Genomic DNA, 115343 nt, shown 5'->3' with positions numbered 1-115343 from the left:
ACATTATGCCGAATGTGCATAGGGCAGTGTTTAACAGCATTGGCCCAAAAATTCCCACAAGCCTAGCATTCGCAGCGTTCCGGCACAGACCGGGTCCATATCGAGATGATTTCTATCATGTCCTCCGCTGCATCATTCCGCACAGAAAACGACCTGCTTGGCACCCTCGAAGTCCCTGCTCAAGCGTATTACGGCATCCAGACCCTGCGAGCGGTGAATAACTTCCGCCTCTCGGGCGTTCCGATTTCGCACTACCCGAAGTTGGTTGTCGGTCTGGCGATGGTCAAACAGGCTGCCGCTGACGCCAACCGCGAGCTGGGTCACCTGAGCGAAGCCAAGCACGCTGCCATCAGCGAAGCCTGTGCCCGTCTGATCCGCGGCGATTTCCACGAAGAGTTCGTGGTCGACATGATTCAAGGTGGCGCCGGTACCTCCACCAACATGAACGCCAACGAAGTGATCGCCAACATTGCTCTTGAAGCGATGGGTCACCAGAAAGGCGAGTACCAGTACCTGCACCCGAACGACGACGTGAACATGGCGCAGTCGACCAACGACGCCTACCCGACCGCGATCCGTCTGGGTCTGCTGCTGGGTCACGACGCGCTGCTGGCCAGCCTCGACAGCCTGATTCAGGCGTTCGCGGCCAAGGGTGAAGAATTCAACCACGTCCTGAAGATGGGTCGTACCCAGCTGCAAGACGCCGTACCGATGACCCTGGGTCAGGAATTCCGTGCTTTCGCCACCACCATGGGCGAAGACTTGGCCCGTCTGAAGACGCTGGCCCCGGAACTGCTGACCGAAGTGAACCTGGGCGGCACCGCGATCGGCACCGGCATCAACGCCGACCCGCGCTACCAGGCCCTGGCCGTACAGCGTCTGGCGCTGATCAGCGGTCAACCGCTGGTTCCAGCCGCCGACCTGATCGAAGCCACCTCCGACATGGGCGCCTTCGTGCTGTTCTCCGGCATGCTCAAGCGCACCGCGGTCAAGCTGTCGAAGATCTGCAACGACCTGCGCCTGCTGTCCAGCGGACCGCGTACCGGCATCAACGAAATCAACCTGCCGGCGCGTCAGCCAGGCAGCTCGATCATGCCAGGCAAGGTCAACCCGGTGATCCCGGAAGCCGTGAATCAGGTGGCATTCCAGGTCATCGGTAACGATCTGGCGCTGACCATGGCAGCCGAAGGCGGCCAACTGCAACTGAACGTGATGGAGCCGCTGATCGCCTTCAAGATCCTCGACTCGATCCGCCTGCTGCAACGCGCCATGGACATGCTGCGCGAGCACTGCATCGTCGGCATCACCGCCAACGAAGCGCGCTGCCGTGAACTGGTCGAACACTCGATCGGTCTGGTCACCGCACTGAACCCGTACATCGGCTACAAAAACGCCACCCGCATCGCCCGTATCGCCCTTGAAAGCGGCCGCGGCGTGCTGGAACTGGTGCGCGAAGAAGGTCTGCTCGACGAAGCCATGCTCGCCGACATCCTGCGCCCGGAAAACATGATTGCTCCGCGTCTGGTGCCTCTGAAGGCCTGATCCGACGCGTTACTTGTAGCACCGCTCACCAGGTCGAGGGACTAGACACCTCTCACCTTTTGAGGGCTTGGGGAGCATTCCCCGAGCCCTTTTTTTTAACTGTTTGAACCTGAGAACCGTATGTATGGAAGCTGGCTGCAAACCGGCTCCCAGACAAGCCCGACGCCGGTAACGTCGGGTGTTTCAAAGCTTCGTTTCGTCGCTTGCACCACAACCGTGCAGACGGGCGCCGCACTGATCGGTATAGTGCCGCCCCTCTTCGCGTGAGCGGTCGTCGGTAACGAGGCCATAACCCATGCGAAACCCGAACTAATAACAAACCCGCGATATGGATCCGGGACGAAACCCTCGCCTCGCCCGTTGTGCCGCACGCACACCGGTGTAACGCGATGTTTCCGACCATCCAGCATTTGCTTACACAATAAACAGCGAGGAAAAATCCATGCTCGAAGTCATCAACGACTTCCTCTCAGGGAAAGTACTGATCGTGCTCATTGTCGGGCTCGGTAGCTACTTCACGATTCGCTCGCGTTTCGTTCAATTGCGCCACTTCTTCCACATGTTCGCGGTGTTCCGCGACAGCCTCAAAGGCAGCGCCGGGCAACTCAGCTCGTTCCAGGCCCTGATGCTCAGCCTCGCCGGCCGCGTCGGTGCAGGCAACATCGCCGGTGTCGGCATCGCCGTGACTCTCGGTGGTCCGGGTGCGGTGTTCTGGATGTGGGTGACCGCTCTGGTCGGCATGTCCAGCAGCTTCTTCGAATGTACGCTGGCCCAGGTCTACAAGCGCGCCGATGGCGATGGCCTGTACCGTGGCGGTCCGGCTTACTACATCCAGCACGGCCTGAAACTCAAAGGCATGGCGGTGGTGTTCTCGATTCTGCTGCTGGTCACTTACGGATTCGCCTTCATCGGCCTGCAGTCCTACACCGTGACCCACTCGCTGCAAAACGCCTTTGCCTTTGATCCGCAACACACCGGTATCGTCCTGGCAGTGCTGCTGGCCATTACCTTCATCGGTGGCATCAAGCGCATCGCTTCGGTGTCCGACCTGCTGGTACCGATCAAGACCCTGGCCTACATCGGCGTGACCCTGTACGTGATCGGCACCCAGATCGAACACGTGCCAGCCATGCTGGAAACCATTTTCAAGAGCGCCTTCGGTCTCGACCCGGCCTTCGGCGGCCTGCTCGGCAGCGCAATCGTGATGGGCGTGAAACGTGGCGTGTTCGCCAACGAAGCGGGCCTGGGCAGTGCGCCGAACGTCGCCGCCGTGGCCGCCGTGAAGCACCCGGGCGCTCAAGGCGTGGTTCAGGCGTTCAGCGTGTTCCTCGACACCTTCGTGATCTGCACCTGCACCGCGCTGCTGATCCTGCTGTCGGGCTTCTACACCCCGGGCTTCGAAGGTGACGGCATCGTCCTGACCCAGAACTCGCTGGCCGCCGTGGTGGGTGACTGGGGCCGCATGTTCGTCAGCGTCGCGCTGTCGCTGTTCGTCTTCACGTGCATCCTCTACAACTACTACCTGGGCGAAAACAGCCTGCAGTTCCTCACCCGCAACCGCGCGGCGCTGATGACGTTCCGCGGCCTGGTGCTGGCGCTGGTGGTCTGGGGTTCGATGCAGGATCTGTCGACCGTGTTCGCCTTCGCCGACATCACCATGACCTGCCTGGCCTTCGTCAACCTGGTGGCCCTGGCGATGCTGTTCAAGGTCGGCATGCGCGTGATGCGCGACTACGACGCGCAGCGCCGCGCCGGCGTCGACCAGCCGGTGTTCGACTCCAGCAAGTTCAGCGACCTGGATCTGGACCTGAAAGCCTGGCCTGCCAATCCGTCGGCCGACACCCAGGCCAACGCTCAGCCGCAAGGCATCCCCGCAGCGCAACGCTGATCGGGTAAAAACCGGGCGCAGGTCTTGCGCCCGGCGTGACACAGGCGGCGGTCGGCGTCATGCTCGACCGCATGCTGTCCTCGTTCAGGAGAACTCCCCATGAATTCCTCGACCTACCCTGCCGCCCAGCACGTCATGGTGCTGTACACCGGCGGCACCATCGGCATGCAGGCCAGCGCCAATGGCCTGGCCCCGGCGTCCGGTTTCGAAGCGCGGATGCGCGACTACCTGCACAGCCAGCCTGAGCTGGTCGTACCGCAGTGGCGCTTTCGCGAGATGTCGCCGCTGATCGACAGCGCCAACATGACCCCGGCCTACTGGCAGCAACTGCGTGAAGCAGTCGTCGACGCGGTCGATGTGCAAGGCTGCGACAGCGTACTGATCCTGCACGGCACCGACACCCTGGCCTACAGCGCCGCCGCCATGAGCTTCCAGTTGCTCGGCCTGCATGCCCGCGTGTGCTTCACCGGTTCGATGTTACCGGCCGGCGTCACCGACAGCGACGCCTGGGAAAACCTCAGCGGTGCGCTGGTCGCCCTCGGCCAAGGCCTGGCGCCGGGTGTACACCTTTATTTCCACGGCGAACTGCTGGCGCCGACCCGTTGCGCGAAAGTGCGCAGCTTCGGCCGTCATCCGTTCAAACGCCTGGAGCGTCAGGGCGGCGACCTGAAGGCCACGTCCCTGCCGGCAGCGCTGAACTACAACCAGCCCAAGCAACTGGCCAAGGTGGCGGTATTGCCGCTGTTCCCGGGCATCGGCGCCGAGATCATCGACGGCCTGCTCGACAGCGGCATTCAGGGTCTGGTGCTGGAGTGCTACGGCAGCGGCACCGGGCCGAGCGACAATCCGGAGTTCCTCGCCAGCCTTGGCCGGGCGCGGAACAACGGTGTCGTGGTGGTTGCGGTCACGCAGTGCCATGAAGGCGGTGTTGAGCTGGATGTCTACGAGGCGGGCAGCCGCTTGCGTGGCGTTGGCGTGCTGTCCGGTGGCGGCATGACCCGTGAGGCGGCGTTCGGCAAGTTGAACGGACTGCTTGGTGCGGGTCTTGAGACAGCTGAAGTGCGGCGACTGGTCGAACTCGACTTGTGCGGCGAGCTCATCTGATCGCAACAAGCTGTGGGAGCACCTCTGCTCCCACAGCCCGGCATGCAACTTGCTGCCGTTTCCAGCATCCCAAGGCTGGAAGTTCGCGATGCTCCACTCCCACCTCACCACCCTCAACGCTGTCTCCCTGGTGCTCAACACCTTCAGGGATCAAGGCCTGTCCAGCGAAGCGCTGCTGGCCGGCAGCGGCATCAGCGCGGCGGATCTGAGCCGGGCCGACACCCGCATCACCACCAATCAGGAGATGCAGGTCTGCGCCAACGCGGTCGCGCTCAAACACGACATCGGTCTGGAGCTGGGCCGGCGCATGCATGTTTCCTGCTACGGCATCCTCGGTTACGCGCTGCTGACCTGTGCCACCTTCGGTGACGCTTTGCGCCTGGCGATCCGTTATCCGGCGCTGCTGGGAACACTTTTCGAGCTGAGCCTGGAAGATGACGGCGAGCGCGTCTGGTTTGTCGCCGCCGATTATCGCGAGAGCCCGGCGATGGCGGTGTTCAACGCGGAGTTCTGTCTGGTGTCGCTGAAAGTCATCTGCGACGACCTGCTCGGCCATCCGTTGCCATTGCTGGCTGCCCGCTTCGAACACAGCGCGCCAGACTATCGCGACAGCTATTCCGAACACTTCAAGGCGCCCCTGCACTTCGGCGCCAAGGACAACGCCTTCGCCTTCGACCGGCGCTGGCTCGACCAGCCGCTGCCGCTGGCCGACATCATCACCCACCAGGCCATGGCCGAACGCTGCCGCAAACAGAACACCGAGTTCACCGGCCGCCAGGCGTGGCTGGGGCGGATCCGCCAGTTGCTCAGCGCACAACTCAACGCCGCACCGGGGCTGGAAGGTCTGGCGCAACAGATGAACTGCTCGCCACGCACCTTGCGCCGGCATCTGAAGGACATGGGCTGCAGTTATCAGGAGCTGCTCGACGAGCTGCGTTTCGAGCGGGCCAAGCAGATGCTTTGCGAGGATCAGTTGCCGATCTACCGCATCGCCGAAACCCTCGGCTTCAGCGAGACCGCAAGCTTCCGCCATGCCTTCGTGCGCTGGAGCGGTGTGGCACCGAGTCAGTTCCGGCCACACGGTTAAACCGTCGAGGGGCGATATCAGGTCAGTATTTTTGGCCACATCGATCCCGTTTTGGCCTTTCTGGCCGTTCTCCGATTCGCCTCGCGCCGTAACACTGGAGCCAACCGAATCAGCCCCTGCGGAGAACAACAAATGCTGACGATCTACTCTGACGATCACCACCTGCACCATGGCCGCTGCGAATTGATCGACGGGCAACTCAAACCTTGCTTCGAGATGCCGTCGCGCGCCGACCACGTGCTGCAACGGGTGAAAAATCAAAACCTCGGCCCGGTCGAGGCGCCGAAGGATTTCGGCCTCGGGCCGATCGAGCGCATTCACAGCCGCGACTACCTCGACTTCTTCAAAGGCGCCTGGGCGCGCTGGACCGAATTCAACACCGACGGCGATTTGCTGCCCTACACCTGGCCGGCGCGCACCTTGCGCCAGGTCAAACCGACCAGCCTGCACGGCCAGCTCGGCTATTACAGCTTCGACGGCGGCGCACCGATCACCGCCGGCACCTGGCAAGCGGCGTACAGCGCGGCGCAAGTGGCACTGACCGCACAAGCGGAAATCCAGCGTGGCGCCCGTGGTGCCTTCGCCCTGTGCCGTCCACCGGGACACCACGCTGCCGGTGATTTGATGGGCGGTTATTGCTACCTCAACAATGCCGCCATCGCCGCGCAAGCGTTCCTCGATCAGGGCCACAAGAAGGTCGCTATCCTCGACGTCGACTACCACCACGGCAACGGCACCCAATCGATTTTCTACGAGCGCAGTGACGTGCTGTTCACCTCGATCCACGGCCATCCGGAAGCGGAATTCCCGTTCTTCCTCGGCTACGAAGACGAACGCGGCGAAGGCGCCGGTGAAGGCTTCAACTTCAACTATCCACTGCCGGCCGGTTCCGGTTGGGATGTCTGGAGTGCAGCGCTGGATCAGGCCTGCCAGGAGATTGACAACTACGGTGCCGACATCATCGTCGTGTCGCTGGGCGTCGACACCTTCAAGGACGACCCGATCTCGCAATTCAAACTCGACAGCCCGGATTACCTGGCGATGGGCAAACGCATCGCGGCCCTCGGCAAACCGACCCTGTTCGTCATGGAAGGTGGCTACGCGGTGGAAGAAATCGGCATCAACGCGGTGAACGTGCTCGAAGGTTTCGAACAATGAGCAGACTCAAGCACTTCATCGCGCCGGCGTTGTGCGCGGCGCTGCTGAGCAGCGGCGGCGGCGCTCATGCGGAAGAACGTACCCTGCGCGTCTACAACTGGTTCGACTACATCACTCCCAAGGCACTGGAAGATTTCAAGGCGCAGAACAGCCAGACCAAACTGGTCTACGACATCTTCGACACCAACGAAGCGCTGGAGGCCAAGCTGCTGACCGGCAACTCCGGCTATGACGTGGTGGTGCCGTCCAACGTGTTCCTCGCCAAGCAGATCGAGGCCGGGGTGTTCCAGCCGCTGGATCGCAGCCAGTTGCCGAACTGGAACCACCTCGACCCGAAACTGATGAAGCTGATCGAGGCCAACGACCCTGGCAACCAGTTCGCCGTGCCGTATATGTACGGCACTATCCTGATCGGCTTCAACCCGGCCAAGGTCAAGGCCGCGTTGGGTAACAACGCGCCGGTGGACAGCTGGGACCTGATCTTCAAGGAAGAGAACATCAGCAAGCTCAAGCAGTGCGGCGTGGCCCTGCTCGACTCGCCATCGGAGATTCTGCCGCTGGCCCTGCAACACCTCGGTCTGGATCCCAACAGCAAGAACCCGGCGGACTACGCCAAGGCTGAAGCGCTGTTGATGAAGATTCGCCCGTACGTGACCTACTTCCACTCGTCCAAGTACATGGCCGACATCGCCAACGGCGACATCTGCGTTGCCGTCGGCTATTCGGGCAGCTTCTCGCAAGCGGCCAACCGCGCCAAGGAAGCGAAGAATGGCGTGGTGGTGGACATGCGTCTGCCGAAAGAAGGCGCGCCGATCTGGTTCGACATGCTTGCCATCCCGAAAGGTGCGAAGAATCCGCAGGATGCCTACACCTTCATCAACTACCTGCTGCAACCTCAGGTGATTGCGCCGGTCAGCGATTTTGTCGGTTATCCGAACCCGAACAAGGACGCCACCGAACTTGTCGACCCGGCGATTCGCAACAACCCGAATCTGTACCCGACCGATGCGGCGATGAACACGCTCTACACCCTGCAACCGTTGCCGCGTGATGCGGAACGGGCGCGCACCCGGGCCTGGACCAAGATCAAGTCCGGCACCTGAAGCGCTGCGACCCAACCAGACCCGCAGCCGCGGGTCTTTTTTTGCCTGCAAGATCTATGTACCGCATCGCAGCGCGGCCAGGATTTTAGTGTCCGATTTTTCCCCGTGGACATGAACATGACTGAACCTGCCGCCGCCCCAGACGTTTCCCCTCCTTTGCTGAAACAGAGCCGGCTGGTCGAACTGACCGGCCAGGGCTACTCGCTGCATCAAGTCGCCTCGACGTTGTTGCGCGAAGGACTGAACAAAAGCTATCCCGACCAACACATCGATCCGGATCACTGCATGCTCGCGACACCTCTGCGCGAGACCGACACTTCACAGAGCACCGCCAGGGTCTTCGCCTTCGAGTCGCTGACCCATGCCTTCATCCAGCACTGCCTGCACAAGACCACAGCCGATTACATCGAAGGCGAGCACTTCCTGACCCGAACACCCAATGCAGTCCCTCCCACGCTTCTGCCGGTGAGCATGGACGACATCACTGCGCTGATGAACGACCTTGCACCTTTTCTGTTCCTCGAATATCAGCAGCGCCAGCTCGATTACTGGAACGAGTCCGCCAATGGCCAGCCACGCTGGCAAGAGCTGTCCGATCAGTTGTGCTCGGCGGCAAATGTGCAGTCCGCCAGCGGCTGGGACGCCGACGAGTGCGCATTCGCACGATTTGTCGCGCAGCATCCGGACCGGAGTGAGCGCTCGCCCGCAGCCAACGATTTCGTCGGACTGAAAGCCTGCCTGATGGACATCGAACTCGTCGACGGTGAGGACAGCACACACCTGCTTGTCGCCGGCGCTCTCGTGCTGACCGCCACCGTCAAAAAACGAAACCGGATCCTGATGTACACCGTTGCCGATGGCTATGAATCATTCGACTCGCTGACCGCGCTGGGAGAAACATTGCCGCAGCGACTCGATCCCCGGCTGTCCGATCGCTCCTTGAAATGGCGCCTGATCGAGCCCGAAGGAAACATCTTCGATGCCGTCGCCCAGGCGCAGATCAGCAACCAGCTCGGCGCGATCGAGGCACTGGATCCCGCCAGCCGGTCGATCAGTGCCCACGCCGGCTCCGGGCAGCAGCGCCGCAGTCGGTTCAGCCCACTTGAGCGGGCTCGACTCGACCAGCTGGAAGAGGCCATTCCCGACTGGTTACTCGATGGATCGGCGCATGACCTGCAGGACTACAGTCGCTACGTTGCCGAGCTCGGCACGTTGCGCAACGAAGCCGGGAATGGCGCGTTCAGGGAAGACGACATTCCCCTGATCAAACCCTACGCCGAACGCCGGATGCGTGAAGCGATCATTGCCGACGAAAGCGCTGAAGGCGCCGCCGACCTGCCTCTGGAACAGCTGCGAATCACGGTGACGAACAGCCTCGAAACCGGCGGCTTCACGCTGCCCAATCCATTTGATCAGGTACACGAAACCCTGGGTGAATTTGCCCTGCAAAACGCCACGCCCTACCAGGCCACGATCGCCTTCGACGATGGCCGAGCCGTACCTGACTGGTTGACGGTGGATTTTCTGACCGCCGTCGCGGAAAAGGTCGACATCGGTGGTCACTATCCGCAACTGATCAAACGCGCGCTGATCGATGATCCGATCCGTTCGACCGCGCACCGGACTCGCTATCTGCGCCAGCTGCCGACGCTTCTGCCGATGCTCGCGCTGGAGTGCAAACTCAGACGCCAGGGTGCAATCGATGAGCGTGGCTATAACTATGTCTGCCAGTTGATGGATGCCATCAACCGCAAACTGCCGGCGGCCGAACATCCGGTGACCATCCGGCCTCTGGCGTTCGTCCCGCGCCGCCGCTTGAGCCGGCGCTCGGACGTGGTCGCCAACATGTTCATCATTTGTCCGCGAGATCACGCACACGGTCCCTGTCTTTTGTACCGACCGCTGCTGGACACCCCATTGATGCAGTTCGCTTCGTTGCAGAACCTGATGTATGCGCTGTATCAGGCGGGCGAACTGCGCAATTCGGTACTCGCCTGGATGGGCAGCGCGGCCCTGAGTTTCGAGTACTCGCAATACGCCTTCCCGGTGGGTCTGCCCTCGCCGTGGATCGTCACTCAACTGGCCACGGAACCGTTCATGCATCTGGACCTGACCGGCCCGATCGAACTGGAAAATGCGCCGCTCGACGGCGACATCCTCGCTTCGCTGTACACGGCGAACAGTCAGGCACTGATCGAGCTTGCGAACCGTCAGTCACAGTCCAACCGTGAGCGCCGCTGGGCACTTCTGGCGGACAGCGGCTGGGCCATTTTCAGCGTCGCCGCAAACTTCATGAGCGGCGCAGCCGGCACCGCTGTCTGGGTCTGGCAGACCATCACGCAGATTCAGCAGGCGATTGATGCCCATGAACGCGACGACAATCTGGTGGCCTGGCAATCCACCGCCGACGTTCTGCTCACCCTCGGCATCATCATGACTCAGCACGCCGTGGTACGACGCAACCGCTCCTGGTCGCCGCGCCGGAGTAAATCGTACGAGTTCGAGCAAGGGACGCCGGAGAGCGTGGCGTCCGCGAGAACGCCGCAACCTGCGCCAGCGGTCGCGCCATCGGTCGTCCTCGATCCGCTGGTTGTCACCGGCGAAGTCCCTGCCGATCATTTCACTCAACTCGAACAGGGGACGCTGTTGCGATCTGGCACCAGCGCACGCTTCATCGCGATGCTCGACCGTTTCAGCATCGCCGCACCTGACTTGAGCGGCAAACGAGCCTCGTCGGTCACTCACCTCTACACCCTCGACGGCAAGACGTGCGTCCAGGTCGGCATGCGCTGGTTTGAAGTGATCGCCCGGCCAGGCGAGCCGGTTCACATCGTTGACCCGGCCGACCCACAGCGTATCGGCATGGCCCTGAAATACGACGAGACGGCCGGACAATGGCACTGGGACCCGAAACTGCGCTTGCGCGGCGGCATGCCGAGAAGCCGGATCGAGGCATTCCGTCGATCCAAAAAACAGATCATGGATGCAGCGTGGACTGAGCTGGAACAATTTGAAGCAGGCGAAACCGAAGCGAAAACACTGCTGCTGCGAGCACTGGTCGCCCTTCCACGGGATATCAGCGAAGCCGGATTCGAGCACTCCGCGTCCATTTATCTGGACCGCGCCACGAAGCTGGGCAATGACTACACCAAGGCCCTGGACCAACTCGAGATCTGGCGCGAGGCAGGGGGCGGCGGCTCGGTACACCAGGCCAAGCTGATGAGCCTTACTCTGGGTCAGCACCGCTGTTTTGGCTCGTGGCTGCGAGTGAAGATGCGGACTTATGCCAAGACCACGCAAATATTCGTCGACAGCGCAATCAACCAGACAGCGATACCGCGAAACAAACAGATCGAAATAGCCACCGTCGCCACCGCGATGAGCGACGAAATGATTGTCAGCCTGCAGACCCTGGACCGTTCGCTGCAGGTCTTGAACAGCCACTCGGTCAAGGCCAGAGAAGTGGCCACAAGACTGGAATTGCTGCTGCCGGACTTCAGCCCGCTCGATCTCAAGGCCAATGAAATCGGCATGTCCTACGAACGCTGTGTCGTGGAACAGCCGGGGGCCGCCATGAATGCCGCCCGTGTTGCCATCGGGATCATTACGGCCGCTGCCGCCGACGCCAGCCATGAGCTGATCCTGTTGAGCAAAACAGCGGTGACCGCAGACGGACAGCCAGCGCGTCTCGAACGCCTGTCGCAATGGAACGACCTCTTCGCCAGCCTCGGTGAACGCGTCGAACAGCTGCCTGCCGACCATCCCGGCCAGTTCGTCCAGGACAGACTCGACAGGGTTCGCGAGCTGATCGGCGAGTTCCACCTGCTGGCTCGCAATCGACTGACCACGGAACTGCCTGAACCTGAGGAACGACCGGCACCCGTCAAGTCCAGAGCGCAGCCCTCCACATCACAGTCCAAAGTGAAGGTCTCCAAGAGCCGCCCCCGCCCAGAGGTGGACGAGCAGGCTTCCACTGCCCCGGACGGCGACTCCAGCGCAGAGGTCCCGTTCGTCAAACTGTCCACTCGACGACCTGACCCGAAGATGCCCAAGGATGACGAGGACCTTCTTTCATCGGCCATCCAGCTTGAAGCGGACATCGACCGATTCAACAGGAAGACCCGCGAGGATGCCAAGCGACCAGGGCGCATTCCCGCCGACATCCGCGACATGTTCGAACAGCAAGTCGAGCGGCTCAAGCAAGCGGCCAATGACGTCGAAAGCGCTATCACCCGAAGAAAAAACGCCAGGAAGGATCCGTGGCCCGTCACCTCCCTCATCCCGAACCTGCGCGCGGGTGCCATCCGCACACAGGCCGAAGGCATAGCGGTCTATGCGACCATGCTTAAACACCGCAAACCTCGGGAAACCTATTTCCACTGGATGCACGACAACGGGCAGGTCAAGGTCAGCAAAGACCCTCGCGGGCGCATTCGTACCCGTTATCGCGGGGACTACTTTCAGGAGTATCGGATTCTCGACAGGAACAACGCTGACAAGCCGCTGTGGGTGGCGCACTTCCACTACGACCAGCTCGGGGATGCAGATGAGCTGTACACCACCGCCCACCTGAAACCGGCCGATGCCTATCTGCAGACGCTCGATGACAAAACGCGGCAGTCACTCAGCACCTTCGATGCCGTCGACAATGCACTACGGCGCATCGTCGATCCGCAGGTACGCGATCTGTTCCTGAAATCGCAGCCGCAGGCTCAACCGAAAGACGCTTAAGGGCGCCAGACTTCACGCAGACGGGCCAGAGCCGACTCGATCGCCGGCTCCGGCACCGCCGCAAAACCCAGCACCAGCCCGGCGCGCTGATCGATCGGGGTCGTCGAGTCCGGCAGCCAATACTTGCTCAGGCCGTGGACTTCCACTTCCACGCTGGCGGCCTGCTCAATCAGCTGTTGTTCGCGGGCCACGCTGTCGACCGCCACGGTGAGATGCAGTCCCGCTGACACCGCCGGCAGCTCACCCACGCCCGCCAATCCTTGCGGCCAACCGTTGATGAGGGCGTTACGCCGACTGAGGGCTGCCCGGCGCATCCGCCGGATGTGCCGCTGGAAATGCCCGGCCGCCATGAATTCGGCCATCACCGCTTGAGTGCTGACTTCCGAATGCCGGACATCCACCGCGCGCCGCTGCGCAAAGGCCTCGACCAGCCCCGGCGGCAACACCAGATAACCCAGACGCAGCGCCGGGAACGCGACTTTGCCGAAAGTGCCGACGTACAACACGCGACCCTGGCGATCGAGCGCAGCCAGCGGAGCCAGTGGCGCGCCGGTGTAGCGATATTCGCCGTCGTAGTCGTCCTCGACGATCCAGCCGCCGGTGCGCTCGGCCCAGGCCAGCAGTTCCAGACGTCGCGCCAGGCTCATCACCACACCGGTCGGGTATTGATGAGACGGCGTGACATAAGCCACCCGGCAATCTTCGGCGGCCGCCAGTGCCGCGCAGTCGATGCCCTCTTCGTCCACGGCAATACCGTGCAATCGACCGCCGGCCAAGGCGAACGCATGACCCGCTGCGCGATAGCCGGGATTCTCGATGCCCACCCCGGCGCCCGGCTCCACCAGCAACTGTGCACAAAGGCTGATTCCCTGTTGCGCGCCACTGGTGATCACAATTTGCTCAGCCGAGCACTGCATGCCGCGCGAACTGCGCAAATAAGCGGCGATCAGACCGCGCAGGCGCGCATCGCCCGCCGGGTCGCCGTAACACAGTTGCTGCAAATCGGGTTTGCGCCAGAACGCCGCGTTCAGCTTGGCCCAGACGTCGAACGGAAACAGATCAAACGCCGGAACACCGACCCGGAATGCTCGCGGCGGACCGCTCGGTGGCGTCGGTAAATGGTTCTGCTCAAGCCGCTGCAATGCACCGCTGTGGATAACTTTGCTGGATAAATCCCCAGTGGAATTGACCGAAATTGTGGATAAGGTTGTGGGTAAGCCTGTTGAAAACCCTGTGGATACTTTTGTGGATAATTTTTTCGCGGGCGCCACCGATTGCGGTAACTGCGCCACATAAGTGCCGTCCCCGACCCGGCCTTCAATGAAACCTTCGGCATACAGCTGATCGTAGGCGCGCACCACGCTGTTGCGGGAAATCCCCAGCGCCGCTGCCAGATCGCGGCTGGCCGGCAGGCGCGTGCCGCTGGCCAGGCGCCCGTCGAGCACCCGCAGGCGCAAGGCCTGGTAGAGCTGACGGCTCAGGCCTTTGCGGCGGTCGAGCTCGATACCGGCAGGGTTGAACGGCAGCGACAGCGTGGTCGAATCGGGCATGACAATGGACCTATGAAATTGGTCATCAATGGCTCTTACAACAGACCAATAGCCTGCCTACGATGCAGCCATTCGCCAAGGAAATTTTCTCCATGTACACGCCCCGCGCCTTTGCCATCGATGACCTGTCCCAACTGCACGAACTGATCCTCGCCACCCGCCTCGCCATTCTGGTGACCCATGGCGAACAAGGCTTGCAGGCCAGCCACGTGCCGGTGCTGCTGCATCGCGAACAAGGTCCGAACGGTACGCTGTACGGGCATCTGGCCAAGGCCAATCCGCAGTGGAAAGACCTGTGTGACGGCGCAGAAGCGATGCTGATTTTTCCCGGTGCCGATGCCTACGTCAGCCCGGGTTTTTACCCGAGCAAGGCCGAACACGGCAAAGTCGTGCCGACCTGGAACTACGTTGCCGTGCACGCTTACGGTCACGCCGAAACCTTCAGCGATGGCGGTCGCCTGCTGGACATCGTCAGCACCCTCACCGATCGCCATGAAGCGGGCCGCGCCCAGCCTTGGTCGGTTGACGATGCCCCGGCCGATTACATCGACGGCATGCTCAAGGCCATCGTCGGGTTCGCCATTCCGATCGACCGCCTCGAAGGCAAGCGCAAGCTCAGCCAGAACCGTAGCGTCGAAGATATCGCCGGCGTGCGCGAAGGCCTGGCCGCCAGCCCCGACATCAACGATCAAACCCTCGCTCACTTGATGCGTTAAGGAAATCACCATGAGTCAGATCGACATCCGTCCGGTCAGCGCCGCCGATCACGCGGCCTGGCTGCCGCTGTGGCAGGCCTACCTGCGCTTCTACAACACTGAATTGCCGGACGCCGTCAGCCAGAGCACCTGGCAGCGTTTTCTCGACCCGAACGAACCGACCCATGCCGCCCTCGCCTGGGCTGACGGCAAAGCGGTGGGCATGGTGCATTTCATCTACCATCGTTCGAACTGGAGCATCGAAAACTCCTGCTACCTGCAAGACCTGCTGGTGGAGCCGCAAACCCGTGGCACCGGCGTCGGTCGCCTGCTGATCGAACACGTCTACGCCACGGCCAAGGCCGACGGGTGCTGCAAGGTGCACTGGCTGACCCACGAAACCAACGCCACGGCGATCCAGCTCTACGAGCGCATCGCCGAGCGCCCGGGTTTCATCCAGTTTCGCAAAGCCATTTAAGGAGCCACGCGCATGACGATTTCTCTCGCTGACTGGAAAAGCGTGCCGCCACCCTCCACCACCCTGATCGAAGGCCGCTTCATCCGCCTGGAAAAACTCGACCCGGCACGCCACGGCGACGACCTGTTCAACGCCCTGCAAGGCCCCGGCGCCGACCCGAAACTCTGGGACTATTTGCCCTACGGCCCGTTTCCGGAGCGCAGCGCCTTCAATGACTGGCTAAACAATCACGCCGCCCACAGAGATCCGTATTTCTTCAGCGTCATCGACCGCGCCAGCGGCCAGGTGCAAGGCATCCTCAGCCTGATGTCGATCGTCCCGGCCCAGGGCCGCATCGAAATCGGCCACGTCACCTTCGGCGCCCCGATGCAGCGCTCGCCGAAAAGCACCGAGGCGGTCTACCTGCTGGCCAAAGAATCCTTCGCCCTCGGCTATCGCCGCCTCGAATGGAAATGCAACAACGGCAACGCCCGTTCCAAATACGCGGCCGAGCGGTTGGGCTTCAGCTTCGAAGGTGTGTTTCGCCAGCACATGGTTGTGAAAGGCCAGAACCGCGACACCGCGTGGTACTCGATTCTGGACTCGGAATGGCCGGCGATTGCGGCGGGGTTCGAACGCTGGTTGAGCGATGAGAATCAGGCGGCGGATGGGCAGGTGAAGGGGTTGGTTGAGTGCCGCGGTTGAACCAGTGAACGTAAAAGAGCGCAGCCTGTGGCATCTCGTTCAAGCGATGTCCAAGGCTGCGATTTCGACTCTTCGCCATCGTCGGATCTGCAATGAATTGCAGATGAACGTCCAAATCTGAGGCCTGAACTGCAAAAGAATGCACATAGTCCGTACATCATTCTGTAAAAACCCTCCGCTATACAGGACGCCCCGCTTATAACAAAAAGGACGTCCGCCCCATGCCCTTGCCGCCCCTGCGCCTGTCGTTTGCCATTGCCCTGTTGATCGCAACCAGCGCCGCCCACGGCAAGACCGTGCAGATCGACACCGCCACCACTGCAGCGCAGACACTGGGCGGCAGCGATACGCTGACCATTTCGGCGCCGGGCAGCATCACCAACAGTGGCAAGGCAGTGAGCCTGAAGGACAAGACCAGCGGGGCCGGTGTGATCATCGACAACGCCGGCAAGATCATCTCCTCCGGTGGCCGTGCCATCGACAGCAGCGGCGACCTGACCCAGGCGCGAAACTACGCCATCTATAACCGCAGCGGCGGGCAGATTCTCGGCTCCAACGACGCGATTCGCATCGACAGCAACTTCGTCAGCGGCAGCCTGCTGATCGACAACAGCGGCACCATTCGCTCGACCACAGGCCAAGGCCTGGATCTGGATGCGTTGCGCAGCGACGGGGTCAAAACCACGATCATCAACCGCGCGGGTGGGCTGATTCGTGGCGACGCCAGCGACGGCATGAAAACCGGCGCCAACGCGACCATCAGCAACTACGGCGAGATCTCCACCGGTGACTCGCACAACGCCGATCAGAAGTTCGACGGCATCGATATCGACACCGCGACCGGTGTCAGCGTGACCAACTACGGCGTGATTTCGGGCGGGCGCCATGGCATCACCACCGACCTGGGAGCGACGCTGGTCAACTACGGGCAAATCACCGGGCGCAACGGCTCCGGTTTCGGTTCCGATGGCGACGGCACGGTGATCAACCACGGCACGATCACTGGCGCCTATTCCGGTTTACAAGCCAATGGCGACGGCGACGGCGTGGACATCGACAAGATCGCCCACATTGAAAACTACGGCACCATCCAGGGCGTCGGCGCCGGCGGTGTGGACAAGGGTGGCTTCGCCAATGGCAGTGAAGGCATTGCGCTGGGCGGCGGCTATATCCTCAACGCCATGGATGCGCTGATCAGCGGCGCCAACAGCGCAATTCTGGTGGACGACGGCAGCGGTGGTTCTGGGCTGGCGGCCACCACGCTGGAGAACTTCGGCACCATCCAGGGCCTCGGCGGTTTCGGGGTGAAATTCGTCGGTGAGTTCGCCGACAACGTGATCAACGGTGGCACCGTCAGCGGCAGTAACGGGCTGGCGCTGGATCTGGGCGGCGGCAATGACAGCCTGACCCTGCGCAACGGCAGCCGCTTTGTCGGCGTGGTCGATGGCGGTAGCGGTTATGACCGCGTGGTAATGGACGACGCGGCGGGCGGCAGCTTCGGCGCGAGCCGCAACTTTGAATGGCTGGAAGTCAAACAAGGTGCCTGGACGCTCACCGGCAGCGGCGACTTCAGCGACGGTGGTGCCGTGCGCAACGGCGCCACGCTGATCAACCAGGGCGGTATCGCCGGCAACCTGACCGTGGACGCCGGTGGTGTGTATGCGGGTGGCGGTTCGGTAGGCAACCTCAACGTCAATGGCACGTTGCGCACCGACACCCGCCTCGGCACCGCGGCCATCGTGCACGACTTGAACATGGGCAGCGCATCCACCCTCGCCTATGGCGTCAATGCCGACGGCAGCAGCGCGCCGGTCCAGGTCGGCGGCACGGCCAACCTCAACGGCGCAACGCTGGCGGTCAATCCCGGCAGCGGCACTTATCCGTGGCAGAGCCATTACACAGTGCTGCAGGCAGCGCGGGTCAACGGCACGTTCGGCGCGGTCACCAGCGACTACGCGTTCCTCACGCCGACCCTCGCTTACACGCCAACGCAGGTCGACCTGACTTACACCCGCAATGACGTGGCGTTCAATGAATTCGCCGCCACCGGCAACGGCAGCAATGCCGCCAACAGCCTGGCCTCGATCGGCAAGAGCAATGCGTTGTACAACGCCTTGCTCAACACCACGCAATCCAGCGCGGGCGCAGCCATCGAGCAACTGGCCGGCGCCAGCAACGCCAACCTGACCAGCGCCACCCTCGGCGCCAGCAGCCAGGTCGGCAGCAGCATGCTCTCGGCGATGCAGCAAATGGGCGGCAGCCCAGGCTTGATGGTCGGCCTCGATCAGCGTGATACGCCGATCCTCGCCGCCAACGGCGTACCGTCCGAAGCACGAAACCTGAACGATCCGAACGCCCGGGGCCGGCTCTGGCTGCAGGCCATTGGCGGCTACGGCAAGCTCGATGGCGAACACGGCAGCAGCGGTCTGGAACAACGCACCAAGGGCAGCGTGCTCGGTGCCGACTGGTCACTGAATCCACAATGGCGTCTGGGCGTGCTCGGCGGCTATTCGAAGACTGACCTGGACGCCACCGGCTTCGACGGCAATGTCGAGAGCTGGCACGCCGGCGTTTATGCGCTGCATCAAAACGGTCCGATCGCCTTGCGCTTGGGCGCGGCGTACAGCGGTCATCAGGGCGAAAGCAAACGCACCATCGCGTTCAATGGTTTCAGCGATCGCCCCAAGGGTGATTACGACGCCGACAGCCAGCAAGCGTTCGCCGAACTCGGCTACGCCATGGGCAGCGGCCGACTCAGCGCCGAACCGTTCGCCAGCCTCGGCTACCAGCGCTATCACCGCGACCGCTATCAGGAAAAGGGTGGCGCCGCGGCTTTGCAGGTCGACAGTCAGACCCAGGACAACTTCAACAGCACCTTCGGTGTGCGCCTGGCGCACCTCAGCTCGCTGGACAATGGCATGAGCCTGACCCCGCGGATGGCCGCCGGCTGGAAGCACACCTACGGCGATGTCAGCAGCTCGACCCGTCAGGCATTTGTGGTCGGTGGCACGGCGTTCAGCGTCGATGGCAGCTCGCTGGATCGCGACAGCCTCGTACTCGAAGCAGGGCTGGATCTTGGCATTTCCGCGCGGCATACGCTGGGGCTGGGATACAGCGGCGAGATTGGCAGCAACAGCCGTAATCACGGGTTGATCGGGCAGTGGCAGATGAGTTTTTGAGATTTCGCCAATCCGGATTTCAGCGGGAGTTGTAGGTAAAGGCGTCTGGTCGATCGGGTAATCATGGCGGGTTCATTACCTGCCAGCGCCCGGGCTACAAAAGCAGACGCCATCACCTGCATCCGACTCGGAATTGCCCGGCATCGGTGGACCGGCATCGACTTTTACAGTTTGGCCTCATTTCACATGAGACGAACTGAATGCCCATTCAATGCAAATACAAGCTTCAACATCTTGTGCTGGCGGTTGCGCTGGCAGTCGGTTGCGTGGAATTTTCTCTGGCGGAGCAGTCGGAGCCCGATGCGCCCGTCATGGACGAAGTGAAACCCAAGCCTGCGCGCAAGAAGAAAGAAAAACCTGCTCTGCCCAGCCTAGCTCCAGAGCCACTGCTTGCAGAAAGTATCGCTCCGACGCCAGAAACATTTCCGGTCAGCACTGAGATTCCAGCTTCCCCCCTTCCTGCACCCGAGGACATTCCCGCCGAGAAAGTCGCCAAGACGCAAAGCGGCAGCGCGCTCGAAGAAAGCCTGGAAAAACCAGTGCCCTTACCGGAACCGGTTCTGGCCGAAACACCCGCAGCTCAACAAACCCAAGTGGTTGACCAGCCGCAGTCAACGGATTCCCCTTCATCACCGGGCAACGCAGCCGTGGCGGCCCTGCTCACCAGCGACAAAGTCACAGCCGCCGTCGCCCTCGATCAACTGGCCGGCGGCAGCAACGCCAACCTCGCCAAGGCCACCTTGAGCAGCGTCACACCGGTCAGCGCCAGCCTGCTGTCGGCCATGCACCAACTCGATAACCTGCATGACAATCAACCAAACGCACCCCGCCACGCAGCCGGAAACGCTGAGAGCGGCAGGGTCTGGCTGCAGGCCCTCGGCCATAGCGGGAAACTGGATCGAGATGTGGAGCCCATGCAGCATTCCACCAAAGGCCTGCTGCTCGGTGCGGACTGGCGCCTCGACGAAGAATGGCGCCTGGGTTTGATGGGCGGCACCTCCGATACGCGCATGGACAGCAAGGAACTGGACGGAGACCTCGACAGTTGGCACCTCGGCGCTTACGCCCTGCGACAGACCGGCCCGCTGTCACTTCGGCTCGGCGCAGCCTGGAGCAACCATGAAGGCAGTACCCGCCGCGAAGTCGCGTTCGGCCGCTTCCATGACCGACTGAAAGGCAACTACCAGGCCAGCACCCAGCAAGCGTTCATCGAGTCGGGATACAACCTGGGTCGGGCCAACGTCAGCATCGAGCCATTTGCCAGCCTCGGTTACCAACGCTACCAGCGTGACGGCTACACCGAGAAAGGCGGAGCGGCGGCGCTCAAGGTTCACGCTCAATCCCAAGGCAACTTCAACACCACCGTCGGCCTGCGCATGGCGAAAGTCAGCACGCTGGATAACGGCATGCGCCTCACGCCACGACTCAGCGCGGGGTGGAAACACGTTTATGGCGAGACCTACACCAGCACCCGGCAACGTCTGGTCACCGGCGGCCATGACTACACCGTCTACGGCGCGGAGCTGGATCGCAACAGCCTGACGCTCGACACCGGGCTGGATCTGGCCGTCTCGTCCAGCCACACACTCGGTGTTGGCTTGTCGGGTGAGATCGGTACCGACAGCCGAAACCACGGCGTATCGGGGCAATGGCGAATGGCGTTCTAAGTCCGGACGGGTTGCTGCCGCACGGTGCGGCAGCACTTTGAAAGCAAAAAAAAAGGGGAGCACATGCCCCCCCGAGGTTTAAAGCGTTGTATCGAGGCCGTTATCTCAGCCTTCGATCTCGATCAGGATTTCGCCCGGGTTCACCCGGTCGCCCTTGGCGACATGAATGGCGGTGACCTTGCCGGCAATCGCCGCCTGGACTTCGGTCTCCATCTTCATCGCTTCGGTGATCAGCACAGCCTGGCCCGCCTTGACGGTGTCGCCTTCCTTGACCAGCACATCGACGATGTTGCCCGGCATGGTGGTGCTGACGTGGCCCGGGGCCGAAGCCTGCTTGCGCTTGCTGCTGCCGCCGCCGACGAATTCGTTGAGCGGCTCGAACACCACTTCTTCCGGCATGCCGTCGATGGACAGGTAGAAGTGACGCTTGCCCTCAGCCTTGACGCCGACACCGGTGATGTCCACGCGGTAGGTTTCGCCATGCACGTCGATGACGAACTCGGTCGGTACGCCTTCGCCGCCGGCCGAAGCCACCTTGCCCGCTTCCGGGATCGGCAGCAGCACTTCCGGAGTGAGGGTGCCGGCGGCACGCTCTTCGAGGAACTTGCGACCGATGTCCGGGAACATGGCGAAGGTCAGCACGTCTTCTTCGGACTTGGCCAGTGCGCCGATATCGGCACGCAGCTTGGTCATTTCCGGCTTGAGCAGATCGGCCGGACGTACGTCGATCACCTCTTCGCTGCCGATGGCCTGGCGACGCAGCTTCTCGTTCACGGTGCCCGGCGCCTTGCCGTAGCCGCCTTGCAGGTAGAGCTTCACCTCGTTGGTAATGGTCTTGTAGCGCTCGCCGGCCAGCACGTTGAAGAACGCCTGGGTGCCGACGATCTGCGAAGTCGGGGTCACCAGCGGCGGGAAGCCAAGGTCTTCACGCACGCGCGGAATCTCCGCCAGCACTTCGCCCATGCGGTTCAGAGCGCCCTGCTCTTTCAACTGGTTGGCCAGGTTGGAAATCATCCCGCCCGGCACCTGGTTCACTTGAACACGGGTATCGACGGCGGTGAATTCGCTTTCAAACTGGTGGTACTTCTTGCGCACGGCGTAGAAGTACAGGCCGATTTCCTGCAACAGCTCCAGGTTCAGACCGGTATCGAACTCGGTGCCCTTGAGTGCAGCGACCATCGATTCGGTGCCAGGGTGGCTGGTGCCCGAAGCGAAGCTGGAGATGGCGGTGTCGATGTGGTCGGCACCGTTTTCAATTGCCTTGAGCTGGCACATGGCTGCCAGGCCGGCGGTGTCGTGGGAGTGGATAAACACTGGCAGCGACTGCTCGGCTTTCAGTGCACGCACCAGCTCACCGGTCGCGTATGGGGTCAGCAGACCGGCCATGTCCTTGATCGCCACCGAATCGCAACCCATGGCTTCCATTTGCTTGGCCTGGGCGACGAACGCGTCGATGGTGTGCACCGGGCTGGTGGTGTAGGCGATGGTGCCCTGGGCGTGTTTGCCGGCAGCCTTCACCGCTTCGATCGCCACGCGCAGGTTACGCACGTCGTTCATCGCGTCGAAGATGCGGAACACGTCGATGCCGTTGACTGCGGCCTTGGCGACGAACGCTTTGACCACGTCATCGCTGTAGTGGCGGTACCCCAGCAGGTTCTGCCCGCGCAGGAGCATTTGCAGACGGGTGTTGGGCAGCGCCGCGCGCAGTTGGCGCAGACGCTCCCACGGGTCTTCTTTCAGGAAACGCACGCAGGCGTCGAAGGTCGCGCCGCCCCAGCATTCCAGCGACCAGTAGCCGACTTTGTCGAGCTTGTCGCAGATCGGCAGCATGTCTTCGGTGCGCATGCGGGTGGCGAGCAGCGATTGGTGAGCGTCGCGCAGGATGGTGTCGGTTACGAAAATCTTTTTAGTCATTGTTCTATTCCTCACAGGCCTGCGTGGGCGGCGATGGCGGCGGCGATGGCCAGGGCCAGCTCTTCGGGTTTGCGCTTGATCGAGTAGTTGGTCAGTTCAGGGTGGCTTTCAACGAAGCTGGTATTGAACTGGCCGCTACGGAATTCCGGGTTGCGCAGGATTTCCTGGTAATACGCGGCGGTGGTCTTCACGCCTTGCAGACGCATGTCGTCGAGGGCGCGCAGGCCACGGTCCATCGCCTCTTCCCAGGTCAGCGCCCACACCACTAATTTCAGGCACATCGAGTCGTAGAACGGCGGGATGGTGTAGCCGGTGTAGATCGCCGTGTCGGTACGCACGCCAGGGCCGCCGGGGGCGTAGTAGCGCGTGATCTTGCCGAAGCTCGGCAGGAAGTTGTTTTTCGGGTCTTCGGCGTTGATCCGGAATTGCAGGGCAAAACCGCGGTGCTGGATGTCCTCCTGCTTCACCGACAGCGGCAGGCCGGAGGCGATGCGGATCTGTTCGCGGACGATGTCGATCCCGGTGATTTCTTCGGTGATGGTGTGTTCCACCTGCACCCGAGTGTTCATCTCCATGAAGTACACCTCGCCCTCGGCGAGCAGGAACTCCACGGTGCCGGCGTTCTCGTAGCCCACGGCCTTGGCTGCACGCACCGACAGGTCGCCGATGTAGGCGCGCTGTTCCGGGGTCAGTTGCGGGCTCGGGGCGATTTCGATCAGCTTCTGGTTGCGACGCTGGATCGAGCAGTCACGTTCGAACAGATGCACGACGTTGCCGAAGCTGTCGCCGAGGATCTGCGCTTCGATGTGTTTCGGATTGACGATGCATTTTTCCAGGAACACTTCCGCCGAACCGAAGGCCTTGGTGGCTTCGGAAATGACTCGGGGGAAATTCTGTTCGAGTTCTTCGCGGCTGTTGCAGCGACGGATACCGCGACCGCCACCACCGGAAGTGGCCTTGAGCATCACCGGATAACCGATGCGATCGCCCTCGTTCAATGCTTCCTCGATGCCCGAGACGTTGCCTTCGGTGCCCGGCGTGACCGGCACGCCGGCCTTGATCATGCTGCGGCGCGCTTCGGTCTTGTCGCCCATGCGACGGATGACTTCCGCCGACGGGCCGATGAATTTGATCCCGCGTTCGGCGCAGATGTCTGCCAGCTCGGCGTTTTCCGAGAGGAAACCGTAACCGGGGTGCAGCGCATCACAGCCGGTTTCCACGGCCAGGTTCACCAGCTTGCGCGGGTTCAGATAACCGGCCAGCGGCTCGGCACCAATGCTGTGGGCCTCGTCCGCACGCTTCACATGCAAGGCATGCCGGTCGGCGTCGGAATAGATCGCGACCGAGCGGATGCCCATCTCGGCGCAGGCACGCACGATTCGTACGGCAATCTCACCACGGTTGGCGATCAGGATCTTTGTTATCACTTGGAGGTTCCCTTGAGCCGGTGGCACCACGACCTGCTAGACCCAGGTCGGCACGTGACCAAATGTTTCAATCTGGTCTCGGCTCCACACTAGCGCTGACAAGGGATTAACAAAAATGAATAAAAATTGGGTCAGGCATAAGTAAAGACTTATAGTCAACGCATCAGCCCACGGCCAGAGTCGGTAGAAAATGCGTAAGTCCTTGATGCGTATGACATTGCGTCAATTGCAGATCTTCAACGAAGTGTGCGATTTGCGCTCCTACAGCCGTGCCGCCGAGGAAATGTCGCTCACACAACCGGCCGTCAGCCTACAGATTCGTCAGCTCGAAGAGCTGATCGGCCAGCCACTATTCGATTACGTGGGCAAAAAACTCTACATGACCGAAGCGGCCGAAGCACTTCAGCGCGCCAGCCGGGACATCTTCGGCCGGTTGGAAAACCTCGACATGCAGCTCTCGGACATGCAGGGCTCGCTGCAGGGCCAGTTGAAGCTGGCGGTGGAATCCAGCGCCAAATACTTCGTGCCGCATCTGTTCGCGGCGTTCAAGCGTCAGCATCCGGAAGTAAATCTGCAACTGACGGTGGTCAACCGTGGCCAGGTGATCCGCCGGCTCTCCGACAACCGCGACGATCTGGTGATCATGTCGATGGTGCCCCAGGACATGGGTCTGGAATTCCTGCCGTTCCTCAACAACCCGATCGTCGCCGTGGCGCGGCCGGATCATCCGCTGGCACACATGGGTCCGCTGCGTTTGCAGGACCTTGAGCCGTACACCCTGCTGATCCGCGAACCCGGCTCGGGCACGCGACTGGCCTGCGAGGAGTATTTCAAGGAGAAGCGCGTGCACTTCACCCAGACCCAGGAAGTGGCGTCGGCCGAAGCCCAGCGTGAATGCGTGGTAGCGGGTCTGGGCCTGGCGCTGTTGACGCGCCACGCCCTGAACCTGGAGCTGGCGACCGGCGGCCTGGTCGAGCTGCCGGTCGAAGAATTGCCGCTGTTTCGCAGCTGGTGCCTGGTGCAAGCCAAAGCCAAGCGGCTGTCACCGGTGGCGCACGCCTTCCTGGCGTTTATCCGCAGCGAACGGGTGCAGATCAGCGCGCTGGTTGAGCGCTTCGACGGGAAGCTGCCGGCGCTGCCTGCCAGTGATTGATGTCCTCGGGAAAATCGCCGATTTCGGCCTGAAGCTGGCGAAGTTCGAAGCGATCTTCGATGGCGCGGCGAAACTCCATGCGGCGCTGGTCTTCCTGCTGACGACGGGTTTTCGCGGCGCTGTTGCGTTCTTCGTAAGGCTGAGCCATTTCGAGTCTCCCAAGGCGTTTACGGGAGTTTCACGATAGGCGCGGTGGATGACGATTTGGCTGCGTCGGGGTTACAGGCAGATGAAGATTGCCATCACCCCACGACAATCAGTCATCCAGCGCTTTCACCGATTTTGGCGACAGCCGCAAGCTGCGCAGGCTGCGCTTGACGCTCTTGAGGTGGTTGACCAGGCTCGGCCCGCGCGCCATGGCCACGCCCATCGCCAGTACGTCGATCACCACCAGGTGAGCGATACGCGAGGTCAGCGGCGTGTAGATTTCGGTGTCTTCGTGAACGTCGATCGCCAGGTTGACGGTCGACAGCTCGGCCAGCGGTGTCTGGCTCGGGCACAAGGTGATCAGCGACGCACCGCTCTCGCGAACGAGGTTGGCGGTGATCAGCAAGTCTTTGGAACGGCCGGACTGGGAAATGCAGATCGCCACGTCTGTCGGCTTCAGCGTCACCGCCGACATCGCCTGCATATGCGGGTCGGAATACGCCGCGGCGGTCAGCAGCAGACGGAAGAACTTGTGCTGCGCATCCGCCGCCACCGCGCCCGACGCACCGAAACCGTAGAACTCGACGCGCTGGGCCTGGGACATCAGCGTCACCGCGCGTTGCAGCTCCAGAGGATCGAGCTTCTCGCGAACCTCCATCAGCGTGTGCAACGTGGTGTCGAAAATCTTCAGACTGTAGTCGGCGACGGAGTCGTCTTCATGGATCGCGAACTGACCGAAGCTGGCGCCGGCAGCGAGGCTTTGCGCGAGCTTGAGTTTCAGATCCTGAAAACCGGAACAACCGATGGCCCGGCAGAAGCGCACGATGGTCGGCTCGCTGATGCCGACGCTGTGAGCCAGGTCGGCCATGGAACTGTGCATCACTGCCGCAGGGTCAAGCAGCACGTGGTCGGCGACCTTGAGCTCCGACTTGCGTAACAGGTGACGTGACTGGGCGATGTGTTGCAGCAGATTCAAGGGGCTGGACTCTTGTTATGGAAAGATGTGCTTTGGCCAGATGCCGGGGATGTAGCAAGCTTGTAGTTATACTACATGAATCGGCTTTTTGCCTGCTCAATGCGTAACTCGATCCCCCCGGATCAGGCGACATGCGCTGCATGTAGCCCTTTACAGCGGTTTTTCCTGTTCACGCAACAACGCAGCAAGGCCGACCGCCTCCACCGGACGGCTGATCAGATAGCCCTGCACCTCGTCGCAACCTTCAGCTTTCAGAAACGCCAGCTGCTCGGATCGCTCGACACCTTCGGCGACAACTTTCAGTGACAGCCCGTGAGCCATCGCAATGATCGCCCGGGTGATCGCCGCGTCCTCGCTGCCCTCGCCCAACCCGCGAATAAAGGCCTGATCGATCTTCACGTAGTCCACCGGAATCCGCTTCAGATAGCTCAGCGATGAATACCCGGTGCCGAAATCATCGATCGCCAGCTTCACCCCCAGATCCCGCAATTGCTGGAACGTGGCGATGATGTGTTCGACGCTGTCGAGCAGCTGGCTTTCGGTCAGCTCCAGTTCGAGGTAGTGCGGTGCCAGGCCGGTTTCCTCCAGCACCTGGCGCACCAGACTGACCAGTTTGCCCTGGCGCAGTTGATGCACCGACAGGTTCACCGAAACCCGGATCGGCGCCAGCCCCTGACGCTGCCATTCACACGCCTGCCAGCAGGCCTGACGCAGGACGAATTCGCCGATCGGCCCGATCAGCCCTGTTTCTTCGGCCAGACCGATGAAATCCCCCGGCGGTACCCGGCCCATGGTCGGGTGATCCCAGCGCACCAGCGCTTCCGCCGCGTTGAGACGCCCGGTCGCCAGGCACAGTTTCGGTTGATAGAAGACGTTGAGCTGCTTTTCCTCGATGGCTTTGCGCAGCTGGTTTTCCAGTTGCAGGCGCTCCAGCGTGCTGGCCTGCAGACTGTCGGTGTAGAACTGGAAGTTGTTGCCGCCCAGGTGCTTGGCATGTTGCATGGCCATGTTGGACTGGCTGACCAGCGCGGAAATCTCCCGGGCGTTGTCCGGCAGCATGCTGATGCCCATCGAGGCGCTGACCACCAGTTCATGTCCTTCTACGGTCAACGGCAGTCGCAGCTTGCTCGACAGTCGCGTGGCGACCCGCGCCAGGCTCGACAGGTTGCCGTAGGCGTCGAACAGTACCGCGAACTCATCGCCGGACAGCCGGGCGATGGTGTCGGCTTCCGGCAGAGCATTTACCAGCCGCCGCGACATCTTTTGCAGTAACTGATCGGCAATCTCATGGCCGAGACTGTCGTTGAGCAGCTTGAAGCGATCCAGATTGATGTGCAGCAACGCCAGACTCCGACGCCCGCCCTGTCGCACGCGCTGATGAGCTTCGTGCAGGCGTTCGCGGAACAGCGAGCGATTGGCCAGGCCGGTGAGTTCGTCGTAGTGGGTCAGGTAGCGCATGCGCTCTTCGGATTCGCGGCGCGCCGACAGATCGGCGAAGAAGCCGACGATATGGCTCACATTTCCCCGACTGTCGCGCACGGCATTCAATTGCAGCCATTGCGGATACAGCTCGCCGTTCTTGCGGGTTTCCACCAATTCGCCCTGCCAACTGCCGTGCTGCTCCAGCGCGTGGCGGATCGCGACGTAGTGTCGACGGGCGTCGCGGCTGCACGGCAGTTCGACGACGTTGCGCCCGAGCATGTCGTCGATGTCATACCCGGTGACCCGGCTGAAGGCCTGGTTGATGGCGATCAGCGAATAATTCGGGTCGAGGATCACGATGCCTTCGCTGGCGGCCTCGAACACCGTCGCCGCCAGTTGTTGCTGGGCTTCCAGGCTTTTGCTGACACTAATGTCGCGGCGGGTGCCGACCATGCGGATGACCCGCCCGTTCTCGTCGCGCTCCACCGCTCGCCCACGGTCTTCGATCCAGACCCAGTGACCGTCGCCGTGGCGCACGCGGTATTCGATCTGATAATCCTCGGTGCGCCCCTTCAAGTGCTCGATCAACGCCCGTTTGAGCGGCGGCACATCTTCCGGGTGCAGGCGTGGCCGCAGATGCCTGAGCAGCCCGGTGACGTATTCCGGGTCAATGCCAAACAGTTCCTGAATCTGTGTGTGGTGAACTTCGTCGGTCTGCAGGTTCCAGTCCCACAGCCCCAGCTCACTGGCTTTCAACGCCAGGGCCAGGCGCGCCTCGCTCTTGCTCAGGGCCTGGTTGGCGACGTCCAGTTCCCGGCTGCGCTGGGCGACTCGGTCCTCCAGTTCAACTTGGGCTTCACGCAACTTGCCCTCGGCGCAACGCCGATGTTCGATTTCCTTCGCCAGCTCCTGATTGAGCTGTTCGCTGCGAGTTTGTGTCTGTTGCAGGTGTTCGATCAGGTGCTGGTTCTGGAAGCGCCGCAGCAAACCGCGATCAATCAGCCGATTGACCTGCCACGCCACCACACTCAGCGAGCCGAGCAGGATCAGCCCGAGCCAGCCCCAGCCGCGCGCCAGTTCGTCACCGCCCCAGAACAGGTAGCCGATGGCCGGCAGCAGGCACGGCAAGGTAAAGGAAAGGAAGGCCGGAATGCTCACGGCGTAGGCCACGCTGGCCGACAGGGTCGCGGCACCGATCAGGCCGAACACCCAGGCTTGCTGCATGAAGTTGTCGGCCGGGACCAGGGCGATGCCGGCACCGGCCAGGGTCAGGCCGGTCATGGTCGAGCCGAGCAGGAACATCCGCCCCCAGATCGGCTGGGCCTGGCGATCGGGAATCGCCGAATCGAAGGCCGCGACCTGAATCACCCGCAACGCCACCAGCGACAGCAGCCACACCAGCCAGACGCTGACCACGAAGTAACGCTGCGGACTCCAGAGCAGACCGGCGCAGACCAGACCATTGATCAACATGAACAGGGTTGGCAACAGCGAACCCTGATAAAGAAGGCGCGTGCGCTCGACCGCCATCTGGGTGGCGTAATGCTTGCGGATTACCCTGGGTTCCACAGAGGGGCCCGACAGGTCGAAGCTGAGGGTCATAGGCAACGTTCTTGTTCTTATAAGTGTGAGCATGCGCCCGGAAACGTGGACGGAGCATACACAAGCCGAACCACTTGCCAAACTGCCCCAGATCATAATTTCACCGAAACTTTTCAGCCTCCCGACACCCGCAAAAGCCCCCAAGCGAGGCGGGCCAACGCCTGTAGCCGGTGACCGACCGGTCGTCATCGGCAGGACTTTCATCGGCTAATGCAAAGCTCGGTTTGCCCGGGCCTGCGGCGCACCCTAGAATGCCCCGATGCGCGATGATCTCTCCCTTCTGCTGAACTCCCTCAACGATGCCCAACGCCAGGCCGTAGCGGCTCCCGTTGGTCGTCAATTGGTCCTGGCCGGTGCCGGCTCCGGCAAAACCCGAGTGCTGGTGCACCGTATCGCCTGGTTGATCCAGGTCGAAAACGCCTCGCCCCACTCGATTCTGTCGGTGACCTTCACCAACAAAGCCGCTGCCGAGATGCGTCACCGCATCGAGCAATTGCTGGGCATCAACCCGGCCGGCATGTGGGTCGGTACCTTCCACGGCCTGGCGCACCGCCTGTTGCGGGCGCACTGGCAGGAAGCCGGGCTGAGCCAGACCTTTCAAATTCTCGACAGCGACGACCAGCAACGCTTGGTCAAGCGGGTGATCCGCGAGCTGGGGCTGGACGAGCAACGCTGGCCGGCCCGTCAGGCCCAGTGGTTCATCAACGGGCAGAAAGACGAAGGTCTGCGTCCGCAACACATTCAGGCCAGCGGCGATCTGTTCCTTGCCACCATGCGCGGCATTTATGAGGCTTACGAGGCGGCGTGCCAGCGTGCCGGCGTCATCGATTTCTCCGAACTGCTGCTGCGCGCCCTCGACCTGTGGCGCGACCACCCGGGCCTGCTGGCGCACTACCAGAAGCGTTTCCGACATATTCTGGTGGACGAATTCCAGGACACCAACGCCGTGCAGTACGCCTGGTTGCGTCTGCTGGGCAAGGGTGGCGACAGCCTGATGGTGGTTGGCGACGACGACCAGTCGATCTACGGCTGGCGCGGCGCGAAAATCGAGAACATCCACCAGTATTCTTCGGACTTCCCGGATTCGGTGACCATCCGTCTGGAGCAGAACTACCGCTCCACGGCCGGCATCCTCAAAGCCGCCAACGCCCTGATCGCCAACAACACCGGACGTCTCGGCAAAGAACTGTGGACCGATGGTGGCGACGGCGAAGCAATCAACCTTTACGCCGCCTTCAACGAACACGATGAAGCGCGCTACGTTGTCGAAACCATCGAAAGTGCGCTGAAAACCGGCCTGGCTCGCAGCGATATCGCGATTCTCTACCGCTCCAACGCCCAATCGCGCGTTCTGGAAGAAGCCTTGCTGCGTGAACGCATTCCGTACCGCATCTATGGCGGTCAGCGCTTCTTCGAGCGGGCGGAAATCAAGAACGCCATGGCTTACCTGCGTTTGCTGGAAGGTCGCGGCAACGATGCGGCCCTGGAGCGGGTGATCAACGTCCCGGCTCGCGGCATCGGCGAGAAAACCGTCGAAGCGATCCGCGACCATGCCCGTCACAGCGATGTGTCGATGTGGGAAGCCATGCGCCAGCTGGTGGCCAACAAGGGTCTGACCGGTCGCGCCGCCGGTGCGCTGGGCGCGTTTATCGAGCTGATCGAAAATCTCGCCGCCAAGTGCGCCGAGATGCCGTTGCACCTGATGACCCAGACCGTTATCGAGCAATCCGGACTGATCGCCTACCACGAAGCGGAAAAAGGCGAGAAAGGCCAGGCCCGGGTGGAAAACCTTGAGGAACTGGTCAGCGCCGCGCGCAACTTCGAGAACACCGAAGAAGACGAAGAGCTGACGCCGCTGGCGGCGTTCCTCGGTCACGCTTCGCTGGAGGCCGGCGACACCCAGGCCGACGAGCACGAAGACAGCATTCAGTTGATGACCCTGCACAGCGCCAAGGGCCTGGAATTCCCTTACGTGTTCCTGGTGGGCATGGAAGAAGGCCTGTTCCCGCACAAGATGAGCCTGGAAGAACCGGGGCGCCTTGAGGAGGAGCGGCGACTGGCCTATGTCGGCATTACCCGGGCGATGCAGAATCTGGTGATGACCTATGCTGAAACCCGACGCCTGTACGGCAGCGAAACCTACAACAAGGTGTCGCGTTTCGTACGGGAAGTACCGAAAGGCCTGATTCAGGAAGTGCGCCTGTCCAACAGCGTCAGCCGGCCGTTCGGCGGCAACCAGTCGATGGGCGGCAGCAACCTGTTCAGCGGCAGCGAGATTCCGGAAACCGGCCTGAGCCTTGGCCAGGCTGTCCGTCACTCGATCTTCGGCGACGGTGTGATCCTCAACTTCGAAGGCGCCGGCGCCCAGGCCCGGGTGCAGGTGAATTTCGCCGAAGGCAGCAAGTGGCTGATGCTCGGGTACGCGAAGCTGGAAGCCATATAAGTCACCGTCCGTTCCCGCGCCCGGCGCGGGAACGGGCACTGGAGGCAACATCGATGGGCTCGGGCTTCTTTTCTTCCTGGACGTTCTGGGCCCTGCTCTCGGCCACCTTCGCCGCGCTGACGGCCATCTTCGCCAAGATCGGCATCGAAAACGTCAACTCCGACTTCGCCACCCTGCTACGCACAATCGTCGTATTGGTCAGTCTGGCCTTGATTTTGTACGCCACGGGCCAATATCAGTCCTTGGGATCGATCTCCGCCAAGAGCTACCTGTTCCTGCTGTTGTCCGGGCTGGGTACTGGCGCTTCGTGGCTGTGCTACTTCCGGGCGTTGAAAGTCGGACCGGCATCGCTGGTCGCCCCGGTGGACAAGCTCAGCGTGGTCTTCGTGGCGGTGCTCGGTGTGATCCTGCTGGGCGAGAAACTCGACCTGCGCCAGTGGGGCGGTATCGGTCTGATCACCGCCGGTGTGGTGATGCTGGCCTTGCGGCGCTGATCCGTTTCCTGCTGAACCTATCTCCTTTTCCTACAGACAAAAGTACATGGCCTTATTGCCCCGACCGAGCTGAACGTAACCTGTCAGGCAAAAGCCCGAAACACTCTCTCGCTAGCCAGTAACACTTCAGCTGTGCAACATGGCGCGCGTGTCTCCACAAACGGGAATTCCCTTTATGAAACGTTTTCTTAGCATCGCCATGGCGTTGTGCATCGGCCTGACGATGAGCCTCGACGCCAACGCCAAGCGCTTTGGTGGTGGCAAAAGCGCCGGCGCTGCGCCGACGCACCAGACCAGCCAGATGGCTCCTTCTTCCCCAGGCATGGGCGGCGCTGCGGCGACCGCTGGTGCTGCCGGTGCCGCGGGCGCTGCGGCCAAGGCCGGCGGTGCTTCGAAATGGCTCGGCCCTCTGGCCGGCATCGCGGCCGGTGGCCTGCTCGCTTCCATGTTCATGGGCGGTGGCTTCGAAGGCATGCAGTTCTTCGACATCCTGATCATGGCCGTGATCGCGTTCGTGATCTTCCGCTTCATCGCCGCCCGTCGTCGCAAGCAGCAGGAGCAGTTCGCTCCGGCCGGCGCGCCGATGCAGCGTGAAGTGTTTGAACAGAAACCAGCAGCCATGGGTTCGATCTTCGGTGGTTCGGCCGCGCCTGCTGCCGCCCGTCCGGTGATCAACGCGCCGGCCTGGTTCAACGAACAGCGCTTCCTTGAAGCCGCCCGCAGCCACTTCCAGGCGCTGCAGCAGCACTGGGACACCAACGAAATGGACAAGATCGCCGAGTTCGTGACTCCGCAAATGTTCGAGTTCCTCAAGCGCGAGCGTGCGGAACTGGGTGATGCGTTCCAGTCCACCTACATCGACAATCTCCAGGTGCAACTGGATGGCGTGGATGACCGTGCGGACAAGACCATTGCCACGCTGACCTTCAGCGGCGTGTCGAAGACTTCGCGTTTCGACCAGCAGGGCGAAGTGTTCAGCGAAAGCTGGAACATGGAACGTCCACAGGGCGACAACCAGCCTTGGCTGGTCGCCGGTATCCGCCAGAACGGCTGATAACCTCCGACGTTTTACCCGCAGTAATGAAAACCCCGGCCTCGGCCGGGGTTTTCTATTTCGCGGTTGCATCTATAGCGAGCTACTGTATAAACCGGCCCATATAAACCGCGCCATTCAAGCAAGAGGATCCCGGACGTGGAAGAAATCATCGAACAACTGCGCGAAGCCAACGAACCCGTACCGGTTCCCCTGGAGTTGCCCGACGAAGACCAGTTGGTGGAAATCGAAGAAGAGCTCTTCATCAACATCCCGTTCGTCTTCAAAGAGTTTCTGCTGACCGTCAGCGACGTGGTTTACGGCAGTCTGGAGCCGGTGACCGTCACCGACCCGCAATCCCACACCTACCTGCCGGACGTTGCCGCCAACGCCTGGGATGCCGGCGTGCCGCGCGACCTGATTCCGATCTGCCAGGACGGTGATGACTACTACTGCGTCGAAGAAGACGGCACCGTGGTGCTGTGGTCGGGCGAAGAAGAACTGATCACCGAAGAGTCCTGGGAATCGGTCTGGCACTGGGCTCGGGACGTCTGGCTGGAAAGCTGAAACGCCCCTCCCCATGGGTGGTCAGTGCCCCGACGGCTCCTTGTGGTTGTCGAGGGTTTCCAGCAAGGCCACCTGCATCCGCGTGTGCACCCGGATGAACCAGCGCCAGAGCAGCGCCGCCACGGCGGCCGCGACCACGGCGATCAGCACCAGCAGCTTGTTGGTCGGCAAGATACTGGCCGACAAGGCTGCCAGCAGCAGGAAAATCACCAGCAGCGAGATGATCGGGATCACTTCGGCGATCACCCGGCGCACTCGCTGCGTGTGACGCCCGGCCATTTCCGGCTTAACGCCCATCTCCGCCAGCAGCATCGACAGCGCCTTGAGCTTGCGATAGGCCGCGATCAGGAACGGCAACGACACCAGCAACGCCCCGCCCCAGATCAACGCCTTCTGCCAGCTTGGATCGCTGATCCAGTCCTGCATCCAGATCGAGAGGCGTCCGGCAAAGAAAGCGCCAGCAAAGAAAATCGCGATCACCAGCGCCAGATTGACCCCGACCTGCAGCAGGATCCGCCGGATCATCGACGCCAGCATCGCGCCCTCACCCTGCGGCTGAATGCTGCGCAGCCATTCGCCGTACATTCCGAACACTCGACCGAGGCGCTGCGGCATCGCGGCGGACAGCTTGATCGACAGCGGATCGGCAGCCCGGATCAGGTACGGCGTCAGCAACGTGGTAATCACCGAAACCGCCACGGCCACCGGATACAGGAAGTTGCTGGTGACCTGCAGGGTCATCCCCAGCGCCGCGATGATGAAAGAAAATTCGCCAATCTGCGAAAGCCCCATCCCGACCCGCAGTGAGGTGCGTCCGTCATTCCCCGCGATAAACGCTCCGAGGCCGCAGGACAGCATCTTGCCCAGCACCACGGCCACAGTGATCACCGCAATCGGCCACGCGTATTGCAGAAGGATCATCGGATCGAGCATCAGGCCGATGGCGACGAAGAAGATCGCACTGAACAGGTCGCGAACCGGCTCGATCAGGCGCTCGATTTTCAGCAGTTGCCGCGACTCGGCCATGATCGCGCCGATCAGGAACGCCCCGAGCACCATGCTGTACTCGAGTTTGACCACCAGCAGGCAGAAGCCGAAACACAGGCCCAGCACGGTGATCAGCAGCATCTCGTTGCTTTCGAATTTCGCCACGTAGGCCAACAGTCGCGGCACCAACAGAATGCCGACGACCAGCGCGACGATCATGAACAGTGAGAGCTTGCCGACGGTAGAAAACACTTCGCCGGAACTCACCGTGCCGCTGACCGCGATGCTCGACAGCAAGGCGATGATGCCGATGCCGAGAATGTCCTCGACGATCAGCACACCGAAGATCAACTGCGCGAAGCGCTCGTTTTTCATCTTCAGGTCGTTGAGCGCCTTGACGATGATGGTGGTCGAGGAAATCGCCAGGATCGCGCCGAGGAACAGCGAATCCATGGTGTTCCAGTCGAACCAGCGGCCGATTTCGTAGCCGATCCAGATCATTAGGACAATTTCGAGGAACGCCGCGATGAAGGCCGTGGCGCCGACCTTGAACAGCTTGCGCAGGCTGAACTCCAGGCCCAGGCAGAACATCAGGAAAATCACCCCCAGCTCGGCGAGGGTCTTGATGGTTTCTTCGTCGTGGATCAGGCCGAATGGCGGTGTGTGCGGGCCGATGATGAAACCGGCGACGATGTAGCCGAGTACTACCGGCTGCTTGAAGCGGTGGAACAGCACGGTCACCACACCTGCGACCAACATGATCACCGCCAGATCCTGAATAAAGCTGATGGCATGCATGGTGTGGGCTCCTTGAATGACGAGGCTCACGCAGGCATGGGAAATGTCTGGGCGAGCTGAGTAAAAATCCGCTTTGGGTGTAGGAATCGCCCTTGGGAAGGCGCTTTTGCAGGGTAACACCGCGACTTCCGGCTGAAAGGCGGTGCAATATATGGAAACAGATCGATTCGGGCGTGACGGCGGCCAGTTGCCTGGCGTCCCGATAACGGTGCTTTTGAAAAGCGACCAGGCACCCGCAGAGGTGTTTTTTCCAGCAACCCTGCCTTGACCCGTGAGAACGTTATGGAACCCGGAAACGCCCAGCTGTCGATGACGGTACTGATGACCCCCGACATGGCCAACTTCTCTGGCAATGTCCATGGCGGCACCCTGCTCAAATACCTCGACGAAGTGGCCTACGCCTGCGCCAGCCGTTATGCCGGCCGCTACGTGGTGACCCTGTCGGTGGATCAGGTGATTTTCCGCGAGCCGATCCATGTCGGCGAACTGGTGACCTTCCTGGCGTCGGTCAACTACACCGGCAACACCTCGATGGAAGTCGGCATCAAAGTGGTGACCGAGAACATCCGCGAGCGCTCGGTACGCCACACCAACAGCTGCTTCTTCACCATGGTCGCGGTAGACGATCAGCGCAAACCCGCCGCCGTACCGCCGCTGCAACCACAGAACAGCGAAGACAAGCGCCGCTACATGCAGGCGCAACAACGCCGGCAGATCCGTCAGGAGCTGGAAAAGCGCTATCAGGAAATCAAGGGCGACGCCTGAGATTTTAGCGATCTGACGACCGCTATCGCGAGCACGCTCGCTCCCACAGGTGATGTTTTATCCGTGGGAGCGAGCCTGCTCGCGATTGAAGCCGACGCGGTATCAGAGGCTGATCGGCGTGGCTTCGAACTTCACCCGCGGATGCGCAATCCGGTCTTGCGCCCGCACCAGTTGCAGTTCGTAACTGGCGCAGGCCTGGGTTTCCAGCAGCACTTCATGCACCGCTGCTGCGGTGAATTCAAACGCCGCCACCAGGCTATCCCCGAGCAGCACGCGCGCCAGAAACAGTCCGGACGTCAGATCGCCCACTCCCACCGGCTGACGCGGAAACGCCAGCAGCGGACGCCGCAGATGCCAGCTGCCCTCGGCGGTCACCAGCAACATTTCAAAGCCATCCGCCGGTTTGCCCGGATAATCCAGATGTTTGACCAGCACCGCTTTCGGCCCACGAGCCAGCAGCGCCCGCGCCATCGCCAGGCAATCGAACAGCGACTGCGGTTTGCGTCCGGAGAAGCTGTCCAGCTCCAACTGGTTCGGGCACATGAAGTCCGCAACGGCAGCGGCTTCTTCCAGCAGGAAATCACTGACTTCAGCAGGAACGCTGCAGCCCTTTTCCGGATGCCCCATCACCGGGTCGCACAGATAAAGGGCTTTCGGGTTGGCCGCCTTGATCCGCTCGATGCCACTGAGAATCGCCCGCCCCTGCGCCGCACTGCCGAGATAGCCGGACAGCACGGCGTCGCAATTGCCCAGCTCACCGATCGCGGCGATGCCTTCGACCAGTTCGGGGATCCGGTGCGGCGCCAGCACTTCGCCGGCCCACTGGCCGTACTGTGTGTGGTTGGAGAACTGCACCGTATTGAGCGGCCAGACATTTACCCCGACCCGCTGCATCGGAAAAACCGCAGCGCTGTTGCCGGCGTGGCCGAACACCACATGGGACTGGATGGCGAGCAGATGAGGCGTACGTTTCATTCGGGTTTTTCCGTAAAACGATTGAAATTCAAGCCGCGCAGTATGCGACGAAACGCAGCCTGTACGACAGACCGGCGACGCAGTTAAGCTGACGCCATCATTTGGAGTTTCGTGTTGATGCTCACCCTGGAAAACATTTTCGTGCTGATGCTGTTCGCCGTCGCCGGTGCGTGGCTCTGGCACAACCACGGCTTGCGCGAGCGGGCGCTGGAGCGGGTCAAACAGCATTGCGTGAATGTCGGCGTCGAGTTGCTCGACGGTAACGTGGCACTGAAGAAGATCGGTCTGATCAAGGACGCCAGCGGTCGGCGACGTCTGGCCCGGGTCTACAATTTCGAATTCACCGTGACCGGCGAAACCCGGCACAACGGCACCATCACCCAGTTCGGTGCGCACAGCGCGCAGATCGAACTGGCGCCCTACCCGGCGCCATTTGATGACACGCCGCCCGTGGTGGAAGTGACCAAGCCGCGTGGTGAAGTGATCGAGCTGAGCCAGTGGCGTCAGGAACACACCAAGTGGAAGCCTTGAATCAGCTCGCCTGAAGCCGACACCGGGCCAGTCCGGCCTGTAATTCACCGACCGCTTGCGGTTCGTCGAAAATCAGCTCGATTCGGGAATCCTTGCGCCATTCACTGGGCAGCCAGCGGAGCTCGGCATTGTCCAGCGCATTGGCTGACTGCCAGCCGTCCAGGCTGTGAATTACCAGTTTGGCCCGCCGACAGTTCAGGCTTTTTAACCATTGGGTTATCCCCGACACATCGAATACCTGGCTCGGATGCCAGCGCCAACCGATGCTCCAACCACTCTCCTGCGCCTGGCTCAGGCAGATCGGCAACGCCGGATCGCTCCAGATGGCCGGCATCTGCGCCAGCCCTTGGGGCACGATCAACTTATCCACACCTGCTTGCGCCTGCACCTCCAGACCTGGCAACTCGCTCAGCGGCAACATCGCCTGCTGCGTCCAGATCAATCGTACAGACGGCAACTGTCTGGTGATTAGTTCACGCGAGGGCTCGTCGAGGCATTCTGCTTTGTTCAACAGCAGCAAGCCTGCGCTGGACAAGGTTTCTCGCTGCGCGTCCGGCAGCGGTTTGCCCGCGACGAGGGCCTGGGCGTCCAGCACCAGCACGCAAGGTTGTACGGCGAGAACGCCTTGCCACGGCGCCTCGCTCAGCTGCTTCAGCAACTGCGCCGGATGCCCAAGCCCCGAGGGCTCGATGAACAGGCGGTCCGGCCGTGCCTTGCGCAACAAACGCCCCAGACCAATCTGGAACGGCGCACCGTTCACGCAGCATAAACAGCCCCCGGCCACTTCGCCCAGTGCGATACCATCGACGTCGCGGGTCAACAGCGCAGCGTCGAGCCCGATCTGGCCGAACTCGTTGATCAGCACCGCCCAACGCTCGCCCGTCGGGCGCTGGGCCATGAGCTGGCGGATCAGGCTGGTCTTGCCCGCGCCCAAGGGGCCGGCGATGACGTGGGTGGGAATGTTCTGCAACATGATCAAGGTTTTCTGGAGGTCGAAGATGCGGTGGATGGGATGGTCGTTGCTGCTGGCGCTGATGTCGGGCGAGGCGCTGGCACAGGCCTGCGTGGTGCACAGCCAGGCGGAGCGGCTTGACGTGAAAGTCTGCCAGCAGAACCGCAACATCCCGGAAAAACTGTTCAGCGACGGCTTCTGTCAGCCGACCCTGGCCGGGCAGAAAGTCGAGGTTCAATATGTCGACCAGTGCCCCGCCGGCGCGTTCGGCGTGTGCAGCAACGCGCAAGTCGCCAATATGCCTTATCGCCAGGATATCCACTATTACGGCGTGGCCACCGATGCGGCGTATTTGCAGCCCTACTGCGAGGCCCAGAGCCAGGGGAAATGGCTCAAGCCCTGAGGCGCTATCCGAGCCAGTCGAGGGTCAGCATCAGCCGCCGCTCACCCGGCGCCGGTTGCGGGGAGCGATGGATCAGCCCGAAACCTTCGTTGCCGTGCCATTTCTCGCCCTTTAGCAACGCCACTTCGCCCCGATTCAATTGCTGAATCCGTGAAGTTTCCTGCGGCTCGGCTTGCGGCTGTCCCAGTTGCCGACGGTCCATTTCCCCTTCCCTGAGCCATTCGCTGCCAACGCCTGAATAGGTCGTGATCAACCGCACCGGCACATGATCGACGTGAAAACGCGGACACATGGCCTTGTCCAATACCCGCAGGCGCAAGCCGATCCGCCGCGCGCCCAGCAGGCAGGCGAAGGCACTGACCAGCCATTTCAGGTCGGCGATAAACCCTTCGTAGCCTTCCAGATCGCGAAAGCCGCTGGCCAGTCCCGTGAGATCCGCTTCTGCGTCTTCGTCCGGCAATTCCAGGCACAGCGCCTCGGCGTAAGGTTCGTTCAGAGACAGCAACAAGTCAGCAAATTCGGCAATGTGCAGCGGAAGCTGGCGTTGCCAGACCGCGAGGTTGATTTCATCGTCGAGTATGTTTGCCAGCGCCTGAGGGGTCTGGCCGAAAGACTGATGACGCGTGCTGCCTGGCAGCGGTTTCAGGGCGAGCATCAAGCGACCTCGTCGTGCCAGGAGCCAAAAGGATCACGTAGCTGTAGCCAGCCTTGAGTACCGAGCGCCATCTCGTCATCGGTCAGCAGGCAATCATCGAGTTCCGACGACAGCTGTGCGAAATCGATGTTCTGCCCGATAAACACCAGCTCCTGGCGACAATCGCCTACGCTGGCGATCCAGTTTTCCATGATCGCGGCGGTACTTTCCTGATCCTGCGGCCACTGTTCTTTTGGCACAAAACGCCACCAGCGCCCGGCGAAACCGTGGCGCATCAGGCCACCTGCCTGGGACCAGCTACCGGCGTCGGTGGGTTTGCTGGCCAGCCAGAAAAAGCCTTTGGAGCGCAGCAATTTGCCGTTTACCCAAGGACGATCGATGAAGTCGAAGAAACGCTGTGGATGAAAGGGCCGGCGCGCCCGATAAGCCGTCGATGCGATGCCGTACTCCTCGGTTTCTGGCACATGTTCGCCACGCAGTTCCTGTAGCCAGCCCGGGGCCTGGGCGGCCTTTTCGAAGTCGAAGCGACCGGTATTGAGAATCTTCGCCAGCGGTACTTCACCCATGACCATCGGGATGATCTCAGCCTGAGCGTTGAGGCGTCTGAGAATGGCCATCAACTCCTCCCGCTCGCGGCTGCTGATCAAGTCGATCTTGCTGATCAACAGGACGTCGGCGAACTCGATCTGTTCGATCAGCAGATCGGTGATCGAACGCTCATCTTCTTCACCGAGGAATTCGCCACGGGACGCTAAGTTTTCCGCGGCCTGGTAGTCCGGCAGGAAGTTCATGCCGTCGACTACAGTGACCATGGTGTCGAGGCGAGCGATGTCGGCGAGGCTTTGCCCCTGCTCATCACGGAAGGTGAACGTCTCGGCCACTGGCAATGGCTCGGAGATTCCCGTGGATTCGATCAACAAGTAATCGAAACGGCCTTCACGAGCCAGCTGGCTGACCTCTTCAAGCAGGTCTTCGCGTAACGTACAGCAGATACAGCCATTGCTCATCTCCACGAGCTTCTCTTCTGCACGATTCAGGCTGACATCACGCTGGACTTCGCCGCCATCGATGTTGATCTCGCTCATATCGTTAACGATAACGGCCACGCGCAGATCGTCTCTGTTACGTAGTACGTAATTCAAAAGTGTACTTTTTCCGGCGCCGAGAAAGCCGGACAAAACGGTCACGGGAAGTCGGGAAGACATTGGATAAACCTCATCAGACGGTCGCTAAACAGCGCTGGAGGCTCTCGGGGGCTAGCGTTCTTGGGCGTCGATGAGATCACCAGGGAAGCGGACGCTTGAAATGGAAGCCACGGAAAGCCTTGTCCGATTAATGTTATAGTATAACAACAAAATCAATCCACTCTCTTCTTGCCCAAAGTGACAAAGGGCCCGAAGCTGTAATCAGATCGCCGCCGAGTTACGTCATGAAAACCGCGTTGAAATACTCGTTTATCTACCTGGCATTGCTGACGCTGACTGCCGAAGCACAAGTGCCGGGGCTCGCCAATTGCACGCGCAGCGCGAACCTCCTGGCGTGCATCGATGGCAACGGCAACGCTTATAGCGTCAACACCGTCGGCAGCACGATTTACCTGCGCGGATTCGAGAAAGCGGGCAACCGCTATTGGGCACAAACCAACAGCCGCTACGGGCAACTGACGTTCTTCACCGGCATCGCTTCCGATGGGGAAGCCTGGGTTGGCTACAACCGGCGAGTGGGCTGGACGACGATCAATCGGTTCTCCAGCTCAGGCGGCAGCAGTGCGAAGTTCACCTGCAGCCGGATCACTGGCTGCTAAACCGGCGATCCTTTCTGCTCTTGTTGCCAGGCCATGTAGCTGTCGACAGGCGGATTCTTCTGGAAGTAGCGCTGCAAGCCCTCAAACAAACCGTCTGCCACGGCTTGCTGATGACGCGCCGTCACTAGGCGCTGACTGTCCCGTGCGTTGGAAATGAAACCGGTTTCCACCAGGATTGACGGCACATCCGGCGATTTCAGAACGGCAAATCCAGCCTGTTCCACGCGCTTTTGGTGCAGCGTGGTGATGCCGGCCAGGCTGCCCAGCACTGTGCTTCCGAGTTGCAAACTGGCAGCAATGGTTGCGTTCATCGACATGTCGAGGATCACGCCAGCGAGCATCGGATCCTTGTCCTTGAGATTGAGCAGGCTGGTCGCGCCTAGCAGATCCACACCGTTCTCACGCTGCGCCATGAACCGCGCGGTGGCGGATGTAGCGCCGCCCTCGGACAGGCAATACACCGACGCCCCAGAAGCCGTCAGACGCGGTGCAGCATCGGCGTGCACCGAGATGAACATATCGGCCTTGTGCTGACGCGCAATCTCCACACGCTTGCGCAACGGGACGAAGAAATCGTCGTTACGAACCAGCTTCACATCAAATCCTTTCTCTCGTTTAAGCCGACGTGCGAGTAGTTGTGCAATAGACAAAACCACATCTTTTTCCCGCTCGCCTTTGGCGCCGATTGCACCCGGATCTTTTCCGCCATGACCAGGGTCGACCACCACCATGATGTCGCGCTTGGGGTGGGATTTTTCCTGGGGTGTTTCACGTGGAACGCTCGGAGGCCGCCCCGATGATGCGCTCATCAAGTCCAAAACCAGGCGATGTCCTTGCCCATCTTGAGGCGCCAACAAAAATGAGTTGAGCTGAACCGGGCTGCTTAGATCCAGCACGATCCGGGTGTTCCCTTGGCCAAAATGGCCGGAGCGGATCGAATGAATAGGGGTGCCGGATAACGCCAACTGGCTGAAATCCCCACTCAGGCTGGCGCCGCTCAAATCGATGATCAACCGCTCCGGCGCACTCAAGGTGAAGGTCTTGTAGCTCACAGGACCACTCAGATCGAACACCAGCCGAAGCTTGTCATCCGAACGCCAAAGCCGCGCATTGCGTATCTGCGTGGCGGACACCGAAAAAGGCAAAACAAAGGCCGCGCTGGCCAGCATCAGGTTGAGCAAGTGGCGTCTGTGCATATGAAAGCCTGTTCATGAAAAAGGCATCGTGGTTTGAATTGTTATAATGTAACATCAAATTCAATCACCATGATGGAACTGCTCATGAACGCGCTGACTTTGCCGGATGTCGCGGCTCAAGCCGCCCGCCAGGCCCTGCCTCTCGAATGGGTGGGGATGTGCGGCATCGCATTACCTGTGTTTATCGAAGGCCAACGCTTGACTGCCAAAGCGGATGCAGGCGTCAGCCTGGATGATGGAGACGCTCGCGGCATTCACATGTCACGGCTCTATCTTGGGCTGGAAGCGCTGGAGCAGCAGAACCTTTCTCCTGCTGTTTTACGCCAGGTCCTAAAGCGTTTCCTCGACAGCCACGAAGATCTGTCCGAAACCGCTTATCTGAATATCCAAACTGATTTGTTGCTGAGAAGGTCGGCATTGGTCAGCCCTTTGGCGGGGTGGAAAACCTATCCCGTCACCGTTTCAGCCCAGCTAAAAAACAAAGTGTTCCACGTGGAACTGAAAATCGACGTCGCGTATTCCTCAACTTGCCCCTGTTCCGCAGCATTGGCGAGGCAGTTGATCCAGCAACAATTTGTCGACGACTTTGCCAACAAACCACTGCAACACGCCGATGTGTTGGCGTGGTTAGGCTCGACCCAAGGCATCGTGGCCACACCTCACAGCCAGCGCAGTACCGCCCAGCTACATTTGCACCTGGATGAATTCGTCGACGAACTACCGCTGACATCCATCATCAACGACGCCGAAGCAGCCCTCGGCACCGCCGTGCAAACCGCTGTGAAACGCGCCGACGAACAAGCCTTCGCCCTCGCCAATGGCCAGAACCTGATGTTCTGCGAAGACGCCGCCCGACGCCTGAACCTGGCACTGCGCCGCTCACCCGGTGTCAGCGAATTCCACGTACGAGTCATCCACGCCGAAAGCCTTCATGCTCACGACGCCGTCGCCGAGAGTCATTGGCGCCGGGAGCAGCCATGATTCGCTGCCACAACCTGAGCTGGGGAATACCCGGCCAACCGCTCACTGCACCGCTCAACCTGAGGTTGGAAAGCGGCAGCCTGACGGCAATCATCGGCGTCAACGGCAGCGGCAAAAGCAGCCTGCTTAAAGTCATCGCCGGTCTACAGCGACCGCTGGCCGGCAAGGTCGAGTTGGGTGTTCCACGCCAAAGCGGTTTGTCCTTCCTGCCTCAGCAACAGCATCTGGATCGACAGTTCCCGATCAGTCTTCAAGAGTTGGTGGCCGCCGGTTTCTGGGGACGTCGACTGTCCTCGCAACTGAGAGCCCAACGTCTCGAATCCGCACTGGAAGACTGGCACCTGAGCGGACTGGAACATCGCCCCCTGATGGCCCTCTCCGGCGGGGAACTGCAACGCGCCCTGCTCGCCCGATTGAGTCTGGCCGACACACCGTTGCTGCTGCTTGACGAACCCCATGCCGCGCTCGACGAAATGGGACAGACACTGTTGTGGCAACACCTGCACGCCTGGCACGAACAAGGAAGAACCCTGGTCGTGGTTTGCCATGACCTTGCCGCCGTGCGCCAACACATTCCACAGACCTTGCTGATCAAACCGAGCGGCTGCGCATTCGGCAGCAGCGTCGACCTTATCCAGCAAACACCTCACACGCAGGTGGCCTGATGCTCACGCTGAGCCATTTATGGCAACCGTTCCACGAGTTCGTTTTCATGCGCCGGGCCCTGCTCGGCGGTCTGGTCCTGGCGTGCAGCACGGCACCACTGGGCGTGTTTCTGATCCTGCGCCGAATGAGCCTGATTGGTGACGCCGTTGCCCACGGCATCCTCCCCGGCGCCGCGTTGGGGTTCTGGTTCGCCGGGTTGAGTCTGCCGGCGCTGACCCTCGGTGGACTCGGTGCCGGTCTGAGCATGGCCGGACTCGCCGCGTGGATCACCCGACGCACCGGCCTGCGCGAAGACGCCAGCCTCGCAGCCATCTATCCCATCTCGCTGGCCAGCGGCGTGCTGATTCTGGGAATCGCCGGCAAGCGACTCGATTTGCTGCACCTGCTGTTCGGCTCCGCACTGGCGGTGGACGGCCCGACCCTCCACGGCATGTTGTGGGTATCGGCGCTCAGCCTGATGGCCATGGCACTGATCTATAAACCGTTGCTGCTCGACACGCTCGATCCGTTTTTCCTGCGCACGGTCAGCCGGCTTGGCCCCGTCGCCCACGGCGTGTTCCTCACGCTGGTGGTGCTCAATCTGGTGATCGGTTTCCAGGCCATCGGGGCCTTGATGGTGGTCGGACTGATGATGCTGCCCGCCGCCGCTTCACGCTTCTGGAGCCGACGCCTGCCGATCCTGATTGCCATCGCCGCGCTCATCGGTTGCGCATCGGTATGGCTCGGCCTGTTGCTGTCGTTCTACTACTCGCTGCCCAGCGGCCCGGCCATCGTGCTGGTCGCCGGTGGCGGTTACCTGTTGTCCGTGGTGTTCGGACCGGTTCACGGTCTGTTGCGCCGCCCGCCTTTGCTCACATCCCAATGAGGTGTTTTCCGATGCGCGTTCTACTCGTGCTGTTCAGCCTGATGCTGTCGATGTCGTTATCGGCGGCGGAAAAACTGCCGGTGGTCACCAGTTTCAGCATCCTTGCCGACATGGTGCATCAGGTCGGCGGCGAGCATATCCAGATCACCAACATGGTCGGCCCTGACGCCGATGCCCACACTTACGAACCGACGCCGGATGACGCCAAGGCACTGCTCAAGGCAAAGCTGATCATCAAAAACGGGTTGGGTTTCGAACCCTGGCTGGATCGGCTGGTCGCCAGCACCGACACCAGAGCCCCGGTGATCAGCGCCAGTCGCGGCGTGATTCCGCGCTCGCTGGATGAGGACGGCGAAACAGTCCCCGACCCACACGCCTGGCACAACCTGGCGAACGCCGAGCTGTACGTCGCCAATATCACCAAGGCGCTGATCGCCGCCGACCCGGCAAACAAAGCCGACTACGAGCGTAACAGCCAGGCCTACCTGAAACGGATCTACGCCCTCCTCGCCCAAGCGAAAGCCAAGCTCGGTTCACTGCCGCCGGGCAACCGCAAGATCGTTACCAGCCACGACGCCTTCGGTTATCTCGGTCAGGCCTACGGCATCGACTTCATGGCGCCACAAGGTCTGTCCACCGAACGCGAACCCTCCGCTGCCGAAGTCGCCGCGCTGATCACCCAGATTCGCCAGGCCAAGGTCAAAGCGGTGTTCATGGAAAACATCAAGGACGCGCGCCTGCTGAAACAGATTGCCGACGAAAGCGGCGCACACATCGGCGGCACGCTGTACTCCGACGCCCTCGCCGCCAGTGGCCCGGCCAGCACCTTCACCGGGCTGTTCGAATACAACCTCAACACTCTTTACCAAGCCCTGAGCCAACCATGATCCGTAAAAATCCTTCAGGTGATTTGCCGCAGATTGCCGAGTCTGCTTACGTCGATAAAACCGCGATCATCTGCGGCAAAGTGGTGATCGGCGAAAACGTGTTCGTCGGCCCGTACGCGGTGATCCGCGCTGATGAAGTGGACGCCACGGGCGAGATGGAACCGATCATCATCGGCGCCAATTCGAACATCCAGGACGGCGTGGTGATCCACTCCAAATCCGGCGCGGCGGTGACCATCGGCGAATTCAGCTCCATCGCCCACCGCTCGATCGTGCACGGTCCGTGCACGGTCGGCGACCGGGTGTTCATCGGTTTCAACAGCGTTCTGTTCAACTGCGCGGTCGGCAACGGTTGCGTGGTGCGGCACAACTCGGTGGTCGACGGCCGGGATCTGCCGGACGCGTTCTACGTGCCCTCCACGACACGCATCGGCCCGGGCACCGACCTCTCGCAATTCCCGCCGGTGAGCGTCAGCGCTTCGGAGTTTTCCGAAGACGTGGCGCGTACCAACGTCGACCTGGTGCGCGGCTACAAAGCCCTGCAGAACGAGTTCTGAACCATGAGCAGTGTGCTGATTCGCAATGCGCGGCTGGTGAACGAGGGGCGTGAGTTCGACGCCGATCTGTTGGTCAGCAACGGGCGCATCGTCAAGATCGCCGGCAGCATCGAAGGTGAAAACGCGACCCGTGAAATCGACGCCACCGGCCAATGGCTGCTGCCGGGAATGATTGACGACCAGGTGCATTTCCGTGAGCCGGGTGCGCCGGCCAAGGGCAGTATCCACACCGAATCCCGTGCAGCCGTGGCCGGGGGCATCACCAGTTTCATGGACATGCCGAACACCAACCCTGCCACCCTGACCCTTGACGCGCTGGCCGACAAAAAGCGCCGGGCAGCGATCAACTCGGTGGCCAACTACGGTTTTCACTTTGGCGTCAGTCACGACAATCTGGACACGGTCGCAGCGCTGAATCCGAGCGAGGTGGCCGGGGTCAAAGTGTTCATGGGCGCGTCCACCGGCAACATGCTGGTGGACGACCCCAACACCCTCGAGCGTCTGTTCGCGGAAGTGCCGACGATTCTGCTGGCCCACTGTGAACACACGCCGAGCATCGAAACGAATGCCGCAAACCTTCGCGAACGCTTCGGCAACCAACTGCCACCCGACGCCCATGCGCAGATCCGCAATGCCGACACCTGCTTTCGCTCATCGTCGCTGGCGGTGGATCTGGCCAGACGTCACGGCACTCGTCTGCACGTCCTGCACCTGACCACGGCGCGCGAGCTGGCCCTGTTCGAAGACAAACCGCTGACGCAAAAACGCATCACCGCCGAAGTCTGCCTGCACCATTTACTGTTCGATGACCGTGACTATCCGAACCTCGGCAACCTGATCAAATGCAATCCGGCGATCAAGTCCCAGAGCGATCGTGACGCCCTGCGCCAGGCGCTGCTGAGCAATCGACTGGACGTGATCGGCAGCGATCACGCGCCGCACACCTGGGCGGAAAAACAGCAAGCGTATGAACAGGCACCGTCAGGACTGCCACTGGTGCAACACGCGCTGCCGGCGTTATTGGAACTGGTGGCGGATGGCGTGTTGCCGATCACCACGCTGGTGGCCAAGACCAGCCACCGGGTGGCGGATCTGTTTGCCATTCCGGATCGCGGTTATTTGCGTGAGGGATATTGGGCGGATCTGGTGTTGATTCTACCGGAGCCCAAGGGTGTCGCGGTGTCACGTCAGCCGGTTCTGTCGCAATGCGGCTGGACGCCCTTCGCTCAGCGCAGCTTTCGGCATCGGGTCAGCACGACGATGGTGTCTGGGCAGATCGCGTGGCATGACCATCGGATCCATGACAACTGCCAGGGATTGCCGCTGCGGTTCATGCGCTGAAAAAAACCGCCTCCACTCGATGTGGAGGCGGTTTCGATGGTGACGTTACGCTCGCGGTTTGACCGTGCCGCAATCCTGACCCAGCCAGACTGCCCGGGTTTCCAGACTGCCCTTCTGGTTGATCCCGATGGCATTGAAGGTGCCATTGGCGACGGTGGTGAACTCACGGTCACTGAGGAACGTCGCGACGCCAGTGCCCTGGGCTTTCGGGCAACTGAAGCGGAATTTCCACTGGTTGCCGACACGCTCGGTGATCTGCTGTTTGCAGCCCGACTGCGGGTCCGCCAGCGGAATATCGTTGGTCGCCACCTGCTGCGGCGTCAGGCAGGCGCGGATGCCCTTGCCACCGATGTTGATCCCCTGCTTCTCCAGTTCCGCCCGTTGCTGCGGGGTGATCTGGCCCTGAATCTGGCCGAGGATCGACTGCACATCCATCACCTGATCATCGACCTTCACATTGCTCGACGTCATTTCCCACAACCCCGGCTGCAGCATTTGCGCCTGAGCAACCACCGGCAAGGCCAAACCCAGGCCCAGCGCCAAACCCAGCAGACGAACGTTCATTGAAAAACTCCTGATCAGTAGTGGCCGTTAGACGCCGGCCGCCTGTTTCGGTTCATGGCGGGCGCTGGCGGCGTGAAAACAAATAGCGACAATCGCCATGGAACATGGTCTGTTAAGCATTGAATCTTCAGGAGCAAGGTTGCCCCATGGATTATTTCGGACCGCACATTTTCGGTTATCTGATCGCCCTGATACACACCCTCGGCTCGATCGCCGCGATCCATGCCGTATTGACCGTACGCACCGCCCAAGGCTCGATCGCCTGGGCGTTATCGCTGATCTTCATTCCCTACCTCACCCTCATCCCGTATCTGGTGTTCGGCCGCAGCACCTTCGATGGCTACATCAAGGCCCGCCGCCAGGCCAACGAACAGATGCGCCAGGCGATTTCCGAACTCAACTGGCGCCCGTGGGTGGAAGAAGCCCTGACCGCCCGCGCCTCGAATGCCTATGACTCGTTGCGCGCGATGCCGAAGCTGGGACGCATGCCGTGCCTGGCGAACAATGAAGTGCGATTGCTGATCAACGGCGCGGCCACCTTCGAGGCGATTTTCCACGCAATCGACCAGGCGCGGGAAGCGGTGCTGATCCAGTTTTTCATCATTCACGACGATCGTCTCGGTCAACGCCTGCGTGACCTGCTGCTGAAGAAAGCGGCCGAAGGCGTGGTGATTCATTTGCTCTACGACCGCATCGGCAGCCACGCCCTGCCCCACAGCTACGTGCAGGCGCTGCGCGACGGCGGCGTCGAGGTCAAGGCGTTCGCCACCCGCAGCGGCTGGCTCAATCGGTTCCAGGTGAATTTCCGCAACCACCGCAAGATCGTGGTGGTCGACGGGCTGATCGGGTTTGTCGGCGGGCATAACGTCGGCGACGAGTACATGGGTGAAAAACCACCGCTGGCGCCGTGGCGCGACACTCACGTCCAGGTGCGCGGCCCGGTGGTGGCGTGCATGCAGGAATCATTTGCCGAAGACTGGTTCTGGGCCGCGAGGTCATTGCCGCCGCTGATCCTGCCGGACACGTACCCGGAGGACGGCGTGCTTTGCCAATTGCTCGCCAGTGGCCCGGCGGATGCTTACGAAACCTGCTCGCTGTTCTTCGTCGAAGCCATCCACGCCGCCACCGAGCGCGTGTGGATCACCAGCCCCTACTTCATTCCCGACGAAGCCGTGTTCGCAGCATTACGCCTCGCGGTGCTGCGCGGGGTCGATGTGCGCCTGCTGCTGCCTTCGCGTCCCGACCACCGCATCGTCTACGCCGCCTCCAGCCTTTATGCGTTCGAAGCGGTACGCGCCGGCGTGCGGGTATTCCGCTACGAACCAGGGTTCCTGCATCAGAAGGTGGTGTTGATCGACAGCGAAATCAGCGCCATCGGCAGCGCCAATCTGGACAACCGTTCGTTCCGGCTGAATTTCGAAGTGATGCTGCTGACCGTCGACAGCGAGTTCGCCGCCAGTGTGGAACAGATGCTCAACGATGACTTCGCCCAAGCCTATGAAGTCGCCAAAGAAGAAAGCCGGGAGATCCACCGCCTGCAACAGGTCGGCATGCGGATCGCCCGGCTGATTTCACCGATTCTCTAGATTCAAGGGTGGTAGATGTCGTCCCTCGTCCACGGCAGTTCATGGCTGCCGTCGGCATGGGCCTTCACGGCGAGGATCTGGTGCAGATTGATCCAGCCGCGAGCGAACGCATAAGCGCAGCCCGCCAGGTACAGACGCCAGATACGCAGCGCCTGGTCCGGCACCAGTTTCGCGGCGGCTTCGAGGTTGTCCTCCAGCCGTTCGCTCCAGTGGTCCAGAGTACGAGCGTAGTGCAGGCGCAGACTCTCGACGTCGACGATTTCCAGACCCGCTTCGCTGATCTCGGCCGAGATCATCGCCAGGTGCGGCAGCTCGCCGTTGGGGAACACATATTTCTCGATGAAATCCCCGGCGCCGCGCCCAACAGGGCGGCCATCGGTGTGCTTGGCGGTGATGCCGTGGTTCATCACCAGACCGCCCTCTTTCACCGCGCCGAACAGGGTTTTGCAGTATTCGGCCAGATTGGCGTGGCCGACGTGCTCGAACATGCCGACGCTGACCACTTTGTCGAAGCGCCCATCCTGGGGCAGATCGCGGTAGTCGAGCAGTTGCAGTTCGATCTGGTCTTCCAGACCTTCGGCTTTCACTCGCTCGCGGGCCAGGGCCAGTTGCTCTTTGCTCAGGGTGATACCGAAGACCTTGGCGCCGAACTCACGGGCGGCATACCGCGCCAGTCCGCCCCAGCCACAACCAACGTCCAGCAGATAGTCCCCGGGCTGCAGGCGCAGCTTGCGGCACAGGTGCCGGAACTTGGCTTGCTGGGCTTGCTCCAGGGATTCGCTGCCGGTTTCGAAATACGCGCAGGAATACGCCATGTCGCTGTCCAGCCACAGCTGGTAGAACGCGTTGGACAGGTCGTAGTGATAGGAGATGGCTTTGGCGTCGGTTTCCTTGTCATGCACGGTGCGCACCGGCTGACTGTCTTCGTCCTCGTCGAGCAGCGCCGTGCTCAACTCATCGCACACCCGGATGACCTCGCTGATCGAGCCTTCCAGTTCGAGTTTGCCCTCGACGAACGCCGCCCCCAGCGCGTCGAGACTTGGATGAGTCAACTGGGACACCATCAACGGGTCCTTGACCACGATGGTGACACTGGGCGTCGGGCCCAGATTGAATTCATGGCCGTCCCAGAGTCGCAGGCGTAGCGGAAGCTGCAGATTCTGTAAGGCCGGTGGAAGTTGCGCGAGCATGGAATATCCCCCTGGTTTCAGACGTCTGATCTGAGGGTAGACCATCCTTGAAAATTAGCAGGCTATCGATTTGATAGTCGCCGACTATCAGCCTCAGAGGCTGTCATCGCGCTGTCATCCCTGGTTCAGTGCGCCTTCTCAAATGACTGCGAGACCGGCGCACAGTTCGAAAATTGATCAGTCCGACGCTTTGAGCTTCAGCAGTGGTTCCTGAAAACGCAGCAGGCGGCCAGCATTACCCAGCACCAGCAAAGTGCTCAGGTTGTGCAGCAATGCAGCGATCATCGCCCCCGCCGCACCGAGCCAGCCGAAGGCCGCGAACACCACAATGGCCAGCGTCCAGCCCAGGCCGATGATCACGTTCACCTGCAAGGTCCGTCGGCACTGGCGGCTCAGACGCACGCAGGTACCGAGCCGACGCAGGTCGCTGCCGATCAGCACGATGTCGGCGGAGGCCAGCGCAATGTCCGCGCCACCCGCTCCCATCGCAACACCGACGACGCCGGCCTTTAGCGCCAGCGAATCGTTGATCCCGTCGCCGACCACCATCGGCCGGAAGCCGTTGTCGATTTCCTTGAGCACTCGATTGAGCTTGTCTTCGGGCAACGCCTGGGCTTCGACTTCGTGCAGGCCGACATCCTTGGCCAGTGTCTGCGCGACGCTTTGCCGGTCACCGGTCAACAGCAGTTGCCGCCCCAACCCGAGATCACGCAGTTCGCTCAACGCAAATCGCGCTTCCGGTTTGACGGTGTCGGCCAGCAACAGCCAGGCAAGGAATTCGCCGTTCAGTGCCAGCCCGGCAATCGGGCCATCGTGTTCGGGGATGGCGGTGGTCGGGATGCCCAACTGCGCAAACAGCTCCGGACGCCCGAGTGCGGCGTCGCCTTGCGCGGTTTTGGCCACTACGCCCAGCCCCTGCCGCTCATGAATATCGGTCAGCACCAGCGCCTCTTCTGCGCTGACCAGTCCGGCCAGCGCGCGGCTGACCGGATGGCTGCTAGCCGCACCCAGGCTTGCAGCCAGCGCCATCACCGACCCGTGATCTGCTCGCAGGCTGTTGATCGATTGCAAGCGCAGCGTGCCGTACGTCAGGGTGCCGGTCTTGTCGACGACCAGCGAAGTGAGATCGGCCAGCTCCTCAAGGAATGCCGAACTGCGAATCAGAATCCCGTGCCGCGCCGCCACCGCCACCCCGGCAATCGCCGTGGCAGGTGCCGACAACACCAGCGCGCATGGGCATGCTGCCACCAGCACCGCGAGCATCGCCTGCGCATCGTTGGTGATAAACCAGGTCACCGCCGCGAGCAGCAACACCAGCACCATGTAGCTGCCGGCATAACGTTCGAGCAACCGGGTGATCGGTGGTTTGGAGCGTTCGGCGTTCTGCATCAGCGCGATGACTTTGCCGAGGGTGGACTCATCCCCGGTGCGAGTCACTTCGATTCGCAGCAGCCCGTCGAGGTTGATCGCACCGCCGAATACCGCCATGCCGACGCCCGCCTCGACCGGCACCGACTCACCGGTGATCGACGCCGTATCGAGGCTGGCCTGGCCGGATAAAACCCGACCGTCCGCCGGCACTCGATCCCCGGCGCGCACTTCGACTTTGTCGCCGGCCTTGAGCGTGCCGTTGTCGACTTCGATGATCGAGCCGTCCGCCTGCACCTTGCGCGCGTGGCTGCGGGTCAATTGGCCGAGGGCATGAATCGCTTCCTGGGAACCGATCACACTGCGTTCTTCCAGCACGTGGCCGAAGATCATGATGATCGGCAACAGCGCCGCCGTGAGCAGATCGCCCGTAGCCCAGGCCCCGATCATCGCCAAAGCGATCAACTGATCGGTGATGCCGTGCAGGCTCGGATAACGCAGGCTGAACCACGCCGAACGCATCACCGGCACCGCGACTAATAAAGAAGCGAATCCGAGCAACAGCTGACTGACGCCGGTTTGCTCGGGCATCACCCCGCGCCAGATCAGCCCCAGACCGAGCAAGCCAAGGGCGAGCATCGCCAGGGTCAACTGGCGGGCGGCGCGGCGTTGTTCGGCCGAAGACAACAGGCTCGGAGCTGAGGTGGTGGCAGTCATTTACTGGCTCCCTGAATGATCAGGCGGGAATCGTCTTTCGGGTCGATCGTGGTGACCGAGCCGGCCTGACCGAGAATCTTCGGCATCCGCTCGCGGTACAGACGCAGCAGCATTTGCGGGTCGGTGCCCTGCTGTTGCGCCTTGGCCAGGCTTAACACTGTCGCCGTGTCGGCGGAGGCTTTAGCCAGGCGCTCACCGGCCTGGGCGTGGGCGACTTGCAGCGTGCGGTCGGCTTGCTCGTTGGCGGACTGGGTGAGTTTCTCGGCTTCGGTGCGGGCATTGGCGACCGCTTTGTCGGCTTGCTGGCTGGCGGTGAGGACCGCGTTAAACGCGCTCACCGCCGGCTCCGGCAGACTCGATTGCACATCGACCCGTGCTACTTCGATGCCGATGCCCTGACCGCTCGCCTTCAACTCGGCGAGGCGGCGGTTGATGCCTTGCACCAGATCGCCGCGCAGTCGTTCGCGACGTTCGGCGGCCTGATTGTCAGCGCCGATCAGCTCTGGTCGTGCGACCAGAATCGTGTCCAGGTCCCGCGCGGCCGTCAGCGCCACTGCGCTGCGGGTCACCACTCGATCCAGCGCCGGCAGCACGTGCTCGCCTTGCAGCACAAAGTCATAAGGATCGGTGACCTTGTAGAACACCCGCACATCCAGCTGCACAACACCGGCGTCACCGGTGAGCAGATAACCGGAACCGGCGAGCGCATCACTCAGCGGCGTGGCGAAGGTTGCCACGCGATCCGCCTGCAGGGCCTGATCGCTGCGCAGCAAGTTTTCCACTCTGCGCTCGATCACCCGATCCGCCGCCGGCAACAAAACCACCTGTTCGAACGGCTGCGGCCACGCCAACAACAACCCGGCATTCTGAATGCGGTCCAGCGCTCCGAAATGCAAAACCACCGCGCGGTTTTGCGGGTCAATCTGCCGGACATTGGAAAACGCCCAGGCCAATGCCGCGAGCACTGTCACCGCATACAGAGCGAAAAACGCCAGACGTCCCGCTTGAATCCACGGACTGTTCAGCGAATGTGTTCCACGTGGAACTTCATTCATGGCTGCGATCCGCTCTTGCTGTCGAGATTGGGCGGACCGTCGACCAACACCCGGAACGGCGCGGCGTCGGTGCGCAGGATCAGTTTGGTGTCCGGCGAAACGATGGTGCCGAGGGTATCCAGCGAGCGCAGCAAGTTGTACAGCTGCGGCGAACCGGCGTAAGCACGTCCGTAAATCTGCGCCGCTTCCACCCGCGATTGGGCTTCGATATCGGCAGCTTTCACCGTGGCATCGGCTTGCACGATGCGCGCATCGCGTTCGGCGGCGGAGCGGATTTGCGCTGCCTCTCGCTTGCCGATGGCCGTGCGCTCGGTGGCGATGGTTTCGCGCTCGGCGCGCATCCGGTCAACCGTTGCAGTGAGGGTCACCGATGGCAATGTCAGACGTTCGATGCCCACCTGCACCACCCGCACGCCGTAAGTCGCGAGCAGTTGCTGATCAATTTGCTGACGCAGCTGCGCTTCAAAATCGGCGATGCGAACCTGGCTGGCATCGGTATTCACCAGATTGGCCAGATCAAAACTGCTGGCCGTGGTTTCCAGTGCCGAGCCGACAAACGTGCGAATCTGCCGCGCCGCTTCGTCCGGCTGATTCTGCACGGCGCGCATGAAGCGCTGCACGTTGTCGGGATCGCCCTGCACCTGCCAGGCCACGTACGCCTGAACGATGATGCGCAAACCGTCGCGGGTGCCGACATCCTGCAAGCCGCTGGAGGTCGTGCGCAAACGCAGATCCACCGGAATCGCCGCTTCGAACGGTGCCGGCCAGCGCCAGCTCAGACCCGGCTCCAGCAACACGCGGGACGGATTGCCGAAACGGGTGATGACCGTGGCTTCACCGGAGCGCACTTGCACCAGGCTCGCCGCCGCGATGGCGAACGCCACCAGCAACGCCGCCCAGCCCATACGTTTCCAGGGGAAAGGCCCCGCCTCTTCCGGCGCACCGTGGTGATGGTGATGATGCCCGTGATGGTGATGACCGCCGCCATGAGCATGATCGTGGCCGCTGTGGTCATGGTGATCGTGAGTGTGCGACTGGCTCAATGGGTGGCTCCTGGCTGAGCGGTGGTGCGCGCCGGATCTGCCGGCAGCGTGAACGTACGCAGGTCGATGGTCGGTGCGTTACTGCTGCCGCCCAGGCGATGGTCGAGTACCAACAGTTTGGCTTTGCTCAAACCCTGGCTGAGTTGGCTGAAGTATTGCTCCAGCACGAAGGCCTGGCCGGCGCTGGCGTAGGCCTTTTGTTCGGCGGTGAACTTCAGATCCGCCGCCCGAGCGGTGGCATTGATTTCATGGGCGTTGGCACTGGCCTGATCCCGAGCGAGGCTGGCCTGCAACTGCGCCTGGTTACTCGCTTCGGCAGCGGCGCCGCGCTCGCGAGAGATCAACGCCTGAGCGCCGATCTGCGCCGCTTGCACGCTGTGATAGGCATTGGCCGCACCGGCCGGCGGGTGTATCGCTTCGACCACTGTGGCGAGAATTTCCACGCCGCTGTCGAGTTTCTGCAGATCGCTTTGCACGGCGCGGCCGATTTCTTCGGCGAGTCCGGTCCTGTCCTCGCCAAGCAAACCATCGAGTGTGCGCGAGGCAAAGTCATGCACCAGAATCCGGCTGGCGGTGCTGCGGATCAGCGTCGGCACATCGGCGCTGTTGTAGGTGGCGGCCAGTGCGGCTTGATCGCTCAGGCCGATGCGATAGACGAAGCGCACGTCCATGTTGACGATTTGAAAGCTCTGCTGATCGCCCCGGCTGCTGGCGATAACCTGGGACTTGTCATTGACGTGACTGGCGTCCCACAAACGGTTGGCTGTCAGTGGCGCCGGACCTTCTGCCGGGTCCAACTGCACGGGTGCCGGGTTCTCGCCGACGCTGGTCGCCAATTCATGGACCACGCCGTTCTCGACATTCAGCACACGCCCCAACGGCCAAGGCAAACCCGCATGCAGCCCCGGCCCGAACACCTGCACCGGTTTACCGAAACGCTCGTAAATGGCACGGCTTTGCATCGGAATTTCGTGAAGGCCGGTGAGCAACCAGCCCACCGTTGCTACCAGTACCAACACCGGCAAGAACGCGCGGCGCATGTAACTGAAGGCCCAGATCTGACGCAGATCGATGCCGAAGCGGTTATGCAACTCATGCTGCAACGCAAGCAACGGTTGTGGCGGCCAACGCAGCAGATCGGCGACGAAACTACGGGCCAGCAGCACCGGTTCGAGTTGTTCGCGGCGCGGGCTGAACAACGACAGCAGTGCACGCAGCAGCAATTCCAAGGCAACCAGCCCCGGCAGAATGCCGATCAACACTGCCAGACGCACCGGCCAGATCGCACTGTCACTGGCGAACAACAGGCACAACGCGCCCAGCACCAGACTGATGATTGCAACTCGCGTCAGCTGCGCCAGCGCTCCGGCCTCGGGCCATTGCGCCGGGTTTTCCTGCGCCAGTTGCCGCTCCAGCACCAGCAGACCGAACGCCAAGAGCAACGCGATAGCCGCGCCGACCGTGGCGGACAACCCCACACCCGCCGCCGGCAGCGTCAGATTCCACGTCTGCTCGAGGCTCAGCAGCACCAGCAACGACCACCCGCCAAGCCACAACGTGGCCGCACCGATCTGCCCGAGCAGATGCAGACTGCGCTGGCTCATCCGATCCAGCAGCCGCTCGTACCAGCCATCCGGCGCAGGTTCTTCAGCAACCGTCACCGGCACCACGGGATTGATCACCCACGCCCGCCATTGCGTCACCCACCATGCCGATTGCAGCCCGGCGACCAGCACCAGCAACGCCGCGCTCTGATTGACCAGCAACGCGGGCCACAGCGATTGCGGCGCAAACAGCCCGACAAAAAATGCCAGCACCCACCCTGCCCCGGCCAGCGCGCCCAGACCGATCGCCAGGCGACGCAAACGCCGGCCCTGCGTCGCCGCTTGCTGAAAGCGCGGCAACCCGGTCACCGGCGTGCCTTCATCCAGATCGACTTGCATATCCCCCCAAACTCTTTGGCTCACTGCACATATCGTTACGATATAACGAAAGTCGTGAAATATTTGTACTCATTTGCATCATTCAAAGATGGGCAACCTGTCGCTTGCCTGAAGCCTTGACCGAAATGTCTGGAAACGCACATATTACGTTCGTAATTTTAAGCACCAACTACTTTTACCGATCCGCATCCTTCAGCCAGGAGTAAAAGCATGAGCAACTATGACGTGGTGATTCTGGGCGGTGGCCCCGGCGGTTATAACGCAGCCATCCGCGCCGGCCAGCTGGGCCTCAAGGCCGCGTGCGTCGAGGGCCGCGCCACGCTGGGTGGCACCTGCCTGAACGTCGGCTGCATGCCGTCCAAGGCGCTTTTGCATGCGTCAGAGCTGTACGAAGCGGCGTTGGGCGCGGAGTTCGCCAATCTGGGCATCGAGGTCAAACCCACGCTCAACCTTGCGCAAATGATGAAGCAGAAAGATGAAAGCGTGAGCGGCCTGACCAAAGGCATCGAGTTTCTGTTTCGCAAAAACAAGGTCGACTGGATCAAGGGCTGGGGCCACATCGACGGCCCTGGAAAGGTCAGCGTGACCGGCGATCAGGGCAGCAGGATCGAGCTCACCGCAAAAGACATCGTCATCGCCACCGGCTCCGAGCCCGCTCCCCTGCCCGGTGTGGTGATCGACAACAAGCACATCCTCGACTCGACCGGTGCGCTGTCCTTGAGCGAAGTGCCCAAGCATCTGGTGGTGATCGGTGCGGGCGTGATCGGTCTCGAACTCGGCTCGGTCTGGCGCCGGCTCGGCGCGCAGGTGACGGTGGTGGAATACCTCGACCGCATCTGCCCCGGCGTCGACGGCGAAGCCGGCAAGACTCTGCAACGCTCGCTGAGCAAACAGGGCATCAGCTTCAAGCTGAGCTCGAAAGTGACCAGCGCCACCTCCTCGGCCTCTGGCGTACAGCTCAGCGTCGAACCCGCCGCTGGCGGCAGCGCAGAAATCCTTGAAGCCGATTACGTACTGGTGGCCATCGGACGTCGTCCGTACACCCAAGGCCTGGGCCTGGAAAACGTCGGCCTGAGCACCGACAAACGCGGCATGCTCGCCAACAAACAGCATCGCACCGAGGCGCCCGGCGTGTGGGTGATCGGCGACGTCACGTCCGGGCCGATGCTCGCGCACAAGGCCGAAGACGAAGCCATGGCCTGCATCGAACAGATCGTCGGCAAGGCCGGCGAGGTCAATTACGACCTGATTCCCAACGTGATCTACACCCGGCCAGAGCTGGCCAGCGTCGGCAAGACCGAAGAGCAGCTGAAAGCCGAAGGCCGGGCGTACAAGGTCGGCAAATTCCCGTTCACCGCCAACAGCCGGGCGAAGATCAATCACGAGACCGAAGGTTTTGCCAAAGTCATCGCTGACGAGCGCACCGACGAAGTCCTCGGTGTGCACCTGGTCGGCCCGAGCGTCAGCGAAATGATCGGCGAATTCTGCGTGGCCATGGAGTTCAGCGCCTCGGCCGAGGACATCGCGCTGACCTGTCACCCGCATCCAACCCGCTCCGAAGCGCTTCGTCAGGCAGCAATGAATGTCGAGGGGATGGCGACGCAGATGTAAGCACTGTGCGAATACTTCCCGCGCAATGCGGGAAGTATCAGGACGGCAGATGCCCCAGCGGCAACACGCCGGGCGTCTTTACCGTGTGGATCGCAAAATTGCTGCGGATGTCGCTTACCCCCGGCAGCTTCAACAGGCAACCGGTGAGAAAGCGGTCATAGGCGCGTAGATCCGGCACCACCACTTGCAGCAGAAAGTCCGACTCCCCGGACACCAGAAACGCTGAAATCACCTCCGGCAACGCCGTCACCGCCCGGTGGAACGCCTCGGCTTGTTCGTCGTTGTGCCGCTCGACCTTGACCCCGACAAACACCGTCAGACCCAACCCCACTTCATCGCGATCCAGATTGGCCTGATAACCGCGAATCACCCCAGCCTCTTCGAGCATCCGCACCCGGCGCAGACACGGCGATGCCGACAGACCGATCTCGTCGGCCAACTGCACATTGCTCAAGCGCCCGTCCCTTTGCAGCGCGGCGAGAATCTTGCGATCAAAGGCATCCAGTTTCATGGTTGGCAGATCCTGATGGTTTAGGCGGTGAAAGAGCGCAGATTATGCCAATTCAGCGGCCTTTAGAAGCTGACTACGCAACCACCTGCCCTGCCTTTCGGCCCTAGACTGAGGCGACCGAATCGACAACGAAAGGGGTGCGACATGGCGAGTCTCTGGCTGTTTTTCCTGGCGCTGGCAGTGGTCTTTCTGTTGCCCGGCCCGGACATGATCCTGCTGCTGCAGACCGGCGCTCGCCAGGGGCGCGGTGCAGCGCTGGCCACGGCGGTGGGTCTGGCCATCGCCCGAGGCTGTCATGTAGCGCTCGCGGCGTTGGGGCTGGCGGCGCTGTTCAAGGCGGCGCCGTGGACGTTCGATGCCGTGCGGATCGCCGGGGCGGCGTACTTGCTGTGGATCGGCATTCAGTGCCTGCGCACCACGCTGCTGCCGGATCTGAACGCCGGCACCATCACGGACAGTCATGCGCAGTGCTACGCCGCCATCCGTCGCGGCCTGTTGACCAACCTGCTCAACCCGAAAGCGTTGCTGTTCTGCTCGGTGTTGCTGCCGCAGTTCATCGTGGCAAATGGCGCACCGGTGCTGACGCAGTTTGCGCTGCTCGGCGCGATGCTGGTGGGCGCCGGCCTGCTGTTCGACAGCGCCTACGCCCTGACCGGCGCCGCGCTGGGCCGCTGGCTGAAACACAGCCCGACGGCCCAACGGGTGCAACAGTGGCTGTTCGGCAGCCTGTTGATCGGCTTTGCGGTGCGCCTGACGTTCGTCCAGCAGGCTTAGGCTTTGCGAGACTTGCGCTGACGGCGGGTAATGATCACCAGCACAATCACGGTTAACCCGACAATGGTGCCGATCTGTACTGCACGCTTGTAGGGTCGCAACACTCCCCGTACAGCATCGACAACCTGGGTGACGTAGCGTTTGTCGGCGCTGGCGAAATCCGGATAAGGGCATTGCTGGCCGAAATAGCCACCCCAGCCCATGTACGGACCTTCTTTCACATATCGCTGATACAGCGCGCTTTGCTCTTGCAGGCTGCTATTGAAACCGGCCGCCGAGCACAACACAGCGGCAAACGCCTGACTGGTGTGCGGCAGATTATCCGCCGCACGGCTGGCCAGCGCCGTGGCAACAAACCGATAGTGATAGCGCTCATCCGGCTGCGCTTCACTGGCCTTCTGACGTTGGACTTCGGCCTCGCTCACCAGCGGTCCGACTTTCAGCTCGGCGTTTTCCAGACTGAAGTTGCCACCAAAGGTCGCGTAATCCGGGGCCATTTCGTAGCCCAGTATGTCCATGCCCCACTCACGGGCTGTCCACGCAGCATTGAACAGTGCGCTGGCACGTTTGGTTGGCCACCATGCCGAATCGGCTTTGAGGCGTTGCTCACCATAGAGCCGCGCCTTGTTCTGCAGATCCGCGCTGTCGAAATAGCCAACCGCTTCTTCGTAGTGCCCCTCACGCAACAAACGCCGCCCCAGCAGATTACGCAGACTGGCGGCCACCGGCAGCGGCACGTAATTGTCGCGATCCTGCTGGCTCAACGCAGGCGGCGCCGGGACGTTGGTATCGACATAGTTTTTCAACTCCTCGACCGTCAGCACGCGCTCGGCCACGGTCGCGGCGTCGAACCAGTAAATGTGCTGGCTGCGATACAACTGATCGAAGGCCTGCAGGTACTCGCCACGTTGCAGCGCCAGAATGGCGCTTTCACCCTCGACCCGGCATTTGGGCTGCACGCTTTCGAGATTCCAGTCGGCAGTGCGCCGCTCGCCCCAGGATTCGTCCTGCGGGAACGCTTGCGCGGCTTTCGCATAAGCCGCAGCCGCCGCGTTCCTGTCGCCATCGCGCACCGCCAGTTTCGCCCGCAGCCACCACGCCAGGCCGCTGTCGCCAGCGTGTTCGAGGAACGCCTTGGCGCTGGCGTAATCGCCCTGTTGATAATTCATCGCCGCCAGACGATCAGCGTTATCGAGGCTGCCGCGGGTGCTCGCTTGCAGGGCCTTGACCAGCTTCTTCTCGTTCGGCGGCTCATCACCGAACGACCAGCCGATCCGGCTGATCAGCGAGGCGGTCACCAGTTGCTGCACCGCTTCGCGGCGCAGCAATTTCGCCAACCGATCTTCGGGCTCCTCGGCCAGTTCGTTCATCAACTGCTTTAGCGAGGTATACCCGACGTTCGAGCCGTGCAGGTTTTGCGCGGCATACAGCTTGATGGCGTTGTTCCAGTCACCCGCCATGCGCAACGCCCGCGCCTCTTCGCCAAGGCTGGCCACGCCCAGTTCCAGCGGATCGCTGAAGCCGTCGATGCTCAGTTGCCGCGTCTGGCGGAACGCGTCGATAGCGTTTTCCCAGGCTTCAAGCGCATCGCCCGATTCGCTGCTCATGGCAAAGTACGCCCGGCCCAGAGAATAGGCAGCCCAGGTGCTGCGTAACGCCCGCTGATCGGCCGGCAGCGCCAGCAACTGACGGAAATACTCGACCGCCAGTTGATGGTCACCGGCGCCGAACGCCACCGCGCCCGCCACATACAGACGCAGTTCCGCCGGCAGGCTCGCGCCCTGCACGTCGACCTGATGCGCATCGGTCAGGCCGCGCAGTTGTTTGACCAGCGCTTGCTGATCAGGCGTCAGGCCGATCTGCTCGGCCTTGTCGCGCACCTCGGCGGGTTCTGGAGCCTCGGCGTAGATGTCATCCGGATTGTGGGTGGCGGCGGTGACGTTCTTCAGCCCGGCGATGGTTTTGCCGAGGCGACTGATCTCGAACCTGAAGTTGCCCTCCGGCAGCTCCGCCAGCGATTGCCCGCGATCGTCGAGCAGACGCATCGGGAAATCCGGGCCGCAGGCCAGCGCCGAGCCCAGCGGCAGGCTGAGGCTCAGGCAAAGCAGATGGCGCGGCCAGTTACGGGTCAACATGCGAACCTCCTTGATCAATATTTGCGCAGCGTGCCCAACCGATCGCACGCTGCCCGTTCGCCGGCAATCGGCCGTCGCGCAGGCGGGTGAAGGTAAGCAGATCCGCCGTCTGTTGCAACGCATAACCGGCGAGCGCATCGGCACCTTCGCAGCCCCGGGCCTTGATGGTGATGCGGGCGGGCCAGGCGCTGTCGAGGTTACCGACGTTACGCAGGGCGATGTCTTGCAGGCCGTTCTGTTCGGTGAACGTCAGTCCGAGCTGGCTGCTCAATGCATCGCCTCGGGCGACCGCACGCAACGTGCTCAGGCTCCAGGCTCTGCGGTCGTTGGCCAACGGCAGCCGAAACCAGATCAGACCGGCCAGATGCGCCGGGCGATCCTCGCGTAACTCATTGGCCAGCCGGCCCAGTTGTTGCGGATCGGCGAGCAATTCGCGTCGCTGGCCACCGCGCTCGAGCGGCACTTCGCTTTCCACCACCGGGGCGCCGTCGGCAGCCGCCAACAACGCCACGCCATAGGCCGGCAGTGCCAGATAAAACGGTTTGTCGGTCACCCGCCCCCAGGCCTTGGCCCAGCGCTGGGCCAGCTCGGGATCGAACAGACCGCGACGCGGATCGCTGACGGCATGCACCTGCAACACGCTGCTGTCGACGGTCGCCAGCAGCGCCGGCAATTGCGGGCTGTCGAGCCAGGCGGGCAACGCGGTGATGCTCAGGGGCAGATTGGCCGGCAATGCGCCGCGCAACTGAGTGAGAAATTCAGTGTAAGCAGGCAGTCGGGCATTGCCGGCGTCATGATCGATCTCGACGCCGCTCAGGTTCAGCCCCTGGCCTTGCCAGTCAGCGAGCACTTGAAGGATTTGCGCCGTGACCGCTTGCGTATCGAGCGCCTTGAGCTGGCCGTCGAGGCGAATCACCGCAATCAACGGCCGCGCATCGTGTTTCAGCAGCGCGAAATCGACGCGTGCGAGACTCCAGCCGTCATTCGGGAAAGCCTGCAACGCCAATACCCGCAACGTCGAAAAGTCGTTGCGACTGTCGTTCAAGGCACGTTCATGGGCTGGCGTCCATTGCCGTTGCCAGACGTAAAGCTGCTGATCGAGCGGCACCGCGTCCTGTCGTTCACAAGCACACAGCAACAACACAGCCACCAGGGCCAACCACCCGATGATAAAGCGCATACCTTGCAGATCCCTGAGACATCAAGCTGCAAGGTTACACAAAAGCGTTCAGGGCTTGCGGGCAATGATTACCTGACTCTTGGCCACCACCGCATCCAGCGCCTGCTTGATCTGCGCGCCGCGCGGTGAGTCGAGCACCGCTTGCCAGGTCTCGGCCCAATGGTTTAGCAACGGGTGATCCGGGTTGCTGAAATCGACCTTGGCCTCCCAGAACAGCAACATCCACATCGACCAGTAAAAGCCGTACTGGCTATGGCTGATGATCTCGAGTCCCGCCTCGCTGACCATCGCCTTGAACTGCTCTTCACTGATGATGCGAATGTGGTTGGGCTTCTGGAAATACTCCGGCGCGGCGATATCTTTCTGCAGGTCTTCGGAGCTCGGATGCGGCACGCTCAACAGGTACAGCGCGCCCGACTGACCGACGCGCACCAGCTCGGCAAGGAACTGCGCCGGGTCGTCGACGTGCTCGATGACTTCGGTGGACACCACACGAGTGGCGGTGCCATCGGCGATCGGCAGCGGATTGCAGTCGGTGACATGGCATTCGACCCCACGCGCCGGGGTATCGCTCAGGCGCTGGCGGGTCGCCTCGACCTTGGCGCCGTCGATGTCGGCAATGATGATCTTCGCCCCGCGCATGCCGCAGAAATGCACGTTGCCACCGTCGCCGCAGCCAACGTCCAGCAAGGTGTCATCGGCGGTCACCGGGAAGCCTTTGAACAGCTCACCGGTTTCCTGGTTGAACCAGCCGCTGAGCATCGCGTCGTGCAGGCCGAGCATGTACGAATCGACCTTCCCGGCAGCTGGCTGCTCGGGCATCGGTGCAGGCGTCGACGCCGTGAGTTTCTTCAAAAGGCTCAGCATGAGGTGGCTCCAGAGGATGGGACGGCGATTCGCGATGTACCGAGGCGCCGCACCAGGGCAGCGCCTCGATTGCGCATCGGCATTTCGATGAGACGGTAATTGAGCTCGCTGAGCAGCACGATCAGACCGAACGCCAGCAACAGCGTGATGATCGGGTGACCGGCAGGGCTGGACATTCCCGCCTCCTGCAAGCGGAAGATCAGCTCACGCACCAGTTGGTAAGCCGGAATGTGGATGAGGTAGATCCCGTAGGAACGGCTGCCGACCCATGCCATCAACTGTTGCAGCCTGCCGGCAGGCAGCAGGTAATCGCGGTTGTACGAAGCGATCCACACCAGCAGCGCACCGAGCACGGCAATCGAGCCGATGCGGTAAGAAACAAAGGTGAAACGGTCGGTGGCCATGTAGCTCAGCAGCAGCGCCAGCACGATCAGCGCACCCACTCCGGCCCACGGGCGGTGCAGGAAAGTCGGCTCCCACCGGCGATAGCCCGGCTGCATGCTCCACATCGCCAGCAACACACCCAGGGCCAGCGCATCGGTACGGATGACCATCAGTATCGGCGTGCGCAGGGTGAACAATTGCACCGCAACCAGTGCCAGCAGCGCCCAGACCAGATGCTTGCGGCACACCAGAATCAGCAGCGGGAACAGCAGATAGAACTGCTCCTCCAGCGCCAGGCTCCAATACACGAAACTGCTGCCGTACTCGTAATGAAAGAAACTGTCGGCAAAACGGAAGTTAGCGTACTGCAACACGCCCGCCAGCGTCGCCTGCAGGTTGGCGTGCAGCGTACCGAACGCTCCGGAGCGATTGAGAAACAGGCACGCCAGCAACATCAGCGCCAGCCACAGCCACGCCGACGGCAGCAGACGAAAGACCCGGCGCAACCAGAAGTTGCGCGTCTGCTCCCAGTATTCCTGACGGGTCGTGCAACCTCGCAACGCCGGGATCAGGCTGCGGGCTATGACGAATCCGGAGATCGCGAAAAACAGATCGACGCCCCACCACGGCTGCGCCCAGGCGTGGATTTTTTCCAGCAGGGGTACCGGGTCGGTGAACAGGCTGCCCTGCAAATGATGAAACAGCACACCGAGCACCGCGATCGCCCGCAGCACTTCGATGTCCAGGATTCGTTTGTCACTCATGCCTGGGGCACCTCGGTGCCCGCGGATGCCTGATGCTCGAACAGTTGCGCGAGAAAAACCTGCAACCGCTGCTCTGCCACTGCCTGACTGCAGAAACCCTGCAGACTGCTGACGGCCCGGGCCGCCATGTGTGCGTAACGCTGCGGATCGTGTTTCGCCACTTCGTAGCTGTCGCGGTAGGCCACGCAGACCGACGCCCAGTTGGTCATGTAGCGCAGGGTACGGAAAGCCCTGCGCGGATCGTGAGGCCAGGCGGTAAGTTCATCGGAGGACTCGACCAGGAATGCGTTCTCGGCACTCAGGTAATCGATCATCGCCGTGGTCCGCGGCGCCACGGCCGGCTTGCCGCAGGACATGAATTCCATCAACGGCAGGCACTGGCCCTCACCGTAAGAAGTATTCACCACGTAACGCGTGGCCTGTACCAGACGCTCGTAGTCCGCGTCCGCGAGGTAGCCATAAATCAGCACGATGCGACAGCGATAGGACTGGTTCTTATACAGGTGATGAAGAATGTCGCTGAGCGCTTCTTCGGCATCGTGGTGCGTGAGCTTGAGTACCAGCGTCGCGTCTTCGATGTCGCGAAACGTCACGCAGAATGCGCTCAGCATGTCTTCCCAGTTCTTGCGGCCGTCACCGGGATTGAACACCGACGTGTAGACGACCCCGTCCAGCAACAACTCTTGCTCGCACACCGGTGCCTGGAAATCGATGCCCTCACCACGGCGCAAATGTTCCGGGCCGAAGGCGTCGAGGTCGAGCTGGCGACTGTCGGCGATCAGTCCCTTGATCGTCAGTCGCACCGGTCCGGTCGGAGACTGACCCTGAAGCTGCGCGCCTCGGGCTGCGAAGCGATCCCATACCGGCGCCGGGACCGCGACAATCGGGTAATCGGCGCCCATGGCCTCGCGCACGGCATTGACCGTGTAACCGGAATGGGTGATCGCCGCACCGCAGGCCCGGAGCACCGTGCGCCAGTCGTTGCGCGGCTCGTTGTCGAAGGGTTCGTTGGGGATGGTGCTGAATTCCCAGGCGAATACCGGCAGTGTCGGGCACGCGAGGTGGATCGGCGTGCGGTGCGGCGGCGAGAACGACAGAAACACGCAGGGCTCGCCACGGGCTAGGCATTCCAGATACAACGCATCGACTTCGCGCGCCGGATCAACGACTTCCACCACACGCCCAAGGCGTTCGAGCACCGGCCGGTACTCCTTGAGTACGAAGTAGTAGCTGTACTCCGAACGGCCGAGGTTTTGCGCGATGGTGTGCTGGTTGGTTTCCGAATGAATGATGATCAGCATGAGGCGTTGTCCGTCACAGGGGCGGCATCGGCGGCCAGTGGCTCGAGGCCGAAAAAGTCCGCCATGCGCCGTTGCACCGGGGCGAACGCGCAATAGTCGCGCATGCGTTCGACAGCGGCGGCAGACATGCGCGCGTACTCCTGCGGCTGCGCCCTGGCCATCCGGTAGCTGTTCTCATAGGCGCTTTTGAGCGAAGCCCAGTCCGGCCGATAGCGCAGCGTGCGATAAATTATCCGGGTGTCCTGAGGCCAGATCGTCAGCTCTTCGCTGGACCGGACGACGAAGGCCACCGTATCGTCGATGTAGTCTTCCATGGCCGTATGGTCCGGGGCGATCACCGGTTTGCCGCTGGACATGAACTCCATCAGCGGCAGGCACAGGCCTTCGCAGCGTGAGGCGTTGACGTAAAAACTGGCGGCCTGGTAAAGCCGCGCGTATTGCGCGTCGTCCAGGTAACCGTGCATCACCAGCACCCGGCAGGCGAACGGTGTCAGTTGCGCGAGCAGGGTCATCAGTTCGCTGTAGTAGGACGCCAGATCATTCTGGGTAATCTTCAGCACCAGCGTCGCGTCAGGCGTTTCGCGAAAGGCCCAGCAGAACGCGGTGATCAGGTGGTGCCAGTTCTTGCGGCCGTCTTTGGGGTTGAACACGGTGACGTAGATCACGCCTTCCACCGCGGTCTCGACCACTGAGGAGGTGTCCGGCAAATCCAGCGGGGGTGGCTCGACCACCGCCACCGCATGCGGAGCGGCGATGGCCGGGAAACGTTTTTCAAGCCAGGCGTGTGCGCTGTCCGACAGCAGATCCTGCACACCCTCCCAGTACCAGTGGTGCAGGAATTTCACCCGTTCTTCACCCGCGCCCAGCCTCCACAGACGCAGATAGTGACGGGCAATGACCAGGCGTCGTTTGACCGTCAGCGGTGGCGGGCGCAGTGCCTCGATTTCAGCCAGTTGTTCGGCGGTCAGCGGTTTGGGCAGCAAATCGTCGGCAGACAGTCCCAGCGTGGGGCTGTCGAAAATGCAGCCCTTGATCGCCAGGGTCGCGCCTGGATTGATCGGCGCACTGACGTGCTGCTCACGAATGGCGGCGAAGTTTTCCCACAAGGGCGTCGGCAGCACGAGTACCGGAAAGTCCTCGCCCATGGCGCGGCGAATCGCGCGGGCGGTGTGGCTCGACAGCGTGATGACCCGTCCCTGTCGTGCGAGCATTTGCGTCCAGTCGTGGCGCGGATCATCGTCCCACGACTCGTCCGGGATCGAATCGAACTCCCATGCGATCACGCAGATCGTCGGGCATTCAAGATCGCTCGGGGTATTTTGCGGCGGAGTAAAAGACAGAAACACGCTGGACTCGCCGGCAGCAAGCAGCCGTCGATAGAGCGGATCGACCTCGGCGGTGGTGGACACCACATGCACCTGCCCGAGGCTTTCAAGCACCGGGCGATAGGCCTTGAGCACGAAGTAATAGCTGTATTCGGGACGCCCGAGACTCTGGCTGATGGAGCGGTCGTTGACGTCCGAGTAGAGAATGAAATTCATGGCATCCCACGGTGAAACCGCCATCCCGGCAACTTCACGCTATGACGGCCTGGCCATTGGATCGAGTCGGCAGGGCCGATGCTCGTCCAGTGTTCCGGGACATGTCTTCGTTCTTGTTTTAGTGGTCAGATTCACCCGGTTGCACACCCACTCCGGCAGCGTTCGGGGAACCGTGACGAGGGGCATTCTAAACACATCCGTTGAAGGTTCGGGAACCGCCCGACGAGAAAAACGCGACTACGCTGACGAGAACTGACCGGTCACGGTTTGGCCGGTTGAAATTGCTGCGCAATTGGCACAGATTGGCAGTCAAACAACTACAACAATGACTTCACCTGCCGTTCTGCCCGGTTTTACCAGGGGTCTGACAGACATTCCCTTAAAGCCTGTGGGAAGAGGTGAAAGTTAAAGACCAAGGGGTCGCTGTTTGAAAAAAAGTCTGTTCATCACGGGCCTCGGTGGGTTCGTAGGACAACACATCCAGTCACGTCTGCAAGGGGAAGACGCGTCGTGGCAGCTTCTGCCTGCCGCCTCGGCCTACGACCTGACAAAACCGGACAGCCTTATCGATCTGTGGCCGCAGCTGCCCGATGCGATCATTCACCTGGCTGGACAAACCTTCGTCCCCGAAGCTTTCCGCGACCCGGCACGTACTCTCGACATCAACCTGCTCGGCACTCTGAACCTGTTGCAGGCCCTCAAGGCCCGCGGCTTCAAGGGCACGTTCCTGTATGTCAGCTCGGGCGACGTCTATGGCCAGGTCGAAGAACCCGCGCTGCCGATCACCGAACAACAACCACCCTGCCCGCGCAATCCCTATGCAGTCAGCAAGCTGTCGGCGGAGTTCCTCAGCCTGCAATGGGGGCTGAGCGAAGGTTGGCCGGTACTGGTCGCGCGTCCGTTCAACCACATCGGCACCGGGCAGAAAGACAGTTTTGTCATCGCCAGCGCCGCGCGGCAGATCAACCGTATCAAGCAAGGCCTGCAGGCGCCGCAACTGGAAGTCGGTGACATTGATGTCACCCGCGATTTCCTCGACGTCGGCGATGTGGTCTCGGCCTATTTCGCGCTGCTGGAAAAAGGCACGCCGGGGCAGGTGTACAACATTTGCTCAGGCCATGAGCAAAGCATCCGCAGCCTCATCGAACAGATGGGCGACCTGGCCCAGGTCAAGCTGCAACTGGTTCAGGATCCGGCACGTATGCGCCGCGCGGATCAGCGTCGCGTCTGCGGCAGCCACCGACGGCTGGCCCGGATCACAGGATGGACGCCGCAAATCACTACACAACAATCCCTGCGGGCGATCCTGTCCGACTGGGAGACGCGAGTACGACAAGAATGACAAAAAGTGCATTGATCACAGGGATCACCGGCCAGGATGGCGCGTATCTGGCCAGACTGTTGCTCGACAAGGGTTACAAGGTTCACGGCCTCGTGGCACGGCGCAGCAGCGACTCGCGCTGGCGTCTGCGCGAGATGGGCGTTGAAGCCGACATCGTTTACCTGGACGGCGACATGGCCGACGCCTGCTCGGTGCAGCGCGCGGTGATCAAGTCGGCGCCGGACGAGGTGTATAACCTGGCGGCCCAGAGCTTCGTTGCCGCCTCCTGGGACCAACCGGTAACCACCGGCATCGTCGACGGCCTGGGCGTGACTCACTTGCTCGAAGCGATCCGTCAGTTCAGCCCGCACACGCGTTTCTATCAGGCGTCCACCAGCGAAATGTTTGGCCTGATCCAGGCCGAGCAACAGGACGAAAACACGCCGTTCTATCCGCGCAGCCCTTACGGCGTGGCCAAGCTCTATGGCCACTGGATCACCGTCAACTACCGCGAAAGCTTCAACCTGCACGCCAGCAGCGGCATCCTGTTCAACCATGAATCGCCCCTGCGCGGTATCGAGTTCGTCACCCGCAAGGTCACCGACGCTGCGGCCCGGATCAAGCAGGGCAAACAGCAGGAGCTGGCCCTGGGCAACATCGATGCCAAGCGCGACTGGGGCTTCGCCGGTGACTACGTCGAGGCCATGTGGCTGATGCTGCAACAGGACAAGCCCGACGATTTCGTGGTCGCCACCGGCGTTACCACCACCGTGCGCGAGATGTGCCGAATCGCCTTCGATCACGTTGGCCTGAACTACCGCGACTACGTGAAGATCGACCCGGCGTTCTTCCGCCCGGCCGAAGTCGAAGTGCTGCTCGGCAACCCGGCCAAGGCCCAGCGCGTGCTCGGCTGGAAACCCAAGACCGACCTCGACACCCTGATCCGCATGATGATGGATGCAGACATGAAACGCGTCGCCAAGGAGTAGGCCATGCTGATCCCCGTGATTCTGTCCGGCGGTGCCGGCACCCGTTTGTGGCCGGTGTCCCGCGAGGGCCACCCGAAGCCGTTCATGACCCTGCCCGACGGCCAGTCGCTGCTGGGCAAGACCTACCGGCGCGCCGCCGCGCTGCTGGACGGCTGGGGCGACATTGTCACGGTGACCAACCGCGAGTACTACTTCCAGAGCAAGGATCACTATCAGGCCGCGCGCCTTTCACGCCATCGCGGGCACTTTCTGCTCGAACCCACCGGGCGCAACACCGCGCCGGCCATCGCGGCGGCAGCGCTGTCGCTGCAAGCCCTGCACGGTGATGCAGCGATCATGGTGGTGATGCCTGCCGACCATCTGATCTTCAACGAAGACGCGCTCAAGAGCGCGGTCGAACATGCAGTCAATCTGGCAAAAGACGGTTATCTGGTGACCTTCGGTGTGGTGCCGACCGCCCCGGAAACCGGATTCGGCTACATCGAAACCGGCGCGCCACTGGACGCAAACGGCGCAGCCAAGGTGCAGCGCTTCGTGGAAAAGCCCGACCTGCAAACCGCGACCCATTATCTGGAGAGCGGCAACTTCCTGTGGAACTCGGGGATGTTCTGTTTCACCACCGCGACCCTGATCGCCGAGTTGGCGCTGCACGCCCCCGAGTTGCTGGAACAGACCCGCGCCTGCATGGCCGCCAGCGAACCGGTGGAAACCGTCGGCTGCCTGCAACAGGAACTGTCGCCCCAGCTGTTCGCCGAGATCACCGACATCTCCATCGACTACGCGCTGATGGAGCGCTCGGAAAAGGTCGTGGTGGTGCCCGCCGGTTTCGACTGGAGCGACATCGGTTCGTGGGGTGCCGTAGCGGCGCTGGTGCCGGCCGACGCTGACAACAACCGTGCGAGCGGCGAGGCGATCTTCATCGACAGCCGCAACAACTTCGTTCAAAGCGAAGGCCGGCTGGTGGCCGCCGTCGGTGTGGAAGACCTGATCATCATCGACACCGCCGACGCCGTGCTGGTGGCCCACGCCGACCGTGCTCAGGATGTGCGGCGCGTGGCCAAGCAGCTCAAGGACAAATCCCACGAAGCCTATCGCCTGCATCGTACGGTCAGCCGTCCGTGGGGCACCTACACCGTGCTCGAGGAAGGCCCGCGCTTCAAGATCAAGCGCATCGTGGTCAAACCCGGCGGCAAGCTGTCGTTGCAGATGCACCATCACCGCAACGAACACTGGGTGGTGGTCGAAGGCATGGCCAAGGTCACCAACAACGGCAGCGGCACGACCCTGGTGGCGAAGAACGAATCGACGTTCATCGCCGCCGGTCACAAGCACCGTCTGGAGAACCCCGGCGTGATCGACCTGGTGATCATCGAAGTGCAAAGTGGCGAATACCTGGGAGAGGACGACATCGTCCGCTTCGAAGACCAGTACGGCAGGACGGTTTAAATGCTGCTTTCCCTGTATCGCTCGCTGCATGACTATCGAGGCTTCATTCTCGGCAGCGTGCAGCGAGAGTTTCAATCGCGCTATCGCAATTCACTGCTCGGTGCCTTGTGGCCCGTGTTCAACCCGCTGTCGATGATCATCGTCTACACCGTGATCTTTTCCCACATCATGCGCGCACGCCTGCCGGGCGTGGATGACAGCATGGCCTACAGCGTCTACCTCTGCGCCGGTCTGCTGGCCTGGGGGCTGTTCTCTGAAATCACCCTGCGCAGCCAGACCATGTTTCTGGACAACGCCAACCTGCTGAAGAAAATCAGCTTCCCCAGAATCTGCCTGCCGGTGATTGTGCTCTGCAACGCGGCAATCAACTTCGCCATCATCATCGGCCTGTTCCTCGGCTTTCTGCTGATCACCGGGCGCTGGCCGGGCATGGCGCTGCTGGCGCTGATCCCCCTGATCGCGCTGCAAATGATGTTCTGCGCCGGGCTGGGCATGATCCTCGGCGTATTGAATGTGTTCTTTCGCGATGTCGGTCAGCTCTTCGCCATCTGCCTGCAGTTCTGGTTCTGGCTGACGCCGATCGTGTACCCGATGAGCATCCTGCCGGAGTGGGTTCAGCGGCTGCTGCAACTCAACCCGTTGACCAACCTGATCGGCAGCTATCAGAACCTGTTCCTGTATGGGCAGTGGCCCGTCTGGAGTTCGCTGCTGCCGGTGTTCATCACCGCGCTGGTGATGTGCCTGATCGGCCTGCGGCTGTTTCGCAGGCGTGTCGGTGAAATGGTGGATGAACTCTGATGGGACATATTCGCGTCACCGGCCTGGGCAAGGCCTATAAGCAGTATCCCAATCGCTGGAGTCGCCTGGCGGAATGGCTGATCCCGTTTTCGCCCCTGCGCCACCACCAGCATTGGGTGCTGCAGGATGTCGCTTTCGAAATCGCTTCCGGCGAGGCGGTGGGCATCGTCGGCGCCAACGGTGCGGGTAAAAGCACCTTGCTGAAGATGATCACCGGCACCACTCAACCCACGTGCGGCAAGATTGAAATTGAAGGTCGCGTCGCCGCATTGCTGGAATTGGGCATGGGCTTTCACCCGGACTTTACCGGCCGCCAGAACGCAATCATGGCCGGGCAACTGCTGGGTCTGCAGGTCGACGAAATCGAAGCGATGATGCCCGAGATCGAACATTTCGCCGAAATCGGCGAGGCCATCGACCATCCGGTCCGCACCTACTCCAGCGGCATGCAGATGCGCCTGGCCTTCAGCGTCGCCACCGCACGGCGACCGGACATCCTGATCGTCGACGAAGCACTGTCGGTGGGTGACGCCTACTTTCAGCACAAGAGCTTCGATCGCATCCGCAGCTTCCGCAAGGCGGGCACGACATTGCTGATCGTGTCCCACGACCGCTCGGCGATCCAGTCGATCTGCGACTCGGCGATCCTGCTCAAGGACGGCCACATGGCCATGTACGACAAGCCGGAAGTGGTGCTCGATTACTACAACGCCCTGATGGCCGAACGCGAAGGCCAGATCGTGCGTCAGGAAATGCTCGCCGGCGGCGAAGTACGGACCGTGTCGGGCACAGGAGAAGCCGTCATCCTCGGGGTGCGCCTGCTGGATGAACAGGAGCGCTCCATCGAAGCAGCGGAGGTCGGTCAGCCGGTAGTGCTGGAAGTACAGGTCGAGGTGCGCAGCGACATCGAACGAATGGTGCTCGGCTTTCTCATCAAGGACCGCCTGGGCCAGATGATGTATGGCATCAATACCCATCGCCTCGACAAGGCCCTGACGGATCTGCACGCCGGAGAACGTTTCACCTATCGCTTTGCCTTCGTGATGGGTCTGGGCAAGGGCAATTACTCGGTATCGCTGAGCCTGTCGCGACTGGACTCTCATATGGATCGGAACTTCGAGTGGCGCGACTATGGCCTGGTGTTTCATGTGATCAACGGCCGGCAGGAAAATTTTGTCGGCTGCTCGTGGCTCGACGCCAAGGCCTCGATAACCCGCCATACCGCCGCTGCGCTGACTGAGCGCGCGCCATGACCCGGCTGCTGGTCGAATGCACCCACGTGTTCAAACACCCGAAGGTCAATTCGGGGATTCAGCGGGTGGTGCGCAACGTCATCAAACAGCTGCCGCCGAGCGCCGAAGGGGTCGAATGCGTGCCGGTGATCCTGCTCAAGGGCAGGCTCTACCGTGTGACGCGTCTGGCGCCGCTGGACTCACCGCTGTTCAATACCATCGCCACGCTTGGCGAACGCCTGGAACGGCTTGCCCACCGCTTCTGGCAAGTGCATCAGCGGCTGGACACACGCTGCCGAACAAAGCTGACACGACGTTTGTTGTACGTCGGCTATCGCCTCACGTCGTTCGGTGTATTCGGGATACCACTGCGGTTGGTCGAGCAGATCAATCGCTATCAACTGGATCGACGCAGTGAGCCGCTGCAACACCAGCCCGGCGATCATCTGGTGTTGCTGGACTCGTCCTGGCATTCGGACTTTTTTCTGCACGCCGAACGCCTCAAACATGAAGGTCTGGGCATCGTCGCGGTGATCTACGACCTGATTCCCCTGTCCCACCCGCAGTTTTACGACACGCGGCTGGTCGAGGTGTACAGCGAGTGGTTCGACTGGATCGCCCACAACGCCGACGGTTTCATGGCGATTTCCACCACCGTGCGCGATCAAGTGCGTGCAGAACTGCAACGTCGCCTCGGATCGGAACAGACCGGCAAACGCTGGTTCGACTATTTTCACCTCGGTTCCGAGCTGGATCTGCAGAGCGTTGAAGTTGCCGTCGAACCGCGTCTGGAACGGCTGTTCGCAACGCCGGAGCCAGTGTTCCTGATGGTCAGCACCATCGAGCCGCGCAAGAACCATGACTATCTGCTGGATGCCTTTGATCATGCCTGGGCGGACGGCTCGAAAGCCCGGTTGTGCATCGCCGGACGCATTGGCTGGAAGTGCGACACGCTGCTCGCCCGGATCCGCCATCATCCCGAACTGAACCGGCGCCTGTTCATGTTCAACGACCTGAGCGACACCAGCCTCGAACACGCCTACGCCCATGCCAGCGCGCTGGTGTTTCCGTCGTTCGTCGAAGGATTCGGCCTGCCGCTGGTGGAAGCCATGCAGCGCGGGCTGCCGGCGATGGGCAGCGACATCCCGGTGTTTCGCGAGATCGGCGGTGAGTTCATGGCCTATTTCGATCTGCAGGCCCCGCAAAGCCTCGCCGATCTGGTGCAGTCCTTTGAACGCAGCGGTCGATTCCCCGCCGCCCGCGATGTCAGCGACTGGCAGTGGAACGGTTGGCGCGAAGCCAGCGCGCAACTGGCCGAGCGTACCGCACGCCATGTGCTGGAGGCGCCTCAGGTGCCAGCGAGGCAACATGCGCATAGCCCTTAACGCCCGGATTCTCCAGGCACCGCGCACCGGCATCGGCCATTACGTCGCCGAGCTGGTAAATGCCTTGCACGCGGACACCGATATCGACGTGGCGCTCTTCCATGGCTGGGGCTGGAGTTCGCAGCTGCCGGAAGCAGCGATGCCCGGTTATTCGCGTCTGACGCCATTGCTGCGGCAGATCCCCGGCGCCTATCAGGCCCGCCGCTGGCTGGAGCAGAAACGCTTCGATCAGGGCCCGGCGCACCCGGTCGATCTGTATCACGAACCGAGCCTGTGGCCGCTGGCCTTCGATGGCCCGACCGTGATCACCCTGCACGATCTGACGCACCTGCATTTCCCCGAGACCCAGCCGCCGGCACGGCTGCGGGAAATCGAGCGACGACTCGCCGACGGCGTACGCCGGGCACGGATCATCCTGACAGACTCGCAAGCCATCGCTGACGAGGCACGGGAATATTTCGGACTGCCTGCCGAGCGTTTCGTGGTCGCGCCGCTGGGTGTTGCCGAGCGTTTCCATCCGCGCGAGCCGGAAGGCATCGACACGGTGCTCAAGGCCCATGCGGTCGAGTTCCGGGAGTATTTCCTCTGCGTCGGCACTCTGGAGCCACGCAAGAACCTGAACCTGGCTCTGCGCGCCCACGCGCTGTTGCCGGATCTGGTACGCCAGCGTTTTCCGCTGTTGATCGTCGGCATGGCCGGCTGGCAGCGCGACCAGTTCAGTGATGAATTGCAGCAGGCGCTGGCTTGCGGGCACGTGTGCCTGCTCGGCTACTTGCCCGATGAGCAAGTCGCGCAATTGCTGTCCGGCGCCCGGGCGCTGATTTTTCCGTCGCTGTATGAAGGTTTCGGCCTGCCGGTGCTGGAAGCGATGGCCAGCGGCACGCCGGTGGTGCTCACCCACTCCTCGGCCATGCCGGAAGTGGCGGGAGACGCCGGCAACTATATTGAAGCTGACGATGCAGACGGCTTGCGTGATGCGATGAGCCGACTGATCGAAGATCAAGCGCACTGGCAGGCATGCCGGAAAGCCGGATTGCAGCAGGCACGGCTTTTTTCCTGGAAGCGTTGCGCGCAGGCCACGGCCGGCGCCTACCTCCAGGCCATGGGAGGTTGAATGCGGGTTCTGCATTTTTTCAAGACGTACCTGCCTGACTCGGTCGGCGGTATCGAACAAGTGATCTTTCAACTCTGCGAGAGCGGCGCCCAACACGGCATCGACGGCCAGGTGCTGACCCTTAGCGCCAATCCAGAGCCTGCTGTGGTGCGTCTCGGCCAGCACGAAGTGCATCGGGCAAAACTGGATATCCAGTTCGCCTCCACCGGTTTTTCCTGGAGCGTGTTCAAGCAGTTTCGCGAACTGGCCGCCGAAGCCGACGTGATCAACTACCACTTCCCGTGGCCGTTCATGGATCTGGTGCACTTCGCCAGCGGCGTGAACAAACCGACGGTGGTGACGTACCACTCGGACATCATTCGCCAGAAGCACCTGCTAAAGCTCTATCGCCCGCTGATGAACCGCTTCCTCGCCAGCGCCGACCGGATTGTCGCGGCCTCGCCTAACTATCTGCACACCAGCGATGTGTTGCAGCAATTCCAGGACAAGACCCGCGTCATCCCTTATGGCTTGAACAAGGCAGGTTATCCACAGGCCGATGTCGAGCGCATGAACCGCTGGCGCCAGCAGCTTGGGGATAAGTTTTTCCTGTTTGTCGGGGTGATGCGCTATTACAAAGGCCTGCACATCCTGCTTGATGCCTTGAAGGACGTTGACTACCCGGTGGTGATCGTCGGCGCGGGCCCGCTGGAGCAGGAGCTGCACGCCCAGGCCGCCGCGCTTGGCCTGAAAAACATTCATTTCCTCGGCCGTCTGAGCGATGAAGACAAGGTCGCCCTGCTGCAACTGAGCTATGCCATTGTCTTCCCGTCGCACCTGCGCTCGGAAGCGTTCGGCATTTCTCTGCTCGAAGGCGCGATGTACGGCAAACCGATGATTTCCAGCGAGATCGGCACCGGCACCAGCTACATCAATATCCACAACGAAACCGGGCTGGTGGTGCCACCGAGTCATCCACAGGCGTTTCGCGAAGCGATGCGCACCCTGTGGGAAAACCCGGCCCGCGCCGCCGAAATGGGCCTCAAGGCAGAGGCCCGCTATCGGCAGTTATTCACAGCCGACGAAATGGGCCGCAAGTGGACCGAGTTGTATCAGGAGCTGCTGGAGGAAAAGGCGTTGTCCTACGCCTGATCCCTTACAGATCCAGCACCAGCGGCTGGGCACTCTGCGCCGGCACCGCGCAGCAAATCAGCACCTGCCCCTCCTCCGGCACTTCAGCCGGAGGCTGTGGATAATTCACCGCGCCGCTGATCAGCCGGGTCTTGCAGGTGCCGCACGAACCACCGCGGCAACTGAACTCCGGACGCAATCCACGGCTTTCCGCCAGCTCCAGCAAACTGCCGCCGTCGGGCTGCCAACGTGCTTCCTTGGCCGAACGCTCGAACAGCACCGGTACCGATGTGGTCGCGGCGGGCAATTGCTCGATCACGATCGCATCCGGATCGGGTTGGCGCTTGAGGGTCGAAGGGCCGAAGGTTTCGGCATGGATCTGCCCGTCCCGCACATCCAGTTCACGCAGAGTGTCATAGATACCCTGGGTAAAACCGCCGGGACCGCAGAGCACGAAGTCGACCTGATCGAAGTCCTCGTCGGTCAGCAGATTGCGCAACAGATCGCCATCGATACGGCCACGCAGGTCGAAGTCTTTTCCTTCGACCAGATCGTCTTCCGGCTGACTTAGCACTCGCAACACTTTCACGGCATCACCGGCGTCCTCCAGCAACCGATCCACCTCTGCGCGGAACGGCTGGTCGGCGAGGCTGCGGGAGCTTTGAACAAACAGGGTCGGACGAATCCGCCGCGTCCGCAGGCCCTGATACACCACCTCACGCAGCATCGACAGCAACGGCGTGATGCCGACGCCCGCAGCCAGCAGCACCAATGGACGACGTTCCAGCGCCGCTACAGTGAAATGCCCCTGGGGCAATCGCGCCTCCAGCACGTCGCCGACGCGAATCTTTTCGTGAAGGTGGGTCGATACCCGCCCTTCGCGTTTCACGCTGATCCGGAAGAAATCATCCGACGGCGCGCCCGACAGGCTGTAAGTACGGATGTGCACCTCACCGTCGAGGTTGAACCGAAGCGGCAGATGCTGCCCGGCGAGAAACACCGGCAGTCCTGCGCCATCGTCCGGCTCCAGATAGATCGAGCGGATGTGACGGCTTTCCATTTCGACTTTTGCCACGCGCAATGGCCGCCAGCTGTCCCCCAATGCCTTGGCCTGCAATCGTGCATCGGCCTGGGCCCAGTTGCCGGTCAGCAGGCTGGTGGGTGACATGCCGTCGAAGCGCCAGCGAAGAGCCAGCGCTGCCGGACGCCGAACCAGTTTTTCCACCTCGAAAGTCCACAACCGTTCGGCGCCCTGGAAGGCCTCGATCTGCGGCGCCTCGAGAATGATCTCGGTGCGACCGCTGAGCTGCAACACATCGCCTGTGGAAAAGTCGATGAACAGCAAGCCGGCCAAGGGATTGAGGAGCAGGTTGCCCAACGTATTGAAGTGCAGGTTGCCGGCAAAATCAGGGATCGTCAGGCGATTACCCTCGATCCGCACAAAACCGGGCTGACCGCCGCGGTGGGAAACATCCACCGAACGCTCACCGTCGACATCGACATAACTGGCGACGAAGAAGGTGTCGGCACTTTCAATCAGTGCAATGGCGGCGTCATCAAGGCTGTCACGGTGTTCGGCTTTGCGGGTCTGCGGATCCGTCAGCGGCACTCGCTGAAACTGTCGCAATTGAATGTACTGCGGGCAGTTGCCGAACGACTGATCGACCGTCAGCCCGAAGCCGTTCGCATCGAAATTATCGATGTGGCCATTTAGCCGATTGCGCCGGCGGGTGTGCAGTTCGATCCCAAGCAGACCGATCGCTGCGCCAGCCTTTAACTGTGCAGGATCATCAGCAGCCGGCAGACTTGCGAACTGCAGTTGCGTCGGCTCGGGAGAGTGAGCAAAGCCCGGCTCGCCCTCCAGCACACTGGCCCAGGGGCGACCTTCGGCATCCACCGCGCCGTACAGCATGAAGGGCAATTGCTGATAGAACTGGCGGTGTTGATCCGGCATCCAGGTGCGAATCACCTTACGACCGAATTCCTCCATGCGCTCGGCAACGCCGACATGGGCCTGCAACTGTTGCTCGCCAGCGTGCCACGGTGAACGTTCCATCACGGTCTCTCCCCTGCGCCGTCGGCACAGATTGAATGTCAGACGGTGGTTTGCAAGCCGGCAACGGTGCGCGGCATGCCGACAAAACCGGGCAGCGCTTCGATACGCGAGAGCCAGGCGCGAACGTTAGCGTAGTCGTCCAGCGATACATTGCCTTCCGGCGCGTGGGCGATGTAGCTGTAGGCCGAGACATCGGCAATGGTCGGCTCAGTGCCGGTCAGGTAAGGGGTTTTGCCCAGTTCCGCATCCATCACCTTGAGAAAATTGTGCGCACGGGTGATGACCTCCTCGGCGTTGAACTTCGCCCCGAACACCGTGATCAAGCGTGCGGCAGCGGGCCCGAAAGCAATCGGCCCGGCGGCGGCCGACAACCAGCGCTGCACGTGCGCGGCGCCGACCGGATCACTTGGCAGCCAGCGGCCATTGCCGTATTTCTGTGCCAGGTAGACAAGAATCGCGTTGGAGTCCGCGAGCACCACACCATTGTCATCAATGGCCGGAACCTGGCCGAAGCTATTGATGGCCAGATATGCCGCCTGTTTATGTTCGCCCTTGGCCAGATCGACGAAGATCAGCTCGGTCGGCAGTTGCAACAGTGACAACATCAGCTCGACGCGATGGGCGTGGCCGGAACGCGGGAAGTTGTAGAGTTTGATCGCTTGCATGGTCGACTCCGCTGGATGATGGCGCCGTTCAGGATGGACGGTGGCCGTAGGAGCCATCTTCCCCTGATCGCGAAAACAACAGAATCACCAGCAAATGCAATCCATTATTTCTCTGGATGAAATAACGCAGCGTTTTTCAGCGCCGGATGCTCGCGCAGCGCCTGCACGATGAAGTCGACAAAACTGCGTATCCGCGCCGGCGCCTTGCGCCCGCCCTGATACACCACATGGATCGGCAGAGCAGGCAGTTCAAACTCGGCGAGGACGATTTCCAGTTCGCCGGAAGCCACCTTGCCGGCCACCTGATAAGACAGCACCCGGGTCAACCCCAGACCCAACGACGCCGCTGTGATCGCAGCTTGATTGGCGGTAACCACCAGACGCGGCTCCGGTTTTACGCCAATGAGCTCACCGTTTTCCATGAATGGCCAACTGCGCTGCTGGCCGATGGCCGACGTCGCCACCACCGGCGCCCCGGCCAAGGCCTGCGGATGGGTCGGCCGGCCATGGACCGCAAAGTATTCCGGCGAACCACAAATCACCCGCCGCACCTCACCGACCCGGATCGCATGCTGATTGCTGTCCGGCAACTCGCCGATGCGCACCGCGACGTCGACGCCCTCCTCGACCATGTTCACCACCCGGTCGAGCAACAGGGCATTGATGGAAACGTCCGGGTATTGCGTCAGATAACGCGCCATTACCGGCGTGACGAACTGTTCTCCGAATAAAACTGGCGCCGTCACCGTCAACTGCCCACGGGGCTGGGTATGACTGCCGGCAGCGGAATCCTCCGCTTCCTGCACCTCGGCGAGAATTCTCCGACAGTCTTCCAGATAACGCAGACCCGCTTCGCTCAAATGCACGCTGCGGGTGGTACGGATCAACAACTGCGTACCAATTCGCTGCTCCAGCCCCGCCACTGCCCGGGTCACGCTGGCTGCCGACAAACCCAGGCGCCGCGCGGCAGCGGAGAAGCCCTGCTCCTGGGCAACGATGGCGAAGACTTGCATTTCCTGGAAGCGATCCATGGTGCCCTCGATCCGGATAAAAAAATCGCAGCCGAAGCTGCGATTTTATGGGGGTGATTCAACTGTGGATAACTTATTCCACCGTCACCGACTTCGCCAGGTTGCGCGGCTGATCCACGTCCGTGCCCTTGAGCACAGCAACGTAGTACGACAGCAATTGCAGCGGAATGGTGTAGAGGATCGGCGACAGGATGTCGTGGATGTGCGGCATCTGCACCACGTGGGTGCCTTCGCCGGTGGTCATCCCGGCTTTCTCGTCAGCGAACACGATCAGTTCGCCGCCGCGGGCGCGGACTTCCTGCAGGTTGGACTTGAGCTTCTCCAGCAGTTCGTTGTTCGGTGCGACGGTGACCACCGGCATGTCGTTATCCACAAGCGCCAGCGGGCCGTGTTTCAGTTCGCCAGCCGGATAGGCTTCGGCGTGGATGTACGAGATTTCCTTGAGCTTCAAGGCCCCTTCCATCGCCACCGGGAATTGCGCGCCACGGCCCAGGAACAGGGTGTGGTTTTTCTCGGCAAACAGCTCTGCGATTTTTTCCACCGTGCTGTCCATGGCCAGCGCTTCGCCCAGACGGGTTGGCAGACGACGCAGCTCTTCGACCAGCGTGGCTTCAACGCCTTTGCCCAAAGTACCGCGCACCTGACCCAAAGACAGGGTCAGCAACAGCAGACCGACCAGTTGCGTAGTGAAAGCTTTGGTCGAAGCCACGCCGATTTCGCGACCGGCCTGGGTCAGCAGAGTCAGGTCGGATTCGCGCACCAGCGAACTGATCCCAACGTTGCAGATCGCCAGGCTACCGAGGAAGCCCAGTTCCTTGGCGTTGCGCAGCGCAGCCAGGGTGTCGGCGGTTTCGCCGGACTGGGAAATGGTGACGAACAGGGTGTCCGGCTGCACCACTACCTTGCGGTAGCGGAACTCGCTGGCGACTTCGACCTGGCATGGAATGCCGGCCAGCTCTTCGAGCCAGTAACGGGCAACCATGCCGGCGTGGTAGCTGGTGCCGCACGCCACGATCTGCACGTTGCGCACTTTGGCGAACAGTTCGGCCGCTTGCGGGCCAAACGCCTGCACCAGCACCTGATCCGAACTCAATCGACCTTCCAGGGTGCGCTGCACCACGGATGGCTGCTCGTGGATTTCCTTGAGCATGTAGTGACGGAACTCGCCTTTGTCGGCGGCTTCGGCGCCATCGGTGTACTGGACGGTCTGGCGCTCGACGGCTTTGCCGCTCACGTCCCAGATCTGCACCTTGTCACGCTGGATTTCGGCGATATCGCCCTCTTCCAGGTACATGAAACGGTCGGTGACCTGACGCAGGGCCAGTTGGTCGGAAGCGAGGAAGTTCTCGCCCAGGCCCAGACCGATCACCAGCGGGCTGCCGCTGCGGGCTGCGACCAGTCGATCCGGCTGCTGTGCGTGGATAACCGCCAGACCGTAGGCGCCATGCAGTTCCTTGACCGCGGCCTTCAGGGCGTCGGTCAGGTCCGGCAGATTTTTGAGCTTTTCAGTCAGCAGGTGGGCGATGACTTCGGTGTCGGTGTCCGAGGTGAACACGTAGCCCAGCGCCTTGAGTTGTTCACGTAGCGCCTCATGGTTTTCGATGATGCCGTTGTGCACGACGGCAACGTCACCGGAGAAATGCGGGTGGGCATTGCGCTCGCTCGGCGCACCGTGAGTGGCCCAACGGGTGTGGGCAATGCCGAGACGGCCTACCAGCGGATGTTCGGCGAGCGCCGCGTCGAGTTCGCTGACCTTGCCCACACGACGGGTGCGTTCCAGAGTGCCGTCATTGGTGTACACCGCCACACCGGCGCTGTCATAACCCCGGTATTCGAGGCGCTTGAGGCCTTCGACCAGAATGGCGGTGATGTTACGTTCAGCTACCGCGCCGACAATTCCACACATGCTTATTTCTCCTGACTGACAGTCGCGCAAATCAAGTTGATACCGCGAGCCTGAATCTGAGCGCGTGCCTCAAGGGGCAGGCGATCATCGGTAATTAGGGTATGGACGCTGCTCCATGGCAGCTCCAGGTTGGGAATCTTGCGGCCGATCTTGTCGGCCTCGACCATCACGATCACTTCCCGCGCCACTTCCGCCATCACCCGGCTCAGGCCGAGCAGCTCATTGAAAGTGGTGGTGCCGCGCACCAGGTCGATGCCATCGGCACCAATAAACAACTGATCGAAGTCGTAAGAGCGTAGTACCTGCTCGGCGACCTGGCCCTGAAAGGATTCCGAGTGGGGATCCCACGTACCGCCGGTCATCAGCAGTACCGGCTCGTGTTCGAGCTCGCTCAGGGCGTTGGCCACGTGCAGGGAATTGGTCATCACCACCAGGCCTGGCTGCTGGCCAAGCTCGGGAATCATGGCGGCGGTGGTGCTGCCGCTGTCGATGATGATGCGGGCGTGCTCGCGGATGCGTGTAACCGCGGCGCGGGCAATCGCCTGTTTGTATTTGGAAACGTTCTGACTGACGTCTGCCACCAACTCTTGAGGCATGGTGATCGCTCCCCCGTAACGGCGCAGCAACAGACCGTGACTTTCCAGAGCAGCGAGATCCTTGCGAATCGTAACTTCCGAAGTTTCGAAGCGCTTGGCCAGTTCGTCCACACTCACTTCGCCCTGCTCATTAAGCAAAGCCAGAATGTTGTGACGACGCTGAGGTGTATTGCGTTTCGACATGGGCTACTAAGTTTCAATTCGAAAGATAACGGAAGCAATCAAAACCTATCAGCTGCAAATCGTCAAGACGTGCCCAATAAAAAAGACCGCCGGCGGCGGTCTTTTTCATACATCGAGCATTGTGGATAACTCAGCTCTTCTTGATCTTCTCAGGCCGCTTCCAGCCATCGATGTTCTTCTGCCGTGCCCGACCAACCGCCAACTGCGCGTTATCCACATTCTGGGTAATGGTCGAACCGGCCGCAGTGGTTGCGCCGGCGGAGATATCCACAGGTGCGACCAGCGAGTTGTTGGAGCCGATGAACACATCTTCGCCCAACACGGTTTTCCACTTGTTGGCGCCATCGTAGTTGCAGGTGATGGTGCCGGCGCCGATATTGGTGCGCGCACCGATCTCGGCGTCACCAAGGTATGTCAGGTGTCCGGCCTTGGCGCCCTCGCCCAAGCGGGCATTTTTCAGTTCGACGAAGTTACCCACATGGGCGCGGGCCTCAAGCACAGTGCCCGGACGCAGACGGGCAAACGGGCCGGCATCGCTGCCTTCACCCAACACTGCGCCTTCAATATGACTGCTGGCCTTGATCACCACGCCTTTGCGCAGGGTGCTGTCCTTGATCACGCAGTTCGGGCCGATGACCACGTCGTCCTCAATGACGACCTTGCCTTCGAGAATCACGTTGATATCGATCAGCACGTCGCGACCGACGGTCACTTCGCCACGTACATCAAACCGGGCCGGATCGCGAAGAGTGACACCCTGAGCCATCAGGCGACGACCGGCGCGCAACTGATAATGACGCTCCAGCTCGGAGAGCTGTTTGCGATCGTTGGCGCCCTGCACTTCCATCGGGTCGTGCGGTTGTTCGGTGGCGACAGTCAGGCCGTCGTTGACTGCCATCTCGATCACGTCGGTCAAGTAATACTCGCCCTGCGCGTTGTTGTTCGACAGGCGACTCATCCAGTCCGCCAGGCGGTTGGCCGGCACAGCCAGGATGCCGGTATTGCCTTCGGTGATCGCCCATTGTGCTTCGCTGGCGTCTTTGTGCTCAACGATGGCGGCCACCTTGCCGTCGGCGTCGCGCACGATGCGGCCATAACCGGTGGGGTCGTCCAGTTCGACGGTGAGCAGACCCATTTGCCCCGGTACAACGTGCTTGAGCAGACGCTGCAAGGTCTCGACCTCGATCAACGGCACGTCACCGTAGAGAATCAGTACGGTATCGGCCGTAATGAACGGAACAGCCTGGGCCGTGGCGTGGCCGGTGCCCAGCTGCTTGTCCTGCAACACGAAGTTCAGGTCGTCTGCGGCCAGACGTTCGCGTACTACATCCGCACCATGGCCGATGACGACATGGATGCGCTGTGGATCAAGTTGACGGGCGCTGTGGATAACATGACCGAGCATGGAGTCGCCGGCAATCGGGTGCAGCACTTTTGGCAGCGCGGAACGCATGCGGGTGCCTTGACCGGCCGCGAGGATAACGATTTCAAGAGACATGACTGGCTACCAATCCTGGGTGGTCAGCAACTGCGACCGGGGTTTCGGGAATTCTGAAAAGAAAAAAGGGTAGCCGAGGCTACCCTTTTTTATCAATCGCACAACAAGTGGCTGACGGATTAACCGCCAAACTTCTTGCGGATCTGCTGGACGGTGCGCAGCTGAGCTGCAGCCTCGGCCAGACGTGCGGATGCAGCTCCGTAGTCGAAATCTGCGCTCTTCTCATGCAGAGCAGCTTCGGCAGCCTTGAGAGCTGCTTGAGCCTGAGCTTCATCCAGGTCGGCGGCACGTTGCACGGTATCGGCAAGCACCTTGACCATGTTCGGCTGAACCTCGAGGAAACCACCGGAGATGTAGAACACCTCGGCTTCCCCGCCTTGCTTGATCAGGCGGATCGGACCTGGCTTCAGATTAGTGATCAGCGGCGCGTGGCCCAGAGCGATACCAAGATCACCCAGAGCACCGTGCGCAATCACCATCTCGACCAGGCCGGAAAAGATTTCTCCTTCCGCGCTGACGATGTCGCAATGGACTGTCATAGCCATCTGATTGCCTCAACCTAAATTAGCGCCCGTTGCCGGGCGCCTGGATTACAGTTTCTTGGCTTTCTCGATCGCTTCTTCGATGCCGCCGACCATGTAGAACGCTTGTTCTGGCAGGTGGTCGTAGTCACCGTTGAGGATGCCTTTGAAGCCAGCAATGGTGTCTTTCAGGGAAACGTATTTACCCGAAGCACCGGTGAAGACTTCAGCCACGAAGAACGGCTGCGACAAGAAGCGCTGGATCTTACGAGCACGGTTTACCAACTGCTTGTCGGCTTCCGACAGCTCGTCCATACCCAGGATCGCGATGATGTCCTTCAGCTCTTTGTAACGCTGCAGCACGTACTGAACACCACGAGCTGTCTCGTAGTGATCGTTGCCGATCACGTTCGGGTCCAGCTGACGCGAAGTCGAGTCCAGTGGGTCTACCGCCGGGTAGATACCCAGGGAAGCGATGTCACGGGACAGAACGACGGTGGCGTCCAGGTGAGCAAACGTGGTCGCTGGCGACGGGTCAGTCAAGTCGTCCGCTGGTACGTATACGGCCTGGATCGAAGTAATCGAACCTTGCTTGGTCGAAGTGATGCGCTCTTGCAGCACGCCCATCTCTTCTGCCAGGGTCGGCTGGTAACCTACTGCCGAAGGCATACGGCCCAGCAGTGCGGATACTTCGGTACCGGCCAGGGTGTAACGATAGATGTTGTCGACGAACAACAGAACGTCGTTACCTTCGTCACGGAACTTCTCGGCCATGGTCAGACCGGTCAGCGCTACGCGCAGACGGTTTCCCGGTGGCTCGTTCATCTGACCGTAGACCAGGGCTACCTTGTCGAGAACGTTGGAGTCCTTCATCTCGTGGTAGAAGTCGTTACCCTCACGAGTACGCTCACCCACACCGGCGAACACGGAATAACCGCTGTGCTCGATGGCGATGTTACGGATCAGTTCCATCATGTTTACGGTCTTGCCTACACCGGCACCACCGAACAGACCGACTTTACCGCCCTTGGCGAACGGGCAAACCAGGTCGATAACCTTGATGCCTGTTTCCAGCAGCTCGTTGCCACCGGCCTGTTCAGCGAAGGAAGGAGCGGCGCGGTGGATACCCCAGCGCTCTTCTTCGCCGATCGGGCCAGCTTCGTCGATCGGGTTGCCCAGTACGTCCATGATCCGGCCCAGAGTCGCTTTACCGACCGGTACGGAGATGGCTGCGCCAGTGTTGTTGACGTCCAGACCGCGCTTCAAGCCTTCGGTGGAGCCCATCGCAATGGTACGAACCACGCCGTCGCCCAGCTGCTGCTGAACTTCCAGAGTGGTTTCGGCGCCTTGAACCTTCAAGGCGTCGTAGATGCTCGGTACGCTGTCGCGTGGAAATTCCACGTCGATAACGGCGCCGATGATTTGAACGATACGTCCGCTACTCATAGCTGGATCCTCTGAATATTTGAACCGTTAAACCGCGGCAGCGCCGCCGACGATTTCCGAGATCTCTTGGGTGATCGCAGCCTGACGCGCCTTGTTGTAGATCAGCTGCAAATCGCTGATCAAATCACCGGCGTTGTCGGTAGCGTTCTTCATCGCGATCATCCGCGCAGCCTGTTCAGCCGCGTTGTTCTCGACCACCGCCTGGTACACCTGCGACTCCACGTAACGCACCATCAAGCCGTCAAGCAGCTCTTTGGCGTCTGGTTCGTAGAGGTAGTCCCAGTGGTGCTTGAGTTCCTGATCCGGGGTCGCCACCAGTGGAATCAACTGCTCCACGGTAGGCTGTTGCGTCATGGTGTTGATGAACTTGTTGGATACCACGGACAGGCGGTCAATACGGCCGTCCAGGTAGGCATCCAGCATCACCTTGACGCTGCCGATCAGATCATTGATCGACGGCTCTTCACCCAGGTGGCTGATAGCTGCAACGACGTTACCGCCGAAGTTGCGGAAAAAGGCCGCACCCTTGCTACCAACGACACACAGATCGATCTCGACGCCGTTTTCGCGGTTTACCGCCATGTCCTTGACCAGGGCCTTGAACAGGTTGGTGTTCAAGCCGCCGCACAGACCACGGTCACTGCTCACGACGACATAACCGACGCGCTTTACTTCGCGATCGATCATGAACGGGTGGCGGTATTCCGGGTTGGCGTTGGCCAGATGCCCAATTACCTGGCGGATACGCTCCGCATAAGGACGGCTAGCAGCCATGCGCATTTGTGCCTTGCGCATTTTGCTGACCGCCACTTTTTCCATGGCGCTGGTAATTTTTTGCGTGCTTTTGATGCTCGCAATCTTACTGCGAATCTCTTTTGCGCCTGCCATGTAACACCTATCAGGTTAGCAAGCGGGAGCCTTGCGGCTCCCGCTGCGGCTTACCAGGTTTGGGTGGCCTTGAACTTCTCGATACCAGCCTTCAGGCCAGCGTCGATTTCGTCATTGAAGTCACCTTTAACGTTGATCTTCGCCATCAAGTCGGCGTGATCGCGGTTGAAGAAAGCAATCAGCGCTTGTTCGAAGCTGCCGATCTTGGCGATTTCAATGTCAGTCAGGAACCCACGCTCAGCGGCATACAGCGACAGCGCCATGTCAGCGATCGACATCGGTGCGTATTGCTTCTGCTTCATCAGCTCGGTAACGCGCTGACCATGCTCAAGTTGCTTGCGGGTCGCTTCGTCCAGGTCAGAAGCGAACTGGGCGAATGCCGCCAGTTCACGGTACTGAGCCAGAGCGGTACGGATACCACCGGACAGCTTCTTGATGATCTTGGTCTGAGCGGCACCACCCACACGGGATACCGAAACACCGGCGTTCACTGCAGGGCGGATGCCCGAGTTGAACATGGCCGATTCCAGGAAGATCTGACCGTCGGTGATGGAAATCACGTTGGTCGGAACGAACGCGGAAACGTCGCCAGCCTGGGTTTCGATGATCGGCAGTGCGGTCAGGGAACCGGTTTTGCCGGTCACTGCGCCGTTGGTGAACTTCTCTACGTACTCTTCCGAAACGCGGGATGCGCGCTCCAGCAGACGGGAGTGGAGATAGAACACGTCGCCTGGGTAAGCTTCACGGCCTGGTGGACGGCGCAGCAGCAGGGAAATCTGGCGGTAAGCCACTGCTTGCTTGGACAGATCGTCATAAACGATCAGCGCGTCTTCACCGCGGTCGCGGAAGAATTCACCCATGGTGCAACCGGAGTACGGAGCCAGGAATTGCAGTGCTGCAGATTCCGAAGCGCTCGCTGCAACGATGATGGTGTTAGCCAGTGCACCGTTTTCTTCCAGCTTGCGAACCACGTTGGCGATGGTCGATTGCTTCTGACCGATTGCCACGTAGACGCAGAAAATGCCGCTGTCTTTCTGGTTGATGATCGCGTCGATCGCCAGAGCGGTTTTACCGATCTGACGGTCACCGATGATCAGCTCACGCTGGCCACGGCCGACAGGGATCATGGCATCGACAGCCTTGTAGCCAGTCTGTACAGGCTGGTCTACCGACTTACGCCAGATCACGCCCGGAGCAACTTTCTCGACCGCGTCGGTCTCGGTGTTGCCCAGTGGACCTTTGCCGTCAACAGGGTTACCCAGTGCGTCGACAACGCGACCCAGCAGTTCCTTACCAACCGGAACTTCGAGGATGCGGCCGGTGCACTTGGCGCTCATGCCTTCAGCCAGACTGGTGTATGCGCCCAGTACAACGGCACCTACGGAGTCTTGCTCCAGGTTGAGGGCCATACCGTAGACGCCGCCCGGAAACTCGATCATCTCGCCGTACATGACGTCGGCCAGACCGTGAATCCGCACGATACCGTCAGATACGCTGACGACAGTGCCTTCGTTACGGGCTTGGGAGGTCACATCGAGCTTTTCGATGCGGCCCTTGATAATTTCACTTATTTCGGAAGGATTGAGTTGCTGCATTGCTCTGCTGCCCCTTCAAACTCAAGATTTCAATGCTTCGGCAAGTTTCGCGATTTTGCCGCGAATCGAGCCATCGATAACCAGGTCGCCGGCGCGGATGACCACCCCCCCGATAAGGGAGCTGTCTTCCTCGACTTGCAGGCGCACTTCCCGGTTGAGTCGTGCACTGAGAACCTTGGCGAGTTTGTCTTGCTGTTCTTGGTTCAATGCAAAAGCACTGGTCACTTCAACGTCTACCGATTTCTCTTGCTCGGCCTTGTACAGGTCAAACAGAGCGGCGATCTCCGGCAGAAGCGGGAGACGGTCGTTTTCGGCAACGACATTGATGAAGTTCTGTGCCTTGGCATCAAACTTGTCGCCGCACACGTCAATGAACGTGGCGGCCTTTTCTGCGCTCGTCAGTCGCGGGGCCTTGAGCACGCGCTGCATGGTGTCATCTTGTGACACCGCTGCTGCCAGGCCGAGCATGGCTGACCAATTGGCCAGTTGCTGGTGGGCCTGAGCGTGCTCGAAGGCCGCCTTAGCGTAAGGTCGGGCCAACGTGGTCAGTTCTGCCATGATCGCCCTCGCTTAGATTTCAGCAGCCAGTTGGTTAACCAGCTCTGCGTGCGCGTTTTGATCGATTGTGGCACCCAGGATCTTCTCGGCGCCGCCGACAGCCAGCAAGCCCACTTGGGCGCGCAGCTTGTCTTTGACGCTGTTCAGTTCCTGTTCGATCTCGGCTTGAGCCTGAACCTTCACACGGTCAGCGTCGATGCGGGCCTTTTCAACGGCCTCTTCGACAATCTGGTTACCGCGTTTCTTGGCTTGCTCGATGATTTCAGCTGCCTGAGCTTTCGCTTCGCGCAGTTGCTGACCCGCTTTTTCTTGGGCCAACTCCAGGTCGCGAGCTGCACGGCTGGCAGCGTCCAGACCATCAGCGATCTTCTTTTGACGTTCGTGCAGAGCTGCGATGACCGGAGGCCATACGAACTTCATGCAGAACAGTACAAAAATCAGGAACGCAACGGACTGGCCAATCAGGGTCGCATTAATGTTCACGCCAACACCTCGCAGTTACGTTGTCCATCACACCAAATCACTCGGAGATCCGAATGATTAGCCAGCGATCTGACCAACGAACGGGTTCGCAAAGGTGAAGAACAGAGCGATACCAACACCGATCATGGTTACGGCGTCGAGCAGACCGGCAACGATGAACATTTTAACTTGCAGCATTGGAACCATTTCTGGCTGACGCGCTGCGCCTTCCAGGAACTTGCCGCCCAGCAGGCCGAAACCAATTGCGGTACCCAGTGCGCCCAGGCCGATCAACAGTGCAACAGCGATAGCGGTTAGACCAACTACAGTTTCCATCTTTCCTCCCGACTTTTACGTCGTATGGTTTAGGTTTTTTAGATTAAAGCGGTAAAACAAATCGTTTCATGGTGCCCCGTGAGGAGCCCCTTCCCGTTTGACCGGGAAGGACATCAGACTAGTCGAGACTGGTCTTAATGGTTTTCTTCGTGCGCCATCGACAGGTAGACGATGGTCAGCATCATGAAGATGAACGCCTGCAGGGTGATGATCAGGATGTGGAACACAGCCCACGCCCACTGCAGGACAACACCCAGGCCGCTCAGCCAGAGCAGGCCGCTGCCGAACATCACAGCGATCAGGATGAACACCAGCTCGCCGGCATACATGTTGCCGAACAGACGCAGAGCCAGAGAGATCGGTTTGGCGATCAGGGTCACGAATTCCAGCAGGAAGTTCACCGGGATCAGCAGGGCCTGAACGAAGATGTTCTTGCTGCCGAACGGGTGCAGGGTCAGCTCGCCGATGAAGCCGCCGAGGCCCTTGACCTTGATGCTATAGAAAATGATCAGTGCGAAAACCGAGAACGCCATGCCCAGGGTCGCGTTCGGGTCGGTGGTCGACACGGCGCGGAACGGGATGTGGTGGTCGCCGGAGATCAGGATGGCCAGCTGAGGAATCCAGTCGACCGGTACCAGGTCGACGGCGTTCATCAGGAACACCCAGACGAAGATGGTCAGTGCCAGCGGTGCGATCACCGGGCTACGGCCATGGAAGCTGTCTTTCACGCTGCCATCGACGAATTCGACCAGGACTTCAACGAAGTTCTGCAATGCACCCGGCTGACCGGAAGTCGCCTTCTTGGCCGCCATGCGGAAAAGAAGAACGAAGATCAGACCCAGCGCGACCGACCAGCCGAGGGTATCGACGTGGAAAGCCCAGAAGCCCATTTCCTTGGCCTCTGCTGCGGTGTGGGCAAAGCCCCAGCCGCCGTTGGGTAGCTGACCGAAGGTCAGGTTCTGCAAGTGGTGCTGGATATAGCCCGAAGCGGTTGTTTCTGCCATGGTTGCCTCAAACGCCCTAAGGTCTCGAAAGTCTTGTTCTCATCAGCAGGGGAGCGAACCAGCTGACCGACTGAGTCAGCACGAAGGCGCCGAATACAGCGATCGGCGCCAGTGGCTTCACACCTGCAAACACCAGTGCAAACAGCACTGCCGTCAAAATCAGTTTGCCTGCCTCGCCGGCATAGAAAGACCGGACGATGGACTGGGCTGCTCGGGCGCCGGAAAACCGAAATGCCTTGTGAGCGAAATAAACATTGGGCAGCAAGGCTATCAGGCCTCCGCAAAGTCCCGAGTATCCGGCAACGACTCCGTGCCATTGCCAGAGCGCCAAAGCGGCAATGAGCAAAATGACAAATTGAGCCATCAACACCGGAAAAACCGTCAGGCGATGGAACGGCAGGCGGTTTGGCTTGCGGGTTTCCATCACTATTGCTCTCCAATGGTCGGCTGCCGAAATTCAATAACTTGGCATAATTTGTGCCGACAAAATGCGCGCAGAGTATAGGGGCGGTTCTGCCCCTATTCAACTGTCAGGTAGTGATTTCCGACTGCGCGCTACAAGAGGAATTGTTTCAGCGGATGTGTGCGAGCACACCTTGAAGCTCGTCGAGGGAGTTGTAACCGATCACCAACTGACCCTTTCCCTTCTTGCCGTGGCGGATCTGCACCGCAGAGCCTAGGCGCTCGGCCAGACGTTGCTCGAGGCGAGCGATATCCGGGTCGGGTTTGGACGGTTCGACCGGCTCCGGTTTGCCACTCAACCACTGACGAACCAGTGCCTCGGTTTGGCGCACGGTGAGACCGCGTGCGACAACATGTCGCGCCCCTTCCACCTGCTGATTGTCCGGCAGACCGAGCAATGCACGGGCATGACCCATTTCCAGGTCGCCGTGGGACAACATGGTCTTGATGACTTCCGGCAGCGCAATCAGGCGCAACAGGTTGGCCACAGTGACGCGGGACTTACCCACAGCCTCGGCGACCTGTTGCTGGGTGAGCTGGAATTCCTGCTGCAAGCGCTGCAGGGCCACCGCTTCTTCAATCGGGTTCAGGTCTTCGCGCTGGATGTTCTCGATCAGCGCAATGGCGATCGCGGTTTCATCCGGCACGTCGCGGACCATTGCAGGAATGGTTTCCTGGCCGGCCTGCTGACTGGCGCGCCAGCGGCGCTCGCCGGCGATGATTTCAAAACGACCACCGCCAATCGGGCGAACCACGATCGGCTGCATCACGCCCTGGGCCTTGATCGACTGCGCCAGCTCTTCCAGCGCCTGCGGATCCATGTCCCGACGTGGCTGATACTTGCCGCGCTGCAGCAAGTCCAGTGGCAGGTGCTGCAACTCACGGCTGTCAGCCTGCGCCGCTTGTTCTTCCAGCGAGCTGACAGTCGGACCGCTCAGCAGTGCATCCAGTCCTCGTCCGAGACCTCGTTTCTTGACGGCCATGGGGATTCCTTAAGTTGGCTGGGCAGCGGCGATGCGTGAATTTTTGCGCTGACGGCGAACCATCTCGCCCGCCAGGGCCAGATAGGCCAGCGCGCCACGCGATTGCTTGTCGTAGGCCAGCGCCGGCATGCCGTAGCTCGGGGCTTCAGCCAGTCGGATGTTGCGCGGGATCACCGTGTCGTACAGCTGATCACCGAAGTGTTCCTTGAGCTGGGCCGATACATCGTTCATCAGGCTCAGGCGCGGGTCATACATGGTCCGCAGCAGGCCTTCGACTTTCAGGTTCGGGTTCAGCAGTTCGGCGATGCGCTTGATGTTATCCACAAGGTCGCTCAAACCTTCGAGCGCAAAGTACTCGCACTGCATGGGAATAATCACCCCGTCAGCAGCGACCAGTGCGTTCAGTGTGAGCATCGACAGCGACGGCGGGCAGTCGATCAGAATGTAATCGTAGTTTTCACGGATCGGCGCCAGCGCACTGCGCAGACGGCTTTCCTTCATCTGCATTTCCAGCAGCACCACTTCGGCCGCCGTCAGGTCGCGGTTGGCCGGCAGCAGTTGATAACCGCCGTGTTCGGAGTAGTGCATGGCCTGGGCCAGATCGCATTCGCCGATCAGCAGGTCGTAGACCGAGTTTTCCAGGCCATGTTTATCCACACCGCTACCCATGGTGGCGTTGCCCTGTGGATCGAGATCGATCAACAGCACCCGGCGCTTGGTCGCGACCAGGGATGCTGCGAGGTTGATGCAGGTGGTGGTCTTGCCCACACCACCCTTCTGGTTCGCTATCGCGAATACCTTAGCCATTCTTGCTTGTGTTCCCAATCATGCCGTGCGGCGCAGTATCAGCAGATGGCGTTGGCCTTGGCAACCGGGTACGGCCAGGGCGTGTTCGCTATCGAGTTTGAAGTCTGCCGGCAATGCTACCAGCTCATCGGCCGGATGGACGCCCTTCATTGCCAACCAGCGCGTATCGGCGTCGCCGAGGTGGCGAGTCCAGTTGGTGAAGTTCTCCATGCTGCTGAAGGCCCGGGAAATGATCCCGTTGAACGGCTGTGCAGGCTGGAATGCTTCGACGCGACTGTGGATAACTTGCAGGTTATCCAGTTTGAGTTCGAGTTTGACCTGGGTCAGGAAGCGGGTTTTCTTGCCGTTGCTGTCCAGGCAAGTCACTTGCGAGTCCGGATACAGGATCGCCAAAGGGATCCCCGGCATGCCGCCGCCGCTGCCGACATCCAGCCAGCGGCCGTTTTCGATGAACGACATCACGCTGAGGCTATCGAGCAAGTGACGGGAAACCATTTCGTCCGGATCGCGGACCGCGGTCAGGTTGTAGGCCTGGTTCCATTTGATCAACAGGGCCAGATAACCCAGCAACAATTCGTGCTGGGTTTCAGTGAGATTGACACCGAGCTCGCGGGCTCCTGTGGATAACTCTTCGGCGTGTTGCGAAGTGACCTTAGAACTCAAGCGCTTTGCTCCAACTGACGGCCCGCGCCGCGTTTTTTCAAATGGATCATCAACAGCGAAATCGCTGCCGGGGTCACACCCGGGATCCGCGAAGCCTGGCCCAGCGTCTCGGGACGAGTCGCGCCAAGCTTGCTCTGGATCTCCTTGGAGAGACCGGAAATGTTGGTGTAATCGATATCCACAGGCAGTTTCGTGTCTTCGCTTGCACGCAGACGGGCGATTTCGTCCTGTTGACGGTCGATGTAACCGGCGTATTTGGTCTTGATCTCGACTTGTTCGGCGACCTGTGGATCTTCGGCGCCCTGCCCGGTCACTTCGACCAGACCAGCGTAGTCGATTTCCGGACGGCTCAAGAGATTGAGCAGGTTGTATTCGTGAGTCAGCGGCGTGCCGAATTTCTCGGCAATCGCATCGCCCTGTGGAGTGCCCGGGCGAACCCAGGTGCTTTTCAGGCGCTGCTCTTCGAGTTCGATGCTTTCGCGTTTCTTGCAGAACGCCGCCCAGCGCGCGTCATCGACCAGACCCAGTTCGCGACCTTTTTCGGTCAGACGCAGGTCCGCGTTGTCCTCACGCAGGATCAGGCGGTACTCGGCACGGGAAGTGAACATGCGGTACGGCTCTTGGGTACCGAGGGTGATCAGGTCGTCGACCAGTACCCCGATGTACGCTTCATCGCGGCGCGGGCACCAGGCTTCTTTGCCTTTCGCGCGCAGTGCGGCGTTCGCGCCAGCCAGCAAACCCTGGGCGCCGGCTTCTTCGTAACCGGTGGTGCCGTTGATCTGCCCAGCGAAGAACAGACCGCCGATGACTTTGGTTTCCAGGCTGTACTTCAGGTCGCGTGGATCGAAGTAGTCGTACTCGATTGCATAACCCGGACGCACGATGTGCGCGTTTTCCATGCCGCGGATCGATTGCACGATCTGCAATTGCACGTCGAACGGCAGGCTTGTGGATATCCCGTTCGGATAAAGCTCATGGGTGGTCAGGCCTTCCGGCTCGATGAACACCTGATGGCTTTCCTTGTCGGCAAAGCGGTGAATCTTGTCTTCGATCGACGGGCAATAACGCGGGCCGATGCCTTCGATTTCGCCGGCAGCGGAATACATCGGCGAACGGTCGAGGTTCGCGGCAATGATTTCGTGGGTGCGGGCGTTGGTGTGAGTAATCCAGCAACTGACTTGCCGTGGATGTTGTTCCTTGTTGCCCATGAACGACATCACCGGGATCGGCGTATCGCCTGGCTGCTCGGTCATCACCGAGAAATCCACCGACTTGCCGTCGATACGCGGTGGCGTACCGGTTTTCAGGCGACCGACACGCAGCGGCAATTCACGCAGACGATGCGCCAGGGCGATCGATGGTGGATCACCGGCGCGACCACCGGAAAAATTCTGCAAGCCGATGTGGATAAGTCCGCCCAGGAACGTACCAGTGGTCAACACCACGGAATCGGCGAAGAAACGCAGACCCATTTGCGTGACGACACCGCGTACTTGTTCCTGCTCGACGATCAGGTCGTCAGCAGCTTGTTGAAATATCCACAGGTTCGGCTGGTTTTCCAGAATTTCGCGGACAGCGGCCTTGTACAAAATCCGGTCGGCTTGCGCACGGGTTGCACGTACGGCTGGGCCTTTGCGGCTGTTCAACACGCGAAACTGGATACCGCCCAGATCGGTGGCCATGGCCATCGCGCCGCCGAGGGCGTCGATTTCCTTGACCAGATGGCTTTTGCCAATGCCGCCAATGGCCGGGTTGCAACTCATGGCACCGAGGGTTTCCACGTTGTGCGTCAGCAGAAGGGTTTTTGCGCCCATGCGTGCTGAGGCCAGTGCTGCCTCGGTACCGGCATGACCGCCGCCGATGACGATCACTTCAAAACGGGAAGGGAAATCCACCACGCACCTCGTGCCTGCTTAATTAGGTAATTCAGGAATAGTTTGAGATCAGGTTTCTGGACCTGGTCGGCAAGTATAGGGACTTCGCCCTTCCTAAAGAACCCTTTGCACAAAATTTAACCAGCTGTGGAGAACTCGCGGTTAAAAGAATAAAAAAGAGAGAAATTTATAAAACCTTTGTTTTAAAGCTTATTCTTACTGCCCATGTTTTCTGTGGATAGATTTCTGCAGGCCTTTATTTTCAATGTGTACAGAGATTCAAAACCCTGTGGCCATGTCGCCATGAGGCCCTTGGATAACCGGTGTAAGCCTGTGGATTAATGAGGTGGTTATCCACAGCGGCAGTTATGTTCAGTTTTCAGGCCCTGTTATCAACTGCCCTCAGCGGCAGTTATTCACAGGGATTAATCCACAGAAATCGGATGCACGGAACATCCGCTCAGGAACAGAAATGTGTCCGGCACTGGAGGAAGGAAAAACGAGGAAGGAGGACAGACAGGTCGCGAATGGACCTGTCTGTGGACAACGGGAGGTTTATTTACCGATGCAGAAGCTGGAAAAGATCCGTCCCAGCAGATCATCGGAGCTGAAGGCGCCGGTGATTTCCCCGAGAGACTGCTGGGCCTGACGCAGGTCTTCGGCCAACAGCTCACCAGCACCCGCCAAGGTCAGTTGGGCACGTCCATGTTCCAGGGCATCACTGGCATGACGCAGGGCTTCGAGGTGCCGGCGGCGCGCGCTGAAGCTGCTTTCCGATGTTTGTTCGTAGCCCATGCAGGCCTTGAGGTGATCACGCAGTAAATCCAGTCCCTCATCGGCAGACTTGGCGCTCAGGCTGATCGTCACATGGCCATCGTCACTGACTTCCAGGGCAATAGGCTCGCCGGTGAGATCGGCCTTGTTGCGGATCAACGTTACCTTCGCCGGATCTGGCCGGGTTTCAAGGAATTCCGGCCACAAGGCGAACGGATCGGCGGCCTCTGGCGCAGTGGCATCGACGACCAGCAGCACTCGGTCAGCTTCGCCTATGGCTTTCAACGCTCGTTCAACGCCGATCTTTTCCACATGGTCATCGGTATCACGCAGACCGGCGGTGTCCACAACATGCAGCGGCATGCCGTCGATGTGGATATGTTCACGCAGGATATCCCGAGTGGTGCCGGCGATTTCGGTCACGATCGCGGCTTCACGACCGGCCAGTGCGTTCAGCAGGCTGGATTTGCCGGCATTCGGACGACCGGCAATCACCACGGTCATGCCGTCACGCAGTAACGCACCCTGCCCGGCTTCGCGCAATACGGTGGATAACTCGTTACGAACCTTGTCGAGCATGCTCAGCACATGGCCGTCGGCGAGGAAGTCGATTTCTTCTTCCGGGAAGTCGATCGCCGCTTCGACATAGATCCGCAGGCCGATCAGCTGTTCGGTGAGGTTATGCACACGTTGGGAGAAGGCCCCTTGCAAGGAGCGCAAGGCATTGCGCGCGGCCTGTGCAGAACTGGCTTCGATCAGATCGGCGATGGCCTCGGCCTGAGCAAGATCGAGTTTGTCATTGAGGAACGCTCTTTCGCTGAACTCACCGGGACGAGCCAGACGGCAGCCCAGTTTTAGACAACGCTTTAGCAACATGTCGAGGACGATCGGGCCACCGTGGCCCTGCAGTTCCAATACGTCTTCGCCGGTGAACGAGTTCGGCCCGGGGAAATACAGCGCCAGACCTTCATCCAGCACCTGTTGATCGTCACTGAAGAACGGGCCGTAGTGGGCAAACCGTGGTTTCAGCTCGCGGCCGCTGATGGCTTTGGCCGCAACGCTGGCCAGCGGCCCGGAAATTCGAACGATGCCCACGCCGCCACGGCCCTGGGCGGTAGCGACGGCTGCGATGGTTTCACGAGGTGCGCTCATAAACCGGTATCCAGACAAAAATGGCAGATAGCAAAACGCCCCACTAGGGGGCGTTTTGAGTGGTGTTATCCACAGAGTAAGTTACGCCTCGGCTTTTTTCGTCGCCGCTTCGATCTTACGCGTGATGTACCACTGTTGGGCAATCGACAGGCAGTTGTTCACAACCCAGTACAGCACCAGACCCGCCGGGAACCACAGGAAGAAGAAGGTGAAGATGATTGGCATCATTTTCATCACCTTGGCCTGCATCGGATCCGGAGGTGTAGGGTTCAGACGCTGCTGGATGAACATGGTCGCACCCATGATGATCGGCAGGATGAAGAACGGATCCTTGATCGACAGGTCGGTAATCCACAGCATGAACGGCGCCTGGCGCATTTCCACGCTTTCCAGCAGAACCCAGTACAGGGAAAGGAAAACCGGCATCTGCACCAGGATCGGCAAGCAGCCGCCCAGCGGATTGATCTTCTCTTTCTTGTACAGCTCCATCATGGCTTGCGACATTTTCTGCCGGTCATCGCCATGTTGCTCTTTCAGTGCAGCCAGTTTCGGAGCCACGGCGCGCATGCGGGCCATCGACTTGTAGCTGGCGGCCGACAGAGGGAAGAAGATCCCTTTGATCAGCATGGTCAGGAAGATGATCGACCAGCCCCAGTTGCCGACGATGCTGTGGATATGTTGCAGCAGCCAGAAGATTGGCTGGGCAATGAACCACAGAATGCCGTAGTCGACAGTCAGTTCCAGACCTGGGGACAACTCTTTCAGCACAGCCTGGCTTTTCGGACCGGCGTACAGAACAGCGCTGGTTTCGACTTTCGCACCCGGTGCAGCGGTCAGCGAAGGACCGGTGTAACCGATGATGTAGTTGCCTTTGCTGTCTTTACGGGTCTGGACGATGTTGTTTTCGCCCTTCGGAGCAACCCATGCAGTCACGAAGTAGTGTTGCAGCCAGGCTACCCAACCACCGGTGACAGTTTCCTTGAGCTGAGCTTTGTCCATGTCCTTCATGGACACTTTCTTGTACGGCTCGGAACTTGTCCACAGGGCGGCGCCCAGGTAAGTCGCGGTACCGGTAGCAGTGGTCGACGAAGGATCAGCGCTGGCATCGCGTTTCAGCTGAGCAAACATCGAACCGGACCAAGGCTGAGCGCTCTGGTTGTCGATCAGATAGGTCACGGTCACGTCATACAGGCCACGTTTCAAGGTGAAACGCTTGATGTAATTGACGCCGTCCTTGCTGAACTTCAGGTCGACGACCAGTTGGTCCTGACCGTCAGCCAGTTGATAAGTCTTCTTCTCCGAGGAGTAGACCGGACGACCGGCCGGGTTTGCATCCGGACCGTTGGTGCCAATCAGACCGCTCTGTGCCAGATAAGTACGTTCGCCACCGTTGTCGAACAGCTGGAACGGAACGTCCGGACGATCCTGACGACGTGGATACAGCGGCAAGGTCAGCTGGGCAACATCGCCACCTTGTGGATCGATCGCGAGATCGAGCACATCGGTTTTGATCTGGATCAGATCCTTGCTGACGGCGACCGGCGTTTCGGCAGGTGCGCTGGTATCGCTTGCGGCGCGCGGAATATCGTCACTGGCAGCAGCATTATTGCCAGTGGCGGTGTCCGGCAAACCGGATGTAGTCGTACTGGAAGCAACATTCTGAGTCGGCAGGGCAGCCTGGCCATAGTCCTGGTTCCATTTAAGGACCATGACGTAGGACACGATTGCCAGGGCGACGATCAGGATCGTGCGTTTGATATCCATGATTACTCGGCCATCGAAGAAGAACGGGAGGTAGGGATAGGTGGAACCGGGTCATAACCACCGGGATTCCACGGATGACAGCGACCTAAACGACGAAAGGTCAGCCAGCCACCGCGCAGAAGGCCATGATTTTCGATGGCTTCATACGCGTAGCAAGAACAACTGGGGTAGAAACGACAGTGACTGGCCATCAGGGGACTAATGGCGTAGCGATAAAACTGGATCGGAACGAGCGCCAGTTTACGCATCTGGACTGTCTACCCCTACAGTTTCGGTTTTGACTGCTGGTACCGGCTTGTTGCGTGCCAGACGTTTCCAGAGTTTGCCGAAATGCTGAATCAATTCGGGGTTTTCTACGTCACCCAAACCTTTGCGCGCGACGATAACGATGTCCCAGCCGACCAGTGAATCCTGGTGCAGGCGAAACGATTCGCGCATAAGACGTTTGAGGCGATTGCGCTCGACGGAGAGCTTGACGCTCTTTTTCCCGATAACCAGCCCGAGACGGGGGTGATCGAGATCGTTGTTGCGCGCAAGGAGCAGGAGATTTTTCCCCGGAACCTTGCCGGTAGGGGAGTCAAAGACTGCCTTGAAATGCCGGGGAGTAAGCAGACGCTTTTCCCGACTGAAGTCCTGACTCACCTCCAGTGCCGGATTATCAAACTGCCAGACGTGCGCGGCCTTTGGCGCGACGACGCGACAGTACGGCACGACCGTTCTTGGTAGCCATGCGAGCACGGAAACCGTGGGTACGAGCGCGTTTGATAGTGCTTGGTTGGAAAGTACGTTTCATGTCGTGTTACCTGGTTCGTCCACAACGGGCCGGAATGGCCCCCGTTTTAAGAGACCGGGGATTCTAGAGAAAGCAAGCCAATAGGTCAATTTCCAACCAACGTTTCCTTATAAATAGATCTTCGGAGCCGCCAGGACCTGTTTACCCGGTTTGCCAAAGATAAAAATAAAGAAGGGAATTATTTAAAGCTTTTCTGTAAAGCTTGTAAAAGCTAGGTACACAGTTATCTGTGGATAACTGGCTCAAGGCCTTGTTTCAAGCGATGTACAGAGAATGACAACTACAGTGGAAAACCGTGTTCAGCCTGTGCTGCGCTGTCGGATAACCTGTGTGTGGAATAGGTTGTTATCCACAGGCTGGTTATCCACCGACTTTCGCCCCCAGTTGTCCAGTGTGCTCAGATAGGGTTATCCACAGAGCTTGTGCACACACCGTCGGTCGCCTTTTTCGCGTTTAACGCATTGATAAATCATGTCCACCGGGCAACCTGCATGTGGATAAGTGGACGACTGGCCGCTACAATGGCCGCTTGTTTTTGCCTCACCGGCTTTCAACTTAGGGGATATCCGTGTCAGTGGAACTTTGGCAGCAGTGCGTGGAGCTTTTGCGCGAAGAGCTGCCTGCCCAACAATTCAACACCTGGATCCGTCCACTACAGGTCGAAGCCGAAGGCGACGAGTTGCGCGTCTACGCACCGAACCGTTTTGTTCTGGACTGGGTCAACGAAAAGTACCTGGGGCGCGTCCTTGAACTGCTGGATGAGCATGGCAACGGTCTCGCACCGTCGCTCTCCTTATTAATAGGCAGCAAGCGCAGTTCGGCTCCTCGTGCCGCACCGAACGCACCGTTGGCTGCTGCGCAAGTGTCCCAGGCTCAGGCCAATGCCGCGCCGGCCAGTGCGCCAGCACCAGCTCCGACGCCTGCGCCGACCAAGCGCACAACGCAGAAAACAGAAGAGATCAGTGAAGAGCCGTCCCGCGACAGCTTCGATCCGATGGCTGGTGCCGCTTCGCAACAGGCCCCGGTTCGCGCCGAACAGCGCACCGTGCAGGTCGAAGGCGCGCTCAAGCACACCAGCTACCTGAACCGCACCTTTACCTTCGAAAACTTTGTCGAAGGTAAATCCAACCAGCTCGCCCGTGCGGCGGCCTGGCAGGTGGCAGACAACCCGAAGCACGGCTACAACCCGCTCTTCCTTTATGGCGGCGTAGGTCTGGGTAAGACGCACTTGATGCACGCGGTGGGTAACCATCTCTTAAAGAAGAACCCGAATGCCAAGGTCGTGTACCTGCATTCCGAGCGTTTCGTTGCCGACATGGTCAAGGCACTGCAACTGAACGCGATCAACGAGTTCAAGCGTTTCTACCGTTCGGTGGACGCCCTGTTGATCGACGACATTCAGTTCTTCGCCCGCAAGGAACGTTCCCAGGAAGAGTTTTTCCACACCTTCAACGCCCTGCTTGAAGGTGGCCAGCAGGTCATTCTCACCAGTGACCGCTACCCGAAAGAAATCGAAGGCCTTGAAGAGCGCCTCAAATCCCGCTTCGGCTGGGGCCTGACGGTTGCCGTCGAGCCGCCAGAACTGGAAACCCGCGTCGCGATCTTGATGAAGAAGGCCGACCAGGCCAAAGTCGAGTTGCCACACGATGCAGCATTCTTCATTGCCCAACGTATTCGCTCCAACGTCCGTGAGCTGGAAGGCGCGCTGAAGCGCGTGATCGCCCACTCGCACTTCATGGGCCGCGACATCACCATCGAGTTGATTCGCGAATCCCTGAAAGACCTCTTGGCGCTGCAGGACAAACTGGTCTCTGTGGATAACATTCAGCGCACCGTCGCCGAGTACTACAAGATCAAGATTTCCGACTTGCTGTCCAAGCGCCGCTCGCGTTCGGTCGCTCGTCCGCGTCAGGTGGCCATGGCATTGTCCAAGGAACTGACCAACCACAGCCTGCCGGAAATCGGCGATGTGTTTGGCGGCCGCGACCACACGACCGTGTTGCACGCCTGCCGCAAGATCAACGAACTTAAGGAATCCGACGCGGACATCCGCGAGGACTACAAGAACCTGCTGCGTACACTGACCACTTGATGAACACCAGCGCAGCTTATTAAGGCAAGGGACTAGACCATGCATTTCACCATTCAACGCGAAGCCCTGTTGAAACCCCTGCAACTGGTCGCAGGCGTCGTCGAGCGCCGACAGACCTTGCCGGTACTGTCCAACGTGCTGCTGGTCGTCGATGGCCAGCAACTGTCGCTGACCGGTACCGACCTGGAAGTCGAGCTGGTCGGTCGCGTGCAACTCGAGGAGCCGGCTGAAACAGGTTCCATCACCGTGCCTGCGCGCAAGCTGATGGACATCTGCAAGAGCCTGCCGAACGATGCGCTGATCGATATCAAGGTCGACGAGCAGAAGCTGGTGGTGAAAGCCGGCCGTAGCCGTTTCACCCTGTCGACCCTGCCGGCCAATGACTTCCCGACTGTGGAAGAAGGCCCGGGTTCGCTGACCACCAGCCTGGAACAGAGCAAGCTGCGTCGTCTGATCGAACGCACCAGTTTCGCCATGGCCCAGCAGGACGTGCGTTACTACCTCAATGGTATGTTGCTGGAAGTGTCGACCGGTGTGATCCGTGCCGTGGCTACCGACGGTCACCGTCTGGCCATGTGCTCGATGCAGGCCGACATCGGTCAGCAGGAACGCCATCAGGTGATCGTGCCGCGTAAAGGCATTCTCGAACTGGCACGTCTGCTCACCGAGCCGGACGGTAACGTCAGCATCGTCCTGGGCCAGCACCACATCCGTGCGACCACCGGCGAATTCACCTTCACCTCGAAACTGGTCGACGGCAAGTTCCCGGACTACGAGCGCGTTTTGCCGAAGGGCGGCGACAAGCTGGTACTAGGTGATCGTCAGGCGTTGCGCGAAGCGTTCAGCCGTACCGCGATTCTGTCCAACGAGAAGTACCGCGGTATCCGTCTGCAACTGGCCAGCGGTCAGTTGAAGATCCAGGCCAACAACCCGGAGCAGGAAGAAGCGGAAGAAGAAGTAGGCGTGGAATACAACGGCGGCTCCCTGGAAATCGGCTTCAACGTCAGCTATCTGCTCGACGTGCTGGGCGTGATGACTACCGAGCAGGTTCGTCTGATCCTGTCCGACTCCAACAGCAGTGCGCTGGTGCAAGAGTCCGACAATGACGATTCGGCTTACGTTGTCATGCCGATGCGTCTGTAATCAGCTGACTCTGGATGTCTTTAAGTCGCGTCTCGGTCACCGCGGTGCGCAATCTGCACCCGGTGACCTTCTCCCCCTCCCCCCGAATCAACATTCTTTACGGCGCCAACGGCAGCGGCAAAACCAGTGTTCTGGAAGCCATTCACCTGCTGGGGCTTGCCCGTTCGTTTCGTAGCACGCGACTGTTGCCGGTCATCCAATATGAGCAACTCGCTTGCACCGTATTCGGTCAGGTCGAACTCGCCGAGGGTGGCCACAGCGCATTGGGGATATCCCGCGACCGTCAGGGCGAGTTCCAGATTCGCATCGATGGTCAGAATGCTCGTAGCGCTGCACAACTGGCGGAAATCCTGCCGCTGCAGTTGATCAACCCCGACAGCTTTCGCCTGCTGGAAGGCGCGCCGAAGATTCGCCGGCAGTTCCTCGACTGGGGTGTGTTCCACGTCGAGCCGCGGTTCATGGCCACCTGGCAGCGTTTGCAGAAGGCCTTGCGCCAGAGAAACTCCTGGCTGCGGCATGGTACACTTGACGCCGTTTCGCAAGCGGTTTGGGACAGGGAACTGTGCCAGGCCAGCGCTGAAATCGATGAATACCGCCGCGCTTACATCAAAGCCTTGAAACCAGTCTTTGAACAAACCTTGAGCGAACTGGTTGAGCTCGAAGGTTTGACGCTCAGCTATTACCGAGGCTGGGACAAGGACCGGGAATTGAGCGCCGTACTTGCCGGATCCGTGCAACGGGACCAGCAAATGGGTCATACCCAGGCCGGGCCACAACGGGCTGACTTGCGTCTTAGATTGGGCGCACACAATGCCGCGGACATCTTGTCCCGGGGTCAGCAGAAGTTGGTGGTCTGTGCATTGCGGATTGCCCAGGGGCATCTGGTGAGCCAGGCCCGACGCGGCCAGTGTATTTATCTGGTGGATGACTTGCCGTCCGAACTGGACGAGAGCCACCGTCGCGCGCTGTGCCGTTTGCTGGAAGACTTACGCTGCCAGGTCTTTATCACCTGTGTAGATCACGAATTATTGAGGGAAGGCTGGCAGACGGAAACGCCAGTCGCTCTGTTCCACGTGGAACAGGGCCGTATCACCCAGACCCACGACCATCGGGAGTGAAGGCATTGAGCGAAGAAAATACGTACGACTCATCGAGCATTAAAGTGCTGAAAGGCCTGGATGCCGTGCGCAAACGTCCCGGTATGTACATTGGTGACACCGACGATGGCAGCGGTCTGCACCACATGGTGTTCGAGGTGGTCGACAACTCGATCGACGAAGCCCTCGCCGGCCACTGCGACGACATCAGCATCATCATCCACCCGGATGAGTCCATCACCGTTAAAGACAACGGCCGTGGCATCCCGGTAGACGTGCACAAAGAGGAAGGCGTTTCCGCCGCCGAGGTCATCATGACCGTCCTCCACGCTGGCGGTAAGTTCGACGACAACTCCTACAAGGTATCCGGCGGTCTGCACGGTGTAGGTGTTTCTGTTGTGAACGCGCTGTCCGAAGAGCTGGTACTGACCGTTCGCCGCAGCGGCAAGATCTGGGAACAGACCTACGTTCACGGCGTGCCTCAGGCACCGATGGCGATCGTTGGCGACAGCGAAACCACCGGTACCCAGATTCACTTCAAGGCTTCCAGCGAAACCTTCAAGAACATTCACTTCAGCTGGGACATCCTGGCCAAGCGCATTCGTGAACTGTCCTTCCTAAACTCCGGTGTCGGCATCGTCCTCAAGGATGAGCGCAGCGGAAAGGAAGAGCTGTTCAAGTACGAAGGCGGCCTGCGTGCGTTCGTTGAATACCTGAACACCAACAAGACTGCGGTCAACCAGGTGTTCCACTTCAACATCCAGCGTGAAGACGGCATCGGCGTGGAAATCGCCCTGCAGTGGAACGACAGTTTCAACGAGAACCTGTTGTGCTTCACCAACAACATTCCGCAGCGCGACGGCGGCACCCACCTGGTGGGCTTCCGTTCCGCACTGACGCGTAACCTGAACAACTACATCGAGCAGGAAGGTCTGGCGAAGAAGCACAAAGTCGCCACCACCGGTGACGATGCCCGTGAAGGCCTGACCGCGATCATCTCGGTGAAGGTGCCGGATCCGAAGTTCAGCTCCCAGACCAAAGACAAGCTGGTGTCTTCCGAAGTGAAGACCGCGGTCGAACAGGAAATGGGCAAGTACTTCTCCGACTTCCTGCTGGAAAACCCGAACGAAGCCAAACTGGTCGTCGGCAAGATGATCGACGCCGCCCGTGCCCGTGAAGCGGCGCGCAAGGCTCGTGAAATGACCCGCCGCAAAGGCGCGCTGGACATCGCCGGTCTGCCGGGCAAACTCGCTGACTGCCAGGAGAAAGACCCGGCGCTGTCCGAACTGTACCTCGTGGAAGGTGACTCCGCGGGCGGCTCTGCCAAGCAGGGACGTAACCGCAAGACCCAGGCCATCCTGCCGCTGAAGGGCAAGATCCTCAACGTCGAGAAAGCCCGTTTCGACAAGATGATCTCGTCCCAGGAAGTGGGCACCCTGATCACCGCGCTGGGCTGCGGCATCGGTCGCGAAGAGTACAACATCGACAAGCTGCGCTATCACAACATCATCATCATGACCGATGCTGACGTCGACGGTTCGCACATCCGTACCCTGCTGCTGACCTTCTTCTTCCGTCAGTTGCCTGAACTGATCGAGCGCGGTTACATCTACATCGCCCAGCCGCCGCTGTACAAAGTCAAGAAAGGCAAGCAAGAGCAATACATCAAAGACGACGACGCCATGGAAGAGTACATGACGCAGTCGGCCCTGGAAGATGCGAGCCTGCACCTGAACGAAGACGCCCCGGGCATTTCCGGCGAAGCGCTGGAACGACTGGTGAACGACTTCCGCATGGTGATGAAGACCCTCAAGCGTCTGTCGCGCCTGTACCCGCAGGAGCTGACCGAGCACTTCATCTACCTGCCGGCCGTGAGCCTGGAAATGCTCGGCGACCACGCCAAGATGCAAGACTGGCTGGCCCAGTACGAAGTCCGTCTGCGCACCGTCGAGAAGTCGGGCCTGGTCTACAAGGCCAGCCTGCGTGAAGACCGTGAACGTGGCGTGTGGCTGCCAGAGGTCGAACTGATCTCCCACGGCCTGTCGAACTACGTCACCTTCAACCGTGACTTCTTCGGCAGCAACGACTACAAGACCGTCGTCACCCTCGGCGCTCAACTGAGCACCCTGCTCGACGAAGGCGCGTACATCCAGCGTGGCGAGCGCAAGAAAGCGGTCACCGAGTTCAAGGAAGCCCTGGACTGGCTGATGGCCGAAAGTACCAAGCGCCACACCATTCAGCGATACAAAGGTCTGGGCGAAATGAACCCGGATCAGCTGTGGGAAACCACCATGGACCCAAGCGTGCGCCGCATGCTGAAAGTCACTATCGAAGACGCCATTGGCGCAGACCAGATCTTCAACACCCTGATGGGTGATGCGGTCGAACCTCGCCGTGACTTCATCGAGAGCAACGCTCTGGCGGTTTCCAACCTGGATTTCTGATCCCGGTCGGCGCTAACGAAAAGGCCAACGCACAAGCGTTGGCCTTTTTTATTGCCTGCGATTCACTCCCCTGCCGCCACACTCTCCAACCGATACCCATACCCATAAATCGTCAGCAACTGCCAACCCCGATCCGCCGTCAGCCCGAGCTTGTTGCGCAGGCGATAGATATGGGTGTCCAGCGGTCGCGATGTGGACATCTCTTCGTGGGGCCAGAATCGTTCGTACAGGTAATCCCGTGAAAGCGGTCGGCCAAGATTGCTGAACAGGCAGTGAGCGAGTCGATACTCGCGCTCGGTCATGACGATCGGTTTCCCGTCGCGGGTGACGGTCAGCTCGGCGTCGTCGAACACCAGGTCATTGAAACGCAGGATTTCGGCCGGGGCGTTACGTTGCAGGCTGTGCCGACGCAGTACCGCTGCAACCCGGGCTTTCAATTCATTGGGCCGAAACGGCTTGCTGACGTAATCGTCGGCCCCGGCATTCAGGGCCTGGACGATGTCGCTTTCACCATCGCGGCTGGTCAGCATGATGGCCGCCGGGGGGGCTTCCATGTGTTCGCGGGTCCAGCGCAGCAGCGCCATGCCGGTGAGGTCGGGCAATTGCCAGTCGAGGATCAGCAGGTCGAAGGTTTCCCGGCGCAATTGTCGCAGCAGGTCTTCACCGCTTTCGAAGCTGTGCAGTGACCAGGGCTGTCCTCCGGCCTCGGCCATTTGTTGCAGGGTCTGCTCGACCCGGCGCAGTTCGGCGGGTTCATCGTCCAGTATCGCAACGCGCATACGCGGTGGTTCCTTGTCGCTCGGGCAATGGGTGCCGACCGGATCGGCTCACTCCATGCAGTGAAAGTAAGCGGCACGCCGTGGGGTGAGCCGCTATGATTCTTCGGGTCTACGTCCTCAGACCGGCCGCCTATGAAACCATTCAACCCACCCTGCCCTGTTTCCCATGAATAACCACCGCCGACACGAAAGCCGCGTCCCCAGCCAGGTTCAGCGTTTGTTCCGGCAACTGGTGCGCGAGTGGGTGTGGATAAGTCTAGTGCTGTTGCCGCTGACTGCACTGCTTTCCTGGCGTGCGCAGATCAATTTGCATGATCCGGCGCCGTTGATGGGCGCGGGACTTTCAGTTGCCTTGGTCGCGTGCGTACTTGGATTGCTGCTGTGGCGTCCACGTCTGGCGCTCTGGCTGACATTGGGCGGGATGGCCTGCGTGCTGCTGACCAGTGCGGGGCTGGCGGAGATGAGGCGTTGGTGGTCGCCGACACCGGCGGTGCTGGGTATGTTGTTCGGTTATTTGATCTGGAACTGGCGACGTCTGAGCGTGGTGCTGACCTATTTCGGCTGGGAGCTGGCGCGGCTGGACAGTGAACCGAAAGTCTTTCCCGAACGGCGTCGGGCGCAGTTTACCAGCGCCGACCGCTTGCAGGGGCAGATCATGGCGCTTGAGCAAGCCATGAGCCGCACCCGCGATACCCGCCGATTCATTGCCGACGGGCTGGAGTATCTGCCGGTCGCAACGCTGATCAGCGATCCACGGGGACAAGTCTTGTTGGGCAACCGCAAGGCCCGGAGCCTGTTCGATCACAATCTGGTGGGCGAGGATGTGCTCGATCAACTCGCGAGCCTGGGCTATCCGGAGTTGTCCACAGAGTCGCGTCCGCCGCTATCCGAGCTTCCTCTGCTGGAATTTCGTGACCACAAGGAGCGTAGCCTGCGTCTGGAGCGCGCCGCTTTATTGCCGGTCGATGGCGACTTGCCGATCGGCTGGCTCCTGAGCCTCACTGACCTGAGCGCCGAACGCGCCGCCGAGGAACAGCGCGGTGTGTTGCTGCGCTTTCTGTCCCATGACCTGCGTGCCCCTCATTCGGCGATTCTTGCCCTGCTCGAGGTACACCGGCATCAGACGGGAACGGATTCGCCGCTGTTCGAACAGATTGAGCGCCAGGTACGCCGGGCGCTGGAGCTCACCGACGGCTTCGTTCTGCTGGCACGGGCCGAATCCGAGACGTATCAGTTTCAACCGAGCCTGTTCGGGATGCTGGTCATGGACGTGCTGGATCAGGCCTTGCCCATCGCCCAGCAAAAACGCATTGAGCTTTTGAGCGACATGGACGAACAATCACACGAGCGCCTGATCCTGGCCGATCAGGGCTTGCTGACCCGCGCACTGTTCAACCTGCTGGAAAATGCAATCAAGTACAGCCCGGCCGGATCAACCGTCGATCTGCGTGTCAGTTGCCACGACGACTGGCTGCGTTGCGAACTGACCGATCAAGGCAAAGGCATCGCTGCAGAGGAGCTGCCCGACCTGTTCAGCCAGTACCGGCGCTTTTCTTCTGCACAGGGCATCGACGGCGTGGGCCTGGGGTTGTCGATGGTCAAAGCCGTGGTCGATCACCATGGCGGTCGGATCGAGTGCCTGAGCGTGGTCGATCAAGGCACGACGTTCCGCCTGGAGCTGCCGCTGATCGCCGAAGAGCAGGCATAAAAAAACCGGCTATATCAGCCGGTTTCCTTACTTCCGAAAAAAACTTATGCACCTTTTACGGTGTTTTATCAGCTTCGGAAATATATAAGTAAATCAGTAACTTAATCAGATAATTAGGGACTTTGCGAACAAACCGTACACAGGTTATCCACAAATCTCAGACAGCGATCTGATCGTTCGCAGCCGGTGCCTCAGGGGCCGGAGGCAGCGAGCCCATTTCCCGTTGGGTCTTCTCGTTCCACGCCTGCACCCGATCATTCAGATCGGCGATGGCGCGGGGGCCACTGCCCTCGGCGTACATCGGCTCACCAATCACCACAGTGATCACGCCCGGCTTTTTACCCCAACCGATTTTCGGCCAGAACTTGCCGGCATTGTGCGCAATCGGCAGTACCGGAAGCGCAGCATTCACTGCCAATGCACTGCCACTGCGGGAGAACTTGCCGATGGTGCCATGAGGAACGCGAGTGCCTTCAGGGAAGATCAGCACCCAGACATTGTCCTTGAGCAGCTCGTCACCTTTCGCAGCGACTTGCTTGAGGGCGGCTTTCGGGTTGTCGCGGTCAATCGCGATCGGCCGCAGCATGGCCATCGCCCAGCCGAAGAACGGCACGTACAGCAGTTCGCGCTTGAGCACCTGGCTCAAGGGCGAGAAATAAGCGGAGAGAAAAAACGTCTCCCACGTGCTCTGGTGGTTCGATTGAATCACGCAGGGCCGGTCAGGGACGTTTTCCGCGCCTTTGACTTCGTAACGGATACCGAGAAACACCTTGGTCAACCACAAGGCGCAGCGGCACCAGTACACGTTGATGAAACGATAGCGCGCCTTGAACGGCAGAAAGGGCGCGATAAAAAAGCTCAGGCTGCACCACAGCAGAGCGGTGGTGCCCAGCAGCAGGTAAAAGAGGAAGATTCTGATGGCCTGCAGTATCGACATGGCGACGTTTACCGTTACGGGCGATGCCCGACTGTTCAAGCGCACTCCCGATCAATCCCTGGTCAGGAACTTCAGAAGCACTCTAGTTGTGGATAAGTTCTGCGGCAATCGCCGCGAGATCGTCAAAAATCAGGGTGCCCACCGGCAAGGTCTTGGCCTGAGTCTTTTCGCCTTTCCCGGTCTTTACCAAAACGGGCTGTGAATCGACGGCGTTGGCGGCCTCCAGGTCACCAAGGCTGTCGCCGACGAACCAGACATTCGTCAGCGCGACGTCGTAATGCTGCGCGATGGTTTTCAACATCCCCGGTTTCGGCTTGCGGCAGTCGCAACCCTCGTCCGGCCCATGCGGGCAGTACACGATCAACCCGACTTCACCGCCCTGCTCCGCCACCAGTTCGCGCAGACGCGCGTGCATGGCATCGAGGGTGGCGAGGTCGTAGTAGCCGCGAGCAATGCCCGACTGGTTGGTGGCGACCGCCACCGTCCAGCCGGCCTTGCTCAACTGCGCAATCGCTTCGATCGAGCCGGGCAGCGGAATCCACTCCTCCACCGACTTGATGTAAGCGTCGGAGTCGTAATTGATCACTCCGTCCCGATCGAGAATCAGCAGTTTCAACAGCAATCCCTCAACCCAGCAGCGAAATGTCGGCAACGCCCAGGAACAGGCCACGCAGACGCGCCAGCAGCGCGTAACGGTTGGCCCGCACATTGGCGTCTTCGGCATTGACCATCACCGCGTCGAAAAACGCATCCACCGGCTCGCGCAGTGCAGCCAGACGTGCCAGCGATTCGTTGTACTGACGCGCCGCAGCCATTGGCTGTACAGCCTGGTCCGCTTGCTGGATCGCCGAGTACAGCGAGAACTCGTTGGCATTGTCGAAGTACTTGGCCTGGACTTCGGTCGGCACCGAGCCTTCCACCTTGCTCAACAGGTTCGATACGCGCTTGTTCACCGCCGCCAGCGCTGCCGCTTCCGGCAGTTTGCGGAAGGCCTGCACCGCTTGCACACGCTGGTCGAAGTCCAGCGCCGAACCCGGCTTCAGGGCACGTACCGACAGGTAGGTGGCGACATCCACGCCTTCGTCTTCGTAACGCGCACGCAGACGGTCGAAGATGAACTCCAGCACCGCGTCGTTCAGGCCGGCAGCCTTGACCTTGGCACCGAACGCATTCACGGCGAACGCCACGGCGTCGTTCAGGTCCAGATCCAGTTGTTTCTCGATCAGGATCCGCAGCACGCCCAGTGCCGCACGGCGCAGGGCATACGGGTCTTTGCTGCCGGTCGGCAACATGCCGATGCCGAAGATGCCGACCAGGGTGTCGAGCTTGTCGGCGATGGCCACGGCCGCACCGGTCAGGGTGGCTGGCAGTTCAGCGCCGGCACCGCGCGGCATGTACTGCTCGTTCAGCGCCAGGGCGACGTCTTCCGGCTCGCCGTCATTGAGGGCGTAGTAGTAACCGGCGACACCTTGCATCTCCGGGAACTCGCCGACCATTTCGGTGGCCAGGTCGCACTTCGACAGCAACCCTGCACGGGCAGCCCACGAAGCGTTGCCACCGATGCGAGCGGCGATGTACGCGGCCAGTTTCGACACGCGCTCGGCCTTGTCGTAGACGCTGCCGAGTTTTTCCTGGAACACCACGTTCTGCAGGCGATCGTTGAACGCTTCGAGCTTCTGCTTCTTGTCCTGCTTGAAGAAGAACTCGGCGTCGGTCAGACGTGGGCGAACCACCTTCTCGTTACCGGCGATGATCTGCTGCGGGTCTTTGGATTCGATGTTGGCCACAGTGATGAAGCGTGGCAGCAACTTGCCGTCGGCATCCAGCAGGCAGAAGTACTTCTGGTTGTCCTGCATGGTGGTGATCAGCGCTTCCTGCGGCACGTCGAGGAAGCGTTCCTCGAACGAGCACACCAGCGGCACCGGCCACTCGACCAGCGCGGTCACTTCGTCGAGCAGCGCCGGCGGCACGATCGCGGTGCCTTCCTGACGGGTTGCCAACTCTTCGGTGCGCTTGCTGATGATTTCGCGACGCTCGTTGGCATCGGCCAGCACATAGGCGGAACGCAGGTCAGCCAGGTAGCTCGAAGGCGAACCGATGCGCACGCTTTCCGGGTGATGGAAACGGTGGCCACGGGATTCACGGCCAGCCTTCTGCGCGAGGATCGTGCAGTCGATGACCTGGTCGCCGAGCAGCATCACCAGCCACTGGGTCGGACGTACGAACTCTTCCTTGCGCGCACCCCAACGCATGCGTTTCGGGATCGGCAGGTCGTTCAGCGAGTCTTCGACGATGGTCGGCAGCAGGCTGGCGGTCGGCTTGCCGGCGATGTTCTGGCTGTAGCGCAGTTTCGGACCGCTCTGGTCGATTTCGCTCAGCTCGACGCCGCACTTCTTGGCAAAGCCCAGTGCCGCTTGAGTCGGGTTGCCTTCAGCATCGAACGCGGCCTGACGCGGCGGGCCGTCGAGGTTGATGCTGCGATCCGGCTGCTGGGTGGCCAGCGCGGTGATCAGCACAGCCAGACGGCGCGGCGCTGCGTAGACAGTTTTGGTCTCGTAATTCAGGCCGGCAGCTTGCAGGCCCTTGTCGATACCGGCCAGGAACGCTTCGGCCAGGGTGTTCAGGGCTTTGGGTGGCAGTTCTTCGGTGCCCAGTTCAACCAGAAAATCTTGAGCACTCATTGTGCAGCCTCCAGCTTGGCCAGTACTTCGTCACGCAGGTCCGGGGTTGCCATCGGGAAGCCCAGCTTGGCGCGGGCCAGCAGGTAGGCTTGGGCGACGGAACGCGCCA

97 protein-coding genes (1 of these 97 cut by a window edge) are annotated in these 115343 nt (G+C 60.8%); 43 read left to right on the top strand and 54 right to left on the bottom strand.

The annotated features are described in order from the left end of the window. The first annotated feature begins 117 nt into the window (after window positions 1–117). The 7 genes from aspA to GQX66_RS22115 all read left to right on the top strand — a co-directional run bounded on the left by aspA (window position 118) and on the right by GQX66_RS22115 (window position 12613). A complete protein-coding gene (gene aspA / locus GQX66_RS22145; protein WP_039765095.1) occupies window positions 118–1542 on the top strand; it encodes an aspartate ammonia-lyase in 1425 nt (474 codons plus the stop codon). A gap of 442 nt (window positions 1543–1984) precedes the next feature. Then, the gene (locus tag GQX66_RS22140; protein WP_240871442.1) at window positions 1985–3430 is read left to right on the top strand and encodes an alanine/glycine:cation symporter family protein; all 1446 of its coding nucleotides are present in this window, start codon (window positions 1985–1987) and stop codon (window positions 3428–3430) included. A gap of 99 nt (window positions 3431–3529) precedes the next feature. Next, window positions 3530–4534 (top strand): asparaginase, encoded by a 1005-nt coding sequence (locus GQX66_RS22135; protein ID WP_240871440.1) that lies wholly within the window; start codon window positions 3530–3532, stop codon window positions 4532–4534. An 88-nt stretch (window positions 4535–4622) separates the two neighbouring features. After that, window positions 4623–5621, top strand: coding sequence for an AraC family transcriptional regulator (locus GQX66_RS22130; RefSeq protein WP_085747955.1), 999 nt, complete (start codon window positions 4623–4625; stop codon window positions 5619–5621). Between the two features lie 132 nt (window positions 5622–5753). Then, window positions 5754–6779: a histone deacetylase family protein gene (locus GQX66_RS22125; protein ID WP_007954279.1), complete on the top strand. Its 1026-nt coding sequence runs from the start codon at window positions 5754–5756 to the stop codon at window positions 6777–6779. Further along, the gene (locus tag GQX66_RS22120; protein ID WP_236190466.1) at window positions 6776–7882 is read left to right on the top strand and encodes a polyamine ABC transporter substrate-binding protein; all 1107 of its coding nucleotides are present in this window, start codon (window positions 6776–6778) and stop codon (window positions 7880–7882) included. The genes GQX66_RS22125 and GQX66_RS22120 overlap by 4 nt, the downstream gene beginning before the upstream one ends. Before the next feature lie 117 nt (window positions 7883–7999). Further along, window positions 8000–12613, top strand: coding sequence for a DUF6543 domain-containing protein (locus GQX66_RS22115; protein WP_240871438.1), 4614 nt, complete (start codon window positions 8000–8002; stop codon window positions 12611–12613). On the opposite strand, the gene GQX66_RS22110 is transcribed toward GQX66_RS22115, so the two are convergent. Further along, the gene (locus tag GQX66_RS22110) at window positions 12610–14163 is read right to left on the bottom strand and encodes a PLP-dependent aminotransferase family protein (protein WP_102688440.1); all 1554 of its coding nucleotides are present in this window, start codon (window positions 14161–14163) and stop codon (window positions 12610–12612) included. The genes GQX66_RS22115 and GQX66_RS22110 overlap by 4 nt on opposite strands. 92 nt (window positions 14164–14255) lie before the next feature. Between GQX66_RS22110 and GQX66_RS22105 the strand changes: the two genes are divergently transcribed. The 5 genes from GQX66_RS22105 to GQX66_RS22085 all read left to right on the top strand — a co-directional run bounded on the left by GQX66_RS22105 (window position 14256) and on the right by GQX66_RS22085 (window position 20866). After that, a complete protein-coding gene (locus GQX66_RS22105) occupies window positions 14256–14879 on the top strand; it encodes an FMN-binding negative transcriptional regulator (protein ID WP_240871436.1) in 624 nt (207 codons plus the stop codon). A gap of 10 nt (window positions 14880–14889) precedes the next feature. Further along, window positions 14890–15336 carry a GNAT family N-acetyltransferase gene (locus GQX66_RS22100; protein WP_011336633.1) on the top strand — a complete coding sequence of 149 codons (447 nt, stop codon included), beginning with the start codon at window positions 14890–14892 and terminating at the stop codon, window positions 15334–15336. A 12-nt stretch (window positions 15337–15348) separates the two neighbouring features. Beyond that, window positions 15349–16020 carry a GNAT family protein gene (locus GQX66_RS22095; RefSeq protein WP_240871434.1) on the top strand — a complete coding sequence of 224 codons (672 nt, stop codon included), beginning with the start codon at window positions 15349–15351 and terminating at the stop codon, window positions 16018–16020. A gap of 221 nt (window positions 16021–16241) precedes the next feature. Then, window positions 16242–19199 carry an autotransporter domain-containing protein gene (locus GQX66_RS22090; RefSeq protein ID WP_240871430.1) on the top strand — a complete coding sequence of 986 codons (2958 nt, stop codon included), beginning with the start codon at window positions 16242–16244 and terminating at the stop codon, window positions 19197–19199. 200 nt (window positions 19200–19399) lie between these two features. Further along, window positions 19400–20866 (top strand): autotransporter domain-containing protein, encoded by a 1467-nt coding sequence (locus GQX66_RS22085; protein ID WP_346769695.1) that lies wholly within the window; start codon window positions 19400–19402, stop codon window positions 20864–20866. A 105-nt stretch (window positions 20867–20971) separates the two neighbouring features. Here GQX66_RS22085 and oadA read toward each other — a convergent pair whose 3' ends face one another. Continuing rightward, window positions 20972–22780, bottom strand: coding sequence for a sodium-extruding oxaloacetate decarboxylase subunit alpha (oadA, locus tag GQX66_RS22080; RefSeq protein ID WP_011336637.1), 1809 nt, complete (start codon window positions 22778–22780; stop codon window positions 20972–20974). Window positions 22781–22791: 11 nt separating this feature from the next. Next, entirely contained in the window at window positions 22792–24207 is a 1416-nt protein-coding gene (locus GQX66_RS22075; protein ID WP_240871427.1) for an acetyl-CoA carboxylase biotin carboxylase subunit, read from the bottom strand. Window positions 24208–24397: 190 nt separating this feature from the next. Here GQX66_RS22075 and GQX66_RS22070 point away from each other — a divergent pair, with 190 nt between their 5' ends. Beyond that, on the top strand, window positions 24398–25360 hold the full coding sequence (locus GQX66_RS22070) for a LysR family transcriptional regulator (protein WP_039765068.1): 963 nt from the start codon (window positions 24398–24400) through the stop codon (window positions 25358–25360). On the opposite strand, the gene GQX66_RS22065 is transcribed toward GQX66_RS22070, so the two are convergent. The 3 genes from GQX66_RS22065 to GQX66_RS22055 form a co-directional block, all read right to left on the bottom strand. Then, a complete protein-coding gene (locus tag GQX66_RS22065) occupies window positions 25302–25508 on the bottom strand; it encodes a hypothetical protein (protein WP_007954251.1) in 207 nt (68 codons plus the stop codon). The two genes, GQX66_RS22070 and GQX66_RS22065, sit on opposite strands and share 59 nt — an antisense overlap. Window positions 25509–25616: 108 nt before the next feature. Next, window positions 25617–26483, bottom strand: coding sequence for a transcriptional regulator HexR (gene hexR / locus GQX66_RS22060; protein ID WP_007954250.1), 867 nt, complete (start codon window positions 26481–26483; stop codon window positions 25617–25619). Window positions 26484–26633: 150 nt separating this feature from the next. Beyond that, complete coding sequence (locus GQX66_RS22055) at window positions 26634–29507, bottom strand: GGDEF domain-containing phosphodiesterase (protein ID WP_236190477.1); 2874 nt, start codon at window positions 29505–29507, stop codon at window positions 26634–26636. 259 nt (window positions 29508–29766) lie between these two features. Between GQX66_RS22055 and uvrD the strand changes: the two genes are divergently transcribed. From uvrD to GQX66_RS22035, 4 genes are all read left to right on the top strand, one after another. Then, complete coding sequence (uvrD, locus tag GQX66_RS22050) at window positions 29767–31950, top strand: DNA helicase II (RefSeq protein ID WP_007954248.1); 2184 nt, start codon at window positions 29767–29769, stop codon at window positions 31948–31950. 53 nt (window positions 31951–32003) lie between these two features. After that, window positions 32004–32444, top strand: coding sequence for an EamA family transporter (locus GQX66_RS22045; RefSeq protein WP_064379739.1), 441 nt, complete (start codon window positions 32004–32006; stop codon window positions 32442–32444). Between the two features lie 175 nt (window positions 32445–32619). After that, window positions 32620–33498 carry a Tim44 domain-containing protein gene (locus GQX66_RS22040; protein WP_240871418.1) on the top strand — a complete coding sequence of 293 codons (879 nt, stop codon included), beginning with the start codon at window positions 32620–32622 and terminating at the stop codon, window positions 33496–33498. A gap of 138 nt (window positions 33499–33636) precedes the next feature. Continuing rightward, the gene (locus GQX66_RS22035; protein WP_007954245.1) at window positions 33637–34044 is read left to right on the top strand and encodes an SMI1/KNR4 family protein; all 408 of its coding nucleotides are present in this window, start codon (window positions 33637–33639) and stop codon (window positions 34042–34044) included. 21 nt (window positions 34045–34065) lie between these two features. On the opposite strand, the gene GQX66_RS22030 is transcribed toward GQX66_RS22035, so the two are convergent. Further along, complete coding sequence (locus tag GQX66_RS22030; RefSeq protein ID WP_064379734.1) at window positions 34066–35829, bottom strand: cation:proton antiporter; 1764 nt, start codon at window positions 35827–35829, stop codon at window positions 34066–34068. Window positions 35830–36111: 282 nt separating this feature from the next. Between GQX66_RS22030 and GQX66_RS22025 the strand changes: the two genes are divergently transcribed. Beyond that, window positions 36112–36594, top strand: coding sequence for an acyl-CoA thioesterase (locus GQX66_RS22025; RefSeq protein ID WP_003229693.1), 483 nt, complete (start codon window positions 36112–36114; stop codon window positions 36592–36594). Window positions 36595–36696: 102 nt separating this feature from the next. Here the strand turns inward: GQX66_RS22025 and pdxY are convergent, their stop codons facing one another. Beyond that, window positions 36697–37569: a pyridoxal kinase PdxY gene (pdxY, locus tag GQX66_RS22020; RefSeq protein WP_039765058.1), complete on the bottom strand. Its 873-nt coding sequence runs from the start codon at window positions 37567–37569 to the stop codon at window positions 36697–36699. Window positions 37570–37686: 117 nt separating this feature from the next. On the opposite strand from pdxY, the gene GQX66_RS22015 reads away from it, so the two are divergent. Continuing rightward, entirely contained in the window at window positions 37687–38100 is a 414-nt protein-coding gene (locus tag GQX66_RS22015) for a DUF3301 domain-containing protein (RefSeq protein ID WP_007954242.1), read from the top strand. Between the two features lies 1 nt (window position 38101). Here the strand turns inward: GQX66_RS22015 and GQX66_RS22010 are convergent, their stop codons facing one another. Further along, the gene (locus GQX66_RS22010; RefSeq protein ID WP_240871410.1) at window positions 38102–39073 is read right to left on the bottom strand and encodes a CobW-like GTP-binding protein; all 972 of its coding nucleotides are present in this window, start codon (window positions 39071–39073) and stop codon (window positions 38102–38104) included. A gap of 25 nt (window positions 39074–39098) precedes the next feature. On the opposite strand from GQX66_RS22010, the gene GQX66_RS22005 reads away from it, so the two are divergent. Beyond that, the gene (locus tag GQX66_RS22005; protein ID WP_102717922.1) at window positions 39099–39455 is read left to right on the top strand and encodes an NADH:ubiquinone oxidoreductase; all 357 of its coding nucleotides are present in this window, start codon (window positions 39099–39101) and stop codon (window positions 39453–39455) included. A 4-nt stretch (window positions 39456–39459) separates the two neighbouring features. Here GQX66_RS22005 and GQX66_RS22000 read toward each other — a convergent pair whose 3' ends face one another. Next, window positions 39460–40110: a DUF1826 domain-containing protein gene (locus GQX66_RS22000; protein WP_240871404.1), complete on the bottom strand. Its 651-nt coding sequence runs from the start codon at window positions 40108–40110 to the stop codon at window positions 39460–39462. Next, window positions 40110–41315 carry a zinc metallochaperone GTPase ZigA gene (gene zigA, locus GQX66_RS21995; RefSeq protein ID WP_240871396.1) on the bottom strand — a complete coding sequence of 402 codons (1206 nt, stop codon included), beginning with the start codon at window positions 41313–41315 and terminating at the stop codon, window positions 40110–40112. The genes GQX66_RS22000 and zigA overlap by 1 nt, the downstream gene beginning before the upstream one ends. A gap of 224 nt (window positions 41316–41539) precedes the next feature. Between zigA and GQX66_RS21990 the strand changes: the two genes are divergently transcribed. Further along, the gene (locus tag GQX66_RS21990; protein WP_240871386.1) at window positions 41540–41914 is read left to right on the top strand and encodes a glutamine synthetase; all 375 of its coding nucleotides are present in this window, start codon (window positions 41540–41542) and stop codon (window positions 41912–41914) included. Here the strand turns inward: GQX66_RS21990 and GQX66_RS21985 are convergent. After that, a complete protein-coding gene (locus tag GQX66_RS21985) occupies window positions 41911–43110 on the bottom strand; it encodes an N-acetylmuramoyl-L-alanine amidase (protein ID WP_240871384.1) in 1200 nt (399 codons plus the stop codon). The genes GQX66_RS21990 and GQX66_RS21985 overlap by 4 nt on opposite strands. A gap of 84 nt (window positions 43111–43194) precedes the next feature. On the opposite strand from GQX66_RS21985, the gene folE2 reads away from it, so the two are divergent. The 6 genes from folE2 to GQX66_RS21955 are packed head-to-tail and all read left to right on the top strand — an operon-like array spanning window position 43195 to window position 48407. Beyond that, window positions 43195–44091 (top strand): GTP cyclohydrolase FolE2, encoded by an 897-nt coding sequence (gene folE2 / locus GQX66_RS21980; RefSeq protein WP_240871382.1) that lies wholly within the window; start codon window positions 43195–43197, stop codon window positions 44089–44091. Further along, entirely contained in the window at window positions 44088–44756 is a 669-nt protein-coding gene (locus GQX66_RS21975; RefSeq protein ID WP_102687935.1) for an ATP-binding cassette domain-containing protein, read from the top strand. The genes folE2 and GQX66_RS21975 overlap by 4 nt, the downstream gene beginning before the upstream one ends. Beyond that, complete coding sequence (locus GQX66_RS21970; protein ID WP_129972453.1) at window positions 44756–45622, top strand: metal ABC transporter permease; 867 nt, start codon at window positions 44756–44758, stop codon at window positions 45620–45622. The genes GQX66_RS21975 and GQX66_RS21970 overlap by 1 nt, the downstream gene beginning before the upstream one ends. An 11-nt stretch (window positions 45623–45633) precedes the next feature. Then, entirely contained in the window at window positions 45634–46509 is an 876-nt protein-coding gene (locus GQX66_RS21965) for a metal ABC transporter substrate-binding protein (RefSeq protein ID WP_240871378.1), read from the top strand. Beyond that, a complete protein-coding gene (locus GQX66_RS21960) occupies window positions 46506–47066 on the top strand; it encodes a carbonate dehydratase (protein ID WP_240871376.1) in 561 nt (186 codons plus the stop codon). Before GQX66_RS21965 ends, GQX66_RS21960 begins: the two co-directional genes overlap by 4 nt. A gap of 3 nt (window positions 47067–47069) precedes the next feature. Beyond that, window positions 47070–48407 carry a dihydroorotase gene (locus GQX66_RS21955; RefSeq protein WP_240871375.1) on the top strand — a complete coding sequence of 446 codons (1338 nt, stop codon included), beginning with the start codon at window positions 47070–47072 and terminating at the stop codon, window positions 48405–48407. A gap of 45 nt (window positions 48408–48452) precedes the next feature. Here GQX66_RS21955 and GQX66_RS21950 read toward each other — a convergent pair whose 3' ends face one another. Next, a complete protein-coding gene (locus GQX66_RS21950) occupies window positions 48453–48971 on the bottom strand; it encodes a DUF3617 domain-containing protein (protein WP_007954220.1) in 519 nt (172 codons plus the stop codon). 146 nt (window positions 48972–49117) lie between these two features. Between GQX66_RS21950 and cls the strand changes: the two genes are divergently transcribed. Then, a complete protein-coding gene (cls, locus tag GQX66_RS21945; protein ID WP_240871373.1) occupies window positions 49118–50557 on the top strand; it encodes a cardiolipin synthase in 1440 nt (479 codons plus the stop codon). Window positions 50558–50559: 2 nt separating this feature from the next. On the opposite strand, the gene cfaB is transcribed toward cls, so the two are convergent. From cfaB to GQX66_RS21920, 5 genes are all read right to left on the bottom strand, one after another. Then, on the bottom strand, window positions 50560–51747 hold the full coding sequence (cfaB, locus tag GQX66_RS21940) for a C17 cyclopropane fatty acid synthase CfaB (RefSeq protein ID WP_039765033.1): 1188 nt from the start codon (window positions 51745–51747) through the stop codon (window positions 50560–50562). Between the two features lie 177 nt (window positions 51748–51924). After that, entirely contained in the window at window positions 51925–53832 is a 1908-nt protein-coding gene (locus tag GQX66_RS21935; protein WP_240871370.1) for a heavy metal translocating P-type ATPase, read from the bottom strand. Continuing rightward, window positions 53829–54887, bottom strand: coding sequence for a protease modulator HflK (locus GQX66_RS21930; RefSeq protein ID WP_240871368.1), 1059 nt, complete (start codon window positions 54885–54887; stop codon window positions 53829–53831). Before GQX66_RS21930 ends, GQX66_RS21935 begins: the two co-directional genes overlap by 4 nt. After that, window positions 54884–55930, bottom strand: a complete 1047-nt coding sequence (locus GQX66_RS21925; protein ID WP_045121726.1) for a protease modulator HflC — start codon at window positions 55928–55930, stop codon at window positions 54884–54886. The genes GQX66_RS21930 and GQX66_RS21925 overlap by 4 nt, the downstream gene beginning before the upstream one ends. Then, window positions 55927–57873 carry a protease modulator HflK gene (locus GQX66_RS21920; RefSeq protein ID WP_240871365.1) on the bottom strand — a complete coding sequence of 649 codons (1947 nt, stop codon included), beginning with the start codon at window positions 57871–57873 and terminating at the stop codon, window positions 55927–55929. The genes GQX66_RS21925 and GQX66_RS21920 overlap by 4 nt, the downstream gene beginning before the upstream one ends. A 210-nt stretch (window positions 57874–58083) precedes the next feature. Here GQX66_RS21920 and lpdA point away from each other — a divergent pair, with 210 nt between their 5' ends. Then, a complete protein-coding gene (gene lpdA, locus GQX66_RS21915) occupies window positions 58084–59484 on the top strand; it encodes a dihydrolipoyl dehydrogenase (protein ID WP_240871363.1) in 1401 nt (466 codons plus the stop codon). Between the two features lie 37 nt (window positions 59485–59521). On the opposite strand, the gene GQX66_RS21910 is transcribed toward lpdA, so the two are convergent. After that, a complete protein-coding gene (locus tag GQX66_RS21910) occupies window positions 59522–59995 on the bottom strand; it encodes an Lrp/AsnC family transcriptional regulator (RefSeq protein WP_085747983.1) in 474 nt (157 codons plus the stop codon). A gap of 144 nt (window positions 59996–60139) precedes the next feature. On the opposite strand from GQX66_RS21910, the gene GQX66_RS21905 reads away from it, so the two are divergent. Further along, complete coding sequence (locus GQX66_RS21905) at window positions 60140–60769, top strand: LysE family translocator (protein WP_085747984.1); 630 nt, start codon at window positions 60140–60142, stop codon at window positions 60767–60769. On the opposite strand, the gene GQX66_RS21900 is transcribed toward GQX66_RS21905, so the two are convergent. Genes GQX66_RS21900 through GQX66_RS21875 form a run of 6 tightly spaced genes read right to left on the bottom strand, consistent with a single transcriptional unit; the run spans window position 60766 to window position 68941 of the window. Further along, the gene (locus GQX66_RS21900) at window positions 60766–62904 is read right to left on the bottom strand and encodes a hypothetical protein (protein ID WP_085747985.1); all 2139 of its coding nucleotides are present in this window, start codon (window positions 62902–62904) and stop codon (window positions 60766–60768) included. The genes GQX66_RS21905 and GQX66_RS21900 overlap by 4 nt on opposite strands. Continuing rightward, window positions 62891–64084 carry a DUF3142 domain-containing protein gene (locus tag GQX66_RS21895; protein ID WP_129972459.1) on the bottom strand — a complete coding sequence of 398 codons (1194 nt, stop codon included), beginning with the start codon at window positions 64082–64084 and terminating at the stop codon, window positions 62891–62893. The genes GQX66_RS21900 and GQX66_RS21895 overlap by 14 nt, the downstream gene beginning before the upstream one ends. Before the next feature lie 48 nt (window positions 64085–64132). Beyond that, window positions 64133–64951 carry a class I SAM-dependent methyltransferase gene (locus GQX66_RS21890; protein ID WP_085747987.1) on the bottom strand — a complete coding sequence of 273 codons (819 nt, stop codon included), beginning with the start codon at window positions 64949–64951 and terminating at the stop codon, window positions 64133–64135. Beyond that, complete coding sequence (locus GQX66_RS21885; protein ID WP_129972460.1) at window positions 64945–66099, bottom strand: acyltransferase; 1155 nt, start codon at window positions 66097–66099, stop codon at window positions 64945–64947. The genes GQX66_RS21890 and GQX66_RS21885 overlap by 7 nt, the downstream gene beginning before the upstream one ends. Continuing rightward, complete coding sequence (locus GQX66_RS21880) at window positions 66096–67400, bottom strand: glycosyltransferase (RefSeq protein ID WP_085747989.1); 1305 nt, start codon at window positions 67398–67400, stop codon at window positions 66096–66098. The genes GQX66_RS21885 and GQX66_RS21880 overlap by 4 nt, the downstream gene beginning before the upstream one ends. Then, a complete protein-coding gene (locus GQX66_RS21875; protein ID WP_240871361.1) occupies window positions 67394–68941 on the bottom strand; it encodes a glycosyltransferase family 4 protein in 1548 nt (515 codons plus the stop codon). The genes GQX66_RS21880 and GQX66_RS21875 overlap by 7 nt, the downstream gene beginning before the upstream one ends. Window positions 68942–69368: 427 nt before the next feature. On the opposite strand from GQX66_RS21875, the gene GQX66_RS21870 reads away from it, so the two are divergent. From GQX66_RS21870 to GQX66_RS21835, 8 genes are read left to right on the top strand one after another with little or no spacing between them, the layout of a single operon-like run. Beyond that, on the top strand, window positions 69369–70283 hold the full coding sequence (locus GQX66_RS21870) for a GDP-mannose 4,6-dehydratase (protein WP_240871358.1): 915 nt from the start codon (window positions 69369–69371) through the stop codon (window positions 70281–70283). Next, window positions 70280–71251: a GDP-mannose 4,6-dehydratase gene (gene gmd, locus GQX66_RS21865; RefSeq protein WP_007954189.1), complete on the top strand. Its 972-nt coding sequence runs from the start codon at window positions 70280–70282 to the stop codon at window positions 71249–71251. The genes GQX66_RS21870 and gmd overlap by 4 nt, the downstream gene beginning before the upstream one ends. Before the next feature lie 3 nt (window positions 71252–71254). After that, window positions 71255–72697, top strand: coding sequence for a mannose-1-phosphate guanylyltransferase/mannose-6-phosphate isomerase (locus GQX66_RS21860; protein ID WP_240871355.1), 1443 nt, complete (start codon window positions 71255–71257; stop codon window positions 72695–72697). Then, window positions 72698–73495: an ABC transporter permease gene (locus tag GQX66_RS21855; protein ID WP_085747994.1), complete on the top strand. Its 798-nt coding sequence runs from the start codon at window positions 72698–72700 to the stop codon at window positions 73493–73495. It begins immediately after the preceding gene. After that, window positions 73495–74748: an ABC transporter ATP-binding protein gene (locus tag GQX66_RS21850; protein WP_102687920.1), complete on the top strand. Its 1254-nt coding sequence runs from the start codon at window positions 73495–73497 to the stop codon at window positions 74746–74748. Before GQX66_RS21855 ends, GQX66_RS21850 begins: the two co-directional genes overlap by 1 nt. Next, window positions 74745–76112, top strand: a complete 1368-nt coding sequence (locus tag GQX66_RS21845) for a glycosyltransferase family 1 protein (RefSeq protein ID WP_240871339.1) — start codon at window positions 74745–74747, stop codon at window positions 76110–76112. Before GQX66_RS21850 ends, GQX66_RS21845 begins: the two co-directional genes overlap by 4 nt. Further along, on the top strand, window positions 76096–77226 hold the full coding sequence (locus tag GQX66_RS21840) for a glycosyltransferase family 1 protein (protein WP_240871336.1): 1131 nt from the start codon (window positions 76096–76098) through the stop codon (window positions 77224–77226). The genes GQX66_RS21845 and GQX66_RS21840 overlap by 17 nt, the downstream gene beginning before the upstream one ends. Then, the gene (locus GQX66_RS21835; RefSeq protein ID WP_085747997.1) at window positions 77227–78357 is read left to right on the top strand and encodes a glycosyltransferase family 4 protein; all 1131 of its coding nucleotides are present in this window, start codon (window positions 77227–77229) and stop codon (window positions 78355–78357) included. A 4-nt stretch (window positions 78358–78361) separates the two neighbouring features. Here GQX66_RS21835 and GQX66_RS21830 read toward each other — a convergent pair whose 3' ends face one another. From GQX66_RS21830 to rpmH, 24 genes are all read right to left on the bottom strand, one after another. Beyond that, window positions 78362–80392: a pyridoxamine 5'-phosphate oxidase family protein gene (locus tag GQX66_RS21830; protein ID WP_240871333.1), complete on the bottom strand. Its 2031-nt coding sequence runs from the start codon at window positions 80390–80392 to the stop codon at window positions 78362–78364. A 38-nt stretch (window positions 80393–80430) separates the two neighbouring features. Further along, the gene (locus GQX66_RS21825; RefSeq protein ID WP_064379665.1) at window positions 80431–81057 is read right to left on the bottom strand and encodes a glutathione S-transferase; all 627 of its coding nucleotides are present in this window, start codon (window positions 81055–81057) and stop codon (window positions 80431–80433) included. Window positions 81058–81161: 104 nt separating this feature from the next. Further along, entirely contained in the window at window positions 81162–82088 is a 927-nt protein-coding gene (locus tag GQX66_RS21820; RefSeq protein ID WP_085747999.1) for a LysR family transcriptional regulator, read from the bottom strand. Between the two features lie 73 nt (window positions 82089–82161). Then, complete coding sequence (gene glmS, locus GQX66_RS21815) at window positions 82162–83994, bottom strand: glutamine--fructose-6-phosphate transaminase (isomerizing) (protein WP_240871330.1); 1833 nt, start codon at window positions 83992–83994, stop codon at window positions 82162–82164. A 2-nt stretch (window positions 83995–83996) separates the two neighbouring features. Further along, a complete protein-coding gene (locus tag GQX66_RS21810; protein ID WP_102687914.1) occupies window positions 83997–84773 on the bottom strand; it encodes a DeoR family transcriptional regulator in 777 nt (258 codons plus the stop codon). Between the two features lie 130 nt (window positions 84774–84903). After that, window positions 84904–86271 (bottom strand): bifunctional UDP-N-acetylglucosamine diphosphorylase/glucosamine-1-phosphate N-acetyltransferase GlmU, encoded by a 1368-nt coding sequence (glmU, locus tag GQX66_RS21805; RefSeq protein WP_240871319.1) that lies wholly within the window; start codon window positions 86269–86271, stop codon window positions 84904–84906. Window positions 86272–86390: 119 nt separating this feature from the next. Next, on the bottom strand, window positions 86391–86816 hold the full coding sequence (locus GQX66_RS21800; protein WP_007954164.1) for a F0F1 ATP synthase subunit epsilon: 426 nt from the start codon (window positions 86814–86816) through the stop codon (window positions 86391–86393). Between the two features lie 45 nt (window positions 86817–86861). Continuing rightward, window positions 86862–88238 (bottom strand): F0F1 ATP synthase subunit beta, encoded by a 1377-nt coding sequence (atpD, locus tag GQX66_RS21795; protein WP_007954162.1) that lies wholly within the window; start codon window positions 88236–88238, stop codon window positions 86862–86864. Between the two features lie 27 nt (window positions 88239–88265). Continuing rightward, entirely contained in the window at window positions 88266–89126 is an 861-nt protein-coding gene (gene atpG, locus GQX66_RS21790) for a F0F1 ATP synthase subunit gamma (protein ID WP_007954161.1), read from the bottom strand. Between the two features lie 50 nt (window positions 89127–89176). Beyond that, a complete protein-coding gene (atpA, locus tag GQX66_RS21785) occupies window positions 89177–90721 on the bottom strand; it encodes a F0F1 ATP synthase subunit alpha (RefSeq protein ID WP_041073579.1) in 1545 nt (514 codons plus the stop codon). Window positions 90722–90742: 21 nt separating this feature from the next. Then, the gene (locus GQX66_RS21780) at window positions 90743–91279 is read right to left on the bottom strand and encodes a F0F1 ATP synthase subunit delta (RefSeq protein WP_011336717.1); all 537 of its coding nucleotides are present in this window, start codon (window positions 91277–91279) and stop codon (window positions 90743–90745) included. A 12-nt stretch (window positions 91280–91291) separates the two neighbouring features. Continuing rightward, window positions 91292–91762, bottom strand: a complete 471-nt coding sequence (locus GQX66_RS21775; RefSeq protein ID WP_011336718.1) for a F0F1 ATP synthase subunit B — start codon at window positions 91760–91762, stop codon at window positions 91292–91294. A gap of 57 nt (window positions 91763–91819) precedes the next feature. Beyond that, a complete protein-coding gene (atpE, locus tag GQX66_RS21770; RefSeq protein WP_003097235.1) occupies window positions 91820–92077 on the bottom strand; it encodes a F0F1 ATP synthase subunit C in 258 nt (85 codons plus the stop codon). 134 nt (window positions 92078–92211) lie between these two features. Further along, window positions 92212–93081, bottom strand: a complete 870-nt coding sequence (gene atpB / locus GQX66_RS21765) for a F0F1 ATP synthase subunit A (protein ID WP_007954148.1) — start codon at window positions 93079–93081, stop codon at window positions 92212–92214. A gap of 16 nt (window positions 93082–93097) precedes the next feature. Further along, a complete protein-coding gene (locus tag GQX66_RS21760) occupies window positions 93098–93505 on the bottom strand; it encodes a F0F1 ATP synthase subunit I (protein ID WP_240871317.1) in 408 nt (135 codons plus the stop codon). A gap of 148 nt (window positions 93506–93653) precedes the next feature. After that, complete coding sequence (locus GQX66_RS21755) at window positions 93654–94526, bottom strand: ParB/RepB/Spo0J family partition protein (RefSeq protein WP_064600630.1); 873 nt, start codon at window positions 94524–94526, stop codon at window positions 93654–93656. Window positions 94527–94535: 9 nt separating this feature from the next. After that, window positions 94536–95333 (bottom strand): ParA family protein, encoded by a 798-nt coding sequence (locus tag GQX66_RS21750; RefSeq protein WP_007954142.1) that lies wholly within the window; start codon window positions 95331–95333, stop codon window positions 94536–94538. 18 nt (window positions 95334–95351) lie between these two features. Then, window positions 95352–95996: a 16S rRNA (guanine(527)-N(7))-methyltransferase RsmG gene (rsmG, locus tag GQX66_RS21745; RefSeq protein ID WP_007911906.1), complete on the bottom strand. Its 645-nt coding sequence runs from the start codon at window positions 95994–95996 to the stop codon at window positions 95352–95354. Beyond that, a complete protein-coding gene (gene mnmG / locus GQX66_RS21740; protein WP_007954140.1) occupies window positions 95993–97891 on the bottom strand; it encodes a tRNA uridine-5-carboxymethylaminomethyl(34) synthesis enzyme MnmG in 1899 nt (632 codons plus the stop codon). Before mnmG ends, rsmG begins: the two co-directional genes overlap by 4 nt. A 534-nt stretch (window positions 97892–98425) precedes the next feature. Continuing rightward, window positions 98426–99796, bottom strand: a complete 1371-nt coding sequence (gene mnmE, locus GQX66_RS21735) for a tRNA uridine-5-carboxymethylaminomethyl(34) synthesis GTPase MnmE (RefSeq protein ID WP_240871314.1) — start codon at window positions 99794–99796, stop codon at window positions 98426–98428. Window positions 99797–99877: 81 nt separating this feature from the next. Then, complete coding sequence (yidC, locus tag GQX66_RS21730) at window positions 99878–101560, bottom strand: membrane protein insertase YidC (RefSeq protein ID WP_085748005.1); 1683 nt, start codon at window positions 101558–101560, stop codon at window positions 99878–99880. 2 nt (window positions 101561–101562) lie between these two features. Next, window positions 101563–101808 carry a membrane protein insertion efficiency factor YidD gene (gene yidD / locus GQX66_RS21725; RefSeq protein ID WP_010465488.1) on the bottom strand — a complete coding sequence of 82 codons (246 nt, stop codon included), beginning with the start codon at window positions 101806–101808 and terminating at the stop codon, window positions 101563–101565. Continuing rightward, on the bottom strand, window positions 101801–102202 hold the full coding sequence (rnpA, locus tag GQX66_RS21720; RefSeq protein WP_011336726.1) for a ribonuclease P protein component: 402 nt from the start codon (window positions 102200–102202) through the stop codon (window positions 101801–101803). Before rnpA ends, yidD begins: the two co-directional genes overlap by 8 nt. 16 nt (window positions 102203–102218) lie before the next feature. After that, window positions 102219–102353, bottom strand: a complete 135-nt coding sequence (rpmH, locus tag GQX66_RS21715) for a 50S ribosomal protein L34 (protein WP_003213577.1) — start codon at window positions 102351–102353, stop codon at window positions 102219–102221. 568 nt (window positions 102354–102921) lie between these two features. Here rpmH and dnaA point away from each other — a divergent pair. From dnaA to gyrB, 4 genes are read left to right on the top strand one after another with little or no spacing between them, the layout of a single operon-like run. After that, window positions 102922–104445 carry a chromosomal replication initiator protein DnaA gene (gene dnaA, locus GQX66_RS21710; RefSeq protein WP_011331732.1) on the top strand — a complete coding sequence of 508 codons (1524 nt, stop codon included), beginning with the start codon at window positions 102922–102924 and terminating at the stop codon, window positions 104443–104445. Between the two features lie 39 nt (window positions 104446–104484). After that, on the top strand, window positions 104485–105588 hold the full coding sequence (gene dnaN, locus GQX66_RS21705) for a DNA polymerase III subunit beta (protein WP_007954131.1): 1104 nt from the start codon (window positions 104485–104487) through the stop codon (window positions 105586–105588). Between the two features lie 14 nt (window positions 105589–105602). Continuing rightward, entirely contained in the window at window positions 105603–106706 is a 1104-nt protein-coding gene (recF, locus tag GQX66_RS21700) for a DNA replication/repair protein RecF (protein ID WP_003220208.1), read from the top strand. Between the two features lie 5 nt (window positions 106707–106711). Beyond that, window positions 106712–109129 (top strand): DNA topoisomerase (ATP-hydrolyzing) subunit B, encoded by a 2418-nt coding sequence (gene gyrB, locus GQX66_RS21695; RefSeq protein WP_011331734.1) that lies wholly within the window; start codon window positions 106712–106714, stop codon window positions 109127–109129. Window positions 109130–109191: 62 nt separating this feature from the next. Here gyrB and GQX66_RS21690 read toward each other — a convergent pair whose 3' ends face one another. Then, window positions 109192–109908 (bottom strand): response regulator transcription factor, encoded by a 717-nt coding sequence (locus GQX66_RS21690; protein WP_085748006.1) that lies wholly within the window; start codon window positions 109906–109908, stop codon window positions 109192–109194. Window positions 109909–110074: 166 nt separating this feature from the next. On the opposite strand from GQX66_RS21690, the gene GQX66_RS21685 reads away from it, so the two are divergent. Further along, on the top strand, window positions 110075–111616 hold the full coding sequence (locus GQX66_RS21685) for a HAMP domain-containing sensor histidine kinase (RefSeq protein ID WP_240871298.1): 1542 nt from the start codon (window positions 110075–110077) through the stop codon (window positions 111614–111616). 157 nt (window positions 111617–111773) lie between these two features. On the opposite strand, the gene GQX66_RS21680 is transcribed toward GQX66_RS21685, so the two are convergent. From GQX66_RS21680 to glyQ, 4 genes are all read right to left on the bottom strand, one after another. Next, window positions 111774–112553, bottom strand: a complete 780-nt coding sequence (locus GQX66_RS21680; RefSeq protein WP_085606324.1) for a lysophospholipid acyltransferase family protein — start codon at window positions 112551–112553, stop codon at window positions 111774–111776. Window positions 112554–112635: 82 nt separating this feature from the next. Then, window positions 112636–113175: a D-glycero-beta-D-manno-heptose 1,7-bisphosphate 7-phosphatase gene (gene gmhB / locus GQX66_RS21675; protein ID WP_166673419.1), complete on the bottom strand. Its 540-nt coding sequence runs from the start codon at window positions 113173–113175 to the stop codon at window positions 112636–112638. 4 nt (window positions 113176–113179) lie between these two features. Then, window positions 113180–115234: a glycine--tRNA ligase subunit beta gene (glyS, locus tag GQX66_RS21670; protein WP_240871290.1), complete on the bottom strand. Its 2055-nt coding sequence runs from the start codon at window positions 115232–115234 to the stop codon at window positions 113180–113182. Then, a protein-coding gene (gene glyQ, locus GQX66_RS21665; protein WP_003187265.1) for a glycine--tRNA ligase subunit alpha crosses the window boundary here: on the bottom strand, window positions 115231–115343 show its 3' end. It continues 841 nt past the right edge of the window; only the last 113 of its 954 coding nucleotides appear in the window; the start codon falls outside the window, past its right edge — the gene reads right to left on this strand; its stop codon occupies window positions 115231–115233. Before glyQ ends, glyS begins: the two co-directional genes overlap by 4 nt.

It is taken from the genome of Pseudomonas sp. B707 (assembly GCF_022496685.1).
GTDB classification, from domain to species: Bacteria; Pseudomonadota; Gammaproteobacteria; order Pseudomonadales; family Pseudomonadaceae; genus Aquipseudomonas; species Aquipseudomonas paraglycinae.
The sequence above is the reverse complement of the archived record's forward strand: the minus strand, read 5'-3'. Positions and strand labels throughout refer to the sequence as shown.

Excerpts from the sequence above, each read along its gene's own strand:
- aspA (WP_039765095.1), top strand. The coding sequence starts at position 118 with ATGTCCTCCGCTGCATCATTCCGCACAGAAAACGACCTGCTTGGCACC.
- GQX66_RS22140 (WP_240871442.1), top strand. The coding sequence starts at position 1,985 with ATGCTCGAAGTCATCAACGACTTCCTCTCAGGGAAAGTACTGATCGTG.
- GQX66_RS22135 (WP_240871440.1), top strand. The coding sequence starts at position 3,530 with ATGAATTCCTCGACCTACCCTGCCGCCCAGCACGTCATGGTGCTGTAC.
- GQX66_RS22130 (WP_085747955.1), top strand. The coding sequence starts at position 4,623 with ATGCTCCACTCCCACCTCACCACCCTCAACGCTGTCTCCCTGGTGCTC.
- GQX66_RS22125 (WP_007954279.1), top strand. The coding sequence starts at position 5,754 with ATGCTGACGATCTACTCTGACGATCACCACCTGCACCATGGCCGCTGC.
- GQX66_RS22120 (WP_236190466.1), top strand. The coding sequence starts at position 6,776 with ATGAGCAGACTCAAGCACTTCATCGCGCCGGCGTTGTGCGCGGCGCTG.
- GQX66_RS22115 (WP_240871438.1), top strand. The coding sequence starts at position 8,000 with ATGACTGAACCTGCCGCCGCCCCAGACGTTTCCCCTCCTTTGCTGAAA.
- GQX66_RS22110 (WP_102688440.1), bottom strand. The coding sequence starts at position 14,163 with ATGCCCGATTCGACCACGCTGTCGCTGCCGTTCAACCCTGCCGGTATC.
- GQX66_RS22105 (WP_240871436.1), top strand. The coding sequence starts at position 14,256 with ATGTACACGCCCCGCGCCTTTGCCATCGATGACCTGTCCCAACTGCAC.
- GQX66_RS22100 (WP_011336633.1), top strand. The coding sequence starts at position 14,890 with ATGAGTCAGATCGACATCCGTCCGGTCAGCGCCGCCGATCACGCGGCC.
- GQX66_RS22095 (WP_240871434.1), top strand. The coding sequence starts at position 15,349 with ATGACGATTTCTCTCGCTGACTGGAAAAGCGTGCCGCCACCCTCCACC.
- GQX66_RS22090 (WP_240871430.1), top strand. The coding sequence starts at position 16,242 with ATGCCCTTGCCGCCCCTGCGCCTGTCGTTTGCCATTGCCCTGTTGATC.
- GQX66_RS22085 (WP_346769695.1), top strand. The coding sequence starts at position 19,400 with ATGCCCATTCAATGCAAATACAAGCTTCAACATCTTGTGCTGGCGGTT.
- oadA (WP_011336637.1), bottom strand. The coding sequence starts at position 22,780 with ATGACTAAAAAGATTTTCGTAACCGACACCATCCTGCGCGACGCTCAC.
- GQX66_RS22070 (WP_039765068.1), top strand. The coding sequence starts at position 24,398 with ATGCGTAAGTCCTTGATGCGTATGACATTGCGTCAATTGCAGATCTTC.
- GQX66_RS22065 (WP_007954251.1), bottom strand. The coding sequence starts at position 25,508 with ATGGCTCAGCCTTACGAAGAACGCAACAGCGCCGCGAAAACCCGTCGT.
- GQX66_RS22055 (WP_236190477.1), bottom strand. The coding sequence starts at position 29,507 with ATGACCCTCAGCTTCGACCTGTCGGGCCCCTCTGTGGAACCCAGGGTA.
- uvrD (WP_007954248.1), top strand. The coding sequence starts at position 29,767 with ATGCGCGATGATCTCTCCCTTCTGCTGAACTCCCTCAACGATGCCCAA.
- GQX66_RS22045 (WP_064379739.1), top strand. The coding sequence starts at position 32,004 with ATGGGCTCGGGCTTCTTTTCTTCCTGGACGTTCTGGGCCCTGCTCTCG.
- GQX66_RS22040 (WP_240871418.1), top strand. The coding sequence starts at position 32,620 with ATGAAACGTTTTCTTAGCATCGCCATGGCGTTGTGCATCGGCCTGACG.
- GQX66_RS22030 (WP_064379734.1), bottom strand. The coding sequence starts at position 35,829 with ATGCATGCCATCAGCTTTATTCAGGATCTGGCGGTGATCATGTTGGTC.
- GQX66_RS22025 (WP_003229693.1), top strand. The coding sequence starts at position 36,112 with ATGGAACCCGGAAACGCCCAGCTGTCGATGACGGTACTGATGACCCCC.
- pdxY (WP_039765058.1), bottom strand. The coding sequence starts at position 37,569 with ATGAAACGTACGCCTCATCTGCTCGCCATCCAGTCCCATGTGGTGTTC.
- GQX66_RS22015 (WP_007954242.1), top strand. The coding sequence starts at position 37,687 with ATGCTCACCCTGGAAAACATTTTCGTGCTGATGCTGTTCGCCGTCGCC.
- GQX66_RS22010 (WP_240871410.1), bottom strand. The coding sequence starts at position 39,073 with ATGTTGCAGAACATTCCCACCCACGTCATCGCCGGCCCCTTGGGCGCG.
- GQX66_RS22005 (WP_102717922.1), top strand. The coding sequence starts at position 39,099 with ATGCGGTGGATGGGATGGTCGTTGCTGCTGGCGCTGATGTCGGGCGAG.
- GQX66_RS22000 (WP_240871404.1), bottom strand. The coding sequence starts at position 40,110 with ATGCTCGCCCTGAAACCGCTGCCAGGCAGCACGCGTCATCAGTCTTTC.
- zigA (WP_240871396.1), bottom strand. The coding sequence starts at position 41,315 with ATGTCTTCCCGACTTCCCGTGACCGTTTTGTCCGGCTTTCTCGGCGCC.
- GQX66_RS21990 (WP_240871386.1), top strand. The coding sequence starts at position 41,540 with ATGAAAACCGCGTTGAAATACTCGTTTATCTACCTGGCATTGCTGACG.
- GQX66_RS21985 (WP_240871384.1), bottom strand. The coding sequence starts at position 43,110 with ATGCACAGACGCCACTTGCTCAACCTGATGCTGGCCAGCGCGGCCTTT.
- folE2 (WP_240871382.1), top strand. The coding sequence starts at position 43,195 with ATGAACGCGCTGACTTTGCCGGATGTCGCGGCTCAAGCCGCCCGCCAG.
- GQX66_RS21975 (WP_102687935.1), top strand. The coding sequence starts at position 44,088 with ATGATTCGCTGCCACAACCTGAGCTGGGGAATACCCGGCCAACCGCTC.
- GQX66_RS21970 (WP_129972453.1), top strand. The coding sequence starts at position 44,756 with ATGCTCACGCTGAGCCATTTATGGCAACCGTTCCACGAGTTCGTTTTC.
- GQX66_RS21965 (WP_240871378.1), top strand. The coding sequence starts at position 45,634 with ATGCGCGTTCTACTCGTGCTGTTCAGCCTGATGCTGTCGATGTCGTTA.
- GQX66_RS21960 (WP_240871376.1), top strand. The coding sequence starts at position 46,506 with ATGATCCGTAAAAATCCTTCAGGTGATTTGCCGCAGATTGCCGAGTCT.
- GQX66_RS21955 (WP_240871375.1), top strand. The coding sequence starts at position 47,070 with ATGAGCAGTGTGCTGATTCGCAATGCGCGGCTGGTGAACGAGGGGCGT.
- GQX66_RS21950 (WP_007954220.1), bottom strand. The coding sequence starts at position 48,971 with ATGAACGTTCGTCTGCTGGGTTTGGCGCTGGGCCTGGGTTTGGCCTTG.
- cls (WP_240871373.1), top strand. The coding sequence starts at position 49,118 with ATGGATTATTTCGGACCGCACATTTTCGGTTATCTGATCGCCCTGATA.
- cfaB (WP_039765033.1), bottom strand. The coding sequence starts at position 51,747 with ATGCTCGCGCAACTTCCACCGGCCTTACAGAATCTGCAGCTTCCGCTA.
- GQX66_RS21935 (WP_240871370.1), bottom strand. The coding sequence starts at position 53,832 with ATGACTGCCACCACCTCAGCTCCGAGCCTGTTGTCTTCGGCCGAACAA.
- GQX66_RS21930 (WP_240871368.1), bottom strand. The coding sequence starts at position 54,887 with ATGAATGAAGTTCCACGTGGAACACATTCGCTGAACAGTCCGTGGATT.
- GQX66_RS21920 (WP_240871365.1), bottom strand. The coding sequence starts at position 57,873 with ATGCAAGTCGATCTGGATGAAGGCACGCCGGTGACCGGGTTGCCGCGC.
- lpdA (WP_240871363.1), top strand. The coding sequence starts at position 58,084 with ATGAGCAACTATGACGTGGTGATTCTGGGCGGTGGCCCCGGCGGTTAT.
- GQX66_RS21910 (WP_085747983.1), bottom strand. The coding sequence starts at position 59,995 with ATGAAACTGGATGCCTTTGATCGCAAGATTCTCGCCGCGCTGCAAAGG.
- GQX66_RS21905 (WP_085747984.1), top strand. The coding sequence starts at position 60,140 with ATGGCGAGTCTCTGGCTGTTTTTCCTGGCGCTGGCAGTGGTCTTTCTG.
- GQX66_RS21900 (WP_085747985.1), bottom strand. The coding sequence starts at position 62,904 with ATGTTGACCCGTAACTGGCCGCGCCATCTGCTTTGCCTGAGCCTCAGC.
- GQX66_RS21895 (WP_129972459.1), bottom strand. The coding sequence starts at position 64,084 with ATGCGCTTTATCATCGGGTGGTTGGCCCTGGTGGCTGTGTTGTTGCTG.
- GQX66_RS21890 (WP_085747987.1), bottom strand. The coding sequence starts at position 64,951 with ATGCTGAGCCTTTTGAAGAAACTCACGGCGTCGACGCCTGCACCGATG.
- GQX66_RS21885 (WP_129972460.1), bottom strand. The coding sequence starts at position 66,099 with ATGAGTGACAAACGAATCCTGGACATCGAAGTGCTGCGGGCGATCGCG.
- GQX66_RS21880 (WP_085747989.1), bottom strand. The coding sequence starts at position 67,400 with ATGCTGATCATCATTCATTCGGAAACCAACCAGCACACCATCGCGCAA.
- GQX66_RS21875 (WP_240871361.1), bottom strand. The coding sequence starts at position 68,941 with ATGAATTTCATTCTCTACTCGGACGTCAACGACCGCTCCATCAGCCAG.
- gmd (WP_007954189.1), top strand. The coding sequence starts at position 70,280 with ATGACAAAAAGTGCATTGATCACAGGGATCACCGGCCAGGATGGCGCG.
- GQX66_RS21860 (WP_240871355.1), top strand. The coding sequence starts at position 71,255 with ATGCTGATCCCCGTGATTCTGTCCGGCGGTGCCGGCACCCGTTTGTGG.
- GQX66_RS21855 (WP_085747994.1), top strand. The coding sequence starts at position 72,698 with ATGCTGCTTTCCCTGTATCGCTCGCTGCATGACTATCGAGGCTTCATT.
- GQX66_RS21850 (WP_102687920.1), top strand. The coding sequence starts at position 73,495 with ATGGGACATATTCGCGTCACCGGCCTGGGCAAGGCCTATAAGCAGTAT.
- GQX66_RS21845 (WP_240871339.1), top strand. The coding sequence starts at position 74,745 with ATGACCCGGCTGCTGGTCGAATGCACCCACGTGTTCAAACACCCGAAG.
- GQX66_RS21840 (WP_240871336.1), top strand. The coding sequence starts at position 76,096 with ATGCGCATAGCCCTTAACGCCCGGATTCTCCAGGCACCGCGCACCGGC.
- GQX66_RS21835 (WP_085747997.1), top strand. The coding sequence starts at position 77,227 with ATGCGGGTTCTGCATTTTTTCAAGACGTACCTGCCTGACTCGGTCGGC.
- GQX66_RS21830 (WP_240871333.1), bottom strand. The coding sequence starts at position 80,392 with ATGGAACGTTCACCGTGGCACGCTGGCGAGCAACAGTTGCAGGCCCAT.
- GQX66_RS21825 (WP_064379665.1), bottom strand. The coding sequence starts at position 81,057 with ATGCAAGCGATCAAACTCTACAACTTCCCGCGTTCCGGCCACGCCCAT.
- GQX66_RS21820 (WP_085747999.1), bottom strand. The coding sequence starts at position 82,088 with ATGGATCGCTTCCAGGAAATGCAAGTCTTCGCCATCGTTGCCCAGGAG.
- glmS (WP_240871330.1), bottom strand. The coding sequence starts at position 83,994 with ATGTGTGGAATTGTCGGCGCGGTAGCTGAACGTAACATCACCGCCATT.
- GQX66_RS21810 (WP_102687914.1), bottom strand. The coding sequence starts at position 84,773 with ATGTCGAAACGCAATACACCTCAGCGTCGTCACAACATTCTGGCTTTG.
- glmU (WP_240871319.1), bottom strand. The coding sequence starts at position 86,271 with ATGTCTCTTGAAATCGTTATCCTCGCGGCCGGTCAAGGCACCCGCATG.
- GQX66_RS21800 (WP_007954164.1), bottom strand. The coding sequence starts at position 86,816 with ATGGCTATGACAGTCCATTGCGACATCGTCAGCGCGGAAGGAGAAATC.
- atpD (WP_007954162.1), bottom strand. The coding sequence starts at position 88,238 with ATGAGTAGCGGACGTATCGTTCAAATCATCGGCGCCGTTATCGACGTG.
- atpG (WP_007954161.1), bottom strand. The coding sequence starts at position 89,126 with ATGGCAGGCGCAAAAGAGATTCGCAGTAAGATTGCGAGCATCAAAAGC.
- atpA (WP_041073579.1), bottom strand. The coding sequence starts at position 90,721 with ATGCAGCAACTCAATCCTTCCGAAATAAGTGAAATTATCAAGGGCCGC.
- GQX66_RS21780 (WP_011336717.1), bottom strand. The coding sequence starts at position 91,279 with ATGGCAGAACTGACCACGTTGGCCCGACCTTACGCTAAGGCGGCCTTC.
- atpE (WP_003097235.1), bottom strand. The coding sequence starts at position 92,077 with ATGGAAACTGTAGTTGGTCTAACCGCTATCGCTGTTGCACTGTTGATC.
- atpB (WP_007954148.1), bottom strand. The coding sequence starts at position 93,081 with ATGGCAGAAACAACCGCTTCGGGCTATATCCAGCACCACTTGCAGAAC.
- GQX66_RS21760 (WP_240871317.1), bottom strand. The coding sequence starts at position 93,505 with ATGGAAACCCGCAAGCCAAACCGCCTGCCGTTCCATCGCCTGACGGTT.
- GQX66_RS21755 (WP_064600630.1), bottom strand. The coding sequence starts at position 94,526 with ATGGCCGTCAAGAAACGAGGTCTCGGACGAGGACTGGATGCACTGCTG.
- GQX66_RS21750 (WP_007954142.1), bottom strand. The coding sequence starts at position 95,333 with ATGGCTAAGGTATTCGCGATAGCGAACCAGAAGGGTGGTGTGGGCAAG.
- mnmE (WP_240871314.1), bottom strand. The coding sequence starts at position 99,796 with ATGAGCGCACCTCGTGAAACCATCGCAGCCGTCGCTACCGCCCAGGGC.
- yidC (WP_085748005.1), bottom strand. The coding sequence starts at position 101,560 with ATGGATATCAAACGCACGATCCTGATCGTCGCCCTGGCAATCGTGTCC.
- yidD (WP_010465488.1), bottom strand. The coding sequence starts at position 101,808 with ATGCGTAAACTGGCGCTCGTTCCGATCCAGTTTTATCGCTACGCCATT.
- rpmH (WP_003213577.1), bottom strand. The coding sequence starts at position 102,353 with ATGAAACGTACTTTCCAACCAAGCACTATCAAACGCGCTCGTACCCAC.
- dnaN (WP_007954131.1), top strand. The coding sequence starts at position 104,485 with ATGCATTTCACCATTCAACGCGAAGCCCTGTTGAAACCCCTGCAACTG.
- recF (WP_003220208.1), top strand. The coding sequence starts at position 105,603 with ATGTCTTTAAGTCGCGTCTCGGTCACCGCGGTGCGCAATCTGCACCCG.
- GQX66_RS21690 (WP_085748006.1), bottom strand. The coding sequence starts at position 109,908 with ATGCGCGTTGCGATACTGGACGATGAACCCGCCGAACTGCGCCGGGTC.
- GQX66_RS21685 (WP_240871298.1), top strand. The coding sequence starts at position 110,075 with ATGAATAACCACCGCCGACACGAAAGCCGCGTCCCCAGCCAGGTTCAG.
- GQX66_RS21680 (WP_085606324.1), bottom strand. The coding sequence starts at position 112,553 with ATGTCGATACTGCAGGCCATCAGAATCTTCCTCTTTTACCTGCTGCTG.
- glyS (WP_240871290.1), bottom strand. The coding sequence starts at position 115,234 with ATGAGTGCTCAAGATTTTCTGGTTGAACTGGGCACCGAAGAACTGCCA.